Origin of the sequence: Saccharothrix sp. CCNWYY140 (genome assembly GCF_037401995.1) — a bacterium.
In the GTDB taxonomy this organism is placed as follows: Bacteria; Actinomycetota; Actinomycetes; order Mycobacteriales; family Pseudonocardiaceae; genus Actinosynnema.
Map to the genome: position 1 here is coordinate 1 of NZ_JBBEGC010000008.1, position 81,176 is coordinate 81,176.

Here is an 81,176-nt window from a genome sequence, read left to right on the forward strand (position 1 = left end):
GTGGTAGCCCTTCGGGCAGGCCATACGGTGGGGGAACCGAGGCCCTCCACTTGTAGGTAACACCTACCGCGCGCTCCAGGCGCGAACAACCGCGCTACGCGCGGGAAGAACTACTGTTCTACCGCTTTGGCAGCACATCCCGAGAACTCAACAAAGCCGCAATGCACGCTGCGATCGCCGGATGCCCGCCCCCGCCCCGCCGATATGCGACAGCAGTCCGGCGGCACACCTCCAACGGCACCAAGCGCACACCCACAGCCGGCTGCGCAGCACCCAACTCCGGCACCAAAGCCACCCCCTGACCGGCCGCCACCAGCGCCAACACCGCCGTGAAGTCATCCACGTGGTGTCGAACGCGCGGGGTGAAACCATGCGACTCGCACACCCGGGTCGCCACGGTGTGGCACAGCGTGCCCGGTGTGCCGGCCACCCAGGCCGTCTCCCTCGCATCTGCCACCGGGGTCGGCCCGGTCTCGAACGATGTCGGCACCGCGAGGAACACCGTCTCCTCCAGTAGCGGCACGGAGTCCAGGCCAGGGTCCGGGGCGACCGGCGCAATGTCGTAGTCGTGTACGAGTGCCACGTCCAGGCGGCCGTCGCGGAGGGCGTCGGGCATGTCCACCGGGTCCAGTTCGCTCACCATGAGGTCCAGTGCCGGGTGGTCTCGTGCTAGTGCCACCAACGCGGCTGGTAGCAGGGTTCGGACGGCTGTCGGGAACGCGCCGATTCGTACGGTTCCGGACACGCCTGCCCTCGCGGCGGACAGTGTGGCTGCCGCCGTCTCCAAGGTCGCCAGGATGGTTTCGGTGTGTCGGACCAGCTCCGTTCCGGCCGGGGTCAAGGTCACCCGGCGGCCGGTGTGTTCGAGCAGGGGGACGCCTGCTTCGCGTTGCAGGGCCGCCAATTGCTGGGAGACTGCGGAGGGTGTGTAGGCATGAGCTTGAGCGACCGCCGCGATCGTGCCCAAGTGGGCCAGGTCGCGGAGCAGGCGCAGGCGGCGGACGTCGAGCATCAGGTGAGCTTACGTTTTCGTTGAGGAAAGCGAACTGGTGCTACACGGTCGCGGACTCCATCCTGGCACCATGCTGACCGGTCTGTTCGTTCCGCTGATCACCCCGTTCGACCGTGAGGACCGCGTGGCCCTCGACGCGTTGGAGGCCCTGGCCGACCAGGTGCTCGCGGACGGGGCGACAGGGCTGGTGGCCCTGGGCACGACCGGTGAGCCTGGCGCGCTCACCCCCGCCGAGCAGCGGGCCGTGCTCAACCTCACCGCTCGCGTGGCCCACGAGCGCGGTGCGCAGCTGCTGATCGGCGCGAACACTCCGGAAGCCCTGCGCGACGCCGCCGGTCGGGGTGCGACTGCCGCGCTGACCCTGGTGCCGCCGTTCCTGCGGCCGGGTGAGGAGGGCGTGGTCGCCTACTTCACCAAGGTCGCCGCCGAGAGCCCGGTGCCGCTGGTGGTCTACGACATCCCCTACCGCACCGGGCAGCACCTGTCGGCCGCCACGCTGCGCCGGCTCGCCGCGCTGCCGAACGTGATCGGGGTCAAGCACGCGCCCGGCGGCGTCACCGAGGACACCGTGGACCTGATGGTCGACCCGCCCGCGGGCTTCGCCGTCCTGGGTGGCGAGGACGCGTTCCTCTCGCCCCTGCTGGCCCTCGGCGGCCACGGCGGCATCCTGGCCTCCGCGCACGTCGCCACCGGTCGGTTCGTCGAGCTGGTCCAGGCGTGGGAGAAGGGCGACACGACGACGATCCGCGCGTTGACCGGGCCGTTGAGCGCGTTGTCGCGGGCCTTGTTCGCCGAGCCGAACCCGACCGTGGTCAAGGGCGTGCTGCACGCGCAGGGGCGCATCCCGACCGCGGAGGTCCGCCTGCCGCTGCTGCCGGCGAGCCCGGCGAACGTGGAGGAGGCCGTGCGTCGCGCGACCGCGTTGAGCTGACCACACAGACTTAGGCCGCGAACCACTGGTCCAGGACGGCCGCTGCGCCGTCCTCCAGGACGGTGCCGGTGACGGCGTCCGCCACCTCCTGCACGGTCGCCGGAGCCTGGCCCATCGCCACGCCGTGCGCGGCCCAGCGCAGCATCTCCACGTCGTTGTGCCCGTCGCCGATGGCCAGCGTGTCGGACTCCGCGACGCCCAGTCGCACGCGGAGTTCCTCCAGCGCCGAGCCCTTGCTGACGCCGGTCGGGGCGACGGTCACCCACGGGTCGTCGTGGTCGACGTACCAGGTGACGCCGTCGAGTTCCGCGCCGGCCAGGCGCAGCGCCACCTCCTCCGGCGTGTGGTCGTTCCACCGCATGACCAGCCGGGACGTGGGTTCGGCGGTGAGGCCCGCGAAGTCGACCTCGCGCAGTTCGCCCCACAGGTAGCCGGTCGGGAAGCGGCCCATCGCCAGGTTGCCCTCGCCCGTCACCTCGGCGGCGAACACCGCGCCGGGGAACAGGTCCAGCAGCAGTTCGACGGCCGGGGCCGGGTCGAAGTCGATCTTGCGCAGGACCGTGCGGGACGTCGTGTCCCACCACACCGCGCCGTTGGAGCAGATCGCGACCGTGCCGCGCAGGTCGAGGTCCTCGACGACGGGGCGGGTGCCGATGAGGCTGCGGCCGGTGGACAGGACCACGTGGGAGCCGTGGTCGACGGCCCGGTGGATCGCCGCGCGCACGGCCGGGGCGATCTCCTCGGTGCCCACGCGGGTGATGGTGCCGTCGATGTCCAGGGCGATGAGGCTGGGTCTCCAGGTCACTGGGGAAACCCTAATGGACGATATTAATGAACCGTGGTTCAATAATCCGGTGCCACGACCGCAGTCCATCACCGACGAACGGCTGCTCACCGCCACCTCCGCCGTGATCGGTCGGAAGGGGCCGGGGTTCACCATCGCCGACGTGGCCAAGGAGGCCGGCGTGTCGGTCGGCACGGTCGCGCAGCGGTTCGGGTCCAAGAGCGGCCTGCTCCAGGCGCTGACCAGGCAGACCACCGCGGACGTCGAGCGGCGCATGCGCGAGGCCGCGGCGGGCCACGAGCCCGTCGACGGGCTGCGGCGGGCGCTGCTGACCTGGTTCGAGGGCATGACCGACCCGGCCGAGGCGGGCAACCACCTGGCGCAGCTCGGTGTCGACCTGATCGACCCGGACCTGCGAGCGCTGCTCGCCGACCACTACGCGGCGACCGAACGCACGGTGCTCGACCTGGTGCGAGCGGCGGACCTGCCGCGCGCGCCCGAGCCGGAACGCGCCGCGCGGGTGCTCACGGTGGTGGTCTTCGGGGTCTCGATGGACTGGTCGGTCCGGCCGCGCGGCGCGCTGGCCGACCGGCTGGCGGAGGACGTGGACGCGGTGCTGGACGCGTGGAAGGGGAGCTGAATGTCGTTGGAGGGCAAGGTCGCGGCGGTCACGGGGGCGACGCGCGGCGCGGGTCGGGCCATCGCGGTGGAACTGGGGGCGAAGGGCGCGACCGTGTTCGTCGGCGGGCGGTCGTCGCGGGAGGGGCGGTCGCCGATCGGGCGAGACGAGACGATCGAGGAGACCGCGGAACTGGTCACGGCGGCGGGCGGCCGGGGCATCCCGGTGCGCTGCGACTTCACGTCCATCGCGGACGTGGACGCCTTCCGCGACCGCATCGAGTCCGAAGTGGACGGACAGCTGGACGTCCTGGTGGACGACGTGTGGGGCGGTGAGCAGGCGGTCGAGTTCAAGCCGTTCTGGGAGGTCGACCTGGACAAGCAGCTCGGCATGTGGCACAACAGCGTCCGCGCGCACCTGGTCGCGCTGCACCGGCTGGTGCCGCTGGTGATCCGCAAGCCGGGCGGGCTGGTCGTCGAGGTCACCGACGGGGACGACGACGAGTACTACTCGGGCATGCTGGCCTACGACTCGGTGAAGATCGCGGTCCGGCGGATGGGCCGCGTGCTGGCCAAGGACATCGGCAAGCACGGCGCCACCTCGGTCGCCGTCACGCCGGGGTTCCTGCGCTCGGAGGAGATGCTGACGGGCTTCGGCGTCACCGAGGACAACTGGCGGGACGTGGTGGCGCGCGAGCCGCACTTCGCGATGTCGGAAACCCCGCACTACGTCGGCCGGGGCATCGCCGCGCTGGCCGCCGACCCGGACCGCCACCGGTTCACCGGTCAGGCGCTGGCCTCGTGGACCCTCATGCGCGAGTACGGCTTCACCGACCTCGACGGCACCCGGCCGGACTGGGGTCGCTGGAACGACGACGTGGTGAAGCCGGGCCTGGACCCGACCACGGTGGACGCCTCGAAGTACCGCTGACCCGCGGCGGTGTACGGTCTGGCCCGGTCAGACGTCGCCGGGCCGGACCAGGCCGGTCTCGTAGGCCAGGACCACGGCCTGCACCCGGTCCCGCAGGTCCAGCTTCGCCAGGATGCGGCCCACGTGCGTCTTCACCGTCGCCTCGGACAGGAACAGCTTGCGCGCGATCTCGGTGTTGGACAGGCCCTTGGCGATCAGCACCAGGACCTCCCGCTCGCGCTCGGTCAGCACCTCCAGCACCGACGCGTCCCGCAGCTCGCCGCCGCCCTCGCCGAGGAACCGGCTCAGCAGCCGCTTGGTCACCGACGGCGAGACGACCGCGTCGCCGGACGCCACCGCCCGCAGCGCCGACACCAGGTCGCCGGGCGGGGTGTCCTTGAGCAGGAAGCCCGAAGCGCCGTTGCGCAGCGCCGACAACGCGTACTCGTCCATGTCGAAGGTGGTCATGACCAGCACCTTCCCGGTGCCCGCCTCGGCGATCCGCTTGGTCGCCTCGACCCCGTCCAGCACCGGCATCCGCACGTCCATCAGCACCACGTCCGGCTTCAGCGACGCCGCCAGGTGCACGGCGTCGAGGCCGTCGCCGGCCTCGCCCACCACGTCGATGTCCTCCTGTGCGCCGAGCACCATGCGAAATCCCATCCGCATGAGTTCCTGGTCGTCCACAAGCAGTACTCGGATCACGTCTCCCACCCTATGACGGCACCACCGGCAGCACGGCCCGGACGCGCCAGCCTCCACCGGGGTTCGGACCGGCCTCCAACGTGCCACCCAGCACGCCGGCCCGCTCGCGCATGCCGATCAGCCCGTTGCCGCCGGACACCGCGACCAGGTCGTGCGGCGTGCCGAACCCGTCGTCCACGACCTCCAGCGCCACGTGCTCACCCGCGCGGGCGACCCGGACCACGGCCGACGCCCCGGTGCCGGCGTGCTTGAGCGTGTTGGTCAGCGCCTCCTGCACGATCCGGTACATGCCCAGGCCGAGGCCGGCGGGCAGGTCGGCCAGCTCGCCGGAGGTCTCCAGCCGCACCGGCAGCCCGGCCGCGCGCAGGTTCTCGGCCAGGTCCTCCAGGTCGGTGGCGCCGGGCTGCGGCGCCCACTGCGTGCCCGACTGGTCCTCCTGCCGCAGCACGCCCAGCAGCCGGCGCAGCTCGGTCAGCGCCTGCCGACCGGTCTCGGCGATGGTCCGCACGGCGGCCTCGGCCAGCTCGGGCTGCGACTTGATCGCGTACCCGGCCCCGTCGGCCTGCACGACCATGACCGACACCGCGTGCGCCACCACGTCGTGCAGCTCCCGCGCGATCCGGGACCGCTCCTCGCCGACCGCGATCCGCGCCTGCTGGTCCCGCTCGGTCTCCAGCAGCTTGAGCCGCTGCTCCAGTTCCCGCTGGTAGGCGCGGCGGGCGCCGACGAACTCGCCCAGCGCCCAGCTGAACCCGAAGATCACGACGATGAGGAAGACCAGGAACACGGCCTCGGGCACGGACCCGACCCGCGACACCGACCACACGACCGTGCCCAGCGCGAGCCACCCCGCGTAGAGCAGCGCCGACCTGCGCCCGACGAACGCGACCATCGTGTACAGCGCCACGGCCAGCGCGAAGTCGGCGGGCCGCACGGCCAGGCCCTGGTCGAGGGTGCCGTGGGTGATCAGCTGGATGACCCCGCCGCCGAGGATCGTGTAGCTGGAGCCGACCGGGTAACTGCGCCGGAACGCGACCGGCACCACCAGCAGCAGCCCGACGAACAACAGCACGGACGCCGGCACCGCTCCCCCGACGGAGACCATCGCGCCGAGGTCGAACAACAGCAGCAGCCCGGCGATCAGGGAGTCCCCGAACACCGGGTGAGCACGCATCCACAGGCTCAGCCGCCGCACGTCACCAGCGTAAAGAGGGGTCAGACCGGACGCGTCGCGCCACGGTCTGACCCCGGTCTAATCCTCTGGACGGATGAACGGCGTCGGACGGCCGCACCTCCGCCGCGTCAACGGGTGGTCTTGATCTGCCGCGGGTCGATCTGCGTGGGGTCGACCCGGGTCGTGTCGACCGGCTGCGCCCGGGTCGTGTCGACCGGCGGGACCGGCTCGACCCGCACCGCCTGCGACGGCACGTTGTGCTCCCGCTCGTACAGCCGGTGCTCCTCGGCCATCTCGTCGGCCAGCTGCTGCTGGAGCTGCCGGTCGCGGATGCGGCCCAGGATCATCATCGTCACCGCGTGCACCAGCGCCAGCAGCAGGAGCACGACGCCGAGCTTGACGACGACGTCCTTGACCGGGTCGCCGGTGTCCACGGTGATGATCGACACCAGCGCCAGCAGGCCCAGCACCACGAGGTGGAACAGCACCGTGGCGAGCGCCGTCATGGACCGGGCCGCTTCCGGGTCGCCGTACGCCCGGTTCATGTAGGCCCGGCCGCTGCGGTAGATCAGCTGGCCGTCGATCAGCACCAGAACCACGCCGAGCAGCAGGAAGACCGCATAACCCTGTTCCATGACGTGACCTCCCTCTCGACCCTGGCAATACCCGGAGCCGCCCGTTCGGAAACCGGACCGACACCGCGCGTGGCACGATCTCCGTCGTGACAGCGCAGGCGCAGCAGCTCGCCGGACCGCTCTCGGCGGCCGTGGCGAACCTGTGCGTGCGGCTGCAACCGCAGGTGTCGCCGACCACCGCGGCCGGGTTCCGCGAGGTGCTGCGCCGGTTGTCCGCGCCGTTGCAGGTGGCGGTGGCGGGGCGGATCAAGTCGGGCAAGTCGACGTTGGTCAACGCCCTGATCGGCCGCCGGGTCGCGCCGACCGACGTGGGCGAGTGCACGCGGCTGGTCACCCGGTTCCAGTACGGGACGGTGGACCGCGTCGAGGTGGTGTTCACCGACGGGCGCAAGCAGGTGCTGCCCTTCGACGCGAACGGCGGCATCCCCGCCGACCTGGGCGTGGACGTCGAGAAGGTGTCGCACATCGAGGCCTACCTGACCAACGCGGTGCTGCGGGACCTGACCGTGATCGACACCCCGGGCCTGGGGTCGCTGGACGCCGCGTCGGTCGCGCGCACGGAGGCGTTGCTGGGCGGCGAGCTGGACCCGGTGTCGCGCAACGCCGTCGCCGGCGCGGAGGCCGTGCTCTACGTCGTCACGCAGGGCGTGCGGCACGACGACCAGCAGGCGCTGGCCGCGTTCACCGCCGCGACCGCGAGCCGCGAGGCCGGCCCGGTGAACGCGATCGCCGTGTTGAACAAGGCCGACACCATCGCGGCGGAGACCGTCGAGGGCGCGGACGGCGACACGTGGAAGGCGGCGGTGCTGCTCGCCGAGCGCCAGGCGCACACGCTCAAACCGCGGGTGGCGGACGTGCTGCCGGTGATCGGCCTCGTCGCCGAGTCGGCCGAGACCGGCAGGTTCACCTCGGCGGACGCGGACGCCCTCCGCAAGCTGGCCGAGCTGGACGACGCGACCCGCGAGACCATGCTGATCTCGGCGGACCTGTTCGTGAGCTGGGAGTGCGACGTGCCGGTGGGCGTGCGCACCCGGTTGCTGGAGAAGCTGGACCTGTACGGCATCCGCTGCGCCCTCCAGGCGCTGGACGCCGAGCCCGCGATCACCGCGGGCGCCCTGCGCCGCAAGCTGCTGGACGCGTCCGGCCTGGCCGGGGTGCGCGGCAAGCTCAACGCGGTGTTCCGGTCGCGCGCCGACGGGATCAAGGCCGCCGCCGCGCTGGCGTCGGTGACGGCGCTGGCCGCCGCGTCCGGCGACCCCGGCGAGCGGCAGCGCGTGCACGACGCCATCGAGGTGCTGCTGGCCAAGCCCGAGGCGCACCAGTTGCGGCTGCTGGAGGCGTTGACGCTGGTCGCGTCGGGCGCGGTGGCGCTGCCCGCCGACCTGGCCGACGAGGTGCTGCGGTTCGGCACCTCACCCGACCCGGCCGAGCAGCTGGGCCTGCCGGGTCGACCGCCGCAGGAGCTGATCGCGTACGCGTTGGAGCGCGCGGGCTGGTGGCGGTCCTTCGCGTCGTTCGGGGCGACGCCGGCGCAGAGCCGGGTCGCGCACGTGGTGCACCGGGCGTACTTCCTGATCTGGCAACAACTCCGGGGGCGGCGATGACGGGCGGAACGGAACCGGACGCGGCGGCGTCGGAGCCCGGTGTGGAGACGCTTATCGCCGGTGAGCTGCTCGACCAGGCGCTGGCCGAGCGGCGCGCCCTCGTGCAGCTCTGCCTGTACGCGCTGGACCGGGCCCGGTCCTCGGGCGTGGTGGAACGCATCGAGGAGGGCCTCGCGGGCATCGGCGTGACCGCGGTGCGACCCGACGGCGAGCGGTTCGACCCGTCCCGGCACGAGGCGGGCGGCACCGTGCCCACCGACGACGCGACGCTGGACGGCGTGGTGGCGGAGACCGAGGTGGTCGGGTTCACCGACCGCGGTCGCACCCTGCGCGCGCCGATCGTCACGGTCTACACGGCCCGATGAGCACCTTCCCGCAGACCGTCCGGCAGACCCGCGAGCGGCTGACCGCGCTGGTGCGCTCGATCGACCCGTCGGCGGCGTCGTTCGTGGAGACCCGGCGCGGCGGTCCGGCCTCGGTGGTGGTCGTCGGCGAGACCAACCGGGGCAAGTCGTCGCTGGTCAACGCGTTGCTGGCGACGCCGGGCCTGTCGCCGGTGGACGCCGAGGTGGCGACGGCGGCGTACCTGGTGTTCCGGCACGGCGAGCAGTTCGCCGCCCGGGCCTGCTACGCGGGGTCGATGTCGCCGGTGCCGTTCGAGCGGGCGGAGCTGGTGAACTGGGTGTCGGCGGCGCACGAGCTGCCGGCGGGCATGCTGCCGCCCCGGTACGTGGAGGTCGAGGCGCCGATCCCGCTGCTGGAACGACTGTCCGTTGTGGACACTCCCGGCGTCGGCGGGCTGGAGTCCGTGCACGGCGAGCTGGCGGCCGAGGCGGCGGCCTCCGCGACCGCGCTGCTGTTCGTGGTCGACGCGTCCGCCCCCTTCACGCGCGGTGAGCTGGACTTCCTGCGCACGGTCGGCGAGCGCGTGGAGACCGTGGTGTTCGCGCTGACCAAGGTCGACCAGTTCCGCGGCTGGCGGACCGTGCTGGAGGCGGACCAGGCGCTGCTGGCCGAGCACGCGCCCCGGTTCGCGGGCGCGGTGTTCCACCCGGTGTCGTCGCGGATGTTCGAGCTGGCCGCCAAGGCGCCCAACCCGGACGCGGCGGCGATGCTGCGCGAGCGGTCCGGCGTGGGCGAGTTGCAGGCGGCGTTGCAGGAACTGGTGGTCGGGCGGGCGGCGATGCTCGGCGAGGCGAACTCGTTGCGCGCCCTGGCGACCGTGCTGGACGAGCTGGTGGCGCGGGCGGAGGCGGACCGGCGGGCGCTGTCGTCGGGCGAGGAGGAGGCGGAGGCGCTGCGCGTGCGGCGCGACGAGCTGAACTCGCAGCGCCGGTCGTCCACCCGCAGCTGGCAGGTCAAGCTGCGCGGCGAGGTGCAGCGGGCGCGCGTCGAGGGCAGCCACGAGGTCAGCCGGCAGATGCGGGACGTCCAGACGTGGTTCCGCACGGCGATCGACGCGGCGACCCGCGAGCAGCTGGCGGGGCTGCCGCACCAGGTGGACGCGGCGTTGCAGGTGGTGTCCGGCCGGATCAGCGCGGGCCTGGCGCACCGGTTGCAGCGGGTCGCCGACGCCGCCCTGGCGGACCTGTTCGCGCCCGACGAGCTGGCGGTGATCCGCGGCCAGTTCGCGCGCGGCGCCACCCCGCCGGTCGTGCTGCGCCCGCCGGACAAGCGCGCGCCGACCGCCGAGGACAAGCTGCTGGTGTTCATGGGCGTCACCGGTGGCCTGGGCGCGGGCCGGCTGGCCGCGCTGCCGCTGGCCGGGCTCGGGGTGGCCGCGCTGAACCCGATCGTGCTGCCGGTGACGATCGTGCTGGGCCTGGGCGCGGGCTGGTGGATGGCACGCACGCGCAAGCACTCCGCGGACAAGCAGCACCTCAAGCAGTGGCTGTCCGACGCCATCGCCGACGCGCGGTCCACAGTGGACCAACTCGTGGCGGAGCAGTTGATCGAGGCCGAGCAGGCGCTGTCGCTGGCGCTGGACGACGCCCTGGGCAAGCGCGTGGACGCCATCGAGGCGGAGCTGCGCGAGGTCGACAAGGCGTTGCGCATGGAGGCGGGTGAGCGCTCGAAGGCGCTCGCGGCGGCGACCCGGCAGGTGACCGAGCTGAGGGCCGGACGGACCAAGGTGGACGACCTGTTGTCCCGCATCCGGGCGCTGCGCGACCGCGTTTGAGGCGTATTGTCGGTGCCTGAAAAAGGCATAACGAGCGTTGTTCGAATGAGGTGCGCAGGGTCACCCGGACGGCGTAAGATCGACAGCGTTTCCGCTGGTCAGCGATTGTTGTCCGAGAAATTAAATTCGGTATTGCCGTTCCCGCCCCGCGCCGGAAGGCCTATTCGGCAGGCCACTTAACGGGCGATACACGATTACGACATGCCCGTTCACGTGCGGCTGATTCGCTGTGCCCCATCGATTTCCGGCGAGGACCGCGGGGGCAACGGTGAGGGTCAACAGGGACCAGGTGGTCGCGGCGAGCCTGGTGGGCACGGTCGTGGTGGTGCTCGGCTACGCGTCGGGCCTGGGTCGCGTGCCGACCCCGGCGGCCACCCAGCAGGAAGCGCGGCAGGCGGTCGTGCCCGAGCACCCGGTCACGACGACGACCCCGCCCTTGGTCCACATCGGACAGCCGATCCCGCAGAACCCGCCCCACGCGGTGGCGCCGGTGACCCACCCCGCGGTGACCCACCCGACGCCCTCCCACCCCGAGACCACCCACCCCACTCCGACCCACCCGACCACGCCGCCGGGCACCACGCCGCCGCCTCCGCCGCCGTGCGACACCGACGCGATCGCCGCCCTGCTCAAGCAGTTTGGCGCGCTGGTCGGCGACCTGCCCCTGGTGACCGACCTCGCGCAGCTGACCGACCTCGTGCGAGTGACGGAGGCCCTCCCGGTCAGCAGCTTGCTGTCCGGCGTGGTGGGCGGACTACCGCTCGGCGGTGGGCTGGGCGGTGGGCTCCTGGGTGGTGGGCTGCCGCTCGGCGGCGCGCTTCCCCTGGGCGGCGCGCTCACCCAGCCCGCACCCAAGGTCGTCACGACCACCGACAACGCGCAGCTCAACGGTCTTCTCGGTGGCTGCGGCCTGCTCGTCGGCCCGGACAACCGGGTCGTCGGAGTGGTTGGCACCCCGTGAACATCGCACTCGCCGTCGACCCCTCCCGCTCGTGGCTCACCCTCGCCCGCCTGGTCGACTACACCGGCACGGTCCTCTTCCTCGGCGGCACCGCGTTCCTGGCCTTCCTCTGGCCCGACGGCGCGCGGGAACGCCGACCCAAGGCGCTGGTCGTCGTCGCGTGGCTGCTGGGCGCGGTGGGCACGGTCGCCGGTCTGCTGCTGACCGCCGCGTGGATCGCCCGCACCTCGCCCCAGGACCTCACCACCGGCACGGTGCAAGCGGTGCTGGACATCCCGTTCGGCCGCGCCTGGACCGCCCGCGCCCTGCTGTGGGTGCTCGCCGGCGTGGTCCTGGTCGACCTGCTGCGCCGCGGTCGAGCCGCCGTGACCTCGCTGCCGTGGCGGGTCGGCGCGGGTGCGATCGCGTTCGGCGTCCTGCGCACCAGCGGCATGACCGGCCACGCGCCCGACCTCGGCTGGTGGGCGCAGGTGGCGGTCCTCGTGCACCTGGTCGCCGTGAGCCTGTGGGTGGGCGGGCTGGCCGTCCTGCTGATCGGCGTGCTGCCCGGCCGCCACCCTGACACCCTGCGCGAGATCGTGCCCAGGTACTCGAAGCTCGCCCTCGGCTCGGTCACCGTCCTGACCGCCGCCGGCGCCCTGCTCGCCTGGCGCCTCAACGGGTTCCAGGTGTCCACCGACTACGCCCGCATCCTGCTGGTCAAGCTCGCCCTGTTCGGCGTCCTGCTCGCCGCGGGCCTGGTCAGCAAGAGGTGGGTGGACCGCCGACTGGCCACCGCCACCACCGTCGCGCCCTTCGCCCGCACGGTCGCCCTGGAGACCGTGCTCGCGATCGCCGTCCTCGGCGCGGCGGCCTTCCTCGTCACCGCCAGTCCCGGCCGGTGATCCCTGCGAGAACTGAGGAGTCCACTGTGGACGAAGAGAACAACCGGCGGGGCGGGAGGATCGCGCTCGTGCTCGCCGCGCTCGGCATCGCGGGCGCGGTGTTCAGCCTCGCCGCCGCGGGCGCGACACCCGCCGCGCCCGGCGTCGAGCAGGTCGGCCTCGCCGCGCAGGCCGGTCACGCGCCCGAGGCGCAGCCCGCCGCGACCGCCACCCACCAAGTGAACATCGTGGGCTACGCCTACAGCCCCGCGAGCATCACCGTGAACGTCGGCGACACGGTCACCTGGACCAACCAGGACACCGCGCCGCACAACGTGGTGGTCACCTCCGGCCCGGAGAAGTTCACCTCGCCGACCCTCCAGAAGGGCCAGTCCTACACGTTCACCTTCACCAAGGCCGGCGCCTACCAGTACTACTGCTCGGTCCACCCGGACATGAAGGCGAGCGTCACCGTCGCCGGCACCACCCCGACCACCACGACGACCGCGCCCCCGACCACCACCACGGGCCACCCGACCCACCCGACGCCGACCACCACCACCGCGCCACCGACCACCGCGCCGCCGGCGGACTGCGTGCCGAAGGAGTCCCTGGCCCCGCTCATCGCGCACATCAAGGCCGCGCACCTGGAGACCTCGCCGCTCCAGCAGGTCAACGACGCGTTGGCGTTCGACAACTACGTCCGGCAGCACACCGTGATGCTGGGCCAGGTGCTCGACCCGTTGCTGGCGAGCAACGTGCAGGGGGCGGTGCTCGAACCGTTCATCGCCCACGTCAAGGCCGCGCACTTGGAGACGTCGCCGCTCCAGCAGGTCAACGACGCGTTGGCGTTCGACAACTACGTCAAGCAGCACACCGTGATGCTCGAGCAGATGCTCACCCCGTTGCTGGAGCAGGCGACCTGCTGACCGCGTCGCGACCCGGCCAGCGCCGTCCGGGTCGCCCGTCCCCCCGGAGAACCGCCATGCTCGCGAGAACCGCCCTGCTCGGTTTCGTCGCCCTGCTCCTGGCCCTGGCCGCGCCGCCCGCGCACGCCGCCGAGGGCCACGCCGTGCCCATCCGCCAGTACGCCTACCAGCCCGGGTCGATGACCGTCCGCGTCGGCGACACCGTGACGTGGACCAACGAGGACCAGGCCGCGCACGACGTCGTCACGTCCGCCGGCCCCGCCGCGTTCCAGTCGCCGATGCTCGCCACGGGCCAGTCCTGGACCTTCACCTTCACCGTCCCCGGCACGTACGCCTACTACTGCTCGGTGCACCCCGACATGCGCGCGGAGATCACCGTGTTGCCCGTGGAGACACCGCAACCCGCGCCGCAGACCACGCAACCGGTCGCGGAAGTGCCGCAGCAGCCCCACGTCCAGTCACCGCAAGTAGTCACCACAACCCCGCCCGTCACGACGACCGCCACCCAGGCCGCGACCACCCCGACGCCCTCCGGCCTGAACCCGATGCTCCTGCTCGCGGGGCTGGTCGCGGCCGTGACGACGTTCTGCCTGCTCCTCATCGGTTCACGTCCCGACAAAGGGTGATGCGGGTTCCGCAGCGGAACCGAACAGGCATAACGTGAGTCCTACCGGTACTTGTGCGGCAGCAGGAGGGTGGGATCCGGTGTACGTCGACGAGACAGGTGCTTCCGACGGCGAGCTCAAGGTCACCGTCGAGGACGAGGAGTACACCGCCGAGGCGACCTACGACCTCGACGACGACGGCGTCGACGAGAGCGCCGTGGTCGAGACCGACGACGGCGGGCACCTCGCGTTCAGCGACACCGACGGTGACGGCGACGCGGACCTGATGAGCACGTTCGACAAGGACGGCGAACTGGTCGGCCAGGCCCGGTTCGACGAGCGCTCCGGCGAGTGGATCGCGGTCGAGCCGTCCGACGACCACACCAAGCAGACCAACCAGAACGCGGGCAAGTCCATCGTCGTCGACATCGAGGACGGCGCGGACCAGGAGGTCGGCCCGGCCACCGAGGACACCGACGGCGACGGCACCGCCGACACCGCCGTGGTCAAGGACGAGCAGGGCGACACCTGGCTGTTCACCGACGTCGACGGCGACGGCAAGGCCGACCTGGCCACCGAGATCACCTCCGACGGCGAGGTCACGGTGTCCAAGCACACCGGCGAGGACGAGTGGACCGAGGTCGAGCACGGCCGCATCGACCAGAACGGCAAGTACGAGCCCGACAGCCGCAGCGGCCTCGCCGAGGACAGCGACGAGGTGTGGGCGGCGGCGGCCGAGGAGCGCAAGGTGACGGTCAGCGGTGTCGTGCGCATCGACTCCGTGACCGGGCAGTGGATCAGCCCCAACTAGGGGTGGGAGCGGCCGGCGATCTCGGTGATGTCGCCGGCCGAGTCGAACGTCAACCGCGGCGCGTACACGGCGACCTCGGCGAACTGCTCCCGCGTGCACCGCACCGTGCCCACCCCGCTGAACAGCGCGATCTGGACACCGCCGGCGGATCCGCACCCCAACGGCGCGTAGAACTCGACGTCGTCCGCCAACCGTGACGTGTGCCGGTGGGCCGGACCGGCCGAGGTTGGCATCATCTGATCGAGTGATCTCCGCGTTCCACCGATCGTGCCGTATCCGTTTCCGACCGAAACCCTCCTGTGTAAGGGACAGCCCGTAGTCGGCTGCTCACGGGGAGGGACGATGGTCGGTCCGGGCGCGGTGGTGGCGGTCGTGCTGGCGGTCGTGTTCGGCGCGAGCGGGGCACTGCCGGACGAGGTGCGGCGCGGCGGCACGTACGAGGTCGTGGCGGCAGACCTGGTCGGCGGACGGGAGTGCGTGCTCGTCCTGGGCGACCGGCCGGTGGGCGGGTGCGAGCAGACCAGGCCGCTGCGCGCGACGATCACCGTCCGCGCGGACCACCCGACCGGGCTGCAAACGTTGGTGTGCCGGGGTTGTGGGCGGCCGGGCACCCCCGTGCCGCCGCCGGCCCAGCCCGAGGTGCCAACGGTCGCCGGGCCGACGTCGTCCTCGTCATCGTCCTCGTCGAAGTCCACGCCGCCGCCGGCGAGCACTACTAAGCCGGCCATCGTGATGCCGTCGCTGGTCGGTGACACGCCCGCGGTGGCGGAGCAGCGGTTGCGCTCGCTCGGCTGGACCGGCCCGTTCACCGCGCAGGACGCCTGGACCCCGAACTCGGCCGAGAACGGCCTGGTCAAGTCGCACACCCCGGTCGCGGGCAGCACGCTCGGCCCGAACGCGCCCGTCACGGTCAAGGTGGGCAAGTACGCGCCGGGGTTCCACCGCCGGCAGGCCGACGAGGTCGTGCTGGGCACGACGACCGTGGTCGGGGAGGTGTCGCGGGTAGAAGCGCCGCGGGAACCGCCGACGATCGCCGCTCCGCCCGCGCCGGTGGCGTTCCGGTGGTCGGACCTCGCCCTGCCCGCCGGGGTGGTCCTGGCGTTGGCGCTGCTCGGCACGTGGTGGTGGTTGCGCCCGCGTCGGTGGCCGCCCGGTCCGCCGAGGTGGGAGGGCGGACCGGGAGTCCGGCCGGTCCGGCTCGCGCTGTCCGATGTGGACGGACGCCGGCACCCGGTCACCCGTCCGCTGCGCCCCGACCGCCGCTACCGGCTGACCCTCGACATCGGCGCGCTGCCCGCCGCCGGCCCGCCCGGGGACCCGGTGCCGCTGGACGTGGTGGTGTTCGACGGCCCGCAGTCGCCCGTCCGCCTCGACCTGACCACGGCGGCGGCCGGACCGGTCACCGTCACCGTGCGCGGGGCGGGGCGGCTGCGCTGCAACCTGTACTGCCGGGGCGTGCTGCTCCAGTCGTTCCTGGTCACGTCCGACCGCCGGGGCTGGACGGCGAAGCGCGACTACGTGACCAGCTTCGGCCTCGACCCCGCCGTGCTGCGCCACACCCGGCCGCACGTGCTCAGCGTCCTGCTCAACCACGACGACGAGGACGAGCACGGTGTCTACGCGTACTTCCCCGACCGCGCGGTCCGGCTGACCGGCCGCATCCCGGCCCCGCACGTCGCCGCGTGGAACCGGACGGCCGCCGAGCTGTACCGGCACGCCCAGGACGTCGGCCGGGACCGGCGGCGGCTGCCGCAGGTGCTCGGCGCGCTCGCGCTGCACGGGTGCACCGTCGAGTCGGGGATGGTGCCCCACGTCGACCGGGCGGTCCGCCGTCGCGGTGAAGACCCCTTCGTGTTGCGCGAGGCCCTGCGCGGGCCGGGGCGCGTGCAGGTGGTGTGGCCCGCGGGCGACACACAACCGCTGCCCGTCCCGCTCGTCTACGACTACGACTTGGCCGAGATCGGGTCGTGGGAACTGGGTCTGTGCGAGCGGTTCATGGACGACCTGGCGAACCGCCTTTCCCCGGTCTGCTTGGAGGGCCGGTGCGTCACGGGGTCCGACCGGGTCGTGTGCCCGGCGGGTTTCTGGGGGTTCCGGTTCGACCTGGGGTCGCCGCGCTCGCTCGACCCCGACCGGCCCGTTCCCGACCGCGTGCCGCTGTCGTCCCGCCCGCCCACGGTGGTGCTGGGCAAGGCGACCGATCCCGCGTTCCGGCTGCGCGACGGCCACCTGGAGGCGCTGCGCGAGCAGGTGGGCGACGCCGTCTGGCACGAGACCGACCGCCTCGACGAGCTGCTGGACCGGCTGCGCGGCACCCAGCCGGCGCTGGTCTACCTGTACTGCCACGGCGGGGTCTACGAAGGGCGGGGCTGGGTCCGGGTCGGGACCGAGACGCTGACCGCGCGCGGGCTGCGGCGGGGGCTGGGCGGGCCGTGGACCTCGCAACCGCTGGTGCTGCTCAACGGCTGCCGGACGGTCGTGCTGGACGACGACACCGCGAACCCGCTCGCCGGGATGTTCGAGTGGGCCGGCGCGGCGGGCACGGTGGGCACCGAGGTGGACGTCCGCGAGCCGGACGCGTGCGCGTTCGCCGACCGGTTCGTGCCGTTGTTGCTCAGGGAAGGCGCCGAGGTGGGGCGGGCCCTGCGCGAGGCGCGGCTGGAGTTGCTGCGCCACGGGACCGCGATCGGTCTCACGTACACGGCGCTGGCGCGCGCCGACGTCCGGGTCGTGCCCGCGGTGGTGGAGGAGGTCGAGGCGTGATCGAGCTGGTGGGTGCCGGCGCGTTCGGGTTCGTGCTGGGCTGGAACCTGTACTTCGTGAACCGCTACCGCACCGACAAGGTGTCGTTGTCGCAGCTCACGTCGCTGATGGGCATCGTGGGCGGCGCGGCGGTGCTCGCGTTGTTCCCGGCGGGCACCGCGTTGTTCGGTGCGTATGGCATCGGGCTGGCGGCCGGGTTCCTGGCGTACCTGGGGGTGCTGTTGCTGATGGTGTGGAAGTCGCCGTCGTTCAGCGTCGCGTGGCTCCTCGACGGTCGCCGGCCCGCCCTTGAGGACGGCGAAGAACGGCCTGGGGACGGCCGGGGCGGCGGAACGCCGATGGGCGACCCGGAACACCGCCTGCCGAGCTGAACACCGGCCACCGCGGAATCCGGACATTTCTCCTGCAATTCTTGCACCCCAACGTGAGAGCGCTCTCACAACGTCACGAAGTCGCAACCTCACCGTGTGGTCACCGCCGCACCGCTCGGCCCTTGCATTCCCCGAACTAAAGCCCAGGTCACAGCCCGGTTTGTGGTGATCGGGTGCTGAATCGATTCCAGAATCGGTTTTGTGAGAGAGCCGACAGGTCAGATGTGCGTTACCGAGGATTAACCCGGCTAACCTCCGTCTATCCCCTTAAACGGCACGCCCTCCACCGGGCGGGCGGAGCCATTCCCGAGGACGTCCCACCAGGACAACGGCGTCCACGTGGGCTGGCGCTCAGCTAGGAGACGAGACGAGATGACGGCAGTGACCATTCCCGGTCTCGACCAGGCACCCACCAACCACGCGCGCCTGTTGTCCTGGGTGCGGGAGGTCGCCGAGCTGACCTGCCCCGACGAGGTCGTCTGGGCCGACGGTTCCCAGGACGAATGGAACCGCCTGACGGCGAAACTGGTGGACGCCGGCACGTTCGTTCCGTTGAAGAAGAAACCCAACTCGTTCTGGGCCGCCTCCGACCCGACCGACGTCGCGCGGGTCGAGGAGCGCACCTTCATCTGTTCCGTGGACGAGGCCGACGCCGGCGCCACGAACAACTGGATGGACCCCGCCGAGATGAAGGCGATCATGACCGAGCTGTACCGCGGCTCGATGCGCGGTCGCACGATGTACGTGATCCCCTTCTGCATGGGTCCGCTGGACGCCGAGAAGCCGATGCTGGGCGTCGAGATCACCGACTCCGAGTACGTCGTCGTCTCCATGCACATCATGACCCGCATGGGCACCAAGGCGCTGGCCCGTTTCGGCGAGGACGCCGAGTTCGTGCAGGCGCTGCACTCGATCGGCGCGCCGCTGGAGCCCGGCCAGGCCGACGTGCCGTGGCCGTGCAACGACACGAAGTACATCACCCACTTCCCCGAGGAGCGGACGATCTGGTCGTTCGGCTCGGGTTACGGCGGCAACGCCCTGCTGGGCAAGAAGTGCTACTCGCTGCGCATCGCCTCGGTGATGGCGCGCGACGAGGGCTGGCTCGCCGAGCACATGCTGATCCTCAAGCTGACCTCGCCGGAGAACAAGGCGTACTACATCGCCGCCGCGTTCCCCAGCGCCTGCGGCAAGACCAACCTGGCCATGCTGGAGCCGACCATCCCGGGCTGGAAGGTCGAGACCCTCGGCGACGACATCGCGTGGATGCGCTTCGGCGAGGACGGCCGCCTGTACGCGGTGAACCCGGAGAACGGCTTCTTCGGCGTCGCGCCGGGCACGGACTACCACACCAACCCGAACGCGATGCGCACCATCGAGAAGGGCAACTCGCTCTTCACCAACGTGGCGCTGACCGACGACGGCGACGTGTGGTGGGAGGGCATGGGCGAGCCGCCGGCCCACCTGACCTCGTGGAAGAAGCAGGACTGGACGCCGGGCTCGGACGAGCTGTCCTCGCACCCGAACTCGCGCTACTGCACCCCGATCGAGCAGTGCGACATCAAGGCCCCCGAGTGGGACGACCCGAACGGCGTCCCGATCTCGGCGATCTTCTTCGGTGGCCGCCGCGCCACGACCGTCCCGCTGATCACCCAGTCCCGCGACTGGCAGCACGGCGTGTTCATGGGCGCGACGCTGTCCAGCGAGACCACCGCCGCGGCGGTCGGCCAGGTCGGCGTGGTGCGCCGCGACCCGATGGCGATGCTGCCGTTCATCGGCTACAACGCCGGTGACTACTTCCAGCACTGGATCGACACCGGCAAGTCGGCCGACGCGGACAAGCTGCCGAAGATCTTCTACGTCAACTGGTTCCGCCGGGGCGAGGACAAGCGCTTCCTGTGGCCCGGGTTCGGCGAGAACTCGCGCGTGCTGAAGTGGGCCATCGAGCGCATCGAGGGCAAGGCCGCCGCACAGGAGACCCCGATCGGCCACGTGCCGACCGCCGACGAGCTGGACCTGACCGGTCTGGACGCGCCGCGCGAGGACGTCGAGGCCGCCCTGGAGTTCCACGCCGACGAGTGGCGCGCCGAGATCCCGCTGATCGAGGAGTGGTTCGCGAAGATCGGCGAGAAGGTCCCGACCTCGCTGCGCGACGAGCTGGAGGCCCTGAAGCAGCGCCTCGGCTGACGCCGTGAGCCCGAGACCCTGGTGGACAACGGCGTCCACCAGGGTCTCTTTTTGGTGACTCCACGTGTTTCCGGACTGGTCCGGAGGTACCAATGGAGTGTGACCCAGCAGGACGATCTCCCTGGCGGCCTGCACTTCGACGGGCCTCGGGACGTGCAGGTCGGGCCGCAGACCGGCATCGTGCGCTACTACCCGGTGGCGCCGGGCACCACGCCGCCGTCGTCCGGGAACGGCGCGCCGGAGCCGGAGCCCGCTCGCCCGCGCACGCGGTGGTGGTGGCACGTCCTCGGGGTGCTGTTGGGGCCGGCGTTGGTGGTGGCGGGGGCCTTCGCGTGGGGGTACGGGATCGACCAGTTCGACGAGTTGCGCTGGCGCGGGCTGGTGGGCTTGGGACTGGCGGGACTCCTGGTGGGGTTGATGACCTTGGGGCGGCTGTCCCCAAGCGCGCCCCTCGTCGGTGGACTGACCGCCGTGGCCGCGTCGGTGGTCTACGAACTGGGCTACTTCCCGCCGTTGCCGGTGCTCAGGCCGGTGCTGGAGAGCGGCGCGCCGGTCGCGGTGGGCGTGCTGCTGCTCGTGGTGGCGCTGCGCCGGCGGTAGTTGTCCACAGGTTGTGGACGAAGCTGTGCACAGCCTGTGGGTCAGCCGGGGAGCGGCTTGTCGGCCAGTCCCCACAGGCGTCCGGTGAACGGCCGGGTCGCCTCGGCGTAGCAGACGACCGTCGTGTAGCCCTCGGACCAGGCCTGGCTGCCGAACGCCCGCCAGGAGGGGAAGACGTCCGGCCGTTCGGCCCCCACGTACCCGGTGACGGCGGTGGCGCAGTGGTCCTTCGCCTTGGCGTCCACCTGCTCCTGGGACGGGGTGGGCGAGGTGTGCGCGCCGATGTTGAGCACACCCGGCACGGCCTCGGCCCGGTGCTGGGTGTCGCAGCCGACGATCTTGAGCTGCTCGTCCACTCCCGGTGACCCCTGTGCGCACAGTTGCACCTGGGCGAACCCCTCGCCCTTGAGCACGCTCTTCAGCGGCCCGGTCCGCTTCTTGCGCTGTCCGTCGGGGCCGATCTCCACGACTGTGCACAGCCGCCAGCGGTCGCCGCGCGCCCAGCCGTCCCGGCTCACCCAGAGGACCTGCGGCTGGAGGCGGGTCGCGTCGTGGTCGGTGCTGCCCAGGTAGGCGGCGAGGGCGGTGCGGCACGCGGGGATCGCGCTGCGCCGCAGGTCCCGTTCACTCGGGTAGGCGTCACCCAATCCGGTGAACTGGCCGATGGCGACGACTTCGGCCTCGTGCGGTTCGGTGCAGGGCACCACCTTCAGCGCGCCGTCCGTGCACTGGCTGTGCTGGGGGAGTTCCTTCACGCTGGGCGTGATCGACGGCCGGACCACCTCGCCGTCCGGCGTCCCCGGCACGGGACTGGTGCAGCCCGTGAGGAGGGCGAGCGACAGCAGTCCGACACCCACCGCCGCCCGCCTGCGTCGCACGATGATCAGACTACTGACACCAGCGCCCGCACCTGATCGGCGATCGACCGGCGTTCGGCCTCGAAGGCCGCGTCGGTCAGTGCGGTCGGGTCGACCGGCTGCCGCAGCACGGGGGTGTGCAGGTGGCCGCCGGCGGCGGTCGAGCCCAGGCCGAGCCGGACCCGGTTGGCCCGGTACATCGACTCGTTGGACAGGTAGTCGCCGCCGCTGCCCACTGCGGCGACCGCGCCCGGCGTGGGTTCGTCGGCCCGGCAGCTGGGCGTGCCGGTGCCGGGGGTGGTGCCGATCGGCCACTCGCAGAAGGAGCGGTTGTAGTGCACCGGGAACGGTGTGGTGCCCGCGTCCACCATCCGCTGCCAGGGCAGGGAGGTCTCGATGAACTCCAGCGCGGGCTGCGGCCAGCCGGCGGCGTCGGGCACGGTGCCCCTGGCCCCGATGTCGTTGTTGTCGGCGAACCCGCCCCGCCACCGCGCGGCCCAGCGCTCGACGTCGAACCGGCCCGGCCGGCCCTGGCTGACCGTGACCAGCGCGTCGGGCCGCAGGCCGCGCCGGATCGCGCCGCCGTAGAACTGTTCGACGACCCCTTCGTCGAACGACCCCCACAGCACGGGCAGCACCGCGGCCTCGACGCGGGCGGGACCGTCCGGGGTCTGCACGACGGCCCCGTCCAGCCGCAGCGCCGCCGCGCCCGCCGGGTTGCTGCGCCGGACTGAGGTCCCGCTGAGCTGGAACGGGTCGAACCCGGTGAGCAGGATCCGCCGCCCCACGCCGCCGAACCGCACGTCGTCCACCCCGCGCGACGCCCGGTCCACCCGCCGCACCAGCAGGGCGCGGTCGCCGGAGGACAAGTCGAACCGGGGCCGCCACTGCCGCACCGCCGCGGTCACCTGGAGCCGCGCCCAGTACAGCGGCCGATCGTCGTAGGCGTCCCACTCCCGCTCGTCGCGGGCCCGGTCCACCGCCGCCCGCCACAGCTCTCGCCCGGTCTCGGCGGCGAGGGTGTCCGCGCCACCGGGGGTCCGCACGGCGCACAACCGCTCGGTGAACCCCCGGACGAGCGGCTCGAACCCGCCCAACCGCGCCAGTTCCGGCCCGACCGCCGGGGCGCCGGGCGTCAGGGCGTCGTCCAACCGCTGCTCCTCGACGGTCAGCGGGGCGCTCGGGTCGAAGCACCCGGCCTCCGCCGAAGCCACCGCCGGCAGCCCGAGAACACCCAGGCCGACCGCCAACACCACCACGCTGTGCATTCGCCTGATCACGCACCGATCCTGGCGAAGCCCCGCGAGGCCCACCACCCCCGACCTTTGACAGCTGAGACGCCGAGCCTGGTGTCCACGGCGGCGACGGGAACACCGGCCGCGACCAGGGCGTCCCGCACGGCCCGCGCGAGGGTGACCGCGCCCGGACCGTCCCCGTGGACGCAGAGGGAGTCCACGCGCAGCCGCACGAAGTGCCCATCCACCGACCGCACCCTCCAGGCGTCCAACCCGCCGAGCTGGTAGAGCACCTCGGCGGTCAGCACGGACGGTTCGACGTCCACGAACCGCCGCCCGAACCCGGCCAGGCCCGGGTACCCGACGTGCGCGCCCACCGCGACACCCCGCGCCGCCGCCCAGTTCACAGGTCCGCCGCTCACAAGTCCGCCGCATGATCAGCGGGCCGCCGGCGTGGAACCCGCAGACCACGTTCGCACTGGTCACCACGTCAGCAACGCGGCGTCGTCGCCGAGCGCCCACCGCCCGAAGCCCTCCCCCAGATCCGCGTTCAGGTCCACGGCCACCACCTCCCTGTCGTTCAATGTAGGGATTGTTCAACAATCCAGCAATACTCCGATTGACGTGTTGAACCACTAGACTCGGCACCATGACGAGCGTCGACGCGGACGACTGGCTGCGGACCCTGGCCGCGGACCGCGCGGACATCGACCGGTCCAGCACGGCGGAGAAGGTCGCCGACAAGCTGCGCGCCAGCGTCCTGGGCGGCGAGATCCGGCCCGGTCAGCAGCTCAACGAGAAGGTCCTCGGCGACGCCCTCCGCGTCTCCCGCAACACCCTCCGCGAAGCCTTCCGCCTGCTCACCCACGAGCGCCTGCTGGTGCACGAGTACAGCAAGGGCGTCTTCGTCCGGAAACCCGACTGGCGCGACATCGCCGACCTCTACGCCGCCCGCCGGATCATCGAGTGCGGCGCCGTCCGCGCCTACCCGCAGGCCCCCGACGAGGCCAAACGAGCCGTCCGCACCGCCGTGGACCACGCCGTCGAGGCCTCCACCAAGGGCGACTGGACTGCGGTCGGCACCCACAACATCAGGTTCCACCAGGCCCTCACCGCCCTGGCCGGCAGCGCCCGCCTGAACGAGGAGACCGAGCGCCTGCTGGCCGAACTGCGCCTGGCCTTCCACGTCATGGACGACCCGAAGCGCTTCCACGAGGACTACCTGCCGGGCAACCTGGAGATCACCGCGCACCTGGAGGCGGGGGCGATCCAGAACGCCGTCGACTCGCTCTCGGCCTATTTTGAGACGGCCGAACACCAGCTGGTGACGGCCCTGCGCGGTGAGTGAAAAAGGATCACGATTCAACTACGTCACCGGTAGGTAATCCACCGGACACCGTGACGGCCGTCCCCCCGTGGGCCTAGCATCGCGCGACACCCTGTCATCCGGGCCGCACGGAGGGCACACATGCCGTCTGCTCGACACTCCAGCCTGCGCTGGAGCTGGTGGAACCTGCTGCTCCTGGTTCCCCTGCTCATGCTGATCACGCCGTGGTTCAACTCGGACCAGCCACGGCTGTTCGGGATGCCGTTCTTCTACTGGTACCAGTTCGTCTTCGTCCCGCTGGGCGTCATCTGCGTCGGCATCGTCTACGTGAAGACGAAGGATCAACCGACCGTGACGGGCAAGCCCGACCGGCTGGGCGTGGACGACCTGGACGAGGGGGCGAAGTAGATGCAGTGGACCGAACTCGTGGTGTTCAGCGCGCTGTTCCTGCTGGTCACCGTGCTGGGATTCTTCGCGGCCCGGTGGCAGCGGGGCGACACGCTCGACCACCTCGACGAGTGGGGCCTGGGCGGGCGGAAGTTCGGCTCGTGGATCACCTGGTTCCTGGTGGGCGGTGACCTCTACACGGCGTACACGTTCGTCGCCGTCCCCGCCCTCGTGTTCGGCGCGGGCGCGATGGGCTTCTTCGCGCTGCCGTACACGGTGATCCTGTACCCGATCGTCTTCCTGCCGCTGGTCCGCATGTGGTCGGTGTCCCGCGTCCACGGCTACGTGACGCCCGCCGACTTCGTTCGCGGCCGGTACGGCTCGCACTGGCTCGCGCTGCTGGTCGCGATCACCGGCATCGTCGCCACGATGCCCTACATCGCGCTCCAGCTGGTCGGCCTGGAGGCCGTGCTGCGCAGCATGGGCCTCAACGGCGGCGGCGTGCTGGGCCACGCGCCGCTGTTCATCGCCTTCGTCATCCTGGCGCTGTACACCTACCAGTCCGGCCTGCGCGCGCCGGCGCTCATCGCGTTCGTCAAGGACACGTTGATCTACATCGTGATCCTGGTCGCGGTGATCTACCTGCCGTCGAAGTTCGGCGGCTGGGGCGCGGTGTTCGACAGCGCCCAGGCGAAGTTCGACGCCACGCCCGCCAAGGGCGACGGCATCCTGCTCAACGCCAACAACCAGCTCCAGTACGCCACCCTGGCGCTGGGCTCCGCGCTGGCGCTGTTCCTGTACCCGCACTCGCTGACCGGCATCCTGGCCTCGCGCGGGCGCAACGTCATCAAGCGCAACATGGTGGCGCTGCCCGCGTACTCGCTGCTGCTGGGCCTGCTGGCGATGCTGGGCTTCGTCGCGATCAGCGCGGGCGTCAAGCCGATCACCAACCAGGCCACCGGCCGCCCGGACACCAACACCATCGTGCCCGAGCTGTTCGGCCAGGAGTTCCCGTCCTGGTTCGCCGGCGTCGCGTTCGCGGCGATCGGGATCGGCGCGCTGGTGCCGGCGGCGATCATGTCCATCGCGGCGGCGAACCTGTGGACCCGCAACATCTACAAGGAGTACCTGAAGAAGGACGCCACCCCGGCGCAGGAGGCCAAGCAGGCCAAGCTCGCCTCGCTGGTGGTGAAGTTCGGCGCGGTCGCGTTCATCGTGTTCATCGACCCGCAGTTCTCCATCGACCTCCAGCTCATCGGCGGCGTCATGATCCTCCAGACGCTGCCCGCCGTGGCGATCGCGCTCTACACCCGGTGGTTCCACGTCTACGGCCTCATCGCCGGCTGGATCGTCGGCATGGGCTGGGGCATGTGGCTGCTGTACAACATCCCCAGCGCGGACGGGAAGCGCCCGCACTTCGGTGGTTCGGCGCTGGCCCTGGACAAGCTGTCGCTGTTCGGCTGGCACCCGTTCGCCGGGTCCACGGTCCAGATCTACGTGGGCGCCGTGGCCGTGGTGGCGAACCTGCTGGTCGCGGTCCTGGTGACGTTGGTGGCCCGGCAGTTGCGGGCGTTCAACGGCACCGACGAGACCACCGACGACGACTACCACGTCGACGAGGACAGCCCTCGGGTCAAGCCGGTCGCTGTCCACTGAGGACGGTGTAGTCGAGCCCCGTCCGGCCACCGAGCCGGGCGGGGCTCGTCGCTGTTCAGGCCACGACTTCCAGCGGCACGGCGGGGGAGCGGCGCACCAGGCCCGCGCCCGCCGCCTTCGCACGCAGCCACCACCGGCCCGCGGTCGCCCAGCGGGGCGCCGCGACCGAGAACGCGAACTCCGCTCGCCCCCGCGCGGGCACCTCGCCGCCCTGGACCCACGGCCGCACGAAGTCCCAGGTCCCCCAAGGGCTCACGAGCCGCACTTCGACCGCGACCGGCGCCCACAACGCCGACGCCACGGCCACCCGCACCTCGGCCCGCTCACCGGGGTGCAGCGACACCGGCTCGGGCGGGCGCGCGATCCACAGCGGTTGCACCGGGCCGTCGTCCCAGGGCGGACCGCCCCACTCCGGGACGTCCACCAGCAGCACGTCCTCGACGACCGGCTCGACGTCCACCTGCGCCCGCACCGGGTACAGGCCGGGCGCGGCCCACCGGGGTCGTTCGACCGACACCGCGGCCCTCGCGGACCCGCCGGGCGGCAGCGTGAACGGCACCTCCGCCGGCGTGGCCCACCACCCCGGCGGCGCGACCAGGCGCACGCGTCCGGTCACCTCGTCGTCGGCCGCCGACGTCACCACGACCTCGCGCTCGCCCCGCAACCGCACGCCCACCGGCGGCCGACCCAGGGCCGGACCGCGCTCGTGCCGCAGGTGGTCGGCGAACAGCGGGCCGGGTTCGGTCGAGGTGGTGATCGGGCCGACGTCGGCCGGCTCGGTCGGCGTGCCGGACGCGGGCAGCAGCCCCGACCCGTCGACACCGACCACCGCGACCAGCCGGTGCGCGCACTCCTGCTCCGCCCGCGCCGGGTCGCCGCACGGCACCGCGTACTCGACGGTCTGCTGCTGCGGGAAGTCCGCCGGCCGCACGACCTCCTCGACCCCGGGCCACCGCACCCGCAGCTCGCCGGGCACGTCGTCCACCGAGGTCACGCAGTCCACCCAGTCCACGCCCTCCCACAGCGTCAGGGTCTGCGCGTACGCCACGCCACCGGTCCGCCCGCGCACCACGACCCGTTCGCCGACCGGGCTGTGCCACACGGTCACCGTCGCGGGCTCGGTGGCGCCGAGGTCGTTGCCGACGGCGGGTGCGAGGAGTTCGGCCTCGTCCACCAGCCGCACCAGGCTGGTCACCACGCCGCCGTGCGCCGGCTCGACGGTGAGCAGGTGGGCGGAGTTGGCGATCTGCGTGCCGCCGCCGCGCGTCCACCCCTGCGACGTCCCGCCGGTCAGGTGGAACACCTTCCACCCCAGCGCGGGCACGTTCCCGGCGTGGAACACCACCGTGTGACCTTCGTGGACACACGGGTGCACACCGTCCGCCGACACCACGGACACTTCGGACAGCTCGTCCTCCAGCCGCACCTCGACCATGCCGGAACGCTTGCGCGCCAACGGGTTCCACACCACGACCGGCACACCGGGGCCGGATGTGTCCACAATGGACGACAGCTTGCGCAGGACGGTGTCCCGCACCTCCGAGGCCAGGGCGTGGGCCTCCCGCGACGACACCAGCGGGTCCGCGTCGTCCGCGAGCCGCGCGCGGACGTGGGCCAGCACGTCCTCCGGCGGTTCGGCGACCAGCGACGCGAACGCCTCCGCCTCCTCCACCACCCGCGTCGCCGCGCGCACCTCGATCCCCTGCGGCACCGGCACGTCCTGGGGCAGCGAGCACACGAACCGGGGCGACGAGTACCGCGAGTTCCAGTCGTGGTGCATCTGCCGGAACCAGCGCCCCTCGCCGACCAGCGCCACGTGCCGCGCGCGCGTGCCACGCAGCCGGTCGAACGCGGCCCGCTCGGCGTCGGCGAGCGTGTCCGCCCGCTCGACGGACGCGCTGTTGGCCGGCAGCAGCCGGTCGACCAGCTGCACCCGGTTCTGCTCGATCAGCGCGGCCAGCGGCTCCCGGTCCTCCGGGCGGGTGTCCAGGTAGGGCTCGACCAGGGCGGCGAGCAGGCCGAACCGGTAGGACGGGTCGGCCAGCGCGAGCGCCAGGTGACCGCGCACGCCGTCCACATCCGCCGCCTGGGGCACCAGGTGCAGCGTCCGCCCCGGCTCGGCGACGGTCAGCTCGAAGTCGACCTCGTGGTGCTCGTCCCCGTGCCGCACGACGGCCCGCGCGGGCAGGACCGTGCCGGGCGGGTGGCCGGACACGTCGACCGGCACCTCGTGGCCGAACAGGCCGGGAGGCGAGTCCGGGCCGTGGCGCGCGCTGCGGATCCCGTCGCCCTCGACGTGGACGTGCACCGGACCGTCGTGGTCGGTGGTGCGCACGCGGACGACTTGCAGGGAGCCGACGAACAAGTCGGTGGACTCGACGACGACCATGATTCGACCTCAGCACTGCGACGTCCGATGTGGAATCCCCCAAACCGGCACCAACCACCCGCAGGAGTGCGGTCAGCGCTTGAGCATCCGCGTGAGACCCGCGGCCACCGTCGTGGCCAGGACCCACCCCGTCACGATCAACGCGGCGCCGATCCACTGGGAGGCGCCGGCCAGCTGCCACCGGTTCTTGTTGCCGAAGTCCACGATCGGCACCACCAGGTCGATCGTGAACAACCACGGGTTCCACGGCAGGCGGTCATCGGCGTTGATCACCTCCAGCTTCGGCCGGACGGAGAACCAGACACTGCCCAGCACCCAGGACACCACGAGCCACGCGAGGGCGCGAGCCGGCCGGTACCCGTACCCGACCATCGACCGCTGCAACCAGCTCCACACCAGCACCAGCGGCCCCAGCCACCGCCGCCCCTCGGCCACGGCCCGGTACCGCAGGCGCTGCTTCTCGACCAGGACGGTGGCGGCGTGCTCGTCGTTGCCGGACGCGCGCAGCATCTCGGCGAACTGGTCGTACGGGCCGGGCCGGTAGGCGCGCCGCATGGCCTGGCGCAGCCACCGCAGCCGGCGGTCCACCTCGCCGTCGTCGCGCAGGTCGATCGGGTTGCGCAGCGAGTCGTAGCGGAACTCCTCCAGGTCGATGTAGCCGGTCGCCGACCAGAACGCCTCGTTGTCGTCCAGCGAGGTGCAGCGGACCTGGCGCAGGGTGACGTCCCCGCGCGGCGGGGTGATCGGCGTCAGCACGAGCTCCTGCACCTGGAGTCCGAGCGCGTTCAGGGCGTGGCTGTCGAGCTTGTCCCCCAAAACGGATCCGCTGAAGTTCGCCATCCGCCCCACCTGCGCCCGCCGCGCCCGCACACCCCCGTGCGCCACGAACTCCTTGACCCCGCCCGCACAGATCAGGTCCCGCCCGATGACCGCGCCCCCGACGTCCAACGACGGTTTCCCGGCGGGCATGTGCCGGTAGCGCCCGGGCTGGGTGATCCGACTCCCGCGCAGGTCGAGGTTGGCCCCGATCCGCACCCCCCGCAGCTCCAACCCACCCGCGACTTCCACTTCCCGGGCGGTCAGGTTGCTGCCGATGTGCGACCGGTTCCCGAGCACCGCGTCCGCACGGGGGTTGTCCAGCTCGGAGCCGTCGAGCGTGAGACTGCCCTTGACCTGGAGGTCCACCATCCGGATCTGCCCACGCACATGGGCGTGCCGAGCCACGACGTCCCCACCGACCTGAGCCCCGTCCAGGTGCAACGCCCGCCCGAACCCGGTCGGCTCCGCCACCCGCCCCACACCGTTCTGTCGGTCCCCCGTGAGACGATCGAGACGGGGGCCGGAGGCCACGCCCAACACCTCACCCGCCCCCTCGCCCTCGGCCACCGCAGCACCCTCCAGCGCGGCCTCGACAGGCTCCACGGCCGCCCCCGATCCAGCCTCGGCCGCCCTCCCTGCCACCCCCGACGCAGCCTCGGCGGCCCTCCCGGCCGCCCCCGACGCAGCCTCGGCGGCCCTCCCTGCCACCCCCGACGCAGCCTCGGCGGCCGGCCCCGGCCCAGCCTCGGCCGCCCTCCCAGCCGGCCCCGACGCAGCCTCGGCAGCCCTCCCGGCCGCCCCCGGCGCGGCCCGGGTGAGCTTCGCGGCCAGCCCCAGCGCAGCTCCGGCGGCCCTCCCCGCCGGCCCTTGCGCGGCCTCGGCGGCCTTCCCGGTCGGCCCCGACCCAGCCTCGGCGGCCTTCAACGCGGTCTCGGCGCGCACCGGCGCGGTCTCCCCGGAATCCTCGCCCGCCCGCGCCCGCACAGTCCCGTCCGCCGAAGCCCCCGGCCGCGCGTCGAAGCGCCCACCCGACAGCGACAGCGAGCCCCCGAGCGTCGCGTTCACCATCCGAACCGTCCCGGCGCTGCGGAAGTCCCGGTCCAGCTGCACGTCCCCGTCCACCGTCACCCGGTCGAGCACCAACGTCGACGCCGGGTCCGCGTGCGGGTCCAGGCCCGCCTCCTCGTCCACCCTCCCCGCCGCCAACTCCGCACCCCGCAGCGTCAGCGCCGAGTCCACCCGGGCGTTGGCCAGCAGCACGGTCCCGTGGATCGTCGAACCGCTGAGCAGCAGGTTCCCGCCCACGTGCACCCCGGTGGCGTTCACCGAGTGCGCCCCGGGGTTGCTCAACGTCCCACCGGAGAAGTTGCAGTTCCCGCCCACCTGCGCCCCGGCCATCCGCAGCTCGCCGGACACCGAGACGCCCTGCCCCAGCAGCGCACCGGCCAGCTTCACCCGGTCGGCGTGCAACGCGAGCCCGCCGGGAGCCACCAGCCGCGCGTCGCGCAGCTCCAGCGACCCGGCGATGTCGGCGTCGGTCAGGTCCACCAGGCCCTCGACGGTGCTCCCCGCCAGCGACACCTCGTTGGCGCTGCTGAGGTTGCGCCCCCACAGGCCGGGCAGCCGGCACCCGCTGAACACCACCCCGGCCAGCCGCCCCTGCCGCAGGTCCGGCGCCTCCTCGAACCGGCACCGGACGAACTCCAGCAGGTAGTTCAGCTCCACGGCCCGCAGGTCGAGCACCCCGGTCAGGAACCGGTCCTCCACCCGGATCACCGGCGGCACCGACGGCCGCCGCAACCCGAGCCGGAACGCGCTCTCGCCCAACCCGCGCAGCACGTCCGCGGCGGGCATGCGGAAGGCGCGCGGCGGGCTGGGGTCGAACACGTCCAGCTCCCGCGCGCCCACCTCAGTCATGTGATCGACAATGCGGGCAAACCCGCCGAGCCCGCAAGCGAACGCGGAAAGTTACGCCGAAGGACCCTGGTGGGTCGGGTCGAGCACGCGCGCCAGGAACGACTGGGTCCGCTCGTGCTGAGGGTCGCCGATGACCTGCGCCGCCGGACCCTCCTCGACCACGTACCCGCCGTCCATGAACAGCACCCGGTCGGCCACCTCGCGCGCGAACTGCATCTCGTGCGTCACCACGAGCATGGTCATGCCCTCGTCGGCCAGCGCCCGCATCACGCCCAGCACGTCGCCCACCAGTTCGGGGTCCAGCGCCGAGGTCGGCTCGTCGAACAGCATCACCGACGGGTCCATCGACAGCGCCCGCGCGATCGCCACCCGCTGCTGCTGCCCGCCGGACAGCTGCGCCGGCATGGCGTTGACCTTCTCCGACAGCCCGACCCGCTCGAGGTTGCGCAGCGCGATCTGCTGCGCCTCCTTCTCACCGCGCTTGAGCACCTTGCGCTGCGCCACGGTGAGGTTGTTCAGCACGCTGAGGTGCGAGAACAGGTTGAACCCCTGGAACACCATGCCGATCCGGGTGCGCGCCTTGTCGATGTCGCAGTCCGGGTCGGTCAGCTCGACGCCGTTGACGACGATCTTGCCGGCGGTCGGCTCCTCCAGCAGGTTCACGCACCGCAGCAGCGTCGACTTGCCCGAGCCGGACGGCCCGATGATGCACACGACCTCGCCGGGCGCGACCGACACGTCGATGCCCTTGAGGACGTCCAGCGGCCCGAACGACTTCTTCAGCCCGGTGATCTCCACCGCGACGTCGGTCATGCCGACACCCCCAGCCCGGTCGACTCCGGCGTGCCGATCTTCCGGCCGCCGGTCCGCTTCTCCAAGTGCCGCGACAGGTGGCCCAGCGGCAGCGTGATGATCAGGTAGCACAGGCCCGCGACCAGCAGCGGCGTCAGCGACGGCGACCGGCTCAGCGTCTCCCGGCCGAACTTAGTCAGCTCGTAGTCCGCGGCGGTCAGGCCCACGACGCTGATCAGCGACGAGTCCTTGATCAGCATGATCAGCTCGTTGGTCAGCGGGGGCAGGATGATCCGGAACGCCTGCGGGATGGTCACCGTCACCAGCGTGCGGCCGGGCGACATGCCCAGCGACCGCGCCGCCTCGATCTGGCCCTTGGGCACCGCCAGGATGCCCGCGCGGATCGTCTCGGCGATGTAGGCCGAGCCGACGATGCCCAGCGCGAGGCCGGCCGTGGAGTTGATGTCGAACTTCAGGCCGAACGCCAGCGGCACCGCCACGCTCAGCGCGACGAACACCAGCAGCGCCGGCACGCCGCGGAAGAACTCGATGTACGCGGTGGCGATCCACCGCCACGGCGCCACCGGCGACAGCTTCATCAGCGCCAGCAGCAGGCCGAGGCCGAGGCCGATCGCGAAGCCGAAGGCGCTGTAGATGATGGTGTTCACCAGCGCCGTCTGGATGACGGTGGGGAACATGCCCGCCGCGGTGTCGAGGTTGAAGAATGACTTGCGGATGTCTTCCCAGTCCGCGAACACCGCGATCAGCGCGACGATCACGAGCAGCAACGCGTACTGCGCCCGGCGGAACATGATCGCCCGCCGGCGTTTGGACATGGCCATTTCTCTCGGCACTCCTAGCAGGGGGTCGGACAAGAACCGGGGCCGGTGCTGCGTGAGCACCGGCCCCGAGGGTGTGCGAGGCCGCGTCGGCCTGTCGCGGTGCCTTTCGCCCCGATCACGCTGTTCGATCGGGGCGAAACGCGCCGCGATGGGCCGACTTCCCGGCGGCCGAGCCGCCGCGACGGAGGAGCGGCGATTCCACCCAGCCGGTCACTTCTTCTCCGGCTTCTTGCCGAACCACTTCTCGTAGATCCGGTCGTACTCGCCGTTCTCCTTGGCCTTCTTCAGGACCTCGTTGACCTTGGCGAGCAGGGCCGAGTTGCCCTTCTTCATGCCGATGCCGTACGCCTCGCCGGTGTCGAACTCCTTGGTCACCGCGGTGTCCGGGAATTCCTTGACGTAGTCGTAGAGCACGCCGTTGTCGTTGATGGCGGCGTCGACGGCGCCGGTGCGGACGGCGGTCTCCATCAGCGGCAGGTCCTCGAACTCCACGACGGTGTAGCCGTGGGCCGCGGCGTTCTTGTTCGCGTACTCCTCACCGGTGGTGTCCTGCTGGACGCCCAGGCGCTTGCCCTTGAGGTCGGGCAGGTCCTTGATCGGCGAGTCCTTCTTCACCAGCAGGGCCTGCGAGGCGTCGAAGTACGGGTCCGAGAAGTCGATCGCCTTCTTGCGCTCTTCGGTGATCGTCATGCCGGCGGCGGCCAGGTCGCACTCGTTGGTGGCGAAGACCGTGCCGGAGGTGATGTTCTCGAACGGGGTGTCGAAGATCTCCTGGGTGACGCCCAGCTCCTTGGCCACCAGGTCCACCAGGTCGACGTCGAAGCCGACCGTCTTGTCGCCCTCGGAGTACTGGAAGGGCTTGTAGGACAGGTGGGTGCAGGTGACCAGCTTGCCGCTCTTCACCAGGGAGACGTTGGTCGACCCGCTGTCCCCAGACGAGCCGGTGTTGACCTTTTCGGCGCAGCCCGCCACCACGACCGCCAGGGCGATCGCGGGGACTAGGGCGAGCACGTGCCTGGTACGACGGGCCACGGCGTCACTCCTCGTAACTGTGTCGGTCGAGTGTTCGGCATACTGCCACTTGGGTGACTTGGTGCACAGCACGCGCGTGTTACAGCCCGAAGTGACGCATGAATCTTGCGTCACACGGGCGTTCTGGGCACAAGATGTTCAGGCGTTTGGGCTAAATCACACAATAGATGCACCCAGAGCGCCGGTTTGACGACGATCTGTCAACAACGACGCCACCAGCGCCGTCCACCCCGTCTGGTGGGTCGCCCCGAGCCCCTCGCCGGTGTCGCCGTCGAAGTACTCGCTGAAGGTGACGTGGGCCCGCCACAGCGGCGAGTCGGTCGCCTCCACCCGCTTGCCGTCCGCCGGGCGGCGCCCGTCGTGGTCGGGCAGGAACAGCGACACCAGCCGTCTGACCAGCTCGTCCGCCGCCTGGCCGGCCGTCACGTGCCGCTGGGAGCGGGTGGGAAGTTCCACGTGGAACCTTCCCTCGTGGAACGACTCGACCGTCCGCAGCGCCTCGACGAGCAGCGCGTTGGTCGGGAACCACACCGGGCCGCGCCAGTTCGAGTTGCCGCCGAACATCGGGGTTCGGGATTCGCCGGGTTCGTAGCCCATCCGGTGCTCCTGGTCGGCCACCTGGACCTCCAGGCCCTCCCGGTGCGCCGCGGACAGGCTGCGGATGCCGTGCGGCGACAGGAACTCGCCCTCGTCGAGCATCCGGCCCAGCACCCGGCGCAGCTTGCGCTCGTCCAGCAGCGACAGCAGCGCCCGGTTGTCGTGCCTGGTCAGGAACTGCTTCAGCTCCGGCCGCCTGGCCAGCAGGTACTCCAGCCGGCGGGTGAAGCCGGGCAGCTCCTCGAACACCCACGGCTCCAGCACCGCGCACGCCAGCACCGGGATCAGGCCCACCATCGACCGCACCCGCACCGGCTGCGACTCCACCGAGCCGTCGGGCAGCCGGCGCGTGACCACGTCGTAGCAGAACCCGTCGGCCTCGTCCCAGATCCCGCTCTTGCCCGAACCGAACCGGGTGGACGCCTCCGCGATGCTCAGGAAGTGCTCGACGAACTTCGTCGCCACGTCCTCGTAGGACTCGTCGTGCCGGGCCAGCTCCAGCGCCATCCGCATCAGGTGCAGCGAGTACGCGGCCATCCACGAGGTGGCGTCGGACTGCTCCAGCCGCCACTGCCCCAGCATCGGCTCCGACCGGTTGACCGGGCCGATGTTGTCCATGCCGAGGAAGCCGCCCTCGAACAGGTAGCTGCCGTCGGCGTCCTTGCGGTTGACCCACCACGAGAAGTTCAGCAGCAGCTTGTGGAAGACCTTCGCGAGGAACTTCCGGTCGTGGTCGACCTGGTAGACCTGCAACGCCGCCCACGCGTGCACGGGCGGGTTCACGTCCCCGAACTCCCACTCGTAGGCGGGCAGCTGGCCGTTGGGGTGCATCAGCCACTCACGGCACAGCAGGAGCAGCTGCTCCTTGGCGAACGCCGGGTCCACCTTGGCGAACGGCACGGTGTGGAAGGCGAGGTCCCACGCCGCGAACCAGGGGTACTCCCACTCGTCGGGCATGGAGATCACGTCGGCCACGTCCAGGTGCCGCCAGTGCGCGTTGCGGGCGTGCGGCGACTGGCGGGACTTCGGCGCGGCGGGCTGCGCGGGGTCGCCGTCCAGCCACTCCCGCGTGCGGAACCGGTAGTGCTGCTTGGTCCACATCAGGCCCGCGAGGGCGCGGCGCACGACCTTGGCGCGCAGCGGGTCCAGGTCCGTCTCGTGGAAGGCGTCGGCCTCCTGCCGCCGGTCCTCGACGGTGGACTGGAAGGACGGGCCGAAGGCGTCCAGGTGCCCGTCGCCCTCGACCAGCCGCAACCGGATGCCCACGGACTCGCCGGGCTCCACCGGGTCGAACGAGTACCAGGCGGCGGCCTTGGTGCCGGGCTCGCTGGTGTCCTGCGGCCCGACCACCCGGCACGCCCGGCTCTCGCCGTGCACGACGTACCGGTCGATGCCGTCCTTGGTGTGCGGGGTGGGGTTGCGGGCGGCCCCGAACAGCTCGACCTCGTTGGTCTCGTTGTCGGTGACCAGCAGCGTCGGCGTGCCCTCGACGTGCAGCGTGTACCGGCCCAGGGCGGCGTGCTCGGCGGTGATGCGCCGCCACCCGTCCGTGGTGCAGGCGCGCAGGCTCGGCCGCCGGTCGTCGCGGCCCCACGCCCACGTGTTGCGGAACCAGAGCTGGGGCAGCAGGTGCAGCGGGGCCGGGTCGGGGCCGTGGTTGGTCGCGGTGATCTCGACGCAGATGTCGGTCGGCGAGGCCTTCGCGTAGGTCACCTGGACGTCGAAGAACCGGTTCTCGTCCAGCGCGCCGGTGTCGGACAGCTCGGGCTCGCGCTCGTTGCGGCCCGCGCCGCGGGCCATCTCGCGCAGCTCGGCGTAGGGGAACTCGGCCTGCGGGTACCGGTAGACGACCTGCATCCACGAGTGCGTGGGCGTGCCGTCGGTGACCCACCAGTGCTCTTTGACGTCCTCGCCGTGGTTGCCCTCGTTGTTGGTCAGCCCGAAGTACCGCTCCTTGAGGATCGGGTCGCGGCCGTTCCACAGGGCGATGCCGAGGTTGAGGAACCCGTGCACGTCGCAGATGCCCGCGATGCCGTCCTCGCCCCACCGGTAGGCGCGGGAGCGGGCGTGCTCGAACGGGAAGGACGTCCAGGCGTCACCGCCGGCGGAGTAGTCCTCCCGCACCGTGCCCCACTGGCGTCCGGCGAGGTAGGGACCCCAGAGCCGCCAGGGCGCGGTGGGCGAGTCCGACTCGCTCAGGCGCACCCGTTCGGCCTGCTGCCGTTGCTCGTTCACCGGGCCAGTGTGCGGCATCGATCCAGTAAACCCGGTTACCGGTCGGTTAGGTCACACCCGGTGGCGGGAAACTGCCGCTGCACGGGTGGCCCAGATCACACTGCGTAACCCTGTCGGGCTGTTGACCAGCGGTTTTGTGATCTTGGGGCGCGGGGTTGCCGCCCGCGCCCCAGGTCTCGACCTATCGCTGTGCGTGGGCGTCGAGGACGTGGGACACGCCCTCGGTGATGCGTGCCGCGTGGGCCAGGTTCAGCCACTCGTCGGGCACGTGGCAGTTGCTGTCCGGGCCGACCGCGCCCGTGACCAGGAACTGCGCCGCCGGGTAAGCCTCGTGCAGTAGCCCCATGAACGGGATCGAGCCGCCCAGCGCCACCGTCCGCCAGGGTGCCCCGAAGACCTCCTTGCCGACCACGTCGAGCGTGTCGCGCAGCCACGGCGCCAGGTCGGGCGCGTTCCAGCCGTTCGCGTGCTCGACCCGGGACAGCTCCACCGTCGCCCCGTAGGGCACGTCGGTGGTCAGCTTCTCCACGACCGCGTCCAGCGCGGCCCCGGAGTCGGCGGTCGGGGGCAGGCGGAAGCTCAGCACCAGCGTGGTGAACGGCCGCAGCACGTTGCCCGCGTCGTCCGGGGCGGGCATGCCGTCCGCGCCGGTGATCGACAGCGTCGGCCGCCACCCGGCGTTGAGGGCCAGTTCCACCTCGTCGTCGGCCATCGGCCGGGTGGACCCCGCCCACGGCACCGACCCGGCCAGCACGCCCGGCGCGGCGGCCACGGCGTCGCGGACCTCGGCGACCCGGTGCTCCGGGATGTCCACGTGCATCTCGCGGACCAGCACCTCGCCGGTCGCGGAGTCCTCCAGCCGGTCCAGCAGCTGCCGGGCGACCCGGAACGAGCTGGGCACGATCCCGCTGGCCATGCCCGAGTGCAGGCCGCTGTCCAGCACCCGCACAGTGAGCGTCACCTGGGTGAGCCCGCGCAGGGACGTGGTCAGCCACATCCGGTCGTAGTCGTTGCCGCCCGAGTCCAGGCACACCACCAGCGACACCTCGCCCAGCCGGGGCTTGAGGTGCTCCAGGTAGGCGGGCAGGTCGGGGCTGCCGGACTCCTCGCCGGTCTCCAGCAGCACGACGCACCGGGCGTGCTTCCCACCCGCCGCGCGCACGGCCTCGATCGCCGCGACGGCCGCGTAGCCGGAGTAGCCGTCGTCGGCCGCGCCGCGCCCGTACAGGCGGCCGTCGCGCACGACCGGCGTCCACGGGCCGAGCCCTTCGGACCAGTTCGCCACCGGCGGCTGCTTGTCCAGGTGGCCGTACATGAGCACGGTGTCGCTCGTCGAAGCGGTCGCCGGCACGTCCACCAGCAGCAACGGCGTCCGACCGGGCAGTCGGACCACCTCGACGGTCGCGCCCAGGTCGCGCGTCGACAGCCAGCCCCGCACGTGCTCGATGGCGGCGTCGAGGTGACCGTGCTCCTCCCACGCGGGGTCGAAGCCCGGCGAGATCGCGGGCACGGCGACGAGTTCGGACAGGCTCGGGAGGATGTCGTCGTCCCAGAGCCCTCGGACGGTACGGGTCAGCACAGAACGGTCCACTGTGTCATCTTGCCTCGGCTCCGCCGAGGCGGGCTCGGCCGCCTTCAGTCGGCTCGTCGCGCGGCGGCTCCCACCGATCGGAAAAGCTGATCGGCGTGAACCGCGGCGCGACAAGCCGACGCGGCCTCGCGATCCAATCACGGGTTCGGGCGTTCACCCTCCGGGCAACCCTCGAAACACCGACCTTCGGACGTCCACTCGAATCTGGACCGATGAACCCAGCTAAGACGCCGACCGGCCGTGTCCGCCGGCGCACGGACGGTGGTTAACGAACGGTAACCGGGACACGGGTGTTCGTTCACCGAACGTCTCGCTCGGACTGCCGAAGATTGGCCTTCCTACCGTTATCCCTGTTCAGGGAGGTGCGTCGACTGTTACAAAGTGGGACGGGGCTCACCAAGTCGAGTGAGCGCATGTCAGGATGTGGAAGAGAACACCGTCAGCGCCGACGGTTGTCCGACCACCCCCACCCGGGGCGGCGGCGACTGGCGGTGCCGCCGCGCATGGTCGTCACGAGCGACTTGGCGGCCTCGTAGACGAGGAGTAAGGCGCAATGTCGTCCCCTGAGAAATGGACGCACCCCGGGCCGGACAGCCCACCGGCGACCGCCGCCAAACCGACCGCGGAACAGGTGATCGCAGGCTTGCGAGCGACAGACGAGGGCGGCGCCGACCTGGTGCAGCTGCTCACCCCCGAGGGCGAGCGGGTGCAGCACCCGGACTTCGACATCGACATCACGGCCGAGGAGCTGCGCGGGCTGTACCGCGACATGGTCCTGGTGCGCCGGGTCGACCGCGAGGCGAACGCGTTGCAGCGCAAGGGCCAGCTCGGCATCTGGGTGCCGCTGCTGGGCCAGGAGGCCGCGCAGATCGGCGCCGGCCGGGCCATGCGGCCCGACGACATGGCCTTCCCCAGCTACCGCGAGCACGGCATCGCGTGGTGCCGCGGCATCAAGCCGACCGACCTGCTGGGCATCTTCCGCGGCACCGACAACGGCACCTGGGACCCGGTCAAGCACCGCTTCCACCCGTACACGATCGTCATCGGCAACCAGGTGCTCAACGCCGCCGGTTACGCGATGGGCCAGAAGTTCGACGGCAAGGTCGGCGACGACGACGGCGAAGCCACCATGTGCTTCTTCGGCGACGGCGCGACCAGCCAGGGTGACGTCCACGAGGGCTTCGTCTGGGCCGCGGTGTACGACGCGCCGCTGGTGTTTTTCTGCCAGAACAACCAGTGGGCCATCTCCGAGCCCACCGAGCGCCAGTCCCGCCTCCCGCTCTACCAGCGGGCGCGCGGCTACGGCTTCCCCGGCATCCGCGTGGACGGCAACGACGTCCTGGCCACCCTCGCGGTGACCAAGTGGGCGCTCGACGAGTGCCGGCACGGCAACGGCCCGATCCTGATCGAGGCCTTCACCTACCGCATGGACGCGCACACCACGTCCGACGACCCGTCCCGCTACCGGCTCTCCGACGAGCTGGAGCTGTGGAAGCTCAAGGACCCGATCGAGCGGGTCAAGGTGCACCTGGTCAAGCAGCAGTGGGCCGACCAGGAGTTCTTCGACTCCGTCGAGGCCGACGCCGAGCAGATCGCGATCGAGCTGCGCGACTACTGCGTCACCCTGCCCGACCCGCCCGCCGAGCGGATCTTCAGCGAGGTCTACGCCGAGGGCAACCCCGTCCTGGAGGCGCAGCGCGACGAGTTCCTGGCCTACCACGCCGGTTTCGCGGGAGGTGAGCACTGATGGCCGCTCCGACGATGGACCGACCCACCGCCAACAGCACAGGGGCGCCCGCCGTACAGACGATGACCATCGCCAAGGGCATCAACAACGGCCTGCGCGCGGCGATGGAAGCCGACCCCAAGGTCCTCGTGATGGGTGAGGACGTCGGCAAGCTCGGCGGCGTCTTCCGCATCACCGACGGCCTCCAGAAGGACTTCGGCGAGCAGCGCGTGCTGGACACGCCGCTCGCGGAGTCCGGCATCATCGGCACCGCCGTCGGCCTCGCGATCCGCGGCTACCGCCCGGTGTGCGAGATCCAGTTCGAGGGCTTCATCTTCCCCGGCTTCGACCAGATCGTGTCGCAGGTCGCCAAGCTGCACTTCCGCACCCAGGGCCGGCTCAAGCTGCCGATGGTGATCCGGGTGCCGTTCGGCGGCGGCATCGGCGCGGTCGAGCACCACTCCGAGTCCCCCGAGTCGTACTTCGCGCACACCGCGGGCCTCAAGGTCGTGTCGTGCTCCAACCCGGCCGACGCCTACTGGATGATCCAGCAGGCCATCGCATCCGACGACCCGATCCTGTTCTTCGAGCCCAAGCGCCGGTACTACGAGAAGGGCGAGGTCGACACGACCGCCGCACCCTCGCCGCTGTTCGCCTCGCGCGTGCTGCGCACCGGCACCGACGCGACGCTGGTCGCGTACGGCCCGATGGTCCGCACCGCCCTCGACGCCGCCGCGGCGGCCGAGGAGGAGGGGCGGTCGCTGGAGGTCATCGACCTGCGCACGCTGTCCCCGCTGGACCTGGCCCCGGTCTACGACTCGGTGCGGCGCACCGGTCGGCTGGTCGTGGTGTCCGAGGCGCCCAGCGAGTCGTCCATCACCAGCGAGATCGCGGCCAAGGTGCAGCAGGAGTGCTTCTACTCCCTGCAAGCGCCGGTGCTGCGGGTGACCGGGTTCGACACGCCGTACCCGCCGTCGAAGCTCGAGGAGGAGTTCCTCCCCGACCTCGACCGGGTGCTGCACGCCGTCGACCGCTCACTGGCCTGGTAAGGGACTCTTGGGATGCCGCAGTTCAAGCAATTCCCCCTGCCGGACACGGCGGAGGGGCTGACCGAGGCTGAAATCCTGACCTGGCACGTGCGGCCGGGCGACACGGTCAAGGTCAACGACATCATCGTGGAGATCGAGACCGCCAAGGCGGCGGTCGAGCTGCCGTGCCCGTGGGACGGCGTGGTGACCGAGCTGCTCGCCGAGGTGGGGCAGACGGTGGAGGTCGGCGTGCCGATCATCACCATCGACGTCGACCCGTCCGGCGCGGCGGCCCCGGCCCCCGCGCCCGCCCCGGCCACCAACGGCACGGCGCCGGACGCGACCGAGGGCCGGGTGGCCAACCTGGTCGGCTACGGCCCGAAGTCCGGCCCGGCCCGGCGCCGGGCCCGCGTCGGCACCCCGCCCGCCGGCGTGGCCACCGCCGCTCCGACGGCACCCGCCGCCCCGGTCGCCCCGCCCGCTCCGGCGGCCCCGGTCGCGCCCGCGCCGGTCGCGCCCGCCCCGGTGGTGCCCTCGCCGGTGGTGCCCGACACCCCGGCCGCGCTCACCGGCACCCGCTCGCCCGGCGGGTACGTGCCCCTCGCCAAGCCCCCGGTCCGCAAGCTGGCCAAGGACCTGGGCGTCGACCTGTACGCGCTGACCGGCAGCGGTCCGGGCGGGGTCATCACCCGCGAGGACGTCGAACAGGCCGTCGCCGCACCGGCGGCCCCGGCCGCCGCCGCGACCCCGGTCGACACCGGTTCGCGCGAACGCCGCGTCCCCATCAAGGGCGTCCGCAAGGCGACCGCGCAGGCGATGGTGGACAGCGCGTTCACCGCGCCGCACGTCACGGAGTTCCTGACCATCGACGTCACGCCGATGATGGAACTGCGCGCGCGGCTGAAGGACACGCCGGAGTTCCGCGGCGTGAAGCTCACCCCGCTCGCGTTCTGCGCGAAGGCCGTGGTCCTGGCGACCCGCCGCACCCCCGACGTGAACGCGACGTGGGACGCGGCGGCGAACGAGATCGTCTACAAGGACTACGTCCACTTGGGCATCGCCGCCGCCACCCCGCGTGGTCTCGTGGTGCCGAAGGTCCGCGACGCGGACCGGATGTCACTGCGCGAGTTGGCAGTGGCACTGGACGAGCTGGCCACCACGGCCCGCGACGGCAAGACCTCGCCCGCCGACATGCTCGGCGGCACGATCACCATCACCAACGTCGGCGTCTTCGGCGTCGACACCGGCACGCCCATCATCAACCCGGGCGAGTCCGCGATCCTCGCGTTCGGCGCGATCCGCGACATGCCGTGGGTGGTGGACGGCCAGGTCGTCCCGCGCAAGGTGTGCCAACTGGCCCTGAGCTTCGACCACCGCGTGGTCGACGGCCAACAGGGCTCGCAGTTCCTGGCCGACGTCGGCCGCCTGCTGTCCGACCCGGGCGTCGCCCTGACGTACTAGACGGCACCGACGCACTAGTCCGGATCGACGCCGGGGACCTCCGGGTTCCCGGCGTCCTTCTTCCGCCGCAACGCTTCCGCGAACTCCTCGACGGTCGCGTACGAGTCGCCGTCGTACTCGAACACGCACCCGTCCGACTCCGCGCCCTCGAACCACGTGGCCGTCCTGGTCAACGTGGCCCGCGAGAAGTCGACCACCTCACCGCTGAAGGTGGCGGCGGAGAAGTCCAGCTCCGCGCGGAAGGCCGTCACACCCCAGAAGGAGGTCCGGTCGGCCGCGAAGCTCGCGCCCCGGAACGTGGTCCTGCCGTAGAAGCGGGTCTCGCTGAAGTCGGCCACCTTGCCCGCGAACCGCGCGAAGTCGAACGAGATGTCGCCGTCGAACACGCGCTCGGACAGGTCGACGTCCCCCAGCTCCGCGCCCCGGAAGTCCATCTCCACCCCGCGCCACTTGTGCCGCGAGCTGTAGTCGAGCAGCGTCGTGATGATCGCCTGCCGGACCTCGCGCTCGGCGCGGTCGGTCTCGTCGAACGGGCTGCGCAGGTAGCCGCACAACACCTCGACGCACGTCTGCCGCTGCCGCTCCCAGTCGTCGGCCAGCGCGCCCATCGCGTACACGCCCGCCAACCGCACGGCGAAGCTCTCGTGCCCGAGCTGCTCGGCGGCCTTGGCGTACCGCTCGTTGAGCAGCTTGACGTCGTCGCGCTCCTCCTGCCGGGTCGCGATGTCGTGCGCGGCCTCGGACACCTGCTGCCGCCGGTACGCCACAGCCAGCGCCACCACCGCACCAAGCCCGCCGACCACCGCGAGCCCGATCTTGAGCAGGTCCAGCAGCTCGGCGGTGGTGAAGCTGGTCGCCGTGGGCAGCCGCGGACGCCCCAACAGCCAATACAGCCCGAACCCGGTAGCAGCGGCCGTCACCCCGGCCACCACCAACCACCGCACAACCGACCCGCCCACCGACCCGCGCGTGCCACCCTTGACCGGCTTGTGCTTCCCGGGCCGTTCCGTGCCGCGCTCCAGCCGCCGGGCGACGCGCAGGAAGAACACGAGGAGCAGGGTCGCCGCGAACGCCGCCGTCGCCGGGCCGTAGGTGTGGAGGTACGCGGGCACGGGAGGTGATCGTGCCGGATCATCGCGTTATTCGGTTGAAGTTCCAGCAACTGGAGAGTTCAGGGTGGTCGGCGTGACGCACTACTCGATCGGCGACCTGGCGCGGCTGACCGGCCTGTCCACCCGCACGATCCGGTTCTACTCCGACGCGGGCCTCGTCCCGGTCGCGGGCCGGACCACGGGCGGCTTCCGCACCTACGACGTCGAGGGACTGGCGCGTCTCAAGCTCGTCCGCACCCTGCGCGACCTGGGCGTAGACCTGCCCACCGCGCAACGCGTGCTGGAGAGCGAGGTGTCCGTGGCCGAGGTGGCCCGGACGCACGCGGAGGCCATCGACGCGCAGATGCGCACACTCCGGCTACGCCGGGCCGTGCTGCGCGTCGTGGCCCGAACCGGGGAGGTGGAGATGGTGCACGAGTTGGCACGCCTGTCGGAGGAAGAGCGACAGGCGATCCTGGACGACTTCTTCGACGAGGTCTTCGGCGGCCTTGACCTGGACAAGACGTTCTCGGACCGAATGCGCTCGGTCCGGGCGGACCTGCCCGACGACCCGACGCCCGAACAACTGGAGGCGTGGATCGAACTGGCAAACCTGGTCCGCGACAAGGACTTCCGAGCCTCGATCCGCCGGATGTCCGAGCGCCACCAGGAGCTAAGGGCGGAGGGCGCGGACTTGTCCGGCCCCAGCGCCGAACAGATGGAGGCCTTCCAATACGCCATGACCAAGGCCCGCGAGGCCTTGGCGGCCGGCGTACCTCCCACGTCGGAGGAGGGCCACAAGATCCTGGCCGACATCAACGCCCGCTGGTCGGCGACCCTGAACGTCCCGGTGGGCCCGGAACTGTCCCGCTGGCTCGACGAGTTCGGCGACCCGAGGGCAGAGCGTTACTGGTCCCTGCTCGCCAAGATCAACGGCTGGCCCCCGGTCCCCGACACAACAGCGGAACGCACCTGGCTCACCGAAGCAGGCCGTTGAGGCGTCACGGGAGCAATCCGACAAGGTTCTGCACGGAGCCGACGGACCTCGGCCTTGCCCGGCCGAGGTCCTCTCCGGCCTGACGATTCGGCGACCGTCGCACCGGCTAGCGAGTCACGTAGGGGTCGTCAATCGGCCCGTCAGGTAGTTTCTCGGATTCTTCACCGCCGTTTTCGGGTCTTGTGCGCACGACCTGCGCTCAGGTGGAGCAATTCTTGAGCCTTCTTCCCGAGTTGCTGGTGGCGTCTTGATCGCCGGTTAGGCTCGAACTGTGACTGTTGTGCAGGTCGGCTCGCGTGAGCGTGACTTCGAGATCAAGGTCATGGGTCGGACCTTGGAACACCTCGGCGTCCAGATGTACAAGCGGCGTGATGCCGCGCTCGCCGAACTTGTTGCGAACGCCTGGGACGCCGGAGCCACCAGGGTCGAGATCACACTGCCGGAGCCAGGCTCATACGACCCCCAGGCCAGTTCGATCGTGGTCTTCGACAACGGCGGTGGCATGGATGAGAACGGGATCGAGCACGCCTACCTCGTGATCGGTCGGAATCGTCGTGCAGTGGGGCAGGCGGAGCCGCCTGGTCGGCGGGTGATGGGGCGCAAGGGCATCGGGAAACTCGCGGCGTTCGGCCTTGCTCGACGCATGCGGGTTTCGACGTGGCGAGACGGCGAGTCCATCGAGTTCGAGTTGAATTCCGAGAACCTGAAAACCGGTGCGGGCCAGGTGGCTGATGTACCCATCAAAGCGGTCATCGGTCCGACCACTTCAGAGGTCCTCGCTCCATCGGGGACTCGACTGACGCTGGCGGCCCTCAAGCACAAGACACCGCTCGACCCGGACGAATTGCGGCTCAACCTCGCGCGGCGGTTCAGCCGGGCTGTCCTGGGGCGGATGGTCGTCGTGGTCAACGGAGTGCCGGTCGCGGAGCCGATCATCGACCTGGAACACCGGGAACCCGACATCGACGAGGCGACCGCAGTCCTCGCCGACGGCAACGAGGTCAGGTGGTGGGCGGGTTTCAGCCGCACCGTGCTGCCTGCGGAACTCCAAGGACTGACCATCCTGGTGCGCGGCAAAACCGCTCAGGTGTCGCCCTTCTTCTTCGGTGTGGAGAACACGGCGTCGGGCCAGCACGGAACCAAGTACCTCACGGGCGTCATCGAAGCCGACTACCTCGACGATGGTCGGGACGACACATCCGACAAGATCTCGACCGACCGACAGGAGATCGACTGGGCCGACGACGGGACGACACCGCTGCGCGAGTGGGGCGGTGACCTGGTGCGACGGCTGCTCCGCGAGCACGCCAACCAGCGGGGCGCCGCGGCGGTGATGGAAGTCCGGTCGGACCGGTCGCTCGTGGACCGCATCGAGATGCTCGATGCCCCGTCGATGAAGAGGGTGCTCGGGTTCGTCGAGAAGCTCGGCGGCGCCAACCTGCCGAACGACAAGATCCGGGCGCTCGCGGAGACCGTGGTCCAGATCTACGAGTACCGCCACTTCCACGACTACATCGAACAGTTGGACGAGGTCGCGGAGGACCCCGAACTGCTCGTGCAGACGCTGGACTACATGCGCGGTTGGAAGGTGGTCGAGGGTCGAGCCATCCTGGAGATCGTCAAGGGGCGCATAGACATCCTCGACAAGTTCCACTCGATGATCGTCAACGACGCTCCGGAGACCGCGCCCGCGATCGGTCTCGACAACATGCACGACCTGGTGGCCGACTACCCGTGGCTGATCAACCCCGAGTGGCACGTCCTGGCCGAGGAGAAGCGGATCACGACCCAGCTGCGCGAGTGGGGTGACCGGGACATCGATCCGAGCGATCGCAGGCGGTACGACTTCCTCGCCCTGGCTGGCGACGGCGTCCTGGTCGTCATCGAGATCAAGCGGTCCGGCCACGCGGTCACGCTGAAGGACCTCCAGCAGATCGAGGGCTACGTCGTCGCGTTGGAGGATGCGAACCCGAACGTCAGAGGCGCGATCGTCACCGGCGACAAGTATGCGCTCACGGAGCGGACCCTGAAAGAGTGGCGATCCCGCGAGAGCATCGAACTGCTGGCGTGGCGGGAGGTCTACCGCCGCACGCGGTCGTTTTACGAGCACTACCGAGCGGTCCTCGAGGGCAACGTGAAAGACGACTCGTTCGACCGCAAGAGCCGTGAGGTGGCCCGCACTCGTTCGGTGCTGGCCACCGGAGCGTTTCGAGGTCAGAGTCTCCGCCGGCAGGGAATCGGACAGCAGGACACTGACGGTGACCTCGATTGATCACGGTCCACCATGACGGAGGGGCGGGGTCGTCCGCGCCCGGAAAGACCCCGCCCCTCCGGTCACGTCTAGCGGATGTACATGCCCGAGATCGCCCGCGACACCACCAGCCGCTGAATCTCCGACGTCCCCTCGAAGATGGTGAAGATCTTGCGCCGGGTCTGGGCGGACCTGGCGCTTCGGCATGGAATGGCGGTTTGACCTGCGCGTACTTGGTCAACGTTCGTCGTTGTTGACCAACCGTCTTCGACACCTCACGGCCTGGAGACGGCCTGGCTGCTGATCTACACGGAGGGCGTCGCTGCGGCTAGCTATGCCTCACGCATGGCTGGCTGGGCGACGCCCTTCGCGCGTTTTGCGCCTGGTGCTCGTCGCCGAGTGGCCTTCCCGTTGGCAAGGCGGCGAAGCCGTCGCGGCAGCCGATCGCCGCGCCCAGCTCTGCCAACCGCCGTGACCGCGCGATCGTCCCGAGCCGGGCCGCTGGGAGCTGCTGAAGGTCAGGCTGCCGCTGCTGTGGCGCGCCGCCGTGCCAGCCACGTGCACCGACTCCGCGCGCGGCCGACGGGCGGAGCGAAGCGGGAGCCCGGCGTGCCGCGATGCGGGGAGTCGGTGCCAACGTGCGCTGCACCCACCCGCGCGCCGCCGCAGGCGGCGCGCCTTGATCCCATAGAGCCAAGTTCGGCAGCGCATCCGACGACGTCGCATCAACTGCGCCATCCGATCGAACACCTCGCGCCGGATGTGACGCCCTGGCACACTGGCGTCCACCTGTGAAGATAGCCAAGACCTGGAGGCAGCCGATGGTGTCGGTAGACCGAAGTCGGGGCTTCGCCTCAACCACTTTTTGATGACGAGGCATGGCGGGAGAAGATGAACGCCCGACGCACTTATCAGAACGCGCCTATTAGGCAGGCGATTTGTGCTGTCAATTTTGACGAGTGCGCCGACTGGCTTCTTACTACGCCAGGAGAAATTTGGAAAAGTTTAAGAAACTTTTATCCGGGCAAGCCTGCTCAGAATGTTTCGGCGAAGATTGAGATGGTGCCAGGCGAGGGCGGGAGCCCGGGCGCTTTTGCGGTTCGAGCGAGCGAAGCTACGACGAAACTGGTAGACGAGGCCGGTGTTCGTGAGTTTGCATTCGGCCCCGCGTCGTTCTCGGCTACGTCGCATCAGCCATACGAAGGGTGGGAGAAGTTTTATGAGCGCATAACGCAGGGCGTAAACTCCTACTTGAAGTTTGCAACACCGGGTCCGATCAGGCGTGTAGGGGTCAGATATATCAACCAGATTGAATTCTCGGAATCCGAGGTGGAACTCGGCGAGTATTTCACGGTGTACCCCGACGTGCCCGCCTCACTCAAGGTAAGCGTGAATGGGTTTAATTCCCGTGTCGAGTCCAGTTGGAGTGACGACCGGGTCACGGTAGTCCACACCTTCAGTAGTGCTGTTTCCTCTGCGGGGAATCCGGCTGTAGTTCTGGATATCGACGTAATTGAGCAGTGGCCTCTCGGCAATAGTGACATCGACATCGCTGAAGAACTCCTGCGCCTTCGGAATATCGAACGTGAAGTGTTTGAAGCTTTGATCACGGATGAAGCGAGGAGGTTGTTCAATGGCGACTAGCGTTTTTCGTCCTAGCCCCAGTTCTGTGCACGGCGTCGAAGCGACGTCGAACGTGTCTGCGACCTCCACCGTACGTGTCGAGTCAACCGCTGATACTTTTCGCGGCAAAACAGAACCACGGCGTAAGCAGGCGGTTTTTGCGCTAGCGAATGCCGTGAACCAATGGATAGCGGGGACGCGCCGCAAAAGTGGCCGTCAGCGGTTTTCTCCTTCCGCTGGAGCGCATACATCAACGGCCAGATCGGGTCCTCAAGAGTCTGTGGGCAACGAGGAATGGGGCCTTCGCCTACATTGGGTTTCAGAGGTTGCGTTGTCACCTGACTACTCGACCTTTGTGACAATGATGACGCGAGATAGCCTTCAAATTCTCGCCGCCTCTGATGAGTTGGGTCACTTTGTGGTAGAGCAGGGACTTACGAGGGGCGAGAAGGAGGACATCGTTCGCGCTACTGGAGCTTCCGCAATCGAATTTGTTGCCGAGTTTGAGGACGATGACTGAAGCAAATGTGGATCGATGGACCGTTAGAGGCTCTTGATTCACTTCGGCAGGGAGACCTGCTGAAGGACCTTCTGCTGCCGCAAATGAAGTTGCCTCTAGATGTCGCCCGACCACCTGGCCGTGAGCCGCAAGCTGGCGATACCGCGTTCGTCAAACTTGAGAAGCCTAAGTACTTCATAGTCGTTTCTCAGTGCTGCACTATAGAGAATTACAACGTCGTCGCGCTGGCACCAATCCGGCGAGTACCTGCGAGGACGGCAGAGGCCGCTGCGCCGTACATGCTTTCGGAGCCACCGGAGGACGCGGCAGGGACGCAGTATTCGTATGCAGCGCATGGTATCGAGGGGACTGCGACGGGACATCCACCGGAACCACCGGCAGGCACCTTGTACGTAGCAGACTTCACGAAAATTCAAACCTACTCGACGGCTTTAAATGTTCTTGTCGAAGCCCGCGTGGCACGCATGACGCCTCTAGCACGGAGGTCTCTCCGGCTTCGCCTGGCGAGTTTCTGGGGCCGTTTCGAGAAGGAAGATGGCGAGTGGCTGGAACAGCAAGGATATGCCCCGGGTATGTAACAGTGAACAGAGCCTACGCGGCCTCCAGGATCACAGCGATGATTGACAAATCTGTTACTAGGGCATGAGCCCCAGCTTCGGCCAGTGTCTTCGTCTTCCGGTGTTTGTTGACGAATCCGATGCCTGTTCCTCCAACTGTAGCTATGGCAGTCATGTCAGAGGTTGAATCACCGATCATGACCGATGATTTGGTCGATACCCCTAGCTCCGAGGCGGCCTGGGCTACCAAATATGAGTCAGGCTTCAACAGGGATACATCTGCGTTCCGTCGGCCAGAAATTGTGCCTACGGCGGAAGCAATACTTTGGCGCTCTAGATACGCTTGAATGGCTTGAGTCGAGTTGTTACTGACGATTGCAATCGGCAGGCCAGCGGCTGCGCATGCTTGTATGAGGCGTTTGGCCTCAGGTGTTGGTGTGGCGTCGCTGACAGCTTCAAGCTCTAGCGCTCGCAAGGAGGCTTCAACGGAGTCGGCTTCCTCTGCGCCGAGTGTTGCTGCGTGATTAAGCACGCAGAACGGATCGCTCGTCTCTTTTACGCAACGCGGAAGATCGACGTATCCGCTGTCAGTGAGAACTCCGCGAAGCTGGTTGGCGACGTTCTGCGCGGAAAGGTTGGCGAAGACGGCACAAATTGGGCCGTCGAAGTCGAGCAACAGCGCATCGGTCGTCGCCAGGATGTTGCGCAAGACCTCGGAGTCGTCCACCGGCACGTGCTCAGTGGTCACCGCTTGTACTCCGTTGCGATGGTGTCCCACAGGCTGTCGAACCACGTGCGGGCCTGCTCGACGTACTGGCTGCCCGTGCTGGTGTCGTCGTCGTTGGCGCTGTGGTGGAAGAGGATGGCGTCCTTGCCCATGAGGTCGTAGATCGCTTGGGGCTGTCCTCCGAGGGAGAGGACGTGTTCGCGGACGGGGTAGAAGCCGAAGAAGGCTTCGTCGTTGTTGATCAGGTAGAGCTTGAACAGGGGTGCGGCGGGGTGGACGCGGACCTCTGCGGTGGCTTCCTTGACCAGGCCAAGTGCGCCCAGCTCGGTCACGTTGTCCACGATCGCCAGGGTGTGGCGGCGCATGATCTCGGCGGCGCGTTCGCGGAAGGCGGGGCTGTCGGCCTGGTCCTCGACGGTGCACGGGACTGACCACGGGACGGTGGGGTCAGGCACCAGGATGCGGACGTGGACGGACTCAGGCGTGAGTCGGCCAATGCGGATCTTGTCCAGCGGTTCCTGGATGACGCCGTGCAGGGTCTCGCCGGAGAAGCCGGCGAAGTCGATCGTGACGTGGTCCTGCTCGAAGGCTCGTTCGATGTGGGGGCGTAGGCCGACCGGGCGCTCTGTGCGCTCTCGGACGAATACGCCGCTGCCCTGTCTGGAGACGATCAAGCCTTCGTCGCGCAGTTCGCGTAGGGCGTTCTGCACGGTCATCGGGGCTACGTCGTACTTCTTCGCCAGCTCGGCGCGGGAGGGCAGCTTGTCCCCGGCCTTGAAGACCTTGGTCAGGATGGCCGCTCGCAGGGCGTTCGCTACCTGCACGTATGGCGGTCGCGGGTCGTTCGGGTCGAGTGCCATCGCCACCTTCTCGTCATGCCTGCCCAAGCTTGCATCTGCTAGCTAGCAATTGCATCGAACGGTAGCCGACATGTCTAGCCCGCCTAGGGAGCTAGCTGGCTGTACCGCTTGACTTGTCTAGCCAGGCTGGCTTACCTTGTAGTTGTCTAGCTCGGATAGGCGGGCTAGCTGACGACGGAGGTAGCTAGTCATGGCGGTTCCGTACGGCACTCGGTTCGCGGCCTCGTTCGACCAGGTCTTCCCGCAGGGGGCGCTGATGGTCGGTGAGGTCGCACCGGACATGGAGTACCTGAGCGCGGAGGACCGGGGGCGGGGCAAGCAGGCGAAGCAGCGCGTGGATGAGCGCACGGGTAAGCGGCAGTGGAAGGTGGTCGTCACGGACCCGTCCGCCGAGAAGGAGCGGGACGCGTCGGTGACGGTGACGATCCTGGCGGACGTGCAGCCGGTGCCGCCGCAGTCCGTGCAGGTCATGCCCGGTGTCGAGGTGCGGCCGGTCTCGTTCGAGGGGTTGACGGTCGAGCCGCGGGTGATGGGCGACAAGTTCAAGTACCAGGGGTTCACGATCCGGGCTACGGGCATCGCATCGCCGCAGGTGGGCGGGGCTCCGAAGCGGTCCGGCGAGAAGCCGGCCCAGGGCGAGCAGAAGGCGGCCTGACGTGTCGCGGCCGTCTCGTGAGGCGGTCGCCCGGTGGAACACCGCGTACGCGGAGCAGACCGAAGCGCTGTTCGCCGCTGCTGCCTCGGACGAGCCGGCGGCGGCGCTTCGGCTGGCGGTTGGTTACTCGGCGGTGGCGCAGGCGTGGCGGATCTTGGCCGCTGATCTCGCGGTTGCCCTGTGGGCTCGTCATGCCTGCTCCATCGCCGCTGAGGAGTTCGAACGGCGGGCGCGTGTCGAGCAAGCCCGCGTCAACCTGATCGACCCGAACAAGGGGGCCGGTGGTGGCGCAGCCGAAGAAGCGTGACCTGTGGAAGCTTGCGATGGAGTGCGAGACCTTGGCGCAGGTGCATGAGGCGTTGGGGAAGGTGATGCCCGCGCCCGACGCTGGTCCCGCGAGTTGGCGGACGTTCTACCGGCACAGCGCCAAGGCGTACGCGCGGATCGCGGAAGTGGATCGGGGACACCACCACGAAGCCTTGTACTGGGCGTCCCGTGAGCGGGCGAACGGAGAGGCGATCAAGGGCGACGCGTCCACATCGGACGCTGATTGACGGCGGTCGGGCGGGTGCTCCGGGCGTAGTGCCCGCCCCTTGCCGACACAACTGAAGACGATCACTGACCTGTTGGTGGTCGCCGGTGAACAGCTCTGAGTCTTGGCGGGCCTGGAACTGTTCAGCCGACGACATGCCGACCGGGTTTCTCGCGCGCTTTTGTTGTCACACAAGGGGTTCCGGTCATGTCAAGGGTAAGGGCTACGGGGGGCCGTGCGTCAAGTCGGCGTCCCTCGACTGCGTGGAAGCTGCCCAACGGGCGGCGGTGCGGCGGGTGCAAGCGGTTCGGTGTCTACGCCCCGAACCAGTTCACGTGCTGCCACTGCCTGGGGTGGTTGCCGCTGATCTTCATCGTGCGTGCGGGTGGTGCGCGATGAACGGCGGGAAGTGGGTTGATCCGGCTCCGTTCGAGGGTGCTCGTCCTCGGGTGCCGTGGTGGATGTTGTTGCCGGGCAAGGTGAAGTGGCTGGCGGGTGTGCTGGCGCTGGTGTGGCTGGCTGTCGTTCTGGTCGTGCGCCTGGTGCTACTCGTCGTCCGGTACCCGGTGGCCACGTTGGTGCCGGCGTTGGCGGCCTGGTGCTGGTTGCGGTTCGGGCTGTCGCCGCTGGTGTTGGCGTTGTTGTCGCTGGTCTGCGCCTTGACGGTCTGGTACGGGCTGGCGCGGGAGTCGTTCTTGCGGCACTGCTGGTACCGGCTGCTCACCGAGTGGCGGCGGGCGACGGTGTACGTGCCTCGCTGGCGGACGGTGGTGCGGCTGGCGGAGCTGTCCAAGGACAGCCGGGGCCGGGAGCACCGCCCGAGGTTGCGGCGGGTGCGGTCGGAGGGCTGGCGGGACCGGGTTCGGGTGCGGATGATCCCGGCCCAGTCGCCGGAAGCCTGGGAGCTCCGGCGCGAGGGTTTGGCGCACTCGTTTGGCGCGCGGTCGTGCCGGGTGCGGGTGTTGCGGCCCCGGCTGTTGGAGCTGGACTTCGTGCACCGTGACCCGCTGCTGCGGCCTCTGCCGGTCCCGGCCTTGGTGGACTCGGCGGAAGTGGATCTGCGGCGGGTGACGGTCGGCCGGACGGAGAACGGCAAGCCGTGGCGGCTGCGGCTGCTCGGGTCACAGGTGCTCGTGGTCGGCGTGCCGGGTGCGGGTAAGGGCTCAGTGTTGTGGTCGCTGGTGTGGCAGCTCGCCCCGGCGGTCCGGGCCGGTTTGGTGCGGCTGGTGGGCATCGACCCCAAGGGCGGGATGGAACTGGGCCAGTGCCCGGACGCCTTCGACCGGGTCGTTTACGACAACGGGCCGGACGCCGTGGCGCTGCTGGAAGAGATCGCCGCTGAGGTCAAGGAGCGGGCCACCCGCTACCGGGGCATCCGGCGGCTGTGGGCGCGATCCACGGGGGAGCCGTTCACGGTGCTGGTGGTGGACGAGCTGGCGGACCTGATCGCCTACCAGCCGGACAAGCAACTCCGGGAACGGGCGGCGCGGGCTATCCAGACGATCACCTCCCAGGGCCGCGCGCCGGGGTACGCGGTCGTGGGCTTGGTGCAGGACCCGCGTAAGGAGGTCGTGTCGTTCCGGCACTTGTTCACCACGCGGGTGGCGCTGCGGCTGGACGAGCCACAGCAGGTGGACATGGTGCTGGGGGATGGCGTTCGGCAACGCGGGGCGGCGGCGCACGAGATCAGCGAGAACACGCCTGGTGTCGCGTGGGTGAAGACGGATGGGCAGCGGGAGCCGGACAGGACTCGGGCGTTCCACGTCACGGACGCGGACCTGGTCGAGCTGGGCGTCTTCCTCGCCCCGGCCACAGTGCACGACCTTCCGACTCGGCCGGACGGCGCGGAGGAGGCGGCGGCATGAGCGGCGGGACTCGCGCGGAGCGGATGCGTCAGCCGATGGCGCTCGATGTGGTCAAGGCTGCGGCTGAGCAGCACGGGGTATGCGTGCGGCCGTTCACGATGGAGGTTGAGGACCGGGAGAGCTTTGAAGTCCGGTACGTGGCTGTGCCCTGCGGCTCGACCATTGAGAGCGTTTGTGCACCGTGCGCCAAGAAGGCCAAGGCGTTGCGGATGGCGCAGTGCCGGGAAGGCTGGCACCTGGCGGAGGAACCCGACTTCACGCCGGACCCGCCCAGTCAGGATCAGAAGGAGCTACTGACCTTCCGGGCGGACCTCGTTAAGGCGTACCGGGACGCGGTCGAGGGCGGCCAGGCGGGCGACGCGGACGAGCTGCGGGACGAGATCCACTCGGTGGACGCGGAACTTCGGCAACTCGGTGTGCGGGGTCGGCTGCCCTCACCGGACGTGCCGGCTAAGCGGCCGGTTAAGCGGTCCACCAAGCGGCGGCAGGATGCACCCGAGCTGCCTCGGCGGCGGGTGGAGAAGCGCACCGTGGGGCGCGAGTACGCGGGGCGGTTCCGGCCGTCGATGTTCGTCACGCTCACGCTGGACACCTACGGGCGGGTGCGCGATGACGGCACCCCGGTTGATCCGGACGCCTACGACTACCGGCGGGCGGCTCGGGACGCGGTGCACTTCGCGTCCCTGGTGGACCGGTGGTGGCAGAACCTGCGGCGAGTCGCCGGGTGGGACGTGCAGTACTTCGCCACGGTCGAACCGCAGCGCCGGGCGGCTCCGCACCTTCACGCGGCATTCCGCGGTTCGGTCCCGCACGACACCATCCGGCTCGTTACCGCGGCTACCTACCACCAAGTGTGGTGGCCCAACCACGACGAACGGGTCTACGGCGGCGAGCACCTGCCGGTCTGGGACGGCAACGCCAAGACCTTCGTGGACCCGGGCACCCGCCGGCCGCTGACCACCTGGGATGAGGCGGTCGAGGCCGTTGAGGAGCCGGCGCACGTCGTGCGGTTCGGGCGGCAGGTGCACTCCAAGGGCATCCTCGGCGGCACCGAGGAAGCCGGGCAGCACATCGGGTACTTGACCAAGTACCTCACCAAGTCGATCGGTGAGGTGGTCGAGCAGAAGACGGACAGGCAGCGGCGGCACGCGGACCGCCTGGCGGACGAACTGGCCGTGACGCCCTGCTCGGACCGGTGCGCGGTGTGGCTGCTCTACGGGGTCCAGCCGCGCAACGCCGGCTCGCGCATGGTGCCGGGGCACTGCAAGGGGCGGGCGCACCGCCGGACCACGCTCGGCCTGCCCGGCCGGCGGGTGCTCGTCTCGCGCAAGTGGTCCGGCAAGACCCTGGCCGACCACCGAGCGGACCGGAAGCGGTTCGTCCTGGAAGCGCTCAAGGCAGTCGGCATCGAGAAGCCCGAACGCGACACCTCGCACCTCAGCTGGCACCTGGTCCGGCCCGGCGATCCGAACGTGCCACCACGGGCGCACCTGCTCATGCACGCCATCGCCCAACGGGTCACGTGGAAGGCGGAGTACGACCGCGCCCTACTCGCGGCCAGCGGTGCACCGCCGGATCTTTCGGCAGTTCCACAAGCGGCCTGAGCGGGGAAGGGGGACGGCAATGAGCGGGAACGAGTTCGATCGGCTGTGGGGCGTTGACGATCTCTCGGCGTTCCTGGGGGTGCCGGTGCACACCATCCGTGGCTGGCGCAGCAAGAACTACGGGCCGCCGGCTCGGAAGGTCGGCAAACACCTGCGGTGGGACCCGGCCAAGGTCCGCGAGTGGTTCGAGGGCCTCGACCTCGACGCGGCCTAGAAGTTTCGGCAATTCGACACACAGGAGAGGTCTGTCATGGGGCACGTCCAAGACCGCTGGTGGAAGGAGGTCGAGGACCCGGACACCCGTGAGGTCGTCCGGGTCAAGACCTCCTTGTACGGCACCGGTTTGCGCTACAAGGTCCGCTACATCGACCCGGAAGGCGTCGAGCGGTCCAAGAGCTTCCCGGACCGTCAGAAGAAGAAGGCGGAAGACTTCCTCATCGAGATGGAGTCGGACAAGCGCGAGGGGAAGTACATCGATCCCAACGCGGGAAAGGTGCTGTTCAAGGTTCAGGCGGAGAGCTGGCTCAACGGCTACTCGCCGGATGCGGCCACCCGGCAGACGGTCCGGAGCCGGCTACGGAGCCAGATTTACCCGTACTTCGGCCACCGTTCCCTGGTGTCCATCAAGCCGCAGCTTGTGCGTGACTGGCTCGGCGATATGCAGGAGAAGGGCCTCAGCCTCACCTACCAGGCGCTGCTGTTCGAGACCTTCTCGTCGGTCATGAACTCGGCCGTTGACGACAAGCGCATCCACCAGAACCCGTGCAACGTCAAAAGCATCAAGCGCCCGCAACGGTCGCCGCGCAAGGTCGTGCCGTGGCCGGAATCGCGCCTTCACAAGATCCAGCTCGCCTTGGACGCGCGCTTTAAGATCGTGGCCCCACTGGGTGCTGGCTGTGGTCTGCGGCAGGGAGAGATCTTGGCCTTCTCGCCTGAGGACATCGACCGGGAAGCGAAGGTCATCAACGTCCAGCGCCAAGTCAGGATCATCGACCGCGTGGCGGTGTTCTCGCTGCCTAAGCGCAACAAGGAGCGCCAGGTGCCGCTATCGCAAGGCGTGCTCGAAGCGGTGGACGACTACATGGAGATGTTCCCGCCCACCGCCGTAACCCTGCCCTGGGACAAGCCGAACGGTGAGCTGGTGACGGTGAACCTGCTCATGGTCAGGGCGGACGGAAAGGTCTGCCACGGGGACCTGTTCAACAAGGTCGTATGGGTGCCGGCCTTCAAGCAGGCCGGTCTGATCTACACCAAGCGCCAGGACGGGATGCACGCCATGCGCCACCTCTACGCCTCGGTCCTCTTGGCCCAAGGCGTGTCCATCAAGGAACTGGCGGAGTACCTGGGCCACGAAGACCCCGGCTTCACCCTCCGCACCTACACGCACCTCATGCCGTCCAGCCACGAACGCGCCCGGAAAGCAGTGGACGGGGTCTTCCGCGCCCGAAAGACCCCGTCCAACCCCCGCACGGCCTAGAGACGGCCTGGGGAGATCAACTCACTTGATGTGGAGCCCCGAAATGGCCCTGGCCACCACCAACCGCTGGATTTCGCTCGTCCCCTCGAAGATGGTGAAGATCTTCGCGTCCCGGTGCATCCGTTCCACCGGGTGCTCCCGCGTATAACCAGCCCCACCCAAGATGTGGATCGCCCGTTCCGTCGCCCACACCGACACCTCGCCGGCCTTGAGCTTGGACATCGACCCCTCGCCCGCCGTGAACGGAACGTTGTTGCGCCCCATCCAAGCCGCTCGCCACACCAGCAACCGGGCGGCGTCGATCTCCATCCTCATGTTCGCCAGGTCGAACGCGATGGACTGGTTCTCGATGATCTTCCGCCCGAACGCCTCGCGATCCTTCGCATACCCCAACGCATACTCATACGCCGCCCGCGCCACGCCCACCGCCATCGCACCCACGGTCGGCCGGGTCGTCTCGAAGGTCGCCATCGCCGCCTGACCGCCGGACGACTGTCCCTCCCGCGCCCGCGCCAAGCGCCTCTCCAGACGCTCCCGACCGCCCAGCAGGCACCGGCCCGGCACGCGCACGTCGTCGAGGAACACGTCCGCCGTGTGCGACGCCCGCATCCCGTGCTTCTTGATCTTCCCCGGCGACGACAAGCCCGGCGTCCCCGGCGGCACCACGAACGCGGCCTGGCCGCGGGCGCCCAAGGACGGGTCCACCACCGCGGTCACGACGTGGACGTTGGCGATGCCGCCGTTGGTTGCCCACGCCTTCTGGCCGTTGATCACCCACTCGTCCGTCGCCTCGGAGTACACCGCCCGCGTCCGGTACCCCGCGACGTCCGACCCCGCCTGCGGCTCGGATGCGCAGAACGCCGCCAACTTGGGCTCGTCGGCAGTGCCGAAGCACTCGGGCACCCACTCGGCCAGCTGTTCGGGCTCGCCGGCAGCGAAGATCCCGGCCGCCGCCAAGCCCGTCCCCATCAACGCCAGCGCGATCCCGGCGTCACCCCAGAACAGTTCCTCCACCGCGATCGGCAGCGACAACCCGACCGGATCGGCGAACCACGTGGCCAGCGACTCGAACCCGTACAGGCCGATCTTCGCGGCCTCCTGGATGACCGGCCACGGCGTCTCCTCCCGCTCGTCCCACTCGGAGGCGGCGGGCCGGATGACCGACGACGCGAAGCCGTGCACCCAGTCGCGGACGTCGCGCTGGTCCTCGTTCAGTTCCAGGGAGAACACGTGATCACGCCTTGGGGATGTCGAAGAGGCTCATGAAACCGGCCGCGAAACCCAGGTCGCCCTTGACCTTCAGCTTGCCGGTCATGAACAGCACGGGTGCGGACGCGTTGCCGGTGGCGAGCTTGAGGAACTCCACCGGTCCCAGTGTGACCGTCGCGCGCGACTCCCAGGTAGTGCCTTTGTTGATCGTGCAGGTCGTGTCCTCGATGACGGCCTCGTAGACGTCGTCGGAGCCGGAAGTGCCGCCGGTCAGCCGGAAGTGCACGACGGCACGTGTGGCGCCCGCGCGGTCGGTGCGGAAGTGGGCCTCCATGCGGCGGAAGACCTCGTCGAGCACGCGTTCGCGCAGGCCCGTCCTCGACGTCACGGCGTCGATCTGGTCCTTGGACGCGCGCGAGATGATGCGGGCGAAGTTCTGGGGGTCCATCTTCGCGAGGTCGAGGTCGGCGCCCCGGTCGGCGAGGTCGCCCAGCACCCCGAGCAGGTCGGCGAACTCGTCCTTGCCCAGCTTGGCCGGGTCGATGCCGCGCGCGATGACGTCGATGTCGAGGTCGCGCAGCGCCGGGTCGGCCGGGTCGGCTTCCCGGAGTGCGGCGATGAGGGCCTTCGGGCTCAGCTTCGCGATGGCCTCGGTGGTGAGGTTGGTCATGGTGGCACCTCCGCGTACCTACTGAGCGGTAAGACTACTGGTGAGTAGGTAAGGCGGCAAGGGGCGCGGAGTAATCTTGCCGGCAGCCTTCAGGGGGTGCGATGCACGCAGAGCAACCGGTCAGCACCGGACGAGCCAAGAGACTGCCCCGCGCGGTGCGCGAGCGGCAGATCATGGACGCCGCGGTGGACGTCTTCTCGCGGCTGGGTTTCCACGCCGCGTCGATGGACGAGATCTCGGAGGTCGCGGGCATCTCCAAACCCATGCTCTACGCGTACCTGGGCTCCAAGGAGGAGCTGTTCGCCACCTGCATCCGCCGCGAGTCCACGCGGATGATGGAGGCCATCGCGAACGGCGTCGAGGCCGACCAGCCGCCGGACGTCCAGCTGTGGAGCGGCCTGCGGGCGTTCTTCGGCTTCGTCGGCGAGAACCGGTCGAGCTGGCAGGTCCTGCACCGCCAGGCCTCCTCCCAGGGCGGACCCTTCGCGCAGGAGCTGTCCGACATGCGCGGCCGGGCGATCAGCCTGGTCGCCGCGCTGCTCGTGCACTCCGCGGACTTCCCCAACGTCCCGCGCGCCGGCGACAAGGAGGCCGAGGCGCTGGCCGCCGCCCTGGTCGGCGCGGGGGAGTCGCTGGCCGACTGGTGGCTGGACAACCCCGAGGAACCGGCGGGCGTCGTCGCCGCGCGGCTGATGAACCTGGTGTGGATGGGCTTCGGCGACCTCGTCGAGGGCAACATCTGGCACCCGCCGTCGCGACGGGTGCCAGAGGGCGACTAGCCGCTGATCACGCCTTCCAGGTGGGGTTTGCGCGACCACAGCGCGAACCGCCACCCGTCGGCGGTCGGCGTGGCGGAGAAGTCCACCTTGCCGGGCAACAGGATCGGCGCCTTGAACCGCACGTCGACGGTGAACGCGTCCGGCAACCGGCCCTCGAACGCCGCCACGCACCGCGCCTTCGACCACATCCCGTGCGCGATCGCGCGCGGGAAACCGAACGCGCGGGCCGTCAACGCGTGCAGGTGGATCGGGTTGCGGTCGCCGGAGACCTCGGCGTACCGGCGGCCGATGTCGCCGCCGACCCGCCACACGCCGGTCGGCTTCGGCGGCTCCTCCTGGACGCGCTCCTTCTCCTCGGAGCCGGAGCCAGAACCGGAGCCGGAGCCGCCGATCCGGAGATAAGTCGACACGTCGACCCAGACCTGCTCGCCACCCACCGACACCGCCGACACCACGTCGAACTGCCGCCCCTTCTCGTGCGGGCGCAGGTTCTCCAGGTGCACGGCCAGGTCCAGCGGCTCGTCCGCCCGCAACGGGCGCAGCTGGGTGATCCGGTTCGCCACGTGCACGGTCCCGGGCAGCGGGAACGGGAACCCGGGCGCGGTCATCAGCTCGATCTGCGACGGGAACGCGAGCACGTGCGGGTAGGTCACCGGCAGCTCGTCCCGCACCCCGAACCCGCACACGCGGTTGTACGCGGCCAGGTGCTCGCGGTCGACCTCCACGCGCAGTTCGCGCGAGTACGACGGCAGCGTGGACCCGCTGCGGGTGAACCCGGTGAGCGCGGCCTTGGCGTACAGCCAGGTCAGGTTCCCCATCACGCCCCCAGCAGGCTCTGCCCGCACACCCGCACGACGTTGCCGTTGACGCCGGAGGACGCGGGGTGCGCGAACCACGCGATCGTCTCCGCCACGTCCACCGGCAGGCCGCCCTGGGACAGGCTGTTCATCCGCCGCCCGGCCTCGCGGATCATCAAAGGAACGGCCGCGGTCATCTTGGTCTCGATGAACCCCGGCGCGACGGCGTTGACGGTCGCCCCGGTGCCCGCGACGGTCGCGGACAGCGAGTCGACCATGCCGATCACGCCCGCCTTGGTGGTCGCGTAGTTGGTCTGGCCGACGTTGCCCGCGATGCCCGCGATGGACGAGACGCCGATGATCCGGCCGTTGGGGCGCAGCGCGCCGGAGTCGAACAGGGCCTGGTTGACCCGTTCCTGGCTGGCCAGGTTGACCTCGACGACCGCGTTCCAGCGGCCGGAGTCCATGCGGCCGAGCGTGCGGTCGCGGGTGATGCCCGCGTTGTGCACCACGACGTCCACGCCGCCGTGCCGCTGGACCACGTGTTCGACGATCCGCTTCGGGGCATCCGAGGCGGTGATGTCCAGCTGGAGCGTCGACCCGCCGACCCCGTTGGCCACCGCGGACAGCTCGTCGCCCTGGCCCGGCATGTCGAGGCAGACGACGTGCGCGCCGTCGCGGCCGAGGACTTGGGCGATGGCCGCGCCGATGCCCCGCGACGCCCCGGTGACCAGCGCGACCTTGCCCGCGAGCGGCTTCTCCCAGTCGTCGGGGACCTCGACCGGGCCGGTGCCGATGCGCACGACCTGGCCGGACACGTACGCCGAGCGCCCGGACAGCAGGAACCGCAGCGTGGACTCGATGTTCCCCTCGGCGCCCTCGGAGACGTACACGAGCTGGGCGGTGCCGCCGCGCTTGATCTCCTTGCCGACGCTGCGGACGAAACCTTCGAGGGCGCGCTGCGCGACCTGCGAGGCGGCCTGCGCGGGCGGTGTGCCGAGGACGACGACCCGACCGCACGGTCCCAGCGACCGGATCACCGGGTGGAAGAACTCGTACAGCTCACCCAGGTTCTCCGTGCGGTCGATGCCGGTGGCGTCGAAGACGAGCGCGGCGTACCGCTCGTCTTCCTTGGCTTCAGCGGCCACGTCGAGGCCGATGGACTTGCACACCGCCGCGACCGGCTCGGCCAGTCGTCCGCCGCCGCCGAGCAGCACGGGGCCGTCGAGCGCGGGCTTCCCGGGGGTGTGCCTCCGCAGGGGGTACGGGTTGGGCAGACCGAGCTTGCCGACGACGAGGCGCCCGAAGCCGGACTTGGCGAACGACTGGTAGCGATCCATGCGGACATCACACTCCCTACTCAGTAGTAAGTCTACTGACGAGTAGGTAATATGGACAACACACACCCGTACCGGGAGGACGACATGGCCGACATCCGCAGGGTTGCCATCCTGGGCGGCAACCGAATCCCCTTCGCGCGCTCCAACGGCCCCTACGCCGCGGCGTCGAACCAGGACATGTTCACCGCCGCCCTGGACGGCCTGGTCAGCCGGTTCGCGTTGCAGGGCGAGCGGCTCGGCGAAGTGGTCGCCGGCGCGGTGCTCAAGCACAGCCGCGACTTCAACCTGGTGCGGGAGTGCGTGCTGGGCAGCGCCCTGTCCGCCGAGACGCCGGCCTACGACGTCCAGCAGGCGTGCGGCACCGGTCTCCAGGCCGTGATCGCGGTGGCGAACAAGATCGCCCTCGGCCAGATCGAGGTCGGCATCGCGGGCGGCGTGGACACCACCAGCGACGCGCCCATCGGCGTGAACGAGGAGCTGCGCGGCGTCCTGCTGGAGTTCAACCGCGCCCGCTCGACCGGCGACAAGCTCAAGGCCGTCGCCAAGCTGCGCCCCCAGCACGTCGTCCCCGACATCCCCCGCAACGGCGAACCGCGCACCGGCCTGTCGATGGGCGAGCACGCCGCCATCACCGCGCGCGAGTGGGGCATCGCCCGCGAGGACCAGGACGCCCTGGCCGCCGCCAGCCACCAGAAGCTGGCCGCCGCCTACGACCGCGGCTTCTTCGACGACCTGGTCACCCCGTTCCAGGGCTTGGCGCGCGACCAGAACCTGCGCCCGGACTCGTCGGTGGAGAAGCTGGCCAAGCTCAAGCCCGTCTTCGGGCGCGGCGAGGACGCCACCATGACCGCCGGCAACTCGACCCCGTTGAGCGACGGCGCGTCCACCGTGCTGCTGGCGAGCGAGGAGTGGGCGGCGTCCCGCAACCTGCCGGTGCTGGCGTACCTGACCTTCACCGAGACCGCGGCGGTCGACTACGTCCACGGTGGCGAGGGCCTGCTGATGGCCCCGGCCTACGCCGTGCCGCGCATGCTCGCGCGGGCGGGGTTGTCGTTGCAGGACTTCGACTTCTACGAGATCCACGAGGCCTTCGCGTCCCAGGTGCTGGCCACCTTGAAGGCCTGGGAGGACGCCGACTTCTGCAAGGGCAAGCTGGGCCTGGACGCCCCCTTGGGCCCCATCGACCGCGCGAAGCTCAACGTCAACGGCTCGTCCCTGGCCGCCGGCCACCCCTTCGCCGCCACCGGCGCCCGCATCGTGGCGACCCTGGCGAAGATCCTGTCCGAGAAGGGCTCGGGCCGTGGCCTGATCTCCATCTGCGCGGCGGGCGGCCAGGGCGTGACGGCGATCGTGGAACGCTGACCGGTCACGGCGGCGAAAGGCTCGTCCGCCTCACGCCAAACGGCTCCGCCGTCACTGGTCGAGCACGTATTCTCACGTGCCGTGACGAACAACCAGCCGGAGCGCGGTCGGCTCAAGGACAGCGCGGCGATGATCAGTGCGATCGCGGCCCTGATCACGGCGCTGGTCGGCCTGGGCGCCTTCTTCATCGGCAAGGGCACGTCGGAATCGCCCGCGGCGGCCACGACCGTGACGGTGGTGTCCACTGCGGGTGCGGCGGCGGGCACCACCGAGCCGACCGGCTCGGTGGCCGCGCCGAAGGTGCTCCCCGAGGGCGTGCAGCTGGACGAGGAGGTCGTGTTCGGCCAGTGGAACCTCGACTTCGTGCCGCCCAAGCAGGTCGCGTCGCAGAACGTGCAGGCCCTGGCCGGCCGGATGCTCTACGTCAACGGCGACCACGTGCTGGCCGAGTGGACCAAGCCCGCGCAGCCGGGCAAGGCGGAGTGCGCCGACCAGGTCTCGGCCACCGGCTTCAACCAGGTCGACAAGCTGGTCAAGGGCAGCGTCGTGTGCGGGCGGACGCCGGAGGGGCGGATCTTCCGGCTGGACGTGCTCAGTTCCGGGAGCGAGATCCGCGTCCACGCGGTGGTGTGGCAGAAGTAGCCGGCCCAGCAGCAGTAGCTAGTCCAGCAGCTGTAGCTAGTCCAGCAGCGACCAGGTCGCGGTGCACCGGACGGTCACCGTGATCTCCTGCGCCTCCAGGTTGAGCTGGTCCATCTGCGGCGGCACGCCCGGTGCGCCGCCGTACGCCGCCGCGGCCCGCATCCCTTCCGCCGCCCACATCTCGCTGTCCCCGTCGGCCAGGCGCAGCAGCGTCCCCAGCCGCGCGCCCAGCGCCTCGGCGTACCCCTCGGCCCGTCGCCGGGCGTCCAGGACGGCTTCCCGCTGCGCCTCGCGCACGGCCTCGGCGTCCGCCGCCAGCTGCCACGACGGGCCGTTGAGCCACGTCGGTTCGGCGGCCACCAGCGCGCCCAGCAGGTCGTCGAGCTGACCGAGGTCGTCCACGCGCAGCGTGTAGGACTGCGCCGCCCGGCTGCCCGACCGGCGCCGGCCGTTCCAGTTGTCGTGCACGTTGAGCTGCCGCGACCGCACCTCGACACCCGGCCGCGCGAGCAGCGGCTCGACCGACGCCACGCGCCGGGTGAGCAGGTCGACCGCCTCCGTGCGGGTCGCGCCGGAGGTCTCGAAGTTCACCTGCACCTCGGCGCGGTCGGCGGTGCGCTCGACCTTGCCGGTGCCCTTGGTCACGACTTCAGCCACGTCGCCCAGCCAACCCGCATGCCGGATCATGCGCAACGATAAGACGATCTAGCTCAAACACTAGAGAGATCAATACAGCACGACACGCGCCGAGTATTGGATCGGCCGTAGACAGCTCGATACCGTCCGAGGATGGACCCGGTCCGCAACCCGTTCGCCCCCGGCGCGGGGCAGCGCCCGCCCGAGCTGGCGGGGCGGGACAAGGAGCTGAGCGCGTTCGACGTGGTCCTGGAACGGGTCGCGCGCGGCCGTCCGGAGCGCAGTCTCGTGCTCACCGGGCTGCGCGGGGTCGGCAAGACCGTGCTGCTGGGCGAGCTGCGGTCGATGGCGCTCAAGCGCGGGTGGGGCGCGGGCAAGATCGAGGCGCGACCCGAGGCGGGGCTGCGGCGACCGCTGTCCGCCGCGCTGCACCGGGCCATCCGCGACCTGGCCGTGCGGCACCGCGCGCCCGACCGCGTCGAGGCGGTGCTGGGCGTGCTCAAGGCGTTCGCGCTCAAGGCCAACCCCGAGGACGCCAAGCTGCGCGACCGGTGGCAGCCGGGCATCGACGTGCTCGCCGCGCAGGGCCGGGCCGACTCCGGGGACATCGAGATCGACCTGGTGGAGCTGTTCACCGAGGTCGCCGAGCTGGCGCAGGACGTGGGCACCGGGGTCGCGCTGCTCATCGACGAGATGCAGGACGTGCGGCCGGACGACGTGTCGGCGCTGTGCGCGGCGTGCCACGAGCTGTCCCAGTCCGGTGCGCCGCTGGTGGTGGTCGGGGCCGGGCTGCCGCACCTGCCGGCCGTGCTGTCGGCGTCCAAGTCGTACTCGGAGCGGCTGTTCCGGTACGTGCGGATCGACCGGCTGTCCCGGGAGGACGCGGACCGGGCGGTGCTCGCGCCGGTCGAGCGGGAGCAGGCGGGCATCCAGGACGAGGCGCTGGACGCCCTGTTCGACGCCTCCGGCGGCTACCCGTACTTCATCCAGGCCTACGGCAAGGCCGCGTGGGACGCCGCGCCGGCCGACCCGATCAGCCCGCTGGACGTCGCCGTCGCCGCGCCCGAGGCGGACGCGGAGCTGGCCGTGGGCTTCTTCGGCTCCCGGTACGAGCGGGCGACGCCGGCCGAGCGCGAGTACCTGCGCGCGATGGCGGAGCTGACCGACGGCAAGGACGCGGGCGTGAACACCGCGCAGGTCGCCGACCACCTGGGCCGCAAGCCGTCGTCGCTGTCGCCGGCGCGGGACAGCCTCATCAAGAAAGGCCTGGTCTACAGCGCGGAGCGCGGTCAGATCGCGTTCACCGTGCCGCACTTCGGCCGGTTCCTGCTGGGGCGCGAGGACTGATCTCCGGTCGCATCGGGTTCTCTAGCCGTCACGCTAGAGAGCCGGTGGCGGGCTGTCCGGTGAACTCAGGTGGCCGCCAGGCGAATCGTGGGTGCTGTACCGGTAGACACCGGCGATTCGTCGGCGTGTGCCCCAACTCACCGGACAATCGGGTGCATCGCGGGCTCCGAGGGTGCATACTTGAGGCACACACCGAGAAGAACTTTGAGAGGGATGAACCCCGTGAACTTCACTGCGAAGCTCCGCGCTCGTCGTGTCGAGGCTCGCAACCGCAAGGCCGTCGCCCGCGCGATCGACCAGGCCCCGACTCCGGCCATGCGCCACGAGCTGATGGCGATCGCCCAGGCCCAGGTGACCACCCTCCGCTGAACCGCCCTCCGCGCGTGACGGCCACCCGACCTCGACACCGGGTGCACGCCCCGTCGTCCCGCGCGATCGGCGAAGGGGGAAACGCCGAAGGCCCTGCCGCACCTCCCGCGCGGCAGGGCCTTCGGCTATCTTGAGGGTGACGAAACGTGATCTGAGTCACACCCTGGAGAGGGTGTAACAGACCACTATCGTGTCTCGATGTTCAAGGTGACCCCGCGGTGCTGTCGGACCCCCGACCTGGCAGCACCGCGGGGTTTCCCATGTCCCCCGACCAGGTGCCCGGACTACTTGGACGTGGCCGAACCGGTCCAGGTGTCGTCCTGTCTGCGGGCGCGCCGGATCATCACTGCTTCCCCCTGGATGTGTCTTGTCCCCCTTGGACACCACCTATGGTGCCACCGGGGTACGACAATTCCCCGTGGGTTTTCCTGAGAGCATGGGCCGATGCCCCTCCCGCTGCTCGTGGTGGACGCGGCCAACGTCGTGGGCTCAGTCCCAGACGGCTGGTGGCACGACCGCGCGGGCGCAGCCACCCGCCTGCGCGACTCCCTGGCCCAGGTAGCCGAACACGGCCTACCGCCCTTCCACGACGGCCCCTTGGACGTGGTCCTGGTCGTCGAGGGCAAGGCCCGTCACGTGGAATCCAGCCCGGCGGTCCGCGTGGTGGCAGCCGACGGCTCAGGCGACGACAAGATCGTGGAAGTACTCCGCACCGACCCCGAAGACCGCCCCCGAGCAGTGGTCACAGCCGACCGCGAACTACGCCGCCGCGTGACCGAACTGGGCGCCGAGGTCCTGGGCCCAAGATCGGTTCGGTGATCCGCAGTCCGGTGTCGGCGCCTCAGCTTCGCCACGTGCTGAAGTCCCGCCGGCAAGCCTTTGCGAACCCGGGACAACCGTGTCCCTGGTCCACATGGTGGGCGTTGAAATAGGCCGCCCTTGACATCGTGTTCACTTCGGACGTGACGACTGCTCAGCGCCGCCGTGCCCGTGTTCGTGCTCCCGAGTTGGTGGGGCGTGGCTGGCTCAACACCGGTGGCAAGGACGTCAAGCTCGCTGATCTGCGTGGCAAGGTCGTCCTGCTCGATTTCTGGACCTTCTGCTGCATCAACTGCCTCCACGTCCTGGACGAACTGCGCCCGCTGGAGGCCGAGTTCGCCGACGTCCTGGTGACCGTCGGTGTCCACTCGCCGAAGTTCGTGCACGAAGCGGACCCCGAGGCGCTCAAGGCAGCCGTCGAGCGGTACGACGTGCACCACCCCGTGTTGGACGACCCCGAGCTGACCACCTGGCAGAACTACGCCGTCAAGGCGTGGCCGACGCTGGTCGTCGTGGACCCCGAGGGGTACGTGGTGCATGTCGCGGCCGGTGAAGGGCACGTGGACGCACTGCGCACCGTCGTCCAAGAGCTCATCGCCGAGCACGAAGCCAAGGGCACGCTCCACCGCGGTGACGGTCCGTACGTCCCGCCGGCCCTGGCCGACACGACCCTGCGCTTCCCCGCCAAGGCGATCGTCACCCCCGCCGGCACCCTGCTGGTCAGCGACTCCGCCCACCACAGCCTGGTCGAGCTCGAACCCGACGGCGAGACCGTCATCCGCCGCATCGGCACCGGCGAACGCGGCCGGGCGGACGGCCTCACCCCCACCTTCTCCGAGCCCGCCGGCCTGGCTCAGCTGCCAGAGGACGTCGCACAGCGGGTCGGCTACCACGTCGTCGTCGCCGACACCGTCAACCACCTGCTCCGCGGCCTGAACCTCGACACCGGCGAGGTCACCACGGTGGCCGGCACCGGTGAGCAGTGGCGGGACGGCGACACCGACGGGCCGGCCGACGTCATCCATCTCACCAGCCCGTGGGACGTGGCCTGGTGGGAGCCCGCCGGGGGAGTCGCCATCGCGCTCGCCGGCAACCACACCCTCGGCCTGTTCAAGCCCGTCGAACAGCGCCTGGAGCGCCTCGCGGGCACCACGGTCGAAGGCCTGAGCGACGCCCCGCTGAAGGAAGCCTTCTTCGCCCAGACCTCCGGACTGGCGGCCCAGGGCGACCGGCTGTGGCTGGTCGACTCCGAGACCTCCGCCCTGCGCTACCTGGAGGACGGCCAGGTCAAGACCGTCGTCGGCAAGGGCCTGTTCGACTTCGGCCACCGCGACGGCGCCGCCGACCAGGCCCTGCTCCAGCACCCGCTGGGCGTCGCCGTCCTGCCCGACGGCTCGGTCGCGGTCGCGGACACCTACAACGGTGCGGTCCGCCGCTACGACCCCGTCACCGGCGAGGTGTCCACGCTGGCCACGGACATCGCCGAGCCCAGCGACGTGCTGTTCGTCGACGGCGAGCTGGTCGTGGTCGCCTCCGCCGCCCACCGGCTGGAACGGCCCGTCGCGCCCGGCACGAAGGTCCTCGGGGAGGCCCACCGGGTCAAGCGCCCGTCCACGGTCATCGCGCCCGGTGAGCTGGAGCTGTCGGTCGTGTTCACCCCGCCCACCGGCCAGAAGCTGGACGACCGCTACGGCCCGTCGACCCGCCTGGAGATCACCAGCTCACCACCGGAGCTGCTGGTCGAGGGCGCGGGCGTGGGTACCGACCTCAAGCGGACGCTGCGCATCGCGGAGGGCTTCACCGACGGTGTCCTGCACGTCGTCGCACAGGCCGCGAGCTGCACGGACGACCCCGCCGTCGAGCACCCGGTCTGCAAGCTCACCCGCCAGGACTGGGGTGTGCCGGTGCGCATCGGTGCGGACGGCCCGAACCGACTGCCCCTCGTGATGGGCGGTCTGGACGAGGACGTCTGAAGCGCCACGTAGACTCATCGGGTGTCCGATGTCAAGCTTGAGATCCAGATGCTGCACGACCGCGTCATGGTGCGGATCTCCCCGGAGGACGGCGAGCGCCGCAGCAGCGGCGGCATCCTGATCCCGGCGACCGCGCAGATGGCCAAGCGTCTGGCCTGGGGCGAGGTGCTCGGGGTCGGCACGAACGTGCGGCACGTCAAGGTCGGCGACCGGGTCCTGTTCAACCCGGACGAGCAGTTCGAGGTCGAGGTGCAGGGCGCGACCTACCTGGTGATGCGCGAGCGCGACGTGCACGCGACCGCCACCGAGCGGTCGGACCACGGAACGGGCCTTTACCTCTAGAACAGCCCGACCGTGATCACCGTGTGACGGCGGTCGGGTAAGCAGTCCCAGGACCTTGCGCGAGAGGCAAGAGGGGGAGCGGTGCCGGAGAACCAACGACCGGAGTACGACGCTGAGCGGACCACGGCGTTCCAGCCGGTCCGCCCGTCGGGCACCGGTTCGGAGCACGCTCGGAACGGCTCCGGCGAGGCGCAGTGGCCCCGGGAAGAGGACGCCTGGCCGCAGGAGGAGCCCGACGAGTCGGCGGAGCGGACCGCGGGGGACCGGACCACGGAGGACCGGGCCGCGCGGGATGCCACGCCCTCCGAAGCGACCCAGTACATCGACAGCGGCAACCTCCAGGCCCCCGCCGGCGTCACCCAGGATGTGCCCAGCCCTCACCCCGACGAGGTCACCCGCAAGCTGACCCCGCCCGCCGACGAGACGACCCAGGCGTTCGACCACGGCCGTCCAGCCGAGGACCCTCGCGCGTTCGACGAGACCCGTGCGTTCGACGAGACCCGTGCGTTCGACGAGACCCGCGCGTTCGACCACGGCCGGTCCTTCGACGAGACCCGGTCCTTCGACGGTCCCCGCAACCCGTCGCCGTCCGAGCAGACCACCGTGTTCGCCACCCCGGTCGGCGAGCCGGAAGCCACCGTCCTCGGCCCGATGATGGTCGACGAGGACACCGCCGCCGACGAGGCCGACCAGCGCCGCAAGTCGCGCAAGAAGATCGCGCTCGTCGCGGGCGGTGTGTTCGGCCTGCTCGTCCTCCTCTACGGCCTGGACATCCTGGTGTCCAGCGGCAACGTCCCGCGCGGCGTGACGGTCGCGGGCGTGGACGTGGGCGGCATGAGCCACCCGGACGCGGAGAAGAAGCTGCGCGCCGAGATCGGTCCCCGCCTGGAGAAGCCGGTCAAGGCCCGCGCCGGCGACGTCGACACCGAGGTGGACCCCAAGGCGTCCGGCCTGGAGCTGGACTGGGCGGCCACCCTGGACCGGGCGGGCGACCAGCCGCTGTCCCCGATCACCCGCGTCACCTCGTTCTTCACCTCCCGCGAGGTCGGCTTCGCCACCCGCAGCGATCAGGTCAAGCTGTCCAACGCGGTAGAGGCCCTGCGCGCGAAGACCGACCACGAGCCGGCCGAGGGCACCATCAAGTTCGAGGGCGCCACCCCGGTCGCCGTGGAACCCAAGCAGGGCCAGAAGCTGGACGTCGACGCCGCCCGCGAGAAGCTGCTCGCCGACTGGGCCGTCGGCGGCACGGTCGAGCTGCCCGTCGCGACCACCCCGGTGAAGACGACCAAGGAAGGCGTCCAGAAGGCGCTCGACGAGGTCGCCAAGCCCGCCGTCGCGTCACCCGTGGTCGTCAAGGGCGAGGGCAAGGACGCCACGCTCACGCCCGAGCAGCTCGGCGCCACCCTGGTCTTCGAGCCCGGCGAGGGCGGCGGCCTGAACGCCAAGGTCGACCCGAACAAGGTCGTCGAGGCCGCCGGCCCGCAGCTCAAGGAGACCGAGACCGAGGGCAAGGACGCGGAGATCGTCTTCGAGGGCGGCCGGCCCACCGTCAAGGAGTCGGTCGACGGGCTGACCATCGACTGGGAGAAGTCGCTGGCCACGTTCATGGACGTGCTCAAGCGCGCCGACCAGCGCGAGGTCAAGGCGGAGTACAAGAAGACGCCCGCCAAGGTGACCACCGAGCAGGCCAACAAGATGGGCATCAAGGAGGTCATCGGCGAGTTCCAGACCGGTGGCTTCGCGGCCGACTCGGGCGTGAACATCCGCGTGGTGGCGCAGAAGGTCAACGGCGCGATCGTGAAGCCGGGCGAGACGTTCTCGCTCAACGGCTACACCGGTCCCCGCGGCACCGCCCAGGGCTACGTCGAGGCGGGCATCATCGAGAACGGCGCCCCCGGCCGCGCGGTCGGCGGCGGCATCTCGCAGTTCGCGACCACGCTCTACAACGCGGCGTACCACGCGGGCATGAAGGACGCCGGGCACAAGGAGCACAGCTACTGGATCTCCCGCTACCCGGCGGGGCGCGAGGCCACGGTGTTCATGGACGGCGCGGGCAACAGCCTGATCGACATCAAGTTCACCAACCCCGACGACACCGGCGTCGCGATCCAGACCATCTGGACGCCGTCGTCGCTCAAGATCGTGCTGTGGGGGACGAAGAACTACGACGTCAGCGGCTCGACCAGTGAGCGGACGAACTTCACCGAGCCGCAGGAGATCAAGAAGAACACCCAGCCGTGCGTGCCCAGCAACGGCTCGCAGGGCTTCACGGTCACCGACACGCGGACCATCACGGACCGCCGCACCGGCCAGACCCGCTCCGAATCGCGCACGGTCCGCTACGACCCGTCACCCAAGATCGTGTGCGAGGCACCCCCGGCTTAGGGCTGGTCACGAACGGGTAGTCACCCGTTCGTGAGCGCACAAGAGGTGAGACGCAACCCGGTCGTGCAGCTCCTCGGCCGGGCGGGAATGGTCTGCTACGGGGTGGTCCACGTCCTGCTGGCCGTGTTGACCGCGCAGGTGGTGCTCGGCGACTCCGGCGAGCAGACGGACCAGAAGGGCGCCGTGGCGGCGATCGCCGAGACGTCGTTCGGGCCGGTCCTGCTGTGGGTGCTGGCGATCGGGTTGTTCGCGTTCGCGGTGTGGCAGGTGAGCATGGCGGTGTCCGGCTACCACTGGGTGTCGCCCGAGCGGAAGCGGTGGTACCGGCGGATCGGGTCGGTCGGGCGGGCGATCACCGGCGTCGTCATCGCGATCGCCGCCGTCCGGTACGCGGTCGGGTCGGGGCAGAAGAGCGCCACCGAGCAGTCCCAGACGTGGACGGCGAAGGTGTTGGCGCTGCCGCTCGGTCAGGTGCTGGTGGGTGCGGTCGCCCTCTTCGTCATCGGGCTCGGGGTGGCGGTGGCGCGCAAGGGTGTGAAGAAGTCCTTCGAGGACGACCTCAACATGTCCGAGTTGCCGTCCGGGACGCAGCAGTGGGTCGAGCGGCTGGGTCGGATCGGCTGGATCGGCAAGGGCACCGCCTACGGGCTGATCGGCATCCTGGTCGGGTTCGCGGCGATCGAGGCCGACCCGTCGGAGTCCGGCGGCCTGGACAAGGCCCTGCACACCCTCGCCGCCCAGCCCTACGGCGTGTTCCTGCTGGCCGTCATCGCCCTGGGGTTCCTCGGCTTCGGCGTCTACTGCTTCGCCGCCGCCCGCGCGCACAAGGGCTGACACGCCGCGAGGGCTGAGGACACCCCTCAGCCCTCAGCCCTCGCGCGCGGGTCAGCGGACGTAGCCGCCCTTCTTCCAGTCGAACTTCACCAGTCCGGGGTGGCTGCTCCACTCGTCGGTGACCTTGATGAAGTTGTCCAGCCGGACGTTGCGGCTCTTGGCCTTCGGGTTCTTCTTCTGGTGGTACACGGTGAACTTGATCGCCAGCGTGATGGTGCGCAGGGACAGCGGCGCGACTGGCAGCAGCGGCACGTTGACGGCCTTCTGGGTCAGCTTCACGACTCCCTTGTAGTGGGCCGACGAACCCGACTTGCTGTTCGCGCCCACGCCTTCCAGCCGGATGTCGATGCCCTGGAGTTCGAACGCGAGCGCGTCGCCGGGCGCGGTCGTGGTGGGTGCGCTGGTGAAGGCCGCCCACTGGCCCGGGTTTTGGTTGCCGCACGGGCGGACGCGGTACGGGACGGACGCCGCCGTGGTCGGCTTGACCTTGCCGCTGGGGTCGACCAGCTGGACCAGGCCGACCAGCACGACGTCCTTGCACGTGGCGGACTTCTTGGCCACCAGCTCGACTTCGGGGCCGCGGGCGCCGGTCGTGACGAGCGCGAGGCCGGCGATGACGGCCAGGGCGACGGCCACGCGGGCGGTGCGGGTTTTCAGGGCTTCGCGGATCACGGTGTTCCCTCCTGGGAAGTGTCGGACCCGTCCCACGCAAACCGTCCGAACCGCCGTCCGGCAACGGGCGACGGCCGTCCCGGACGGACTCGGACGTGCGAAAGGGCGGTCCCCCCAACGCCCTGGGGGAACCGCCCTCGGTCTTGCCGTCAGCCGATCAGAACCCGTCAGCCGATCAGAACCCGTCAGCCGATCAGAACCCGTCAGCCGATCAGAGCCCGACAGCCGATCAGAGCCCGTCAGCCGATCAGAACGCGGACTCGTCGATGTCCATCAGCGAGTTGTCGGTGTTCTCGGCGACCTTGCGGCGCGCGGACAGCTCGGGCAGCACGCTCTTCGCGAAGAAGGACGCGACCGCGACCTTGCCCTCGTAGAACGCCTTGTCCTTGGCGGACACCTGGCCGTCCAGCTTGGCCAGCGCCACCTCGGCCTGGCGCAGCAGCAGCCAGCCGACGAGCACGTCACCGGCGGTCATCAGCAGGCGGACGGTGTTCTGGCCGACCTTGTACAGGTTGCGGACGTCCTCCTGCGAGCTGGTCAGGAAGCCGATCATCGCGCCCAGGATGCCCTGGAGGTCCTCCAGGCCCTGCTTGAGCAGCGCCCGCTCCTCCTTGAGCCGGCCGTTGCCGCCCTCGTTGTCCAGGAAGGACTGGATCTCGCCGTTGAGGAAGCCCAGCGCCTGGCCCTTGTCGCGGATGATCTTCCGGAAGAAGAAGTCCAGCGACTGGATGGCGGTGGTGCCCTCGTACAGGGAGTCGATCTTGGAGTCCCGGATGTACTGCTCGATCGGGTACTCCTGGAGGAAGCCGGAGCCGCCCAGGGTCTGGAGCGACTGCGCGAGCTGCTCGTAGGCGCGCTCGGAGCCGACGCCCTTGACGATCGGCAGCAGCAGGTCGTTGACCTTCTCCGCCAGCTCCTTCTCGGCGCCGCCCAGGGCGATCCGGTCCTGGAAGGTGGCGGTGTAGAGGTACACCGCGCGCAGGCCCTCGGCGTAGGCCTTCTGGAGCATGAGCGAGCGGCGCACGTCCGGGTGGTTGGTGATGGTCACCCGGGGCGCGGTCTTGTCGGTCATGCGGGTCAGGTCGGCGCTCTGCACCCGCTCCTTGGCGTAGGCCAGGGCGTTGAGGTAGCCGGTGGACAGCGTGCCGATGGCCTTGGTGCCGACCATCATGCGGGCGTACTCGATGACCTGGAACATCTGCGCGATGCCGTCGTGCACCTCGCCCAGCAGCCAGCCCTTGGCGGGCACGCCGTGCTGGCCGAAGGTGAGCTCGCAGGTCGTGGAGACCTTGAGGCCCATCTTGTGCTCGACGTTGGTGACGAAGGCGCCGTTGCGCTCGCCGGTCGACTCGCCGGTCTGCGGGTCGAAGTGCCACTTGGGCACGAGGAACAGCGACAGGCCCTTGGTGCCGGGCTTGGCCTCGATGCCGGGGCCCTCGGGGCGGGCCAGCACCAGGTGCATGATGTTCTCGGTGAGGTCCTGGTCACCCGAGGTGATGAACCGCTTCACACCGTCGAGGTGCCACGTGCCGTCCTCTTGGAGCACGGCCTTGGTGCGGCCGGCGCCCACGTCGGAGCCGGCGTCGGGCTCGGTGAGGACCATCGTGGCGCCCCAGCCGCGCTCGATCATGATCTCGGCCCAGCGCTTCTGCTCCTCGGTGCCGTTCTTCCACACGACCGAGGCGAAGTTCGGGCCGGCCAGGTACATGTAGATGGCCGGGTTCGCGCCCAGGATCAGCTCGGAGGCCGCCCACTGGACCGACGGCGGGATGCCGAAGCCGCCCAGCTCGTTGGGCAGGGACAGGCGGTACCACTCGCCGTCCCACACCGCCTGGTAGGACTTCTTGAAGGACTCGGGCAGCGTGGCCGAGTGCGTCTTCGGGTCGAACACGGGCGGGTTGCGGTCGGCGTCGGCGAAGGACTCCGCCAGCGGGCCGACGGCCAGGTTGTTCAGCTCGGCCAGCACGCCGCGCGCCGTGTCCTCGTCGGACTGCTCGAACGGCCCCGTGCCGAGGTGGTCCTGCACGTTGAAGACCTCGAAGAGGTTGAACTCGAGGTCCCGGACGTTGCTCTTGTAGTGACCCATCTCGTCGCTCTCTCCAAACAGGTCGGGGCGGTCCCCTACTGACCGGTAACAACAGTTTATTACCTGTCAGTAACCCCGGCAAGGGCGGCCACCCGGTTGTGGCGGAGGAGACGAGATCACTTCATGTTCGAGGAGAGCAGTCCGGCCTGGTAGGCCAGCGACACGGCGTGCGTCCGATCCCGGGCCCTGAGCTTGCGCAGGATGTTCTTCACGTGCGTGCGGACGGTCTCCACCGACACGTACAGCTCGTTGGCCACCGCCTGGTTCTCCAGCCCGTCGGCGATCAACTGGAGCACTTCGTACTCCCGACGCGACAGCGCCCGGCGCGACCCCGCCTCGGCGGTCGGCGTGAACCCCGCCGCCAGCGGCGCGAGTGTCGGGTCCACGTACATGCGCTCCTGGTACCCGCGCACGATCGCCTGGAGCACCTCGCCCACCTCGCCGCCGCGCGGCACCAGCCCGCGCACGCCCGCCGCCAGCGCGCCCCGGACGAACTTGGCGGTCCGGTGCGGCTCGCGGACCAACGAGATCACCACCAGTTGCGGGTCGTTGCCGGTGAGCAGGGTCGCCAGGTGGCCCTGCGGGTCGAGCACCGAGTCGACGAGCAGCACGTCGGGCCTCAGCTGCTCTTGGAGCCGCACGGCCGTGTGCAGGTGGCCGGTGGACCCGAGCCATCGCAGGCCCGGCGTCCGGCGCACGACGGCCGACAGGCCCTCGCGGAACAGCGGGATGGGGTCGACCAGGGCGATGCCCGGTCCCGGGGCAGGGCGAGCCGCGCCCGCCTGGGGGAGCGGACGGCCGTTGACACCGGTGCGCATGTACATGGGAGTCGTTCGCGCCGGGGACGTGACGGGGTTTCGCGAAATAAAACTGTCCGTATGACCAGGTCACGTACGTGAACAAGGGTCACAAATGTGAGTCAGTTCCCCGCTGTGGGCTTCCGCACAGCGCAACGGCTCCGTAAGACGTACGTCACACAACCCGCACGTGGGACGCCGCGCACCACCGCCGCCCGCTCTGTCGCGCTGCCGCCCGCCGAGGACGTTCAGGGAGGTTCGATGGGCACCCTCGACTGGCTGGTCGTAGGTGGGTACTTCGTCGTGATGGTCGGCATCGGCTACTGGTCACGCGGGCGGATCAAGAACATCGCGGACTTCTTCACCGCCGGCGGCAAGATGCCGTGGTGGCTGTCCGGCATCTCGCACCACATGTCCGGCTACAGCGCCGTCATGTTCGTGGCCTTCGCCGCCGAGGCCTACCGGCTCGGGCTCACCGTCTACATCTGGTGGGCGCTGACCATCGGCGTCGGCGTGGGCATCGGCGCGTTCCTGTGGGCCGGCGCGTGGAACCGGCTGCGCTCGCGGCACGGCGTCAAGTCGCCGCTGGAGTACCTGGCCCGCCGGTACAACGTGCCGACGCAGCAGCTCATGGCGTGGGCCGGGGCGGCGCTGAAGGTCGTGGACATCGCGGCCAAGTGGGTCGCGGTCGCGTTGCTGCTCAACGGTTTCGCGGGCGTCGAGGTGTGGCTGGGCATCACGCTCGTCGGCCTGGTCACGATGGTGTACTCGGTCCTGGGTGGGCTGTGGGCCGACGCGCTGACCGACTTCGGGCAGTTCGTCATCCAGGGCCTGGCGGGGATCGCGATGTTCATCGCGGTGGCCGGGCACTTCGGCGGCATCTCGTTCATGTGGGAGATCTGGGACCAGCTGCCGCCGTCGCACTCCGAGCCGTTGGCGGGCCAGTACACGCTGGTGTTCTTCATGGCGCTGTTCCTGATCAAGACCCTCGAGTACAACGGCGGCATGTGGAACCTGGCGCAGCGCTACATGGCCGCGCCGTCCGGAGCCGCCGCCAAGCGGTCGGCGCTGCTGTCGTCCGTGCTGTGGCTGGTGTGGCCGCTCGTGCTGTTCTTCCCGATGTGGGCCGCGCCGCTGATCGTGCCGGGCATGGAGGCCAACGCGGAGCAGGCGTACGTCGAGATGGGCAAGGCCATGCTGCCCGCGGGCATGGTCGGGTTGGTGCTGGCCGGGTTCTTCTCGCACACGATGGCGATGGTGTCGTCGGACGCGAACGTCATCTCGGCCGTGATCACCCGGGACATGCTGCCGCGGCTGTGGAAGGGCGTGACCAGGTTGTCCGAGGCGGCGCAGTTGCAGCTGGCGCGGATCACGACGTTCGCGTTCATCGGTCTGTCGATGACGATCGCTTTGACGGCCGACACCAAGGGTTTCGTGCTCAAGGTCGTCATCGCGTTGGTGGCGGCGACGATGGGTCCCATCGCGATCCCGTTGATGCTGGGGCTGCTGCCGTGGTTCAAGCGGGTCGGGCCGACGGCGGCGATGTCGTCCGTCGTGGGCGGGCTCGGGACGTGGGCGGTGCTGTACGTGTTGCAGCAGAACAAGGTCGCGTTCGTGACGCAGGCGGTGATCGTGTCGTGGCCGCTGCTGGTGTCGCTGGTGCTGTACCTGGTGGTCGGGTTGGTCCTGCGGCCGGAACCGTCGGCTGACCGGGCGGAGCTGGTGGACTCCCTGCAAAGCGACGCCGAACCGGACGCCGTTCGCGCGTGACGTTCCGTGGTCCCGTCCCTCGTCCGTGGGGGACGGGACCACACTTGTGGGCAGTCTCATGCGGTTTGTCCGGCTTGCCACCCCCACAGTGGAGGCATGTGGCAGCCGCGGGACGAGGTCGAGTCGGACGCCGGGTGGCGGCTGTGGTTGGCGCTGAGCACTCGCGTGTGGCCGGACGAGTCGTGGGACGGGAAGCCGTCGGCGGCGGTGGCCGGGTTGCTGGAGATCGCGTGGGAGTGCGCGTCGCTGCGGTCGTCCTTCCCGGGTGACGCCCCCGTGCTGCGCTTGGTCGACTCGGTGGTGTTCGTGCTGAGCCTGCCGCTGGAGTTGTGGCGCGACGACCACGTGCCCGTGGACGCCGATCGTGCGGCGTTGCTGCACAGCGACCTGGCCGGCGTGGTCGAGCACTTCGCGGAGGTGCGGGCGGTGCTGGCCGAGGGCGGGGGTTGGGCCGAACTCGTGTAGCGTGTGTACTAATGATTAGTGCACAAACTTTCGAGGACGACCCGCTGGCCCTGGAACGGCAGGTCTGCTTCGCCCTGTCCATCGCGTCCAGGAACGTGGTCGCCCTCTACCGGCCACTGCTGGAACCGATGAACCTCACCCACCCCCAGTACCTGGTGATGCTGGCCCTGTGGGGCAAGGCACCCCTGTCGGTGAAGGCACTGGCCAGGATGCTCTCCCTCGAGCCCGCCACCCTCTCCCCGCTGCTCAAGCGGTTGGAATCAATCGGCTACCTCAACCGCACCCGAGACACCGCCGACGAACGCCAGCTGGCAGTCACCCTGACGGAAACCGGCGCCGCGCTACGCGAAGAGGCCCTGAAGATCCCCCCGGCCGTGGTGGAACGCCTGGGCATGACGCTAGAAGAGCTGGAAGTCCTGCACAAAGCCCTAACTCGCGTCATCGCCGCGACGGAGCGAACCCCATGAATGTCGTACCCCAGTGGGACAATGGAGACGGGGGCCGGAGGCCGCCGGTCTACTTGCGCGCTTGGTACCTACTAGGCGGCCGTCTCCCCATCCGCCACCGCGAGTGGGTCTTCCACCAGGCCACCAAGCCGACTTGGCTGGCCTGGTTCGTGGTCCGCGCCTTCCTCCAGGTCCTGCCTCTCACGGTCCTGATCACCCTAGGCCTGGTGTGGGTCTTGAACTCCCCACTCCCCCTAGCCATCGCCTGCGGCTCCCTGGGCTTGGTCGTCGGCGTGTACTTCGCGGTGTCCTACGCAATCGAAAGCACCGACCACCGCATGACCAAGTACGGCTACCCCCGCGCCTCAGCCAGCACATACCGCAAGGACCGCGCCACAGAAACAGACCGCGAGCGCCAACGCCGCTACGACGCCGCCTGGCGCTCGACCAACTGACCCCAGCCCTCTGGCCGTCCTTCGAATGCCCGTTTTCCGCAATAGTCGTGGTTACTTCAGGCTGTCGGTATCGATCCGGGTCCGGTCTGGGGGTGTCTGCTGGCGCGGTGGGGGCGGCGGTCGATAGTGGCGTCATGGCGTCGCGTCAGGTGAAGATCAACGCGGTGGTTGTCGTGCTGGTGAGTGCGGCGATTGGTGTGGTCACCAACTACGCGTCTGACGAGATCCCGTCGTGGTTCAAGGATCAGGCACGGGTGTGGCTGGTCTTCGGTCTGCTCGTGGCGGTGGCTGTGGCCGTCCAGCTGTTCGTGTCGCGTGAGACTCCCGAGCGGTCTGCCCTGGTGGGGAGTGGGCGGGTGTGGAACGTGCCGGGCCGCAATCCGCACTTCACCGGTCGTGACCGGGATCTGCGTGCGCTGCGTCGGCTGGTGCGGGCGCGTTCGCGGGTGGCGGTGCACGCGGTGCGCGGGATGGGCGGGGTCGGCAAGACGCAGTTGGTGTTGGAGTTCTGCCACCGCCACGGCAACGGCTGGAACGTGGTGTGGTGGATCGCCGCGGAGAACCCAGCGCTGATCCCTCAGCAACTGCGTGAGCTCGGGCGTGCGTTGAAGCTGGAACTACCCGACGACGTCACCGAGGCGGCCCGGGTGGTGGTGGCGCACCTGTCCGGCGTGCGACGGTGGCTGCTGGTGTTCGACAACGCCGAGTCGGTCGCCGACCTGCACCCCTTCCTACCGTCGAGCACCACGGGCCGAGTGCTGGTGACAACCCGACGCGCCGGGTTCGACGCCCTGGGCGGGGTACTGGACCTGGACACGATGGCGCGACGCGAGTCCCTCGCCCTGCTGGCCACACGCGCACCCGCCCTCAACCCGGACCAGGCCGACCGGCTGGCGGACCTGCTGGGCGACCTGCCACTGGCGTTGGAACAAGCCGCCGCCTACCTCACCCAAACCCGGATGCCGCCGCACGAGTACCTCGACCTGCTGCACACCGACCCCGACGGCCTGGCCGACAAGGGCGAAGACGCCCACCGACGCAGCGCGGACCGGTCCCTGCACACCCTGTGGACCCTCAGCCTCCAACGCCTGGACGAACAACACCCCGAGGCGGCACAACTGCTGGCCATCTGCGCCCACCTGGCACCAGAGGCCATCCCCCTGGACCTGTTCACCGCCAACAACACCGACTTACCCGAACCCCTGAGCACCCACGCGGCCACCCCAGCCGCCCTCAGTCACGTGGTCGGCATCCTGACCGACTACTCCCTGCTCAAACGCGACGACAACACCATCACCATCCACCGCCTGGTCCAACTCGCAACACGCCGCCACACCACCCCGCACACACCCGAGGACGAAACCGAACACCACCCGTTGGCCTGGACGATCACTGTCCTGGCCACACACCTACCCACGGGGAAGTATCAAGATCCGGGGGCGTGGCCCCGGTGGCGGGAACTCCTGCCACACGTACTCGCCGCCCTGGACCACCACAGGGCCGGCCTCGTTCCCGATGCCGCCTCATGGCTGCTCGACCGAACCGGGACCTACCTTCAGACCGCGGGCATGGCCGGCCAAGCGCGGCCGTTGGCCGAGCGCGCGCTGGCCATCAGCGAAGCCGCGTTCGGCCCCGACCACCCGAGCGTCGCCGGCCGCCTGAGCAACCTCGCCCTCATGCTGAAAGATCTCG

The 81,176-nt window shown here is 70.1% G+C and carries 72 protein-coding genes and 1 pseudogene; 46 read left to right on the forward strand and 27 right to left on the reverse strand.

Annotated elements, in window-relative coordinates:
- Nucleotides 1-118: 118 nt before the first annotated feature.
- On the reverse strand, nt 119-1,012 hold the full coding sequence (locus WBN91_RS06865; protein WP_337723508.1) for a LysR family transcriptional regulator: 894 nt from the start codon (nt 1,010-1,012) through the stop codon (nt 119-121).
- A gap of 70 nt (nt 1,013-1,082) precedes the next feature.
- Here WBN91_RS06865 and WBN91_RS06870 point away from each other — a divergent pair, with 70 nt between their 5' ends.
- Nucleotides 1,083-1,943: a dihydrodipicolinate synthase family protein gene (locus WBN91_RS06870; protein WP_337723507.1), complete on the forward strand. Its 861-nt coding sequence runs from the start codon at nt 1,083-1,085 to the stop codon at nt 1,941-1,943.
- 10 nt (nt 1,944-1,953) lie between these two features.
- On the opposite strand, the gene WBN91_RS06875 is transcribed toward WBN91_RS06870, so the two are convergent.
- On the reverse strand, nt 1,954-2,748 hold the full coding sequence (locus tag WBN91_RS06875; RefSeq protein ID WP_337723506.1) for an HAD family hydrolase: 795 nt from the start codon (nt 2,746-2,748) through the stop codon (nt 1,954-1,956).
- Between the two features lie 49 nt (nt 2,749-2,797).
- Here WBN91_RS06875 and WBN91_RS06880 point away from each other — a divergent pair, with 49 nt between their 5' ends.
- Both WBN91_RS06880 and WBN91_RS06885 read left to right on the forward strand, forming a co-directional pair.
- Nucleotides 2,798-3,367 carry a TetR/AcrR family transcriptional regulator gene (locus WBN91_RS06880; protein ID WP_337723505.1) on the forward strand — a complete coding sequence of 190 codons (570 nt, stop codon included), beginning with the start codon at nt 2,798-2,800 and terminating at the stop codon, nt 3,365-3,367.
- Nucleotides 3,368-4,276 carry an SDR family oxidoreductase gene (locus WBN91_RS06885; RefSeq protein ID WP_337723504.1) on the forward strand — a complete coding sequence of 303 codons (909 nt, stop codon included), beginning with the start codon at nt 3,368-3,370 and terminating at the stop codon, nt 4,274-4,276.
- A gap of 27 nt (nt 4,277-4,303) precedes the next feature.
- Here WBN91_RS06885 and WBN91_RS06890 read toward each other — a convergent pair whose 3' ends face one another.
- From WBN91_RS06890 to WBN91_RS06900, 3 genes are all read right to left on the reverse strand, one after another.
- The gene (locus tag WBN91_RS06890; protein ID WP_337723502.1) at nt 4,304-4,960 is read right to left on the reverse strand and encodes a response regulator transcription factor; all 657 of its coding nucleotides are present in this window, start codon (nt 4,958-4,960) and stop codon (nt 4,304-4,306) included.
- 10 nt (nt 4,961-4,970) lie between these two features.
- Nucleotides 4,971-6,155: a sensor histidine kinase gene (locus tag WBN91_RS06895; RefSeq protein ID WP_443217670.1), complete on the reverse strand. Its 1,185-nt coding sequence runs from the start codon at nt 6,153-6,155 to the stop codon at nt 4,971-4,973.
- 107 nt (nt 6,156-6,262) lie between these two features.
- Nucleotides 6,263-6,769, reverse strand: a complete 507-nt coding sequence (locus WBN91_RS06900) for a hypothetical protein (protein WP_337723501.1) — start codon at nt 6,767-6,769, stop codon at nt 6,263-6,265.
- 86 nt (nt 6,770-6,855) lie between these two features.
- Between WBN91_RS06900 and WBN91_RS06905 the strand changes: the two genes are divergently transcribed.
- From WBN91_RS06905 to WBN91_RS06940, 8 genes are all read left to right on the forward strand, one after another.
- Nucleotides 6,856-8,373 carry a dynamin family protein gene (locus WBN91_RS06905; protein WP_337723500.1) on the forward strand — a complete coding sequence of 506 codons (1,518 nt, stop codon included), beginning with the start codon at nt 6,856-6,858 and terminating at the stop codon, nt 8,371-8,373.
- Entirely contained in the window at nt 8,370-8,738 is a 369-nt protein-coding gene (grpE, locus tag WBN91_RS06910; protein WP_443217671.1) for a nucleotide exchange factor GrpE, read from the forward strand. The genes WBN91_RS06905 and grpE overlap by 4 nt, the downstream gene beginning before the upstream one ends.
- A complete protein-coding gene (locus tag WBN91_RS06915; protein ID WP_337723498.1) occupies nt 8,735-10,552 on the forward strand; it encodes a dynamin family protein in 1,818 nt (605 codons plus the stop codon). Before grpE ends, WBN91_RS06915 begins: the two co-directional genes overlap by 4 nt.
- A gap of 268 nt (nt 10,553-10,820) precedes the next feature.
- A complete protein-coding gene (locus WBN91_RS06920) occupies nt 10,821-11,513 on the forward strand; it encodes a hypothetical protein (RefSeq protein WP_337723497.1) in 693 nt (230 codons plus the stop codon).
- On the forward strand, nt 11,510-12,397 hold the full coding sequence (locus WBN91_RS06925) for a copper resistance D family protein (RefSeq protein ID WP_337723496.1): 888 nt from the start codon (nt 11,510-11,512) through the stop codon (nt 12,395-12,397). Before WBN91_RS06920 ends, WBN91_RS06925 begins: the two co-directional genes overlap by 4 nt.
- Nucleotides 12,398-12,423: 26 nt before the next feature.
- Nucleotides 12,424-13,305 carry a cupredoxin domain-containing protein gene (locus WBN91_RS06930; protein WP_337723495.1) on the forward strand — a complete coding sequence of 294 codons (882 nt, stop codon included), beginning with the start codon at nt 12,424-12,426 and terminating at the stop codon, nt 13,303-13,305.
- A gap of 56 nt (nt 13,306-13,361) precedes the next feature.
- Nucleotides 13,362-13,931 carry a cupredoxin domain-containing protein gene (locus tag WBN91_RS06935; RefSeq protein ID WP_337723494.1) on the forward strand — a complete coding sequence of 190 codons (570 nt, stop codon included), beginning with the start codon at nt 13,362-13,364 and terminating at the stop codon, nt 13,929-13,931.
- A 79-nt stretch (nt 13,932-14,010) separates the two neighbouring features.
- On the forward strand, nt 14,011-14,721 hold the full coding sequence (locus tag WBN91_RS06940) for a hypothetical protein (RefSeq protein WP_337723493.1): 711 nt from the start codon (nt 14,011-14,013) through the stop codon (nt 14,719-14,721).
- On the opposite strand, the gene WBN91_RS06945 is transcribed toward WBN91_RS06940, so the two are convergent.
- Nucleotides 14,718-14,957: a hypothetical protein gene (locus WBN91_RS06945; protein ID WP_337723492.1), complete on the reverse strand. Its 240-nt coding sequence runs from the start codon at nt 14,955-14,957 to the stop codon at nt 14,718-14,720. The two genes, WBN91_RS06940 and WBN91_RS06945, sit on opposite strands and share 4 nt — an antisense overlap.
- 106 nt (nt 14,958-15,063) lie before the next feature.
- Between WBN91_RS06945 and WBN91_RS06950 the strand changes: the two genes are divergently transcribed.
- The 4 genes from WBN91_RS06950 (at nt 15,064) to WBN91_RS06965 (ending at nt 20,639) form a co-directional block, all read left to right on the forward strand.
- Nucleotides 15,064-17,484, forward strand: coding sequence for a CHAT domain-containing protein (locus WBN91_RS06950; protein ID WP_337723491.1), 2,421 nt, complete (start codon nt 15,064-15,066; stop codon nt 17,482-17,484).
- Complete coding sequence (locus WBN91_RS06955) at nt 17,481-17,855, forward strand: DUF2304 domain-containing protein (protein WP_337723490.1); 375 nt, start codon at nt 17,481-17,483, stop codon at nt 17,853-17,855. Before WBN91_RS06950 ends, WBN91_RS06955 begins: the two co-directional genes overlap by 4 nt.
- A 372-nt stretch (nt 17,856-18,227) precedes the next feature.
- Nucleotides 18,228-20,039: a phosphoenolpyruvate carboxykinase (GTP) gene (locus WBN91_RS06960; protein ID WP_337723489.1), complete on the forward strand. Its 1,812-nt coding sequence runs from the start codon at nt 18,228-18,230 to the stop codon at nt 20,037-20,039.
- Nucleotides 20,040-20,138: 99 nt separating this feature from the next.
- Entirely contained in the window at nt 20,139-20,639 is a 501-nt protein-coding gene (locus WBN91_RS06965; RefSeq protein ID WP_337723488.1) for a hypothetical protein, read from the forward strand.
- A 41-nt stretch (nt 20,640-20,680) separates the two neighbouring features.
- Here the strand turns inward: WBN91_RS06965 and WBN91_RS06970 are convergent, their stop codons facing one another.
- From WBN91_RS06970 to WBN91_RS06980, 3 genes and pseudogenes are all read right to left on the reverse strand, one after another.
- Nucleotides 20,681-21,517, reverse strand: coding sequence for a septum formation family protein (locus WBN91_RS06970; RefSeq protein ID WP_337723487.1), 837 nt, complete (start codon nt 21,515-21,517; stop codon nt 20,681-20,683).
- Nucleotides 21,518-21,522: 5 nt separating this feature from the next.
- Nucleotides 21,523-22,776, reverse strand: coding sequence for a hypothetical protein (locus tag WBN91_RS06975; RefSeq protein ID WP_337723486.1), 1,254 nt, complete (start codon nt 22,774-22,776; stop codon nt 21,523-21,525).
- A gap of 77 nt (nt 22,777-22,853) precedes the next feature.
- A pseudogene (locus WBN91_RS06980) lies at nt 22,854-23,291 on the reverse strand (LamB/YcsF family protein); the annotation flags it as partial.
- Nucleotides 23,292-23,380: 89 nt separating this feature from the next.
- Here WBN91_RS06980 and WBN91_RS06985 point away from each other — a divergent pair.
- The 3 genes from WBN91_RS06985 (at nt 23,381) to mctP (ending at nt 26,101) form a co-directional block, all read left to right on the forward strand.
- Nucleotides 23,381-24,079 (forward strand): GntR family transcriptional regulator, encoded by a 699-nt coding sequence (locus WBN91_RS06985; protein WP_337723485.1) that lies wholly within the window; start codon nt 23,381-23,383, stop codon nt 24,077-24,079.
- Between the two features lie 120 nt (nt 24,080-24,199).
- Nucleotides 24,200-24,466, forward strand: coding sequence for a DUF3311 domain-containing protein (locus WBN91_RS06990; RefSeq protein ID WP_337723484.1), 267 nt, complete (start codon nt 24,200-24,202; stop codon nt 24,464-24,466).
- Nucleotides 24,467-26,101 carry a monocarboxylate uptake permease MctP gene (gene mctP / locus WBN91_RS06995; protein ID WP_337723483.1) on the forward strand — a complete coding sequence of 545 codons (1,635 nt, stop codon included), beginning with the start codon at nt 24,467-24,469 and terminating at the stop codon, nt 26,099-26,101.
- Nucleotides 26,102-26,156: 55 nt separating this feature from the next.
- Here the strand turns inward: mctP and WBN91_RS07000 are convergent, their stop codons facing one another.
- From WBN91_RS07000 to WBN91_RS07030, 7 genes are all read right to left on the reverse strand, one after another.
- A complete protein-coding gene (locus tag WBN91_RS07000; protein ID WP_337723482.1) occupies nt 26,157-28,490 on the reverse strand; it encodes an NEW3 domain-containing protein in 2,334 nt (777 codons plus the stop codon).
- 72 nt (nt 28,491-28,562) lie between these two features.
- A complete protein-coding gene (locus WBN91_RS07005) occupies nt 28,563-31,226 on the reverse strand; it encodes a hypothetical protein (protein ID WP_337723481.1) in 2,664 nt (887 codons plus the stop codon).
- A 51-nt stretch (nt 31,227-31,277) separates the two neighbouring features.
- A complete protein-coding gene (locus tag WBN91_RS07010) occupies nt 31,278-32,039 on the reverse strand; it encodes an amino acid ABC transporter ATP-binding protein (protein ID WP_337723480.1) in 762 nt (253 codons plus the stop codon).
- Complete coding sequence (locus WBN91_RS07015; protein ID WP_337723479.1) at nt 32,036-32,860, reverse strand: amino acid ABC transporter permease; 825 nt, start codon at nt 32,858-32,860, stop codon at nt 32,036-32,038. The genes WBN91_RS07010 and WBN91_RS07015 overlap by 4 nt, the downstream gene beginning before the upstream one ends.
- Before the next feature lie 210 nt (nt 32,861-33,070).
- A complete protein-coding gene (locus WBN91_RS07020) occupies nt 33,071-33,892 on the reverse strand; it encodes a basic amino acid ABC transporter substrate-binding protein (protein WP_337723478.1) in 822 nt (273 codons plus the stop codon).
- A 156-nt stretch (nt 33,893-34,048) separates the two neighbouring features.
- Nucleotides 34,049-36,724, reverse strand: coding sequence for an MGH1-like glycoside hydrolase domain-containing protein (locus WBN91_RS07025; RefSeq protein ID WP_337723477.1), 2,676 nt, complete (start codon nt 36,722-36,724; stop codon nt 34,049-34,051).
- A 181-nt stretch (nt 36,725-36,905) separates the two neighbouring features.
- A complete protein-coding gene (locus WBN91_RS07030; RefSeq protein WP_337723476.1) occupies nt 36,906-38,315 on the reverse strand; it encodes a M20/M25/M40 family metallo-hydrolase in 1,410 nt (469 codons plus the stop codon).
- Nucleotides 38,316-38,868: 553 nt separating this feature from the next.
- Between WBN91_RS07030 and pdhA the strand changes: the two genes are divergently transcribed.
- The 3 genes from pdhA to WBN91_RS07045 are packed head-to-tail and all read left to right on the forward strand — an operon-like array spanning nt 38,869 to nt 42,530.
- The gene (gene pdhA, locus WBN91_RS07035) at nt 38,869-40,062 is read left to right on the forward strand and encodes a pyruvate dehydrogenase (acetyl-transferring) E1 component subunit alpha (protein ID WP_337723475.1); all 1,194 of its coding nucleotides are present in this window, start codon (nt 38,869-38,871) and stop codon (nt 40,060-40,062) included.
- Nucleotides 40,062-41,090: an alpha-ketoacid dehydrogenase subunit beta gene (locus tag WBN91_RS07040; RefSeq protein ID WP_337723474.1), complete on the forward strand. Its 1,029-nt coding sequence runs from the start codon at nt 40,062-40,064 to the stop codon at nt 41,088-41,090. Before pdhA ends, WBN91_RS07040 begins: the two co-directional genes overlap by 1 nt.
- A gap of 12 nt (nt 41,091-41,102) precedes the next feature.
- On the forward strand, nt 41,103-42,530 hold the full coding sequence (locus WBN91_RS07045; protein ID WP_337723473.1) for a dihydrolipoamide acetyltransferase family protein: 1,428 nt from the start codon (nt 41,103-41,105) through the stop codon (nt 42,528-42,530).
- Nucleotides 42,531-42,544: 14 nt separating this feature from the next.
- Here WBN91_RS07045 and WBN91_RS07050 read toward each other — a convergent pair whose 3' ends face one another.
- Nucleotides 42,545-43,642, reverse strand: a complete 1,098-nt coding sequence (locus WBN91_RS07050) for a hypothetical protein (RefSeq protein ID WP_337723472.1) — start codon at nt 43,640-43,642, stop codon at nt 42,545-42,547.
- Nucleotides 43,643-43,715: 73 nt separating this feature from the next.
- Here WBN91_RS07050 and WBN91_RS07055 point away from each other — a divergent pair, with 73 nt between their 5' ends.
- The 3 genes from WBN91_RS07055 (at nt 43,716) to WBN91_RS07065 (ending at nt 48,513) form a co-directional block, all read left to right on the forward strand.
- Entirely contained in the window at nt 43,716-44,618 is a 903-nt protein-coding gene (locus WBN91_RS07055) for a helix-turn-helix domain-containing protein (RefSeq protein WP_337723471.1), read from the forward strand.
- A gap of 271 nt (nt 44,619-44,889) precedes the next feature.
- A complete protein-coding gene (locus WBN91_RS07060) occupies nt 44,890-46,890 on the forward strand; it encodes an ATP-binding protein (RefSeq protein ID WP_337723470.1) in 2,001 nt (666 codons plus the stop codon).
- An 870-nt stretch (nt 46,891-47,760) separates the two neighbouring features.
- A complete protein-coding gene (locus WBN91_RS07065; protein ID WP_337723469.1) occupies nt 47,761-48,513 on the forward strand; it encodes a TIGR04255 family protein in 753 nt (250 codons plus the stop codon).
- Between the two features lie 1,090 nt (nt 48,514-49,603).
- On the opposite strand, the gene WBN91_RS07070 is transcribed toward WBN91_RS07065, so the two are convergent.
- On the reverse strand, nt 49,604-50,317 hold the full coding sequence (locus tag WBN91_RS07070) for an HAD family hydrolase (RefSeq protein WP_337723468.1): 714 nt from the start codon (nt 50,315-50,317) through the stop codon (nt 49,604-49,606).
- Complete coding sequence (locus WBN91_RS07075; protein ID WP_337723467.1) at nt 50,314-51,156, reverse strand: GntR family transcriptional regulator; 843 nt, start codon at nt 51,154-51,156, stop codon at nt 50,314-50,316. Before WBN91_RS07075 ends, WBN91_RS07070 begins: the two co-directional genes overlap by 4 nt.
- 190 nt (nt 51,157-51,346) lie before the next feature.
- Here WBN91_RS07075 and WBN91_RS07080 point away from each other — a divergent pair, with 190 nt between their 5' ends.
- The 7 genes from WBN91_RS07080 to WBN91_RS07110 all read left to right on the forward strand — a co-directional run bounded on the left by WBN91_RS07080 (nt 51,347) and on the right by WBN91_RS07110 (nt 57,289).
- Nucleotides 51,347-51,811 carry a hypothetical protein gene (locus WBN91_RS07080; RefSeq protein ID WP_337723466.1) on the forward strand — a complete coding sequence of 155 codons (465 nt, stop codon included), beginning with the start codon at nt 51,347-51,349 and terminating at the stop codon, nt 51,809-51,811.
- A 1-nt stretch (nt 51,812) separates the two neighbouring features.
- Nucleotides 51,813-52,118, forward strand: a complete 306-nt coding sequence (locus tag WBN91_RS07085; RefSeq protein ID WP_309110192.1) for a hypothetical protein — start codon at nt 51,813-51,815, stop codon at nt 52,116-52,118.
- A gap of 16 nt (nt 52,119-52,134) precedes the next feature.
- Nucleotides 52,135-52,365, forward strand: coding sequence for an AMED_5909 family protein (locus WBN91_RS07090; protein ID WP_337723464.1), 231 nt, complete (start codon nt 52,135-52,137; stop codon nt 52,363-52,365).
- Nucleotides 52,366-52,738: 373 nt separating this feature from the next.
- Nucleotides 52,739-54,208 carry an FtsK/SpoIIIE domain-containing protein gene (locus tag WBN91_RS07095; RefSeq protein WP_337723463.1) on the forward strand — a complete coding sequence of 490 codons (1,470 nt, stop codon included), beginning with the start codon at nt 52,739-52,741 and terminating at the stop codon, nt 54,206-54,208.
- Nucleotides 54,205-55,812, forward strand: a complete 1,608-nt coding sequence (locus WBN91_RS07100) for a replication initiator (protein WP_337723462.1) — start codon at nt 54,205-54,207, stop codon at nt 55,810-55,812. The genes WBN91_RS07095 and WBN91_RS07100 overlap by 4 nt, the downstream gene beginning before the upstream one ends.
- 19 nt (nt 55,813-55,831) lie before the next feature.
- The gene (locus WBN91_RS07105) at nt 55,832-56,026 is read left to right on the forward strand and encodes a helix-turn-helix transcriptional regulator (protein WP_184926377.1); all 195 of its coding nucleotides are present in this window, start codon (nt 55,832-55,834) and stop codon (nt 56,024-56,026) included.
- A gap of 36 nt (nt 56,027-56,062) precedes the next feature.
- Entirely contained in the window at nt 56,063-57,289 is a 1,227-nt protein-coding gene (locus WBN91_RS07110) for a tyrosine-type recombinase/integrase (protein WP_337723461.1), read from the forward strand.
- 21 nt (nt 57,290-57,310) lie between these two features.
- Here WBN91_RS07110 and WBN91_RS07115 read toward each other — a convergent pair whose 3' ends face one another.
- Both WBN91_RS07115 and WBN91_RS07120 read right to left on the reverse strand, forming a co-directional pair.
- The gene (locus tag WBN91_RS07115) at nt 57,311-58,519 is read right to left on the reverse strand and encodes an acyl-CoA dehydrogenase family protein (protein ID WP_337723460.1); all 1,209 of its coding nucleotides are present in this window, start codon (nt 58,517-58,519) and stop codon (nt 57,311-57,313) included.
- Nucleotides 58,520-58,523: 4 nt separating this feature from the next.
- On the reverse strand, nt 58,524-59,168 hold the full coding sequence (locus WBN91_RS07120) for an SCP2 sterol-binding domain-containing protein (protein ID WP_337723459.1): 645 nt from the start codon (nt 59,166-59,168) through the stop codon (nt 58,524-58,526).
- Between the two features lie 101 nt (nt 59,169-59,269).
- On the opposite strand from WBN91_RS07120, the gene WBN91_RS07125 reads away from it, so the two are divergent.
- Complete coding sequence (locus WBN91_RS07125; protein ID WP_337723458.1) at nt 59,270-59,947, forward strand: TetR/AcrR family transcriptional regulator; 678 nt, start codon at nt 59,270-59,272, stop codon at nt 59,945-59,947.
- Here the strand turns inward: WBN91_RS07125 and WBN91_RS07130 are convergent.
- Together WBN91_RS07130 and WBN91_RS07135 are read right to left on the reverse strand one after the other, a co-directional pair.
- On the reverse strand, nt 59,944-60,765 hold the full coding sequence (locus WBN91_RS07130) for a MaoC family dehydratase (protein ID WP_337723457.1): 822 nt from the start codon (nt 60,763-60,765) through the stop codon (nt 59,944-59,946). The genes WBN91_RS07125 and WBN91_RS07130 overlap by 4 nt on opposite strands.
- Nucleotides 60,765-62,084: a 3-oxoacyl-ACP reductase gene (locus WBN91_RS07135; RefSeq protein ID WP_337723456.1), complete on the reverse strand. Its 1,320-nt coding sequence runs from the start codon at nt 62,082-62,084 to the stop codon at nt 60,765-60,767. The genes WBN91_RS07130 and WBN91_RS07135 overlap by 1 nt, the downstream gene beginning before the upstream one ends.
- An 84-nt stretch (nt 62,085-62,168) precedes the next feature.
- On the opposite strand from WBN91_RS07135, the gene WBN91_RS07140 reads away from it, so the two are divergent.
- Nucleotides 62,169-63,446 (forward strand): acetyl-CoA C-acetyltransferase, encoded by a 1,278-nt coding sequence (locus tag WBN91_RS07140; RefSeq protein WP_337723532.1) that lies wholly within the window; start codon nt 62,169-62,171, stop codon nt 63,444-63,446.
- 81 nt (nt 63,447-63,527) lie between these two features.
- A complete protein-coding gene (locus WBN91_RS07145) occupies nt 63,528-64,088 on the forward strand; it encodes a hypothetical protein (RefSeq protein WP_337723455.1) in 561 nt (186 codons plus the stop codon).
- Nucleotides 64,089-64,124: 36 nt separating this feature from the next.
- On the opposite strand, the gene WBN91_RS07150 is transcribed toward WBN91_RS07145, so the two are convergent.
- Nucleotides 64,125-64,745, reverse strand: coding sequence for an SIMPL domain-containing protein (locus tag WBN91_RS07150; RefSeq protein WP_337723454.1), 621 nt, complete (start codon nt 64,743-64,745; stop codon nt 64,125-64,127).
- Between the two features lie 132 nt (nt 64,746-64,877).
- Between WBN91_RS07150 and WBN91_RS07155 the strand changes: the two genes are divergently transcribed.
- From WBN91_RS07155 to WBN91_RS07185, 7 genes are all read left to right on the forward strand, one after another.
- On the forward strand, nt 64,878-66,071 hold the full coding sequence (locus WBN91_RS07155) for an ATP-binding protein (RefSeq protein ID WP_337723453.1): 1,194 nt from the start codon (nt 64,878-64,880) through the stop codon (nt 66,069-66,071).
- A 222-nt stretch (nt 66,072-66,293) separates the two neighbouring features.
- Complete coding sequence (locus tag WBN91_RS07160) at nt 66,294-66,440, forward strand: hypothetical protein (RefSeq protein ID WP_170199033.1); 147 nt, start codon at nt 66,294-66,296, stop codon at nt 66,438-66,440.
- A 444-nt stretch (nt 66,441-66,884) separates the two neighbouring features.
- A complete protein-coding gene (locus tag WBN91_RS07165; protein ID WP_337723452.1) occupies nt 66,885-67,259 on the forward strand; it encodes an NTP pyrophosphohydrolase in 375 nt (124 codons plus the stop codon).
- A 143-nt stretch (nt 67,260-67,402) separates the two neighbouring features.
- Entirely contained in the window at nt 67,403-69,232 is a 1,830-nt protein-coding gene (locus WBN91_RS07170; RefSeq protein WP_337723451.1) for an NHL domain-containing thioredoxin family protein, read from the forward strand.
- Between the two features lie 21 nt (nt 69,233-69,253).
- A complete protein-coding gene (locus tag WBN91_RS07175) occupies nt 69,254-69,574 on the forward strand; it encodes a GroES family chaperonin (RefSeq protein ID WP_337723450.1) in 321 nt (106 codons plus the stop codon).
- A gap of 651 nt (nt 69,575-70,225) precedes the next feature.
- Nucleotides 70,226-71,959 carry a VanW family protein gene (locus WBN91_RS07180; protein ID WP_337723530.1) on the forward strand — a complete coding sequence of 578 codons (1,734 nt, stop codon included), beginning with the start codon at nt 70,226-70,228 and terminating at the stop codon, nt 71,957-71,959.
- 30 nt (nt 71,960-71,989) lie between these two features.
- Complete coding sequence (locus tag WBN91_RS07185) at nt 71,990-72,793, forward strand: DUF1206 domain-containing protein (RefSeq protein WP_337723449.1); 804 nt, start codon at nt 71,990-71,992, stop codon at nt 72,791-72,793.
- Nucleotides 72,794-72,844: 51 nt separating this feature from the next.
- On the opposite strand, the gene WBN91_RS07190 is transcribed toward WBN91_RS07185, so the two are convergent.
- From WBN91_RS07190 to WBN91_RS07200, 3 genes are all read right to left on the reverse strand, one after another.
- Nucleotides 72,845-73,465, reverse strand: a complete 621-nt coding sequence (locus WBN91_RS07190) for a hypothetical protein (protein ID WP_337723448.1) — start codon at nt 73,463-73,465, stop codon at nt 72,845-72,847.
- Between the two features lie 247 nt (nt 73,466-73,712).
- A complete protein-coding gene (locus WBN91_RS07195; protein WP_337723447.1) occupies nt 73,713-75,551 on the reverse strand; it encodes an acyl-CoA dehydrogenase in 1,839 nt (612 codons plus the stop codon).
- A gap of 116 nt (nt 75,552-75,667) precedes the next feature.
- Complete coding sequence (locus WBN91_RS07200) at nt 75,668-76,369, reverse strand: response regulator transcription factor (protein WP_337723446.1); 702 nt, start codon at nt 76,367-76,369, stop codon at nt 75,668-75,670.
- Nucleotides 76,370-76,609: 240 nt separating this feature from the next.
- Between WBN91_RS07200 and WBN91_RS07205 the strand changes: the two genes are divergently transcribed.
- The 5 genes from WBN91_RS07205 to fxsT all read left to right on the forward strand — a co-directional run.
- A complete protein-coding gene (locus WBN91_RS07205) occupies nt 76,610-78,118 on the forward strand; it encodes a sodium:solute symporter family protein (RefSeq protein WP_337723445.1) in 1,509 nt (502 codons plus the stop codon).
- Nucleotides 78,119-78,214: 96 nt separating this feature from the next.
- Complete coding sequence (locus WBN91_RS07210; RefSeq protein ID WP_337723444.1) at nt 78,215-78,583, forward strand: hypothetical protein; 369 nt, start codon at nt 78,215-78,217, stop codon at nt 78,581-78,583.
- An 11-nt stretch (nt 78,584-78,594) separates the two neighbouring features.
- Nucleotides 78,595-79,050 carry a MarR family winged helix-turn-helix transcriptional regulator gene (locus tag WBN91_RS07215; RefSeq protein ID WP_337723443.1) on the forward strand — a complete coding sequence of 152 codons (456 nt, stop codon included), beginning with the start codon at nt 78,595-78,597 and terminating at the stop codon, nt 79,048-79,050.
- Entirely contained in the window at nt 79,047-79,484 is a 438-nt protein-coding gene (locus WBN91_RS07220) for a DUF5313 family protein (RefSeq protein WP_337723442.1), read from the forward strand. Before WBN91_RS07215 ends, WBN91_RS07220 begins: the two co-directional genes overlap by 4 nt.
- Before the next feature lie 134 nt (nt 79,485-79,618).
- Nucleotides 79,619-81,176: FxSxx-COOH system tetratricopeptide repeat protein (gene fxsT, locus WBN91_RS07225; RefSeq protein WP_337729367.1), on the forward strand; the 1,558-nt coding region annotated here is incomplete at its 3' end.

Coding starts and splice junctions, on each gene's coding strand:
- WBN91_RS06865 (WP_337723508.1), bottom strand. CDS start 1,012: ATGCTCGACGTCCGCCGCCTGCGCCTGCTCCGCGACCTGGCCCACTTG.
- WBN91_RS06870 (WP_337723507.1), top strand. CDS start 1,083: ATGCTGACCGGTCTGTTCGTTCCGCTGATCACCCCGTTCGACCGTGAG.
- WBN91_RS06885 (WP_337723504.1), top strand. CDS start 3,368: ATGTCGTTGGAGGGCAAGGTCGCGGCGGTCACGGGGGCGACGCGCGGC.
- WBN91_RS06900 (WP_337723501.1), bottom strand. CDS start 6,769: ATGGAACAGGGTTATGCGGTCTTCCTGCTGCTCGGCGTGGTTCTGGTG.
- grpE (WP_443217671.1), top strand. CDS start 8,370: ATGACGGGCGGAACGGAACCGGACGCGGCGGCGTCGGAGCCCGGTGTG.
- WBN91_RS06915 (WP_337723498.1), top strand. CDS start 8,735: ATGAGCACCTTCCCGCAGACCGTCCGGCAGACCCGCGAGCGGCTGACC.
- WBN91_RS06935 (WP_337723494.1), top strand. CDS start 13,362: ATGCTCGCGAGAACCGCCCTGCTCGGTTTCGTCGCCCTGCTCCTGGCC.
- WBN91_RS06945 (WP_337723492.1), bottom strand. CDS start 14,957: ATGATGCCAACCTCGGCCGGTCCGGCCCACCGGCACACGTCACGGTTG.
- WBN91_RS06950 (WP_337723491.1), top strand. CDS start 15,064: ATGGTCGGTCCGGGCGCGGTGGTGGCGGTCGTGCTGGCGGTCGTGTTC.
- WBN91_RS06960 (WP_337723489.1), top strand. CDS start 18,228: ATGACGGCAGTGACCATTCCCGGTCTCGACCAGGCACCCACCAACCAC.
- WBN91_RS06985 (WP_337723485.1), top strand. CDS start 23,381: ATGACGAGCGTCGACGCGGACGACTGGCTGCGGACCCTGGCCGCGGAC.
- WBN91_RS06990 (WP_337723484.1), top strand. CDS start 24,200: ATGCCGTCTGCTCGACACTCCAGCCTGCGCTGGAGCTGGTGGAACCTG.
- mctP (WP_337723483.1), top strand. CDS start 24,467: ATGCAGTGGACCGAACTCGTGGTGTTCAGCGCGCTGTTCCTGCTGGTC.
- WBN91_RS07000 (WP_337723482.1), bottom strand. CDS start 28,490: ATGGTCGTCGTCGAGTCCACCGACTTGTTCGTCGGCTCCCTGCAAGTC.
- WBN91_RS07005 (WP_337723481.1), bottom strand. CDS start 31,226: ATGACTGAGGTGGGCGCGCGGGAGCTGGACGTGTTCGACCCCAGCCCG.
- WBN91_RS07010 (WP_337723480.1), bottom strand. CDS start 32,039: ATGACCGACGTCGCGGTGGAGATCACCGGGCTGAAGAAGTCGTTCGGG.
- WBN91_RS07015 (WP_337723479.1), bottom strand. CDS start 32,860: ATGGCCATGTCCAAACGCCGGCGGGCGATCATGTTCCGCCGGGCGCAG.
- pdhA (WP_337723475.1), top strand. CDS start 38,869: ATGTCGTCCCCTGAGAAATGGACGCACCCCGGGCCGGACAGCCCACCG.
- WBN91_RS07040 (WP_337723474.1), top strand. CDS start 40,062: ATGGCCGCTCCGACGATGGACCGACCCACCGCCAACAGCACAGGGGCG.
- WBN91_RS07045 (WP_337723473.1), top strand. CDS start 41,103: ATGCCGCAGTTCAAGCAATTCCCCCTGCCGGACACGGCGGAGGGGCTG.
- WBN91_RS07065 (WP_337723469.1), top strand. CDS start 47,761: ATGAACGCCCGACGCACTTATCAGAACGCGCCTATTAGGCAGGCGATT.
- WBN91_RS07075 (WP_337723467.1), bottom strand. CDS start 51,156: ATGGCACTCGACCCGAACGACCCGCGACCGCCATACGTGCAGGTAGCG.
- WBN91_RS07080 (WP_337723466.1), top strand. CDS start 51,347: ATGGCGGTTCCGTACGGCACTCGGTTCGCGGCCTCGTTCGACCAGGTC.
- WBN91_RS07090 (WP_337723464.1), top strand. CDS start 52,135: ATGGAGTGCGAGACCTTGGCGCAGGTGCATGAGGCGTTGGGGAAGGTG.
- WBN91_RS07095 (WP_337723463.1), top strand. CDS start 52,739: ATGAACGGCGGGAAGTGGGTTGATCCGGCTCCGTTCGAGGGTGCTCGT.
- WBN91_RS07100 (WP_337723462.1), top strand. CDS start 54,205: ATGAGCGGCGGGACTCGCGCGGAGCGGATGCGTCAGCCGATGGCGCTC.
- WBN91_RS07105 (WP_184926377.1), top strand. CDS start 55,832: ATGAGCGGGAACGAGTTCGATCGGCTGTGGGGCGTTGACGATCTCTCG.
- WBN91_RS07110 (WP_337723461.1), top strand. CDS start 56,063: ATGGGGCACGTCCAAGACCGCTGGTGGAAGGAGGTCGAGGACCCGGAC.
- WBN91_RS07120 (WP_337723459.1), bottom strand. CDS start 59,168: ATGACCAACCTCACCACCGAGGCCATCGCGAAGCTGAGCCCGAAGGCC.
- WBN91_RS07125 (WP_337723458.1), top strand. CDS start 59,270: ATGCACGCAGAGCAACCGGTCAGCACCGGACGAGCCAAGAGACTGCCC.
- WBN91_RS07130 (WP_337723457.1), bottom strand. CDS start 60,765: ATGGGGAACCTGACCTGGCTGTACGCCAAGGCCGCGCTCACCGGGTTC.
- WBN91_RS07135 (WP_337723456.1), bottom strand. CDS start 62,084: ATGGATCGCTACCAGTCGTTCGCCAAGTCCGGCTTCGGGCGCCTCGTC.
- WBN91_RS07140 (WP_337723532.1), top strand. CDS start 62,169: ATGGCCGACATCCGCAGGGTTGCCATCCTGGGCGGCAACCGAATCCCC.
- WBN91_RS07155 (WP_337723453.1), top strand. CDS start 64,878: ATGGACCCGGTCCGCAACCCGTTCGCCCCCGGCGCGGGGCAGCGCCCG.
- WBN91_RS07165 (WP_337723452.1), top strand. CDS start 66,885: ATGCCCCTCCCGCTGCTCGTGGTGGACGCGGCCAACGTCGTGGGCTCA.
- WBN91_RS07180 (WP_337723530.1), top strand. CDS start 70,226: ATGATGGTCGACGAGGACACCGCCGCCGACGAGGCCGACCAGCGCCGC.
- WBN91_RS07195 (WP_337723447.1), bottom strand. CDS start 75,551: ATGGGTCACTACAAGAGCAACGTCCGGGACCTCGAGTTCAACCTCTTC.
- WBN91_RS07200 (WP_337723446.1), bottom strand. CDS start 76,369: ATGCGCACCGGTGTCAACGGCCGTCCGCTCCCCCAGGCGGGCGCGGCT.
- WBN91_RS07205 (WP_337723445.1), top strand. CDS start 76,610: ATGGGCACCCTCGACTGGCTGGTCGTAGGTGGGTACTTCGTCGTGATG.
- WBN91_RS07210 (WP_337723444.1), top strand. CDS start 78,215: ATGTGGCAGCCGCGGGACGAGGTCGAGTCGGACGCCGGGTGGCGGCTG.
- WBN91_RS07215 (WP_337723443.1), top strand. CDS start 78,595: ATGATTAGTGCACAAACTTTCGAGGACGACCCGCTGGCCCTGGAACGG.
- WBN91_RS07220 (WP_337723442.1), top strand. CDS start 79,047: ATGAATGTCGTACCCCAGTGGGACAATGGAGACGGGGGCCGGAGGCCG.